At 64.5% G+C, this 114,785-nt stretch carries 101 protein-coding genes and 1 pseudogene (1 of these 102 running past the window's edge); 47 read left to right on the forward strand and 55 right to left on the reverse strand.

Annotated features, from left to right (window positions below):
* Positions 1-417 (reverse strand): Rossmann-fold NAD(P)-binding domain-containing protein (locus PSO31014_RS12080; RefSeq protein WP_484555845.1); only part of this gene is annotated, 417 nt, incomplete at its 3' end.
* Positions 418-459: 42 nt separating this feature from the next.
* Positions 460-834, reverse strand: coding sequence for an HAD family hydrolase (locus PSO31014_RS12085; RefSeq protein ID WP_017231689.1), 375 nt, complete (start codon positions 832-834; stop codon positions 460-462).
* Positions 835-1,084: 250 nt separating this feature from the next.
* Here PSO31014_RS12085 and PSO31014_RS12090 point away from each other — a divergent pair, with 250 nt between their 5' ends.
* Positions 1,085-2,080 carry a LysR family transcriptional regulator gene (locus tag PSO31014_RS12090; RefSeq protein WP_150551857.1) on the forward strand — a complete coding sequence of 332 codons (996 nt, stop codon included), beginning with the start codon at positions 1,085-1,087 and terminating at the stop codon, positions 2,078-2,080.
* Positions 2,081-2,142: 62 nt separating this feature from the next.
* Here the strand turns inward: PSO31014_RS12090 and PSO31014_RS12095 are convergent, their stop codons facing one another.
* The 6 genes from PSO31014_RS12095 to oxlT form a co-directional block, all read right to left on the reverse strand.
* Complete coding sequence (locus tag PSO31014_RS12095; protein WP_150551858.1) at positions 2,143-2,916, reverse strand: fumarylacetoacetate hydrolase family protein; 774 nt, start codon at positions 2,914-2,916, stop codon at positions 2,143-2,145.
* 137 nt (positions 2,917-3,053) lie between these two features.
* The gene (gene frc, locus PSO31014_RS12100; protein ID WP_130025388.1) at positions 3,054-4,301 is read right to left on the reverse strand and encodes a formyl-CoA transferase; all 1,248 of its coding nucleotides are present in this window, start codon (positions 4,299-4,301) and stop codon (positions 3,054-3,056) included.
* Positions 4,302-5,000: 699 nt separating this feature from the next.
* The gene (locus PSO31014_RS12105) at positions 5,001-5,441 is read right to left on the reverse strand and encodes a PAS domain-containing protein (RefSeq protein WP_017231694.1); all 441 of its coding nucleotides are present in this window, start codon (positions 5,439-5,441) and stop codon (positions 5,001-5,003) included.
* A gap of 242 nt (positions 5,442-5,683) precedes the next feature.
* Positions 5,684-6,934: a formyl-CoA transferase gene (gene frc, locus PSO31014_RS12110; RefSeq protein ID WP_150551859.1), complete on the reverse strand. Its 1,251-nt coding sequence runs from the start codon at positions 6,932-6,934 to the stop codon at positions 5,684-5,686.
* A 25-nt stretch (positions 6,935-6,959) separates the two neighbouring features.
* The gene (gene oxc, locus PSO31014_RS12115; RefSeq protein ID WP_246176608.1) at positions 6,960-8,750 is read right to left on the reverse strand and encodes an oxalyl-CoA decarboxylase; all 1,791 of its coding nucleotides are present in this window, start codon (positions 8,748-8,750) and stop codon (positions 6,960-6,962) included.
* A 192-nt stretch (positions 8,751-8,942) separates the two neighbouring features.
* Positions 8,943-10,289: an oxalate/formate MFS antiporter gene (oxlT, locus tag PSO31014_RS12120; RefSeq protein ID WP_150552079.1), complete on the reverse strand. Its 1,347-nt coding sequence runs from the start codon at positions 10,287-10,289 to the stop codon at positions 8,943-8,945.
* A 739-nt stretch (positions 10,290-11,028) separates the two neighbouring features.
* Between oxlT and PSO31014_RS12125 the strand changes: the two genes are divergently transcribed.
* From PSO31014_RS12125 to PSO31014_RS12155, 7 genes are all read left to right on the forward strand, one after another.
* Positions 11,029-12,042 carry a 2-dehydropantoate 2-reductase gene (locus tag PSO31014_RS12125; protein ID WP_130025386.1) on the forward strand — a complete coding sequence of 338 codons (1,014 nt, stop codon included), beginning with the start codon at positions 11,029-11,031 and terminating at the stop codon, positions 12,040-12,042.
* 566 nt (positions 12,043-12,608) lie between these two features.
* A complete protein-coding gene (locus tag PSO31014_RS12130; RefSeq protein WP_017231699.1) occupies positions 12,609-12,827 on the forward strand; it encodes a hypothetical protein in 219 nt (72 codons plus the stop codon).
* A 29-nt stretch (positions 12,828-12,856) separates the two neighbouring features.
* Positions 12,857-13,570 (forward strand): GntR family transcriptional regulator, encoded by a 714-nt coding sequence (locus PSO31014_RS12135; protein ID WP_017231700.1) that lies wholly within the window; start codon positions 12,857-12,859, stop codon positions 13,568-13,570.
* Positions 13,571-14,084: 514 nt separating this feature from the next.
* Positions 14,085-14,552: a formate dehydrogenase subunit gamma gene (locus PSO31014_RS12140; protein WP_150551860.1), complete on the forward strand. Its 468-nt coding sequence runs from the start codon at positions 14,085-14,087 to the stop codon at positions 14,550-14,552.
* Positions 14,549-16,150 (forward strand): formate dehydrogenase beta subunit, encoded by a 1,602-nt coding sequence (locus PSO31014_RS12145; RefSeq protein WP_150551861.1) that lies wholly within the window; start codon positions 14,549-14,551, stop codon positions 16,148-16,150. The genes PSO31014_RS12140 and PSO31014_RS12145 overlap by 4 nt, the downstream gene beginning before the upstream one ends.
* Before the next feature lie 13 nt (positions 16,151-16,163).
* On the forward strand, positions 16,164-19,028 hold the full coding sequence (gene fdhF, locus PSO31014_RS12150; protein WP_150551862.1) for a formate dehydrogenase subunit alpha: 2,865 nt from the start codon (positions 16,164-16,166) through the stop codon (positions 19,026-19,028).
* A gap of 208 nt (positions 19,029-19,236) precedes the next feature.
* Positions 19,237-19,470 carry a formate dehydrogenase subunit delta gene (locus PSO31014_RS12155; protein ID WP_130025382.1) on the forward strand — a complete coding sequence of 78 codons (234 nt, stop codon included), beginning with the start codon at positions 19,237-19,239 and terminating at the stop codon, positions 19,468-19,470.
* A 107-nt stretch (positions 19,471-19,577) separates the two neighbouring features.
* On the opposite strand, the gene PSO31014_RS12160 is transcribed toward PSO31014_RS12155, so the two are convergent.
* Positions 19,578-20,426, reverse strand: coding sequence for an EamA family transporter (locus tag PSO31014_RS12160; protein WP_150551863.1), 849 nt, complete (start codon positions 20,424-20,426; stop codon positions 19,578-19,580).
* 410 nt (positions 20,427-20,836) lie between these two features.
* Positions 20,837-21,331: a hypothetical protein gene (locus tag PSO31014_RS12165; protein WP_150551864.1), complete on the reverse strand. Its 495-nt coding sequence runs from the start codon at positions 21,329-21,331 to the stop codon at positions 20,837-20,839.
* Between the two features lie 343 nt (positions 21,332-21,674).
* Here PSO31014_RS12165 and PSO31014_RS12170 point away from each other — a divergent pair, with 343 nt between their 5' ends.
* The gene (locus PSO31014_RS12170; protein ID WP_246176609.1) at positions 21,675-22,223 is read left to right on the forward strand and encodes an SLOG cluster 4 domain-containing protein; all 549 of its coding nucleotides are present in this window, start codon (positions 21,675-21,677) and stop codon (positions 22,221-22,223) included.
* On the opposite strand, the gene PSO31014_RS12175 is transcribed toward PSO31014_RS12170, so the two are convergent.
* A complete protein-coding gene (locus PSO31014_RS12175; RefSeq protein ID WP_150551865.1) occupies positions 22,207-23,415 on the reverse strand; it encodes a ShlB/FhaC/HecB family hemolysin secretion/activation protein in 1,209 nt (402 codons plus the stop codon). The genes PSO31014_RS12170 and PSO31014_RS12175 overlap by 17 nt on opposite strands.
* Positions 23,416-23,849: 434 nt before the next feature.
* Positions 23,850-24,191 carry a hypothetical protein gene (locus PSO31014_RS12180; RefSeq protein WP_246176610.1) on the reverse strand — a complete coding sequence of 114 codons (342 nt, stop codon included), beginning with the start codon at positions 24,189-24,191 and terminating at the stop codon, positions 23,850-23,852.
* Between the two features lie 322 nt (positions 24,192-24,513).
* Here PSO31014_RS12180 and PSO31014_RS12185 point away from each other — a divergent pair, with 322 nt between their 5' ends.
* Positions 24,514-25,845, forward strand: a complete 1,332-nt coding sequence (locus PSO31014_RS12185; protein ID WP_150551867.1) for an MATE family efflux transporter — start codon at positions 24,514-24,516, stop codon at positions 25,843-25,845.
* An 81-nt stretch (positions 25,846-25,926) separates the two neighbouring features.
* Here PSO31014_RS12185 and hisN read toward each other — a convergent pair whose 3' ends face one another.
* On the reverse strand, positions 25,927-26,727 hold the full coding sequence (hisN, locus tag PSO31014_RS12190) for a histidinol-phosphatase (RefSeq protein WP_150551868.1): 801 nt from the start codon (positions 26,725-26,727) through the stop codon (positions 25,927-25,929).
* A 199-nt stretch (positions 26,728-26,926) separates the two neighbouring features.
* On the opposite strand from hisN, the gene rarD reads away from it, so the two are divergent.
* The 3 genes from rarD to PSO31014_RS12205 all read left to right on the forward strand — a co-directional run bounded on the left by rarD (position 26,927) and on the right by PSO31014_RS12205 (position 28,923).
* Positions 26,927-27,847, forward strand: a complete 921-nt coding sequence (gene rarD / locus PSO31014_RS12195; protein WP_150551869.1) for an EamA family transporter RarD — start codon at positions 26,927-26,929, stop codon at positions 27,845-27,847.
* Positions 27,848-27,940: 93 nt separating this feature from the next.
* Complete coding sequence (locus PSO31014_RS12200) at positions 27,941-28,195, forward strand: YgdI/YgdR family lipoprotein (RefSeq protein ID WP_150551870.1); 255 nt, start codon at positions 27,941-27,943, stop codon at positions 28,193-28,195.
* 266 nt (positions 28,196-28,461) lie between these two features.
* The gene (locus PSO31014_RS12205; protein WP_017233675.1) at positions 28,462-28,923 is read left to right on the forward strand and encodes a universal stress protein; all 462 of its coding nucleotides are present in this window, start codon (positions 28,462-28,464) and stop codon (positions 28,921-28,923) included.
* A 105-nt stretch (positions 28,924-29,028) separates the two neighbouring features.
* Here PSO31014_RS12205 and PSO31014_RS12210 read toward each other — a convergent pair whose 3' ends face one another.
* The 14 genes from PSO31014_RS12210 to PSO31014_RS12275 all read right to left on the reverse strand — a co-directional run bounded on the left by PSO31014_RS12210 (position 29,029) and on the right by PSO31014_RS12275 (position 45,232).
* Complete coding sequence (locus tag PSO31014_RS12210; protein WP_246176611.1) at positions 29,029-29,913, reverse strand: carbohydrate ABC transporter permease; 885 nt, start codon at positions 29,911-29,913, stop codon at positions 29,029-29,031.
* The gene (locus PSO31014_RS12215; RefSeq protein ID WP_150551872.1) at positions 29,910-30,785 is read right to left on the reverse strand and encodes a carbohydrate ABC transporter permease; all 876 of its coding nucleotides are present in this window, start codon (positions 30,783-30,785) and stop codon (positions 29,910-29,912) included. Before PSO31014_RS12215 ends, PSO31014_RS12210 begins: the two co-directional genes overlap by 4 nt.
* Before the next feature lie 108 nt (positions 30,786-30,893).
* Positions 30,894-32,198 (reverse strand): ABC transporter substrate-binding protein, encoded by a 1,305-nt coding sequence (locus PSO31014_RS12220; protein WP_150551873.1) that lies wholly within the window; start codon positions 32,196-32,198, stop codon positions 30,894-30,896.
* 109 nt (positions 32,199-32,307) lie between these two features.
* Positions 32,308-33,510, reverse strand: a complete 1,203-nt coding sequence (locus PSO31014_RS12225) for an ABC transporter ATP-binding protein (RefSeq protein WP_150551874.1) — start codon at positions 33,508-33,510, stop codon at positions 32,308-32,310.
* A gap of 120 nt (positions 33,511-33,630) precedes the next feature.
* Positions 33,631-34,500 carry an alpha/beta hydrolase gene (locus tag PSO31014_RS12230; protein ID WP_150551875.1) on the reverse strand — a complete coding sequence of 290 codons (870 nt, stop codon included), beginning with the start codon at positions 34,498-34,500 and terminating at the stop codon, positions 33,631-33,633.
* Between the two features lie 2 nt (positions 34,501-34,502).
* Complete coding sequence (locus PSO31014_RS12235) at positions 34,503-35,384, reverse strand: DUF4118 domain-containing protein (RefSeq protein WP_150551876.1); 882 nt, start codon at positions 35,382-35,384, stop codon at positions 34,503-34,505.
* 176 nt (positions 35,385-35,560) lie between these two features.
* Positions 35,561-36,379, reverse strand: a complete 819-nt coding sequence (locus PSO31014_RS12240; RefSeq protein WP_150551877.1) for a M55 family metallopeptidase — start codon at positions 36,377-36,379, stop codon at positions 35,561-35,563.
* A 24-nt stretch (positions 36,380-36,403) separates the two neighbouring features.
* Positions 36,404-37,513, reverse strand: coding sequence for a DmpA family aminopeptidase (locus tag PSO31014_RS12245; RefSeq protein ID WP_246176612.1), 1,110 nt, complete (start codon positions 37,511-37,513; stop codon positions 36,404-36,406).
* 20 nt (positions 37,514-37,533) lie between these two features.
* Positions 37,534-38,442 carry a glutathione ABC transporter permease GsiD gene (gsiD, locus tag PSO31014_RS12250; RefSeq protein WP_150551878.1) on the reverse strand — a complete coding sequence of 303 codons (909 nt, stop codon included), beginning with the start codon at positions 38,440-38,442 and terminating at the stop codon, positions 37,534-37,536.
* Positions 38,443-38,452: 10 nt separating this feature from the next.
* Positions 38,453-39,373 carry a glutathione ABC transporter permease GsiC gene (gene gsiC, locus PSO31014_RS12255; protein WP_150552083.1) on the reverse strand — a complete coding sequence of 307 codons (921 nt, stop codon included), beginning with the start codon at positions 39,371-39,373 and terminating at the stop codon, positions 38,453-38,455.
* A gap of 98 nt (positions 39,374-39,471) precedes the next feature.
* Positions 39,472-41,031 carry a glutathione ABC transporter substrate-binding protein GsiB gene (gene gsiB / locus PSO31014_RS12260; protein ID WP_150551879.1) on the reverse strand — a complete coding sequence of 520 codons (1,560 nt, stop codon included), beginning with the start codon at positions 41,029-41,031 and terminating at the stop codon, positions 39,472-39,474.
* Positions 41,032-41,158: 127 nt separating this feature from the next.
* Positions 41,159-43,045, reverse strand: coding sequence for a dipeptide ABC transporter ATP-binding protein (locus PSO31014_RS12265; RefSeq protein WP_150551880.1), 1,887 nt, complete (start codon positions 43,043-43,045; stop codon positions 41,159-41,161).
* Positions 43,046-43,172: 127 nt separating this feature from the next.
* Entirely contained in the window at positions 43,173-44,129 is a 957-nt protein-coding gene (locus tag PSO31014_RS12270; protein WP_150551881.1) for an isoaspartyl peptidase/L-asparaginase family protein, read from the reverse strand.
* Complete coding sequence (locus PSO31014_RS12275) at positions 44,126-45,232, reverse strand: MurR/RpiR family transcriptional regulator (protein WP_150551882.1); 1,107 nt, start codon at positions 45,230-45,232, stop codon at positions 44,126-44,128. Before PSO31014_RS12275 ends, PSO31014_RS12270 begins: the two co-directional genes overlap by 4 nt.
* Before the next feature lie 418 nt (positions 45,233-45,650).
* On the opposite strand from PSO31014_RS12275, the gene PSO31014_RS12280 reads away from it, so the two are divergent.
* A complete protein-coding gene (locus PSO31014_RS12280) occupies positions 45,651-45,872 on the forward strand; it encodes a hypothetical protein (RefSeq protein WP_150551883.1) in 222 nt (73 codons plus the stop codon).
* A gap of 63 nt (positions 45,873-45,935) precedes the next feature.
* Here the strand turns inward: PSO31014_RS12280 and PSO31014_RS12285 are convergent, their stop codons facing one another.
* The 3 genes from PSO31014_RS12285 to PSO31014_RS12295 form a co-directional block, all read right to left on the reverse strand.
* Positions 45,936-46,493 (reverse strand): YggT family protein, encoded by a 558-nt coding sequence (locus PSO31014_RS12285; protein ID WP_150551884.1) that lies wholly within the window; start codon positions 46,491-46,493, stop codon positions 45,936-45,938.
* Positions 46,494-46,557: 64 nt separating this feature from the next.
* On the reverse strand, positions 46,558-47,808 hold the full coding sequence (locus PSO31014_RS22655) for an enoyl-CoA hydratase/isomerase family protein (protein ID WP_150551885.1): 1,251 nt from the start codon (positions 47,806-47,808) through the stop codon (positions 46,558-46,560).
* Between the two features lie 91 nt (positions 47,809-47,899).
* Positions 47,900-49,033, reverse strand: a complete 1,134-nt coding sequence (locus tag PSO31014_RS12295) for an acyl-CoA dehydrogenase family protein (RefSeq protein WP_150551886.1) — start codon at positions 49,031-49,033, stop codon at positions 47,900-47,902.
* A gap of 441 nt (positions 49,034-49,474) precedes the next feature.
* On the opposite strand from PSO31014_RS12295, the gene PSO31014_RS12300 reads away from it, so the two are divergent.
* The 3 genes from PSO31014_RS12300 to PSO31014_RS12310 all read left to right on the forward strand — a co-directional run bounded on the left by PSO31014_RS12300 (position 49,475) and on the right by PSO31014_RS12310 (position 53,090).
* Positions 49,475-51,136: an acyl-CoA synthetase gene (locus PSO31014_RS12300; protein ID WP_150551887.1), complete on the forward strand. Its 1,662-nt coding sequence runs from the start codon at positions 49,475-49,477 to the stop codon at positions 51,134-51,136.
* Positions 51,137-51,168: 32 nt separating this feature from the next.
* Entirely contained in the window at positions 51,169-51,936 is a 768-nt protein-coding gene (locus PSO31014_RS12305) for a 3-hydroxyacyl-CoA dehydrogenase (RefSeq protein ID WP_150551888.1), read from the forward strand.
* 143 nt (positions 51,937-52,079) lie between these two features.
* Positions 52,080-53,090, forward strand: coding sequence for an AraC family transcriptional regulator (locus PSO31014_RS12310; protein WP_150551889.1), 1,011 nt, complete (start codon positions 52,080-52,082; stop codon positions 53,088-53,090).
* 15 nt (positions 53,091-53,105) lie between these two features.
* On the opposite strand, the gene PSO31014_RS12315 is transcribed toward PSO31014_RS12310, so the two are convergent.
* Together PSO31014_RS12315 and PSO31014_RS12320 are read right to left on the reverse strand one after the other, a co-directional pair.
* Positions 53,106-54,494 (reverse strand): MFS transporter, encoded by a 1,389-nt coding sequence (locus PSO31014_RS12315; protein ID WP_150551890.1) that lies wholly within the window; start codon positions 54,492-54,494, stop codon positions 53,106-53,108.
* A gap of 257 nt (positions 54,495-54,751) precedes the next feature.
* Positions 54,752-55,567, reverse strand: coding sequence for an IclR family transcriptional regulator (locus PSO31014_RS12320; RefSeq protein ID WP_150551891.1), 816 nt, complete (start codon positions 55,565-55,567; stop codon positions 54,752-54,754).
* A gap of 727 nt (positions 55,568-56,294) precedes the next feature.
* On the opposite strand from PSO31014_RS12320, the gene PSO31014_RS12325 reads away from it, so the two are divergent.
* Complete coding sequence (locus PSO31014_RS12325; RefSeq protein ID WP_017233651.1) at positions 56,295-56,690, forward strand: transposase; 396 nt, start codon at positions 56,295-56,297, stop codon at positions 56,688-56,690.
* Between the two features lie 163 nt (positions 56,691-56,853).
* On the opposite strand, the gene PSO31014_RS12330 is transcribed toward PSO31014_RS12325, so the two are convergent.
* The 8 genes from PSO31014_RS12330 to PSO31014_RS12365 all read right to left on the reverse strand — a co-directional run bounded on the left by PSO31014_RS12330 (position 56,854) and on the right by PSO31014_RS12365 (position 64,810).
* The gene (locus tag PSO31014_RS12330) at positions 56,854-57,957 is read right to left on the reverse strand and encodes an NAD(P)/FAD-dependent oxidoreductase (protein ID WP_150551892.1); all 1,104 of its coding nucleotides are present in this window, start codon (positions 57,955-57,957) and stop codon (positions 56,854-56,856) included.
* A 114-nt stretch (positions 57,958-58,071) separates the two neighbouring features.
* The gene (locus PSO31014_RS12335; protein WP_150551893.1) at positions 58,072-59,004 is read right to left on the reverse strand and encodes an electron transfer flavoprotein subunit alpha/FixB family protein; all 933 of its coding nucleotides are present in this window, start codon (positions 59,002-59,004) and stop codon (positions 58,072-58,074) included.
* Positions 59,005-59,018: 14 nt separating this feature from the next.
* Positions 59,019-59,768: an electron transfer flavoprotein subunit beta/FixA family protein gene (locus PSO31014_RS12340; RefSeq protein WP_150551894.1), complete on the reverse strand. Its 750-nt coding sequence runs from the start codon at positions 59,766-59,768 to the stop codon at positions 59,019-59,021.
* Positions 59,769-59,842: 74 nt separating this feature from the next.
* A complete protein-coding gene (locus tag PSO31014_RS12345) occupies positions 59,843-61,072 on the reverse strand; it encodes an MFS transporter (RefSeq protein ID WP_150551895.1) in 1,230 nt (409 codons plus the stop codon).
* 78 nt (positions 61,073-61,150) lie between these two features.
* Complete coding sequence (locus tag PSO31014_RS12350) at positions 61,151-62,041, reverse strand: amidohydrolase family protein (protein WP_150551896.1); 891 nt, start codon at positions 62,039-62,041, stop codon at positions 61,151-61,153.
* Positions 62,042-62,146: 105 nt separating this feature from the next.
* A complete protein-coding gene (locus PSO31014_RS12355) occupies positions 62,147-63,559 on the reverse strand; it encodes an FAD-binding oxidoreductase (RefSeq protein ID WP_150551897.1) in 1,413 nt (470 codons plus the stop codon).
* Between the two features lie 50 nt (positions 63,560-63,609).
* A complete protein-coding gene (locus PSO31014_RS12360) occupies positions 63,610-64,341 on the reverse strand; it encodes a FadR/GntR family transcriptional regulator (RefSeq protein ID WP_017233724.1) in 732 nt (243 codons plus the stop codon).
* Between the two features lie 169 nt (positions 64,342-64,510).
* Entirely contained in the window at positions 64,511-64,810 is a 300-nt protein-coding gene (locus tag PSO31014_RS12365) for an antibiotic biosynthesis monooxygenase family protein (RefSeq protein WP_017233725.1), read from the reverse strand.
* 384 nt (positions 64,811-65,194) lie between these two features.
* On the opposite strand from PSO31014_RS12365, the gene PSO31014_RS12370 reads away from it, so the two are divergent.
* Positions 65,195-66,397, forward strand: a complete 1,203-nt coding sequence (locus PSO31014_RS12370) for an ammonium transporter (protein WP_017233726.1) — start codon at positions 65,195-65,197, stop codon at positions 66,395-66,397.
* Between the two features lie 169 nt (positions 66,398-66,566).
* Here PSO31014_RS12370 and PSO31014_RS12375 read toward each other — a convergent pair whose 3' ends face one another.
* From PSO31014_RS12375 to PSO31014_RS12390, 4 genes are all read right to left on the reverse strand, one after another.
* Positions 66,567-67,799: an MBL fold metallo-hydrolase gene (locus PSO31014_RS12375; protein ID WP_150551898.1), complete on the reverse strand. Its 1,233-nt coding sequence runs from the start codon at positions 67,797-67,799 to the stop codon at positions 66,567-66,569.
* Positions 67,800-67,917: 118 nt separating this feature from the next.
* Complete coding sequence (locus PSO31014_RS12380) at positions 67,918-69,246, reverse strand: metal-dependent hydrolase family protein (RefSeq protein WP_150551899.1); 1,329 nt, start codon at positions 69,244-69,246, stop codon at positions 67,918-67,920.
* Between the two features lie 25 nt (positions 69,247-69,271).
* Positions 69,272-70,057 carry an alpha/beta fold hydrolase gene (locus PSO31014_RS12385; protein ID WP_150551900.1) on the reverse strand — a complete coding sequence of 262 codons (786 nt, stop codon included), beginning with the start codon at positions 70,055-70,057 and terminating at the stop codon, positions 69,272-69,274.
* Entirely contained in the window at positions 70,057-70,935 is an 879-nt protein-coding gene (locus tag PSO31014_RS12390; protein WP_150551901.1) for a fumarylacetoacetate hydrolase family protein, read from the reverse strand. The genes PSO31014_RS12385 and PSO31014_RS12390 overlap by 1 nt, the downstream gene beginning before the upstream one ends.
* A gap of 146 nt (positions 70,936-71,081) precedes the next feature.
* Here PSO31014_RS12390 and PSO31014_RS12395 point away from each other — a divergent pair, with 146 nt between their 5' ends.
* Positions 71,082-71,795 (forward strand): FadR/GntR family transcriptional regulator, encoded by a 714-nt coding sequence (locus tag PSO31014_RS12395; RefSeq protein WP_150551902.1) that lies wholly within the window; start codon positions 71,082-71,084, stop codon positions 71,793-71,795.
* Positions 71,796-71,909: 114 nt separating this feature from the next.
* Here PSO31014_RS12395 and PSO31014_RS12400 read toward each other — a convergent pair whose 3' ends face one another.
* Positions 71,910-72,803, reverse strand: coding sequence for a LysR family transcriptional regulator (locus PSO31014_RS12400; RefSeq protein ID WP_150551903.1), 894 nt, complete (start codon positions 72,801-72,803; stop codon positions 71,910-71,912).
* 99 nt (positions 72,804-72,902) lie between these two features.
* Here PSO31014_RS12400 and PSO31014_RS12405 point away from each other — a divergent pair, with 99 nt between their 5' ends.
* Genes PSO31014_RS12405 through PSO31014_RS12415 form a run of 3 tightly spaced genes read left to right on the forward strand, consistent with a single transcriptional unit; the run spans position 72,903 to position 75,913 of the window.
* Positions 72,903-74,207, forward strand: coding sequence for a CitMHS family transporter (locus PSO31014_RS12405; RefSeq protein WP_150551904.1), 1,305 nt, complete (start codon positions 72,903-72,905; stop codon positions 74,205-74,207).
* A 25-nt stretch (positions 74,208-74,232) separates the two neighbouring features.
* The gene (locus tag PSO31014_RS12410) at positions 74,233-75,600 is read left to right on the forward strand and encodes an acyclic terpene utilization AtuA family protein (protein ID WP_150551905.1); all 1,368 of its coding nucleotides are present in this window, start codon (positions 74,233-74,235) and stop codon (positions 75,598-75,600) included.
* A 1-nt stretch (position 75,601) separates the two neighbouring features.
* Positions 75,602-75,913, forward strand: coding sequence for an AtuA-related protein (locus PSO31014_RS12415; RefSeq protein WP_150551906.1), 312 nt, complete (start codon positions 75,602-75,604; stop codon positions 75,911-75,913).
* 19 nt (positions 75,914-75,932) lie between these two features.
* Here PSO31014_RS12415 and PSO31014_RS22410 read toward each other — a convergent pair whose 3' ends face one another.
* Positions 75,933-77,693 carry a hypothetical protein gene (locus PSO31014_RS22410; RefSeq protein WP_174976490.1) on the reverse strand — a complete coding sequence of 587 codons (1,761 nt, stop codon included), beginning with the start codon at positions 77,691-77,693 and terminating at the stop codon, positions 75,933-75,935.
* 412 nt (positions 77,694-78,105) lie between these two features.
* Here PSO31014_RS22410 and PSO31014_RS12425 point away from each other — a divergent pair, with 412 nt between their 5' ends.
* Together PSO31014_RS12425 and PSO31014_RS12430 are read left to right on the forward strand one after the other, a co-directional pair.
* Positions 78,106-78,975, forward strand: coding sequence for a flagellar brake protein (locus tag PSO31014_RS12425; protein ID WP_174976491.1), 870 nt, complete (start codon positions 78,106-78,108; stop codon positions 78,973-78,975).
* Positions 78,975-79,766: an IclR family transcriptional regulator gene (locus PSO31014_RS12430; RefSeq protein WP_150551908.1), complete on the forward strand. Its 792-nt coding sequence runs from the start codon at positions 78,975-78,977 to the stop codon at positions 79,764-79,766. The genes PSO31014_RS12425 and PSO31014_RS12430 overlap by 1 nt, the downstream gene beginning before the upstream one ends.
* A gap of 121 nt (positions 79,767-79,887) precedes the next feature.
* Here the strand turns inward: PSO31014_RS12430 and dmpG are convergent, their stop codons facing one another.
* Both dmpG and PSO31014_RS12440 read right to left on the reverse strand, forming a co-directional pair.
* Complete coding sequence (dmpG, locus tag PSO31014_RS12435; RefSeq protein WP_150551909.1) at positions 79,888-80,907, reverse strand: 4-hydroxy-2-oxovalerate aldolase; 1,020 nt, start codon at positions 80,905-80,907, stop codon at positions 79,888-79,890.
* A gap of 34 nt (positions 80,908-80,941) precedes the next feature.
* Positions 80,942-81,886 (reverse strand): acetaldehyde dehydrogenase (acetylating), encoded by a 945-nt coding sequence (locus PSO31014_RS12440; protein ID WP_150551910.1) that lies wholly within the window; start codon positions 81,884-81,886, stop codon positions 80,942-80,944.
* A 722-nt stretch (positions 81,887-82,608) separates the two neighbouring features.
* Between PSO31014_RS12440 and pagP the strand changes: the two genes are divergently transcribed.
* The gene (gene pagP / locus PSO31014_RS12445; protein ID WP_150551911.1) at positions 82,609-83,271 is read left to right on the forward strand and encodes a lipid IV(A) palmitoyltransferase PagP; all 663 of its coding nucleotides are present in this window, start codon (positions 82,609-82,611) and stop codon (positions 83,269-83,271) included.
* Here pagP and PSO31014_RS12450 read toward each other — a convergent pair.
* Positions 83,247-84,536 (reverse strand): sugar MFS transporter, encoded by a 1,290-nt coding sequence (locus tag PSO31014_RS12450; RefSeq protein ID WP_217424918.1) that lies wholly within the window; start codon positions 84,534-84,536, stop codon positions 83,247-83,249. The two genes, pagP and PSO31014_RS12450, sit on opposite strands and share 25 nt — an antisense overlap.
* A gap of 339 nt (positions 84,537-84,875) precedes the next feature.
* Here PSO31014_RS12450 and PSO31014_RS22415 point away from each other — a divergent pair, with 339 nt between their 5' ends.
* The 7 genes from PSO31014_RS22415 to PSO31014_RS12490 all read left to right on the forward strand — a co-directional run bounded on the left by PSO31014_RS22415 (position 84,876) and on the right by PSO31014_RS12490 (position 90,500).
* Entirely contained in the window at positions 84,876-85,757 is an 882-nt protein-coding gene (locus tag PSO31014_RS22415) for a hypothetical protein (RefSeq protein ID WP_174976492.1), read from the forward strand.
* Between the two features lie 313 nt (positions 85,758-86,070).
* A complete protein-coding gene (locus PSO31014_RS12465; RefSeq protein ID WP_150552085.1) occupies positions 86,071-86,553 on the forward strand; it encodes an HU family DNA-binding protein in 483 nt (160 codons plus the stop codon).
* Between the two features lie 449 nt (positions 86,554-87,002).
* Positions 87,003-87,800 carry a transporter substrate-binding domain-containing protein gene (locus tag PSO31014_RS12470; RefSeq protein ID WP_150552086.1) on the forward strand — a complete coding sequence of 266 codons (798 nt, stop codon included), beginning with the start codon at positions 87,003-87,005 and terminating at the stop codon, positions 87,798-87,800.
* Between the two features lie 298 nt (positions 87,801-88,098).
* Positions 88,099-88,746, forward strand: coding sequence for a PadR family transcriptional regulator (locus PSO31014_RS12475; protein WP_150551914.1), 648 nt, complete (start codon positions 88,099-88,101; stop codon positions 88,744-88,746).
* Positions 88,746-89,585 (forward strand): siderophore-interacting protein, encoded by an 840-nt coding sequence (locus PSO31014_RS12480; RefSeq protein WP_150551915.1) that lies wholly within the window; start codon positions 88,746-88,748, stop codon positions 89,583-89,585. Before PSO31014_RS12475 ends, PSO31014_RS12480 begins: the two co-directional genes overlap by 1 nt.
* A 59-nt stretch (positions 89,586-89,644) precedes the next feature.
* A complete protein-coding gene (locus PSO31014_RS12485; protein ID WP_150551916.1) occupies positions 89,645-89,995 on the forward strand; it encodes a cupin domain-containing protein in 351 nt (116 codons plus the stop codon).
* Between the two features lie 157 nt (positions 89,996-90,152).
* Entirely contained in the window at positions 90,153-90,500 is a 348-nt protein-coding gene (locus PSO31014_RS12490; RefSeq protein ID WP_150551917.1) for a hypothetical protein, read from the forward strand.
* Positions 90,501-90,624: 124 nt separating this feature from the next.
* On the opposite strand, the gene PSO31014_RS12495 is transcribed toward PSO31014_RS12490, so the two are convergent.
* The gene (locus PSO31014_RS12495; protein WP_150551918.1) at positions 90,625-91,380 is read right to left on the reverse strand and encodes an SDR family oxidoreductase; all 756 of its coding nucleotides are present in this window, start codon (positions 91,378-91,380) and stop codon (positions 90,625-90,627) included.
* A gap of 348 nt (positions 91,381-91,728) precedes the next feature.
* On the opposite strand from PSO31014_RS12495, the pseudogene PSO31014_RS22870 reads away from it, so the two are divergent.
* The 8 genes and pseudogenes from PSO31014_RS22870 to dxs form a co-directional block, all read left to right on the forward strand.
* Positions 91,729-92,430, forward strand: a pseudogene (locus PSO31014_RS22870) (CDP-alcohol phosphatidyltransferase family protein); the annotation flags it as partial.
* Complete coding sequence (locus PSO31014_RS22665; protein WP_425494875.1) at positions 92,410-93,246, forward strand: HalD/BesD family halogenase; 837 nt, start codon at positions 92,410-92,412, stop codon at positions 93,244-93,246. The pseudogene PSO31014_RS22870 and the gene PSO31014_RS22665, both read left to right, overlap by 21 nt.
* Positions 93,247-94,269 carry a flippase-like domain-containing protein gene (locus PSO31014_RS12510; RefSeq protein ID WP_150551919.1) on the forward strand — a complete coding sequence of 341 codons (1,023 nt, stop codon included), beginning with the start codon at positions 93,247-93,249 and terminating at the stop codon, positions 94,267-94,269.
* 15 nt (positions 94,270-94,284) lie between these two features.
* Complete coding sequence (locus PSO31014_RS12515; protein ID WP_150551920.1) at positions 94,285-95,049, forward strand: phosphocholine cytidylyltransferase family protein; 765 nt, start codon at positions 94,285-94,287, stop codon at positions 95,047-95,049.
* Positions 95,046-96,755: a phosphoenolpyruvate mutase gene (aepX, locus tag PSO31014_RS12520; RefSeq protein ID WP_150551921.1), complete on the forward strand. Its 1,710-nt coding sequence runs from the start codon at positions 95,046-95,048 to the stop codon at positions 96,753-96,755. The genes PSO31014_RS12515 and aepX overlap by 4 nt, the downstream gene beginning before the upstream one ends.
* On the forward strand, positions 96,748-97,935 hold the full coding sequence (gene aepY, locus PSO31014_RS12525; protein ID WP_150551922.1) for a phosphonopyruvate decarboxylase: 1,188 nt from the start codon (positions 96,748-96,750) through the stop codon (positions 97,933-97,935). The genes aepX and aepY overlap by 8 nt, the downstream gene beginning before the upstream one ends.
* A 39-nt stretch (positions 97,936-97,974) precedes the next feature.
* Entirely contained in the window at positions 97,975-99,048 is a 1,074-nt protein-coding gene (locus PSO31014_RS12530; RefSeq protein WP_150551923.1) for a 2-aminoethylphosphonate aminotransferase, read from the forward strand.
* Positions 99,049-99,070: 22 nt separating this feature from the next.
* Positions 99,071-100,987: a 1-deoxy-D-xylulose-5-phosphate synthase gene (gene dxs, locus PSO31014_RS12535; protein ID WP_150551924.1), complete on the forward strand. Its 1,917-nt coding sequence runs from the start codon at positions 99,071-99,073 to the stop codon at positions 100,985-100,987.
* 99 nt (positions 100,988-101,086) lie between these two features.
* Here the strand turns inward: dxs and hpnN are convergent, their stop codons facing one another.
* Entirely contained in the window at positions 101,087-103,723 is a 2,637-nt protein-coding gene (gene hpnN, locus PSO31014_RS12540; RefSeq protein WP_150551925.1) for a hopanoid transporter HpnN, read from the reverse strand.
* Between the two features lie 223 nt (positions 103,724-103,946).
* On the opposite strand from hpnN, the gene PSO31014_RS12545 reads away from it, so the two are divergent.
* The 5 genes from PSO31014_RS12545 to PSO31014_RS12565 all read left to right on the forward strand — a co-directional run bounded on the left by PSO31014_RS12545 (position 103,947) and on the right by PSO31014_RS12565 (position 109,232).
* Positions 103,947-104,594: an MlaC/ttg2D family ABC transporter substrate-binding protein gene (locus PSO31014_RS12545; RefSeq protein ID WP_150551926.1), complete on the forward strand. Its 648-nt coding sequence runs from the start codon at positions 103,947-103,949 to the stop codon at positions 104,592-104,594.
* 338 nt (positions 104,595-104,932) lie between these two features.
* Complete coding sequence (gene ispH, locus PSO31014_RS12550; protein WP_150551927.1) at positions 104,933-105,892, forward strand: 4-hydroxy-3-methylbut-2-enyl diphosphate reductase; 960 nt, start codon at positions 104,933-104,935, stop codon at positions 105,890-105,892.
* A 23-nt stretch (positions 105,893-105,915) separates the two neighbouring features.
* Positions 105,916-107,037: an adenosyl-hopene transferase HpnH gene (hpnH, locus tag PSO31014_RS12555; protein WP_130025324.1), complete on the forward strand. Its 1,122-nt coding sequence runs from the start codon at positions 105,916-105,918 to the stop codon at positions 107,035-107,037.
* Positions 107,038-108,033 (forward strand): hopanoid-associated sugar epimerase, encoded by a 996-nt coding sequence (gene hpnA, locus PSO31014_RS12560; RefSeq protein WP_150551928.1) that lies wholly within the window; start codon positions 107,038-107,040, stop codon positions 108,031-108,033.
* Positions 108,030-109,232, forward strand: a complete 1,203-nt coding sequence (locus PSO31014_RS12565; protein WP_150551929.1) for a glycosyltransferase — start codon at positions 108,030-108,032, stop codon at positions 109,230-109,232. Before hpnA ends, PSO31014_RS12565 begins: the two co-directional genes overlap by 4 nt.
* A 116-nt stretch (positions 109,233-109,348) precedes the next feature.
* Here PSO31014_RS12565 and PSO31014_RS12570 read toward each other — a convergent pair whose 3' ends face one another.
* From PSO31014_RS12570 to hpnD, 4 genes are all read right to left on the reverse strand, one after another.
* Positions 109,349-110,044, reverse strand: a complete 696-nt coding sequence (locus PSO31014_RS12570) for a phosphorylase (RefSeq protein ID WP_150551930.1) — start codon at positions 110,042-110,044, stop codon at positions 109,349-109,351.
* An 11-nt stretch (positions 110,045-110,055) separates the two neighbouring features.
* Positions 110,056-112,020, reverse strand: a complete 1,965-nt coding sequence (gene shc, locus PSO31014_RS12575) for a squalene--hopene cyclase (protein ID WP_174976506.1) — start codon at positions 112,018-112,020, stop codon at positions 110,056-110,058.
* A gap of 229 nt (positions 112,021-112,249) precedes the next feature.
* Positions 112,250-113,503, reverse strand: coding sequence for a hydroxysqualene dehydroxylase HpnE (gene hpnE / locus PSO31014_RS12580; RefSeq protein WP_150551932.1), 1,254 nt, complete (start codon positions 113,501-113,503; stop codon positions 112,250-112,252).
* On the reverse strand, positions 113,503-114,351 hold the full coding sequence (gene hpnD / locus PSO31014_RS12585) for a presqualene diphosphate synthase HpnD (protein ID WP_150551933.1): 849 nt from the start codon (positions 114,349-114,351) through the stop codon (positions 113,503-113,505). The genes hpnE and hpnD overlap by 1 nt, the downstream gene beginning before the upstream one ends.
* A 176-nt stretch (positions 114,352-114,527) precedes the next feature.
* Here hpnD and hpnC point away from each other — a divergent pair, with 176 nt between their 5' ends.
* Positions 114,528-114,785 carry the 5' end (the start) of a squalene synthase HpnC gene (gene hpnC, locus PSO31014_RS12590; RefSeq protein WP_150551934.1) on the forward strand. The gene runs 606 nt beyond the window's last position, so 258 of the gene's 864 nt are visible here — the first part of the coding sequence; it begins with the start codon at positions 114,528-114,530; its stop codon lies beyond the right edge, outside the window.

Below are 114,785 nucleotides of genomic sequence, written 5' to 3' on the forward strand. Positions count from 1 at the left end.
CTTGTAGCCGGCGATGTTGGCCTGCGAGGACAACACGTCCATGCTTTGCGCACGCGTGGTCCGCGGCGCGGCTTCCAAGGCGAAACCAATGACACCCGCCGCCGCCATGCGCGCATTGTTCTCGGCATCGAACGGGTTGAGCATGCCGACCACCGCACTGCCACGTGGAATCAACGCGATTTCCGCGATCGACGGCGCGCGTACCTTGAGCACCAACTCGGCGCCAAGGGCTTCGGCCGCGCTACCGCTCGACGCGCCCGCTGCGACATACGCCGCATCAGGCACGCTGGCCGCCTCGCCCGCACCACGCTCCACGGTGACGCGATGCCCTGCGCCCACCAGCTTCTTCACCGTTTCCGGTGTGGCCGCGACGCGGGATTCGCCGGCGGCCGTCTCCTTTGGAATGCCAATATGCATAGTTATTGTCTCGGGGTCTGAGCCCCTGTCATGTTGTGAAACTCAGGCCGCAACGGCTCTCGGCGACTGCATCGAACGCCCTTCATTGGCCGCTTCGAAGCAACGCACCTTGGTGCAGTGAATCAAGTCGCACAGGAATTCCGGCTCGTAGGCGCGCAGCAGATGCGGCTGATGTCCGTCGAGGTAAGCCCCGATCAGCAACAGCTCGGCCATGCGCAACGCCTGCGCCGAAGCGCCTTCGAGATACGCCAGCGGTAAATCTTGGTTCCCGGTCGCGTGCAGCAAACGGGCATAGGTGGGGTGGTCCCAATACCAGTCCAGCCCCAATTCGACGAATGCGTTGTTGAACGCATGCAGATGGGCGTTGGCAACCGGTGCCAGGGCGGCGGGTTTGATATGCGATTCGATGACAGACATGATGGCGCTCTCCCAAAACAGTGATCGTCTCCAGAACACGCAGACCCGCGCTCGCCTGACATGACAGGTCACCGACGCTTTGCTGTCACATCACTTTCATGCGGGCCGCCATTGCAGATTACGCAGCCCGATCCATAAAAGACAGTTAAAGTTAATTATGCAAACCATCTACGATTACTTATACTTCTTCGGCAACGCTTAGCGTGCGGAAATCGTTCCGCCGCCCCGCCGATGTCAGGATGACCGCCGCATGAAACACGCCACGCTCCGTCAACTCAAGGTCTTCGAAGCCGTGGCGCGCCATTTGAGCTTTTCGCGCGCCGCCGAAGAACTTCACCTCACGCAACCGGCCGTCTCGACACAGGTCAAGCAGCTCGAGAGTCACGTCGGCCTGCCGCTGTTCGAGCAGTTGGGCAAGAAGGTCTTCCTCACGCCGGCGGGCGCCGAAATGCTCCACTACAGCCGCGCGATCATTGCGCTCTTTCGCGAAACCGAAGAGGCAATGGATCACCTCAAGGGCATCACGGGCGGCAAGCTCAACGTGGCCGTGATCAGCGCGGGAGACTATTTCTTTCCCAGGTTGCTTGCGGCCTTTACCGCACGCCATCCCGGCGTGACGCTCAATCTCACGGTTCATAACCGCGAGGAACTCCTGCATCAGCTCACCGAAAACCTCACCGATCTGGCCGTGATGGTGCGTCCGCCGCCGGAGATCGACACGATCAACGAAGCCTTCGCGCCCCATCCGTATGTCATCGTGGCACCGCCGGATCATCCGCTGGCCAGCCAGCGTCAGATTCCCTTCTCGCGTCTGACGGAAGAACCGTTCATCAGCCGCGAGCGCGGATCCGACACGTGGAATTCCCTGCAGGACGCCTTTGGTCAGCGCACCCAGCGACTGAAAATCACGATGGAGATCGCCAGCACGGAAACCATCAAGCAAGCGGTCGTGGCGGGCATGGGCATCAGCTTCCTGTCGGCCCATACCGTTGGCATGGAGCTTCAGACCGGTCAGTTGACGGTGCTCGACGTCCAGGGCTTTCCGGCCTGGCAAAGCTGGTACGTCGTGCATCGTCGCAGCAAGCGGCTGCCGCCGGTCGCGCTCGCCTTCCGGGAATTCCTGCTGGCCGAAGGCGCTGCGCTCATCGACGGCATGATGGCCTACAAGAGTCCCGTGCCGCCTCCCGCTGCGCGCGGCGGCGATCACGCCGCCGCGCGCCGGACAGATCCCGGATCCGCCGAATGAAAAAGGGCGATCGACTCAGGCCTTTGCCACCCCGGCCGACCACCGTGAAATCGATTGCTCCCTCAGCCGCCCATGCGGTTGGCCAACGTCCCCAGTCCGTCGATGCTCACCTCGACCAGCGCGCCCTCTTTCATCGAGCCCACGCCAATCGAGGTGCCCACGGCGATCACGTCCCCCGGCATCAGGGTCATGTCCTGTGAGATACGCGCGACGAGTTGCCACGGGTTGAAGATCATGTCGGCGAGCGGATAGCGCTGACGCTCCGTGCCGTCGAGCCGCGTGACGACCTCCGCCTCGCGCCAGTCGAAATCCTGTGCAATGACGGGGCCGAGACAGCCGAACGTGTCGAAGCCCTTGGCCCGCGTCCACTGTGCGAAGTTGCCGTCCTGCTCGATGATTTCAGCGGCGGTCACGTCGTTGACCAACGTGTAGCCGAGGATGTAATCGCGCGCGGCTTCCTCGCTCACTTGGCTCGCGCGCTTGCCGATCACAACGCCCAGCTCGCCCTCGAACACGATCTTGCCCGCATACGACGGGGGACGCTGAATCACCGCGTCGGGCCCGTTCAGCGACGTGGCCGGCTTGATGAGAAAGAGCGGATGCGACGGCGCGGCCTTGCCGAGCTTCGCGCCGAGCGCGTGAAAGTTGTTCCACAGCGCCACGATTTTCGAGGGCTCGCACGGGCACAGCAGATCGACCGTATCGCGCGCGATCGTCGCGCCCGTGGCGATCGGCTGATCGTAGAGATTGCCGCGATGTTCGAGAATATGGTCGTCCTGCAGCAGGCCAAAGCCGATGCGACCATGCGCGGTCTTGAAACGGGTCCAGAGCTTCATGCGTATGCCTTATCTGTAACCGCCCGGCGCTACGGCAGGGTTCGCCGTTCGCGCGCCGGACGCGATGTCGTGACGTCATTCCCATCTGCCTCGTGCAGACGACTTGCGTTCGTGCGACGCCGCTTACACGGCGCTGCTTACACCGCGCCGATTTCGCGCAGTGCCGCGATCTGCTGTGTGCTGTAGCCGAATTCCGAAAGCACGTCGTCGGTGTGTTCACCAAGCAGCGGCGAGCGCTCCACGTGCGTAGGGCTGGCCGAGAGCTTGATCGGGTTGCCGACGGTGAGGTACTTGCCGCGCTTCGGGTGATCGACTTCGACGATGGTCCCCGTCTCGCGAAGCGACATATCCTCGGCAATCTCTTTCATCGACAGAATCGGACCGCACGGGATGTCGTACTCGTTGAGGATTGCCATGACCTCGAACTTCGTCTTGGTCATGGTCCAGTGTTCAACTGTGTCGAAGATCTCGCGCAGACGCGGCAGACGGGCACGCGGCGTGGCGTAGTCGGGATGCTCGACCCACTCGGGCTTGCCGATCACCTTGCAGATCGAGCCCCACACGGGTGCCTGCGCGATGAAGTAGATGTACGCGTTCGGGTCGGTCTCCCAGCCCTGGCACTTGAGAATCCAGCCCGGCTGGCCGCCGCCCGACGCATTGCCGGCACGCGGCACGGCATCGCCGAACTCGCCGTTCGGGAACTGCGGATACTCTTCCATCACGCGCGCGCGCTCCAGGCGCTGCTGGTCGCGCAGCTTCACGCGGCACAGGTTCAACACCCCGTCCTGCATGGCGGCGAGCACGCGCTGGCCCTGTCCGGTCATCGTGCGCTGATACAGCGCCGTAACGATGCCCAGCGCCAGATGCAGCCCCGTGCCCGAGTCGCCGATCTGCGCCCCCGTGACCATCGGCGGGCCGTCGTCGAAACCGGTCGTCGACGCCGCACCGCCCACGCACTGCGCCACGTTCTCGTAGACCTTGCAGTCCTGGTACGGACCGGGTCCGAAGCCCTTGACCGAGGCCACGATCATGCGCGGGTTCAACGCGTGGATGTGCTCCCACGTGAAGCCCATGCGATCGAGCGCGCCGGGGGCGAAGTTCTCAACGAGCACGTCGCAGTCGCGGATCATGCGCTCGAGCACCGCCTTGCCTTCCGGGTGCTTCGTGTCGAGCGTGATCGAACGCTTGTTGCTGTTGAGCATCGTGAAGTAGAGACTGTCCGCGTCGGGAATGTCGCGCAGTTGATCGCGCGTCACGTCGCCGTGTCCCGCGCGTTCGATCTTGATCACGTCCGCGCCGAACCAGGCGAGCAACTGCGTGCAAGTCGGCCCCGACTGCACGTGCGTGAAGTCGAGAATGCGCACACCTTCAAGTGCCTTGCCCATGATCGGCTCCGCTCAGCACGTGGTCCGGGCAACTGCGCCCGAAGCCGACAGTTGAACTCGCGCATGGCGCACGGCACATGCCGCGACCTGCTCAATGTGCGTGCCACGCGCTGGGCGGGCTTCGCGCCGGATACTGGCGACGATGATCATGGTTTGTCTCCTCCTGATGCGACGGCGTTTATGTAATCGGTGCGCGAGACGCGACGACACGCGGGGCTCGCCTGATCGCTCGATGGTTGTCGCCTCTGCGGGCGCCATCCCCATCGTGGATCGATTGCTGTGATATACAGTATTTCATACACGATATTTTATCAACGGCTTTTTGTTGCCGATGAGATTTGCTGTCTCGCCGCATCGATCGGCAAAAAATCGCCGGAATCCCCATGTATCAAGGGAGTCCGCACCGCAACATGGTCCATGCGATCCGACCGGGCTACGGGTTTACAGGCATGTGTCACCGCGATGAAATTCGGTCGCCTGCGGTGCGGATTCCTGGCAAGTCCAGTGAATATATTGAATACAAAATATTCACGTACCGCCGCATCGCCTTTTCCTGGCGGCCGAAATGCAAAAAGCACCGATTCGCGACGCCGCCCTATCGGGCGCGTTGCGAATCGGTGCTTCCTGTCTCTGGCGGTGACGGCTGGGCGTTAGCGGCGACCCCAGGCGCACCGCGCTACGTCGACCGGCATCGAGCGTTCAGCCGGCGGTGGCAGCCACCTTCGCCTCGAGTTCCGCCACGCGCTTGCGCAACTGACGATCTTCCTGGAAGCGCGCAGTCTCGTCGCGAATCACGGCCACGATGCCGGTGACTTCACCGCCCTCGCCGTGCAACAACGCCACGGTGAACGCAATCGACATGGCGCGGCCGTCCTTGTGCGCGGCGGGGACTTTGAGCAGATCGCTGCCGTACTTCGTCTGCCCGGTCTCCATCGTCTTCACATAGCCTTCATTGTGGCGCGCGCGCAGCCGCTCGGGAATGATGATGTCCAGCGGCTGCCCGAGCGCCTCGGCCTCGGAGAAGCCGAACATCTTCTGCGCGCCGCTGTTCCACAGCGTGATGATGTTGTTCGGATCGGCCACGACGATGGCGTCGCCCACTACCTGGACCAACTGACTGACGTCGACGGATGCGCTCATGATGTCTCCAATAATCTTGTGGGAAATGCGATTGGCAGGGATACCAAACATGCCAATAAAGTACATCAATTAGAGGACAACACGGTCCCGAAAATAAAAATGGGTGCTGGCTCCGCTCGGCGCCGCACCCATGAATCCCTGCCTTGCGCCCAGTGCGCCGTCACCGCCCGGAGGCGGCGGCAGCACAGACGGCGCATTGGCGGCGAGCCGGGCTTAGCCTGACTCGTTCCGCCCTCGCGGACTTAAACCGACCGCGACGAATGCAGGTTTGCGATCTGGTCCTTGCTGTAGCCCAGCTCGGACAGGATCTCGTCGGTATGCTCACCCAGCAGCGGCGAACCCGTGATTTCCGGCTTCAGACCCGAGAACTTGATCGGGCTGCCAACGGTCAGGTACGTACCACGCTCCTTGTGCGGCACTTCCACGATCGTGCCCGACGCGCGCAGCGACGGGTCGTTCGCGATTTCCTTCATCGACAGAACCGGTGCGCACGGGATATCGAACTTGCGCAGGATGTCGACCGCTTCGTACTTCGTCTTGTCGGCCAGCCAGGCTTCGATGGTCGCGAAGATTTCGAAGATGTGCGGTTGACGCGCTTGCGGCGTGGCGTAGTTCGGATCTTCGATCCACTCCGGCTTGCCCAGCGCGCGGCAAATCGGCTCCCAGGCGTGACCCTGAATCGTGAAGTAGATGTAAGCGTTCGGGTCCGTCTCCCAGCCCTTGCACTTGAGCACCCAGCCCGGCTGGCCGCCACCGCCTGCGTTACCGCCGCGCGGCACCACATCGCTGAACTCGCCATGCGGGTACTGCGGATACTCTTCGAGGTAGCCGATACGGTCAAGACGCTGTTGGTCGCGCAGCTTCACGCGGCACAGGTTGATGACCGAGTCCTGCATCGAGACGGCGACCTTCTGACCACGGCCCGTCTGGCCACGGCCGATGATTGCCGTCAGAATGCCGATCGCGAGGTGCATCCCGGTGTTGCTGTCGCCCAGCGCTGCGGCCGACACCGTCGGAGGGCCGTCCCAGAAGCCCGTCGTCGATGCCGCGCCACCGGCGCATTGCGCCACGTTCTCGTACACCTTCAGGTCATCGTAGTGGTGACCGTCCGAGAAGCCCTTCACCGAGGCCATGATCAGCTTCGGGTTGAGTTCGTTCAGACGCTCCCACGAGAAGCCCATGCGATCCAGCGCGCCCGGGCCGAAGTTTTCCACCAGCACGTCGGATTCACGCACCAGCTTTTCGAGAACTTCCTTGCCTTCCTGCGTCTTCGTGTCCAGCGTCAGCGAACGCTTGTTGCTGTTGAGCATCGTGAAGTACAAGGCGTCGGCGTCGGGGATGTCGCGCAGTTGGTTACGCGTGACGTCGCCCGAACCCGGGCGTTCCACCTTGATGACGTCCGCACCGAACCAGGCCAGCAACTGCGTGCAGGCGGGGCCGGCTTGAACGTGCGTGAAGTCGATGATCTTGATACCTTCGAGGGGTTTGCTCATGTCATGTCTCCTTAATTGACTCGAGTTACTTTTTCATCGCCGCGCTTTGCGGATTCAGGTTGGTCAGACGGCCGCTTTCGGTGCCCGCCGCTTCGTCGATGACGGCGTTGATCAGCGCCGGCTTGCCTGCTGCGATGGACTCCTGGAGCGCCTTCGTCAGTTCTTCCGGCGTGGTGACGTGGTAGCCGATGCCGCCGAACGCTTCGATCATCTTGTCGTAGCGCGCGCCCTTGACGAACACCGTCGGTGCCACGTCCTTGCCGCCCGTCGGATTGACGTCGGTGCCGCGATACACACCGTTGTTGTTGAAGATGATGGTCGTGACCGGCAGCTCGTAACGGCAGATGGTTTCGAGTTCCATGCCGCTGAAGCCGAATGCGCTGTCGCCTTCGATGGCCACGACGGGCTGACCGCTGGTGACGGCCGCGCCGATCGCGAAGCCCATGCCGATGCCCATCACGCCCCACGTACCCGAGTCGAAGCGCTTGCGCGGCTGGTACTGGTCGATGATGGCGCGCGCGTAGTCGAGCGTGTTCGCACCTTCGTTGACGAGGTTGATGTCCGGATGCTGCTTGAGCACGTCGCGAATCGCGCCCAGCGCGCTGTGAAAGTTCATCGGCGACGGATTCTGCGCCAGCGTTGCCGCCATCTTCGCGAGGTTCTTGCTCCTGCGCTCGGCGATGGCGCCGGTCCATTCGGTCGACGGCTTGCCGAAGTTGGCGTCCACGCCGGCGAGCAGTGCCGACACGCACGAGCCGATGTCACCGATCACCGGGGCCGCGATGGCCACGTTGCTGTCGATTTCGGTCGGCGAGATGTCGATCTGCACGAACTTCTTCGGGGCAGCGCCCCACGTCTTGCCCTTGCCGTGCGCGAGCAGCCAGTTCAGGCGCGCGCCGATCAGTACGACGACGTCGGCTTCCTGCAGCACGAACGAACGTGCGGCCGCGGCCGATTGCTCATGCGTGTCGGGCAGCAGACCCTTGGCCATCGACATCGGCAGGTAGGGAATGCCGGTCTTCTCGATGAGGGCGCGAATGTCGGCGTCGGCTTGCGCGTACGAAGCGCCCTTGCCGAGCAAGATCAGCGGACGCTTGGCGCCCTTGATGACGTCGAGCGCGCGCTGGACGGCATCCGGTGCCGGGATCTGACGCGGTGCGGCGTCGATCACGCGAATCAGGGAGTCTTTCGCCTTCTGTGCGTCGATGGTCTGGGCCAGCAGCTTGGCCGGCAGATCCAGGTAGACGCCGCCCGGGCGACCCGACACGGCGGCGCGAATGGCGCGGGCCAGGCCAACGCCGATGTCTTCGGCATGCAGCACGCGGTAGGCCGCCTTGCAATACGGCTTGGCCGCATTGAGTTGGTCCATCTCTTCGTAATCGCCCTGCTGCAGGTCGACGATCTCACGCTCGCTCGAACCGCTGATCAGGATCATCGGGAAGCAGTTGGTGGTCGCGTTGGCGAGGGCGGTCAGGCCATTCAGGAAGCCAGGGGCGGACACGGTCAGGCAGATGCCGGGCTTTTGCGTCATGTAGCCGGCGATGGCCGCCGCATGTCCGGCATGCTGTTCGTGGCGGAAGCCGATGAAACGCATGCCTTCGGCTTGCGCGAGTCGAGCCAGATCGGTGATGGGAATCCCCACCAGACCGAAGATGGTGTCGATGTCGTTCGCTTTCAGGGCGTCAATGATCAGATGGAAGCCATCGGTCGTTGCTGCCTCGGACACGATGTTCGCGTGTCGGCTGGTGTCATTGAGCGTGTTGCCCGCGGTGTCGTTTTCCGCTTTGCCGACTGGCACGGTCATCGCAATGGACATAATTCTCTCCTCCAATTTTTCCGGTTTCAGTGTTGCGTCGTCTTGTCTGACGATTAATGGGTATTCCCAAACTGCTGCGCTACTTGCTCACCCGGCCGTGCAACCGGCCCCCACAAGGGCACGGATTGCACGCCGGTCAAACATCTCTTCAATCCAGCCGCTCAGGCGGCGTCTTCACATCGTCAGTTCACGTTACGTGGTACTGCGCGATAGATCCGCCGCCTGTACGACCGGCTCGCTGGCTTGCGCCTTGTAGTCACTGGCGTAACGCTGTGCCAGTCGGGCACGCATCGGCTTGAGGACGAACAAGGCAAGGAAGGCAGCGAAGGCGTTCATGGCGCAAGCGATCATGAACACAGCCTGCCAACTGCCGGTCGACGTGGTGATGATGCTCGAGAAGGGCACCAGCAACGCGGCGGTCCCCTTCGCGGTGTAGAGCATCCCCGCGTTGGTGGCGGCGTACTTCGAGCCATACGTGTCGGCGCAGGTCGCAGGGAACAGACTGTAGATCTCCCCCCAGGCGAAGAACACCAGCCCCGTCAGGATCACGAAGGCCACCGGGTGCTGGCCGAACTTGGCCAAGGCATAAATCCCGACGGCTTCCATCGCGAAGGCGATGAACATCGTGTTTTCGCGACCGATCTTGTCCGAGATCCAGCCGAACACCGGACGCGTCACCCCGTTGAGCACACGGTCGATAGCCAGTGCGAAGGTGAGTGCGGGCAGCGTCAGACCGAGGATCGACACCGGTGCCTGATCGAGACCGTAGTCCTTGGCGATCGGGCCGAGCTGTGCCGTCGCCATCAAACCGCCGGCGGCCATCAGCACGAACATCAGATACATCATCCAGAACACCGGGGAGCGCATCACTTCCGTCGGCTTGGCGTTGTAACGCATGGCACCCGGGGCCAACTTCCTGAGCGCCTCGATCGACGCCGGCGGGTTACAGAGCGCCAGACCCAGCAGCAGCACGATGATCCCCTGGCCCAGACCGAAGGTCAGGAAGGTGTTCTCGTAGCCGCTCGACTTGATCATGTTGGCAATCGGCACCACCGTCAGTGCGGAACCCGCGCCGAAACCCGCAGCAGTCAAGCCCGCAGCCAAGCCGCGGCGATCCGGGAACCACTTCAACGCATTACCCACGCAGGTGCCATATACCGCACCGGCACCCACCCCGCCCACAGCCGCCGCGAAATACAGCATCGGCAGCGAAGAGGCATGGGCATTCAACACCCAGGCGACACCGCACAACAGACCACCCCCGACCACCACCGGGCGCGGGCCGAACTTGTCGACCAGATACCCTTCGATCGGCACCAGCCAGGTTTCGGTCACGACAAAAATCGTGAACGCCACCTGAATGGCCGTACGGCCCCAGTGATACTTCTCATCGATCGGGTTGACGAACAGCGTCCACCCATATTGCAAGTTGGCGATCATCGCCATGCAAATCACGCCGAACACGAGCTGAACCCAAGGGCTCGCGAACACGGATTGCTTACCGTGTTGATTTTTCGTCTCCACTTGTACCTCCTCCATCGGTTTCCAGTTGTTTGGCAGCTTCACAACAACAACACCTTCCGGATGGGGTCTGTGCCCCCTGGGTATGCTTTACGAGGTCTTCGCCTCGTCGACTTGTCTCTGATGCTTACGGGGTCCATTGCATTTCCCGTAAATATACCGAACGAAATATACGATATATCAGATATAAGTCAACACTAATTTATTGCGATCCTCGTCTTCCGCTTCGTGTACCGCAGTCGTTTTCGTCCATTGCAGCGAAAACCATTACGGCACACGAGGCACTGTTCTAAGTGGCGGCTAGATACAGTAACGCCACTGTAGGCCCGACCGACGCAACAACGCAATGCGAAAATACTAAGGAGTTAACCTGATCCGAAAGGCTTGCCCAATAAGGCACTCAGCCCTTTTATATCGGTCTCCTTGGCAATTTTTAAAACCAACACAAGACGATATTTTCGATACTTTTTCTCACAAGAAGCCCGTTATGACGCCATCGCGAACTTCTTGTAACACACCGTAATAATTCACCTAAGGGACGCGTAGAGCGTTTTCCACGCCCTCCTTTCATGCCCGATGCGCTCACACATCCGGACGCCGCTTTTGGGGCATCTGCGGGGAAACCATGACGGGAATTGACCCCGGAAGGCTTGGCGCTCTGGTTCTTGTGATATACGATATACAACATTTGGTATTAGAAGAATAAACGGCCAGTACCAGGCCCAGGTTTCGATTCACCTTTGGAGGGAGAGACTTCATGAAGATTTGCATCTATGGCGCCGGTGCCATCGGTGGCTATCTCGGCGTGCAACTCGCGCACGCCGGAGCCGATGTCAGTCTAGTGGCGCGCGGTCCGCATCTGGCCGCCATGCGCGAGCACGGACTCAAGCTGCTGATCGATGGCGAGGAGCGCGTCGCCCAACTGCGTTGCACGGACGATCCGCGTGAACTCGGTCCGCAGGATTACGTGATCATCGCGTTGAAGGCGCATTCGGTCCCGGCGGTACTCGACGCGATGCAGCCGCTCATCGGTCCGAATACGGCGGTCGTCACGGCCGTGAATGGCATCCCCTACTGGTACTTCTATAAGCACGGCGGCGCGCTTGAAGGCACGACGCTCGAAAGCATCGACCCGGGCGGCCGTCAGTGGCGTCAGCTCGGCCCCGAGCGCGCCATTGGCTGCGTGGTCTATCCGGCCACCGAAGTGGTGGCCCCCGGCGTGATCCAGCACGTCTACGGTAACAAGTTTCCCTTGGGCGAAGCCAGCGGCGAGCGCACCGAGCGCGTGGAGAAGCTCTCGCAGTTGATGACCGCCGGCGGACTCGACGCGCCGATTCGCGAGAACATCCGCGACGAAATCTGGCTCAAGCTCTGGGGCAACCTCTGCTTCAACCCGATTTCGGCACTCACGCACGGCACGCTCGATATCATCGCGAGCGATCCGGGCACGCGCGCCATTGCGCGCGCCATGATGCTCGAAGCCAAGGCGATCGGCGACAAGTTTGGCGTGCATTTCCGCGTCGACGTGGAGCGGCGCATCAACGGTGCGGGTGCCGTCGGCGCGCACAAGACGTCGATGCTCCAGGATCTGGAACGTGGCCGCGCGATGGAAATCGATCCGCTCGTCTCGGTGGTGCAGGAGATGGGGCGCCTCGCCAACGTGCCGACACCGACGCTCGACGTGGTGCTGGCGCTGATCAAACAGCGTGAGTTCATGACGCAGCCCGATGCCGTCGCGGCCGCACAAGCGCGTCTGGCCAAAGCGGCCTGAGTCAAACGTTGTTTTCAAGAAACACCCCTCGCGGGACTGACAGCACTGTCCCGCGGGAATCAGCCTCTATATATAGAGAGAGGCGGCGGCCGCAAGCATCGGCAAGAACTGGATGGCCGCCCCGCCCTGCCGTCGTTCAAGCGCGCCGCCACCGATTCGCCGGTCGCGGCCGATTTTTCGCCGACAGCCGGCGCCCCGTCGCACCGAACCACACCATTGCCGACGTGGTTTCGCGGCAACGCAATAATTCGCCTTTGCACCACGTTTAGAGCACTTCGGGTTCTCCCTGAAACCACGCGCGCCACGGGCGTCCCGAAATCCGCACTCATGCAAGCCTGACGGACCACCCAGGAGGTTCACCGCCACCCTCGACCCACAGAACAAAATCGGAAAAAAAGACAAATCCGGGCAGTCAAGCATCGCAACGACACAAGGAACGTCCCGAAAAACGATAAATATTGGTATTTGGTATGTGGTATATCTTGAGACTTGTTGCAGCGCGACATACAATGCAAAGCAAGTTCTCCCCCACATTTCATTCGTCAACATTTATCAGGAGTATCACCATGTTCGTCGCTGCGCTGACTTTGCTTGCCCTTGCTTCCGCCCTTGCCACCGGTGTTGCGATGGTTCACCTCTTCGTCGCCCTGCCGGCCTCGATGCTCGAAAAGGCCGAAAAGAACGGCCGCTTCGCCTACCTGGCGGAAACCACGCAGGCAAATGAATCGGGTAAACTCGTTACAAAGCCGGCAACCATCGTGGGGCAGCAAGCATTGCGCCTCTGAAGGGGCCGTAATACCTAGGAGACTATTGCATGTCCCTGATCACCCCAACTCCGGCGCGCGTGACTCCGCTCGCGCTGGAGCCGATCGACACCACCACGAGTTTTCGCAATCAGGCGTATGCGCTGCTGAAAAAAGCCATCGCCGATGCCGATATCTATAACCAGAAGGAAGAAATTCGCCTGGACGAGCGTCAGCTCATCCAGGTGCTCGGCGTTTCGCGCACGCCGATTCGCGAAGCCATGACCTTGCTGGAACAGGAAGGCTTTCTGCGGACGGTGCCACGCCGGGGCATCTTCATCATCCGCAAGACCAAGCGCGAAATCGTCGAGATGATTCAGATGTGGGCGGCCCTCGAAGGAATGTCCGCGCGTCTGGCGACATTGCACGCGACCGACGAGGACATCGTCAGGCTCCGTCATCTGTTCGACGAGTTCGTCAATGCGCCGCCGACGGATCATATCGAAGAGTATTCGGACGCGAACATCGACTTCCATCAGGCGCTGATCAATCTTGGCGGCTCGCAAGCCATCGCCAATACGATCAAGAACCTGTTCATTCACGTGCGCGCCATCCGCAAGGTGACGATCGCTCAGAACGACCGAGCCGCCCGCTCGATTGTCGATCACCTGAAGATCATTACCGCCCTCGAGAAGCGCGACACGGAACTCGCCGAGAAGCTCGCACGCGACCATACCCTGGGTCTGGCCGCCTTCGTCGAAGAGCACTGCGACTTCCTCGAATAACGCGCGGCCACCGCTGCGCCGCGCCCGGCAACGGACGCGACACGCAAAAAAAGCCAGTGACATCGGTATGTCGCTGGCTTTTTTCTTTTGCCCCTCCACCATCGCGTGCTCTCCCACGGCGTACCGTCTGTTCCCCTCCCAGTCTCGACAATCGCGGTGGATTCGGGAGCCAAGTCTCAGCCCCCAATTCGGGTAAACGAGCCTGTCAAACCCGCGCCGAATCTATTGCACGTATACCGTATATCATATATCGTGTTTCACATACGGATGTACCGCAGCACCGATTTGTTGATGCAGGTTGACGAAGTAAGCCACGGGCGAGAGGCCGAGCTCGTGCGGCATATGGTGGGGGCTATGTGCCGCACGCTCGTCCGGCGCCGCGCTGATCGCTAGACCCGAGCAGCGTCGCCGGATGTGACCATTGGGCCTCTCGCCCCAGGGCAAGACAAGAACAGATAACTCACACCCTCAGGCGCCCCGTTCCCCACAGGGTGCCAAACAGGAGACAACAGCCATGCGCGAGGCTTTTTCCATCGCCACGGTGCACGCGATTCTGGACGCCCATTCGGCTCAGGAAGGTCCGCTTCTGCCGATCCTTCATGACGTTCAGGACGCTTTCGGCTACGTCCCCCCGGACGCCGTGCCCGTCATCGCCAACGCCCTCAACCTGTCTCGCGCCGAAGTCCATGGCGTGATCACGTTCTATCACCACTTCCGCACCAGCCCGCCGCCGCGCCACGTCGTGCAGATCTGTCGCGCCGAGGCGTGTCAGAGCATGGGCGCCGACGCGCTTGTCGCGCATGCCGAACGCGTGCTGGGCTGCGCGATGCACAGTCATCACGGCGACGTTGCGCTCGAACCGGTGTATTGCCTGGGCCAATGCGCGACGTCACCCGCGATCACGATCGACGACAAGCTTCACGCGCGCGTCACCCCCGAGAAATTCGACCGTCTGGTCGCCCGCGCCAAGGATGCCGCATGAGCCAATCCTCCACTTCCGCCCAGTCGTCCTCCGGCAAGGTACGGCTTTATCTGCCGCGTGACTCCGCCGCGCTCGCGCTCGGTGCCGACGATGTCGCCGACGCCATCATGGCGCAAGCCGCGCAGCGCGGTATCGACATCGAACTGGTGCGCAACGGTACGCGCGGCATGCTGTGGCTTGAACCGCTGCTCGAAGTCGCAACCCCGGCAGGGCGGGTCGCCTATGGTCCGGTCGATGTCGACGACGTCCCGGGTCTGTTCGATGCCAACGTCACGGCCGGCGGCGATCATCCGCTCGCCCTCGGACTGACCGAAGAGATTCCGTATTTCAAGAAGCAGGAACGGTTGACGTTCGCCCGCGTGGGCATCACCGATCCCGTATCGGTCGACGACTACGTTGCGCACGACGGCTTTCGCGGTCTGCGCAATGCGCTCGCGATGGACGGTGCGGCCATCGTCGCGCAAGTCACCGAATCGGGCCTGCGCGGTCGCGGCGGTGCGGCGTTCCCGACCGGCATCAAGTGGAAGACGGTGCTCAACACGGCCGCCGCCCAGAAATACATCGTCTGCAATGCGGACGAAGGCGATTCGGGCACGTTCGCCGACCGCATGCTGATGGAAGGCGATCCGCTCGTGCTCGTCGAGGGCATGACGATCGCCGGCATCGCCGTGGGCGCCACGCGTGGTTATATCTACGTACGCAGCGAGTATCCGCATTCCATCGATGTGCTCAACGAAGCCATCGTCAACGCCGGCAACGCGGGCTACCTGGGCGATGACATCCTGGGCTCGGGCAAGGCCTTCCATCTCGAAGTGCGCAAGGCGGCCGGGGCTTACGTGTGCGGCGAAGAAACCGCGTTGCTGGAAAGTCTCGAAGGCAAGCGCGGCGTGGTGCGTGCCAAGCCGCCCCTGCCGGCCATCGAAGGGCTTTTCGGCTTGCCGACAGTCATCAACAACGTGATTTCGCTGGCGTCGGTGCCGATCATCATGGATCGCGGCGCGGCGTTCTACAAGGACTTCGGCATGGGTCGCTCGCGCGGCACGCTGCCCATCCAGCTCGCGGGCAACATCAAGTACGGCGGCCTAATCGAGAAGGCCTTCGGCGTGACGCTGCGCGACATCCTGTACGAGTTCGGCGGTGGCGCCATCACCGGCCGCCCGCTGCGCGCGGTACAGGTCGGCGGCCCGCTCGGCTCCTATCTGCCCGAATCGCAATGGGACACCCCGCTCGACTACGAAGCGTTCGCCGCACTCTGGGCGGTGCTCGGCCACGGCGGCATCGTGGCGCATGACGACACCGTCGACCTGGCCAAGCTCGCGCGCTATGCGATGGAGTTCTGCACCATCGAGTCGTGCGGCAAATGCACGCCATGCCGCATCGGTTCGACGCGCGGCGTCGAAGTGATGGACAAGATCATCGACGGACGCGACCGTCCCAAGCAGATCAAACTGCTGCGCGACCTGTGCGACACCATGCTCTCCGGCTCGCTGTGCGCGATGGGCGGCATGACGCCCTACCCCGTGCTGTCTGCACTGAACCATTTCCCCGAAGACTTCGGCGCGGCCGAACCGTCGAATCTGCCGACCCAGGCCGCCTAGGAGATCGCCCACCATGATGGACCCGATGTTTGAGAAGGATTACGGCACCCCGCGCCGCGAATCGACGCAGGAAGTCACGCTGGAGATCGACGGCGAACAGGTCACCGTGCCCGCAGGCACGTCGATCATGCGCGCCGCCTCCGAAGGCGGCGTGAACGTGCCCAAGCTGTGCGCCACCGACTCGCTCGAGCCGTTCGGCTCGTGCCGTCTTTGCCTCGTCGAGATCGAAGGCCGACGCGGCTACCCCGCGTCGTGCACCACGCCCGTCGAACCGGGCATGAAGGTGCGCACGCAATCGCCGAAGCTGCAGGAACTGCGCAAGGGCGTGATGGAGCTGTACATCTCCGATCACCCGCTCGATTGCCTGACCTGCGCGGCCAACGGTGACTGCGAACTGCAAGACATGGCCGGCGTGACGGGCCTGCGCGAAGTGCGTTACGGCTTCGACGGCGACAATCACTTCGACAGCCAGAAAGACGAGTCGAACCCCTACTTCACCTACGACGCCTCGAAGTGCATCGTCTGCAACCGTTGCGTGCGCGCCTGCGAAGAAACGCAAGGCACATTCGCACTGACGATCTCGGGCCGCGGGTTCGAAGCGCGCGTCTCGGCGGGACAGGATCAGTCGTTCATGGACTCCGAGTGCGTGTCGTGCGGTGCCTGTGTGGCCGCCTGCCCGACCGCGACGCTGCAGGAAAAGTCGGTCATCCATCTCGGCCAGGCCGAGCACGCCAAGATCACCACCTGCGCCTATTGCGGCGTGGGTTGCTCGTTCAAGGCGGAGATGAAGGGTAACGAAGTCGTGCGCATGGTGCCGCACAAGGACGGCCAGGCCAACGAAGGCCACGCCTGCGTGAAGGGCCGCTTTGCCTGGGGCTACGCCACGCACAAGGACCGTATCCTGACGCCCAAGATTCGCAAGAAAATCACCGATCCGTGGCAGGACGTGTCGTGGGACGAGGCGCTCGACTATGCGGCGTCGGAGTTCAAGCGCATTCAGGCCAAGTACGGGCGCGATTCGATCGGCGGTCTGGTGTCGTCACGCTGCACGAACGAAGAAGACTACCTGGTGCAAAAGCTCGTGCGCGCCGCGTTCGGCAACAACAACGTCGACACCTGCGCACGCGTGTGCCACTCGCCGACCGGCTACGGCCTGAAGGCAACGCTCGGCGAATCGGCCGGCACGCAGACCTTCAAGTCGGTCGAACACTCGGATGTGATTCTCGTGATGGGCGCGAACCCGACCGACGGTCACCCGGTGTTCGGCTCGCGCATGAAGAAGCGCTTGCGCGCAGGTGCCAAGCTGATCGTGATCGACCCGCGCCGCATCGACCTGGTCAACAGCCCGCACATCAAGGCCGACTACCACCTGCAACTGCGTCCCGGCACGAACGTGGCGATGATCAACGCGCTTGCGCACGTCATCGTGACCGAAGGCCTGATGGCCGACGCGTTCATTGCCGAGCGCTGCGAGGACCGCGCGTTCCAGCAGTGGCGCGAGTTCACTGCTCGCGCCGAAAACTCGCCCGAAGCGACCGAAGTACACACCGGCGTGCCGGCGCACCTCGTGCGCGGTGCCGCGCGTCTGTATGCGAAGGGCGGCAACGCGGCGATCTATTACGGTCTGGGGGTGACCGAGCACGCGCAAGGCTCCACGACGGTGATCGGTATCGCCAACCTCGCCATGGCCACCGGCAACATCGGCCGTGAAGGCGTGGGCGTGAACCCGCTGCGCGGTCAGAACAACGTGCAGGGCTCGTGCGACATGGGCGCGTTCCCGCACGAACTGCCGGGCTACCGTCACGTGTCGGATTCGACCGCCCGCGCGCTGTTCGAAGCGGAATGGGGCGTCGAGATCCAGTCCGAGCCGGGCCTGCGTATTCCGAACATGTTCGACGCGGCGATTGCCGGCACCTTCATGGGCCTGTACTGCCAGGGTGAGGACATCGTGCAGTCCGACCCGAACACGCAGCACGTGACCCATGCGCTCGAGCAGATGGAGTGCATCGTCGTGCAGGACATCTTCCTGAACGAAACGGCGAAGTATGCGCACGTGCTGCTGCCGGGCTCGTCGTTCCTGGAGAAGGACGGCACGTTCACCAACGCTGAGCGTCGTATCTCGCGCGTGCGTCAGGTGATGCCGCCGCGCGCCGGTTACGCCGACTGGGAAGTCACGATCGAACTGGCCAAGCGACTGGGCTACGAGATGCACTACTCGCACCCGTCGGAAATCATGGACGAGATCGCACGCCTCACGCCGACATTCACCGGCGTGAGCTACGAGAAACTCGACAAGATGGGCAGCGTGCAATGGCCGTGCAACGAAGCGGCACCGGACGGCACGCCCGTCATGCACATCGACGAATTCGTGCGCGGCAAGGGCAAGTTCCTCATCACGCAGTACGTGCCGACGGATGAAAAGGTCACGCGCCGCTTCCCGCTCATCCTGACCACCGGGCGGATTCTGTCGCAGTACAACGTCGGTGCGCAGACGCGCCGCACGGACAACGTTCACTGGCATGACGAGGACCGGCTCGACATCCATCCGCACGATGCAGAAGAACGCGGCGTGAAGGACGGCGACTGGGTCGGCATTCAGAGCCGCGCGGGCGAGACCGTGCTGCGCGCCGTCGTGACCGACCGCATGCAGCCCGGCGTGGTGTACACAACGTTCCACTTCCCGGAGTCGGGCGCGAACGTGATCACCACCGACAACTCGGACTGGGCGACCAACTGCCCCGAGTACAAGGTGACGGCGGTGCAGGTCACGCCAGTGGCGCAGCCTTCGGAATGGCAGCGCCAGTACTCGGACTTCAATCGTCAGCAAGAGGGCTTCCTTGAACACGCTCGTGGCGCGACCGAGGCCAACGCGAGCTGAGTCGGTATAGGAAGAGAGGAAGCAACGCGCGCCGCGTCATCGGAGACCTTCGATGCGGCGCGCTGCGACGGACAATCCGCGTCCATCGCCGGCGGCTGCGGCGAGCCTCGCCGTCGATTGCCATCAGACGGTGCGGCGGACGCGCGATTGGCCACGTGAATGACGGCGGCCAACGCACAGAGAACGAATTCAGGGGACACAACAGATCATGGACACCGACAATCTGGTCAAGATGGCCAATCAGATCGGGGACTTCTTCGAGACGATGCCCGACCGCAGTGAGGCGCTCGACAACATTGCAGGCCACCTGCGACGCTTCTGGGCACCGCGCATGCGCATGACGATTCTCGAACACCTCGAATCCACCGACGGACATGGGATGCGCGAGATCGTCGTGGCGGCGATCACGGCGCATCGCGCCGAACTCTGGCCGCGCGGCTGAGCATAGCTCAGGAATATCGCTCGGCCGTTGGCATGGCCCATGCGGCGACTGACGTAGTGACGGGCGTCGCCACGTGGGTGCCGCTTGGGTGCCGCTTTGATGGGCGTCTACGCGCCCAGTTTGATGAGTACTGCCCCGCCGACCACAAGGCCGCACGCCGCGAGGCGGCGGGCGTTGAGTTTTTCCCGCAGGAACAACCCGCCCAGCAGCACCGCGATGATGGCGCTCGACTCGCGCAGCGCCGACACGACACCCATCGGCAGGTATTGCAGCGCGAACACCACCATGGCATAGGCGCATTGCGCGACGATGCCCGCCCCCAGCGCTTCCGTCACGCGTCGGCGCGGCGCGAAGAACATGCCGCGCCATCCGCCCCGCCACGTCGCCACGGCACCCATCACCGGCACGCTCGCGAAGAGGTAGGCCCATGCGAGGTAGCCAAAGCCGTTGCCGTTTGACAATCGAACGCCGAAGCCGTCGACGATCGTGTACGCGGCAATGAACACACCCGTGAGCAACGCGGCAGGCACGCTGTCGCCCGAGAAGCGGCGCCCGCGCAACGCGAGCGTCAAAATGCCGGCGCAAATGCACACGATGCCCCCCGTTGCCATCCCGGTCGGCCACTCGCCCGCGAGCAGTAGGGCCGCGCCCGAGATCAGCAACGGAGAAATGCCGCGCGCAATGGGATAGATCTGCCCGAACTCACCGACGCGATAGGCTCGGATGAGCGCCGCCGTGTACGCGACCTGTGCGGCAGCTGAGAGGAGAATGAGCGGCCAAACGTGTACGGGCGGTAGGGGCAGCCACACAATGCCGACCACGGCGGCGAGCGCTTGCGGCACCGCCATCATGCCGACTTGCCAAACGCGATCGGGACTGGCGTGAAGAAAGGCGTTCCAGGAGGCGTGCATCAGTGCCGAAAGCAGCACCAACAGCACGATGGGGGTGGTTGTCATGGGAATGGATCGCAACAGGCGGATGCCCTGGCGGACGACTGACGCCGCCCGCGTCGGACAGCACGCAAAGCGCCATTGTCGCAGCGGCGATCCCGTCGAGATAGGGCCAACGTGAAGGATTCCTACAGGGCCAGTTCGCTTCGCGATCGTCGCCTCACGTCATCGATTCACATCGCCCGCTCGGTGGCCACGGCGAAACTGGCGGTCGCTTGTGGCGGGCGACGGCGCGCAAGCAACCTGCCGCCGGCGCCGCGCCGGCAAAAGTTGTCCACACCCTGTGTGGATAACCCACTGGATAACCTGCCCTCACCCTCCCGAATGCCCCACGAACAAAGGCTGTCAAGATCCATGCTCAAAAAACGATCAGCCGCGGAACAAATTTTCGGCTTGACGGTCCGCCCTCTCCCTGCTCAGGTGCCGTCGCCTTCATTTGCCGACGCATCGGGCTCCTTCGCAACCGGCGCATCGGATTTTCCGGATGCGTCGGGCGGCGATTGCGGCGCGCCGCGCAGCGCCGCCACGACCTGACTCTGGCCGAGCACCGCGTCCGGCGCCTGCTGCAAGGCCAGGCGATAACGCTCGCCGAACTCGATGTCGGTGTGACGGAACAGCTTGGCCGCCTCGTCGGCCAGGGCAATACCGGCGTCCGCCTGCGGCGGCGTCTGCTCCAGCCATTCGTCGAGGGCGACAATCAGCCGCGAGAGCGGGTCGAGCCAGCGGAACCAGGCGTCTTCGGTCAGCAACTGAACGAAACGTCCGGTCGGCACCGGTCCGAAGACGGCTTCGTATTGCAGTCGATCATTGGCAATCAGAACCTTGTGCTGGGCAAGCAGCGCGGCGCGCAACGTCTGCATGGCAGCGATCTGGGTGGCATTCGCCGGCGTGGCTTCGGTCGGTTCGGTCATCTGGACGTCAGAAAGGTTGGGAAACGGAAATGGAAAGCGTCTTACATGCACTTTAGGACTTGGCCCATAGCCAGCAGACGTTTGGGTCACGATACTACATGGGTCTCGCAAACACCTCGCGAGATCGGGCTTTCACTTCCCCGTGGAAGGCCTGCTTCCTCACCCGCCGACCCGGCGGGTTTTTTTTCCCGTACGCCCCTCGCTGCGCAGTCATGCCGGCAGTCGACCCACGCCTTCCGACGGATCCGACACGCTGTCGCCTTCCCCTGCCGCTTATCGCATCAGGCAAACTCGTTTATCATCGGCAGCGCCGATTCCCCTCCTCCCGATCCCGACATCCGATATGACCCATTCCGCGCGTCCCCAAACCATTGGTGTCATGGGTTCCGGCAAACAGCCGTGGACCGAACTTGCCGCGCCGCTCGGCCGGGCGATCGCCATGGCCGGGTTCCACCTGCTCACCGGCGGGGGACAGGGCGTGATGGCAAGCGTGAGTGAAGCCTTCTGTGCCGTGCCGCAACGGCTGGGCCGCTGTATCGGCATCGTGCCGACCGAGGCCGTCGGCAACGATGACGAGCCGACCACGTTTCGCCCGGCGCCCGGCTATCCGAATCCGTTCGTGGAAGTGCCCATCGTGAGCCCGTTGCCGCGCCATCTGCCCGATGCGGCGCCAGGCACGCTCTCGCGCAATCACATCAACGTGCTTTCTAGCGATGTCATCGTCGCCCTGCCCGGCCAGCACGGTACACGCGACGAAGTCGGGCTCGCCGTGCGTTACGGCAAGCCCGTCATTCTGTTCGGGGACGCTGCGCATTTCGCGGATATGCCCGCGACGCTCGTGCGGACGGTATCGCTCGATACCGTGATGGATTTCGTCAGAACGGTACGGTGAGCTTCGCGTCGACCGACTGGAAGCGATACGACCAGCCCGGCAGGCCGCTCGAGGATGGCATCCACGGCGCGTTCAGGCGCTGCATCACCGACAGATCAAGCTTCGACGCCCCGAAATTGTGCGTGTGGCTTAGCCCCACCTCGGCATAGCTGTCGTAGGTGTGAAGCGCGTTCGGGTCTTCCGTACGACTCCTGTTGTAGCGCAGTTCCAGGCCCGTCGAGCCATTCGCCGTGAAGTCGAACGCGCGGCGCACACGCCATTGCAATGTCTGTGTCTGCGTGATGCCGGCGTCGATCTGGTCCCTTGCCGCGTTGGCCATGCCGATGATCCCAACCGTCCAGTCGGCATCGATCGGCACCGAGTAATTGGCCGACAGATCGCGGTTCGTCGCATCGCGACGCGCATTCTGCAAATCCTGACTGAGCGTCGTATTGAATTTCCCGTACATGCCCAGCGGGTTGTTCATCAACAGATTCGCAGTGCCCTGCATCTTGCCCGAGGAGGTCATGCCGCTGTTGTTCATGCCGACGTTGAACTGGTAGGGCCGCTCGTTGATCACCTGAAGGCCCACGGCACCCTCGCCGGGCGTGCGGCTGAGCGTGGCGACGAACGGCAACTGCGCGTCGCGCACCACGAGCCCTCCACGCATCAACATGCGGATATTGCGATCCGCGCGAGTCTCGTAACGCGGCAGTCCGCGCAGACACGAGGCGCGCGCAAGAAACGCATTGGGCGGCGCGATGTCGGGGGTCGGCGGCGGCTCGCCGCTCGCGGCCGATGCCGCCGATGCCGCAGCATCCAGGTCGACGGCGGAAATGGCTGTGCCGTCAGCGCTCAGCTCCGGCGCCACGGCAAAATCGGCGGCCGGTAGTGGCGGCGATGGCGCCGGCGCTTGTGCCGACGGCGCCTCTTGCGACGCATCGACGTTCGACGCTTGCGTATCCGACGCCGTCTGCGGGGCCTTGGCCACCGCGTCGCCGGCAGCGGCTACGTCACTTGCCACTGAAGGCGCGGCTCGCTTGGCGGCGTCGCGTTCGACGGCGGCGGCGACCGCATCCGGATCGTCACCCGCGAACAAGGCAATGGGGTCGGAGGCAGCATCAGGATCCGTGGCCACCGGCGGCGCAGGCGGCGGTGGCGGCGGCACGAAATACTGAGGCGCGAGACCGCGATCCCACAACCCGTAGGACACAGCGTTCCGCTCAGTAAAACAGGGTGGATTGATATCCGAGAACAAGGATTGTGCGTACGCGCCCACCGGCATCCCGGCATTCAGGCACGCGGCCAACAGGAGGCAACTCCGCACGACCGGCTTTACCGACATTCGACACCTGAAAATCTCACCCCGCGCTGATGTCATCCACCGGCGTCGTGCGCCGCGTCCGACAAGTGGGGGATGTAGCGACAAAGGGCCATTTTACGTCGATCATGTGTCCGCCTGCCAGTCGCAAAACGCCGGGAACTCTTTCACCCGACCACCACTCATATCGCGTGACTTCCCCTGTAGTGATTTTTGCCCGCCTCGCGCGGGCATTTTTATTGACTCGTGCAGTGCGGCCCCATCGATCGGATTACCGCTGAATCAACGCCCATCGGTTCGCTTCACTTTGGCCTCACACCGTGGCGTCATTGGGGCGCGCGGATCTCGTGAATCGTGCCAGGCCCCCAGCCCGTGGACGCCCAGGCGCCGTCGCGCAGCGTCCATTCGTCACGGCCCGTCTGCTCCCAGTGCGGCGGCGTGTAGCGCATGCCCGGGCGCTTGGGTTCCATGTGCCCGTCGACCCAGTCGTAGCGGCCGTCTTTCCACTGCCAGTAGCCCGGCACCCAGAATTGTCCCGTGGGCGCCGCGTGGGGATCCTCGAAGCGCGGCGGTGGCGGGCCGCGTTGGAGGGTGACGTCGGCGAGCGCCGGCAGGCTCAGCAGACACAAGACGGCAGCCAGCGCATGACGATGGCGGGCAACCCGCAAGGCAGAAAATCGGACGGACGACGCGAGCCTCGAAACAGGAGCGAGAGACGAGGGCATCCGGGACGAGCGAGAGGACGGCGAAGACGGCATATGCGGCCTTTGATGACGAACGGAAACGTCGGGCATTGTACCGTTCGGGAATGGCACGGCCCTGATCGCCCGGACGGCTGCCAGACCTTATAATCGGCGCACTCGCAACCTGCCGCCGCTTGCGGCTTCCTGAATACCGGGTTTCCCGCCTTCCCGCTTTCCCGGATTGGCGGATTACCCGATTCCCCGATTCGATGGCGACCGCCCTGACCGGCCTCCTCCCAGCTCACTCATGAACCCTGCCCCTGCGGCCGTCGGCCACCGGCAACTGCTTCGTCTGGCGGTGCCTATCGTGCTCGCCAATCTCACTCAGCCCCTGCTCTCGGCCGTCGACACAGCCGTGGCCGGTCATCTGCCGGGTGCCGCTTATCTGGGCGGCGTCGCCCTTGGTGCGCTGCTGTTGAACCTGCTCTTCTGGGGCTTCTCGTTCCTGCGCATGGGCACCACGGGCCTCGCGGCACAAGCGTTCGGTGCCGGCGACGCCGAGCGTCTGCGCGACACGCTCGCACGTGCGCTGACGCTGGCGGTCGCGATTGGCGCCGTGTTGCTTGTCTTTCGCGAACCGCTGGTGTCGCTGGGGGTGTCGTGGCTGGGGGGAAGCGCCCAAGTGCAATCCTTAGCACGCCAATATGCGAGCATCCGCGTGCTCGCCGCACCGCTGGCGCTTGGCAACTACGTGGTGCTCGGCTACCTGCTGGCGTGTCAACGCGTGCGGCAAGGGCTTGCCGTGCAGGTGTTCATCAATCTCGTGAACATCGTGGCGGTGTTGATCTTCGTGCGCGGCTTCGACTGGGGGGTGGCAGGCATCGCAAGGGCAACCGCGCTGGCCGACGTACTCGGCTTTGCGCTGGGCGCATGGCTGCTCTGGCTCGCACGTACGCCCGGCTTGCCGCCGCTGCGACTGGCCACGCTGGTCGAGCGCGGCGCCCTGTGGCGCTTGCTGCGGCTCAATCTCGATATCTTCCTGCGCACGCTGTTTCTGCAACTCGCCTTTGCCTGGTTCGCTCGCGTGGGCGCAAGACTTGGCGACGTCACGCTCGCCGCCAACGCGCTACTGCTGAACTTCCAGACGTTCATGGCGTTCGGCCTCGACGGCTTCGCCCACGCGGCCGAAGCCCTTGTGGGCGCCTATGTCGGTGCGCGTCAGCGAGCGGCGCTGCTGCATGCCATCCGGTTGTCGCTGGGCTGGGCGCTGGGCTGCGCCGTCGCGTTTGCCCTCGTCTACGCCGTGGCGGGTGGCGCGATCATCGATGCCCTGACCGATCAGCCGGCACTGCGCACGACCGCGCGCGAATTCCTGCCCTGGGCCGTGCTCTCGCCGCTCGTGGCGGTGTGGTGCTTCCAGCTCGACGGCGTATTCATCGGCGCGACGCGTACGAGGGAACTGCTGACGTCCTCGTTGATCGGCCTGCTGGTCTTTGGCGCGGTCATGCCGTTCACGCTCGATGCCTGGGGCAATCACGGCTTGTGGGTCGCCCTTATGGCATTTCTCGCGACGCGCGGCATCGTGCTGGGGGTCTTGCTGCCGCGCATCTGGCAGGGGCTTGCGCGCCCGATCACGTAACCCGCCAGCAGGATGACCGGCGACGACGGCCAGCCACCATGACCCGCAACGACGATCAGGCGATAACTACTGTCGACGGCCTCAGTCCGCGCGAATACACGCCAGCGCGGCGGCGTGCAGCTCGGCATTCCCGGCGGCCAGCACGCGCCCCTGCGAGGTGAGCGTAAGCGGCCGGCCCTCCCAATCGGTGATAACGCCGCCGGCCGCCTCGACCACCGGCGCCACGGCCAGATAGTCGTAGGTCTGCAATCCCGCTTCCATGACCAATTCGATGTGTCCGCTCGCCAGAAGCCCGTAGGCGTAGCAATCTCCGCCGAAGCGGCGACGGCTGACAGCCTTCGTCAACCGCTCGAATTGCGCATACTCCGCCGCGTCGAAGATGTCGGGCGATGTCGCATAGACGGTGGCGTCGGCCAGTGTCGTCACCGGGCTGGTGGCGCACACCGCACCGCCGAAGCGGGCCTCGCGCACGCTGCTTGCGGCATCGTTCACGCCGATCCAGCGCTCGCCGGTCGCCGGAATGTCGATCAGGCCGACGACCGGCTTGCCGTGGTGCAACAGGGCGAGCAACGTGCCCCATAGCGGGTGCCCCGTGATGAAGCTGCGCGTGCCGTCGATGGGATCGATCGACCAGACGAATTCCGCGTCCACGCCCTGCTTGCCGAACTCTTCGCCCCAGATGCCGTGCGACGGATAGCGCGCTGCAATCTGCGCGCGCAGCGCCGTCTCGACCTCGCGATCCGCAATCGTGACCGGGCTCTCATCGGCCTTGTCGTCAACCGCCAGCCGCCGGCGAAACCACCCCAACGACAGCGGTCTCACGGCATCGGCCATCGAAGCGGCGAAAGCCGCATACTCGGCAACAGCGGGTACGCACGACATGCACGAATCTCCTGCAAAGAGGCCGCACGCGGCGGCAATAATGGAAAACGCTCGACGAATCGCGATCATACGCGTTCGCGGGCGTCGCCGACGGTTCCGCTGCGATACGGCAGGCTCGCCCCGATCTGGTGCGAATTTGCTATGCTCGCGATCTGACCCGGGCCTCGCCCTTTTCTTGCCCCCGCTCTCAGGACCCCCAATGCTTTCCGGTCGCGGCGTGATGCTTTCTGTCTCGGCATCCGTCATGTTTTCCGTCATGCCGGCGCTCGTCGCGCAACTGGCGCCCCTGTCCGGGCTGGACGTCTTCGCCTGGCGCATGCTGCTCACGCTGCCCGGCACGCTCGTCATCGTGACGGCACTGCGCCGGTGGCATGTGCTGCGCAGCACGCTCTCGCATGTGTTGCATCGCCCTGCGCTGCTCGGCGCCGTGCTGCTGTGCTCGGCGCTGCTGGGCGTTCAGCTCTGGCTGTTCGTCTGGGCACCGCTGCAACAGCGATTGCTCGACGTCTCGCTCGGTTACTTTCTCTTGCCGCTCACGATGGTGCTCGCTGGCCGCACGTTTTATCACGAGCGTCTGAGCCGGCTGCAGACGGCGGCCGTCATCGTCGCCGCGCTGGGCGTCGCGCACGAACTCTGGGTGACGCACGCCTTGTCCTGGGTCACGGCGCTCATCGTGTTCGGCTATCCGCCCTACTTTCTGCTGCGCCGCCGGCTGCGGCTCGACGCGCTCAGCGGCTTCATCATGGAAGTGCTCGCGATGACGCCGGTGGCCGTCTTCGTGCTCTGGCAGGCGTGGCCGCAAAACGTCACGGTGCTCGGCGAGCCGCGCTACTGGTTCTGGCTGCCCGCGCTCGGCCTGCTCAGCGCCAGCGCACTGGCGAGCACACTGGGTGCCGCGCGCTTGCTGCCCATCGGCCTGTACGGCATTTTCGGGTACGTGGAGCCGGTGCTGCTGTTCGCCGTGTCGATCTTCGTGCTTGGCGAGCCTTTCACGGCGCGCGGACTGTGGACGTACGTGCCCATCTGGTTCGGCGTTGCGCTCATCGTGTTCGACAGTCTGCGCACGCTGCGCCGCCAGCGACGGGCCAGTGTTGCCACGCGTGCCGACACGCCCCGTTGAGCCCGCTCGAGGCGTCGCCCCAAAGGCGGGCGGCCTTGCGCAGCAACGTCGCGGCGCCGCGCTATACTCCCGAGAGCTTATAAGACGACCTCTATGACAAATCTCGCCAAGATCGCCACGCTGCTCGCCTCGGGGCTTATGACGGTTGCGCTGTCGGCTTGCAGCTCGTCGGCCCCGCTGTTCACCTCGGACGGGCGCCCCACCCAGCAAATTCGGTGCTCGGCCAGCACTGCCGGCGACTGCGACCAGCGCGCCCGCACGCAATGCGCACAAAAGGACTACGACGTCCTCACGCGCGACGTGACGGGCGGTGTCGCCCATCTCGTGATCGCCTGCCGGCCGAACTAAGTCACGCGGTCCCCAAGGCCGCCCGGCGTTCCGGACGTTGAAACACCCTTCCCTTCTCCACGCGAGTCGCCCCCGGCGGATACGCACCGACCCGTGACATTCCGATGGATGCTTGCGTGCGGTCAATACCGCGCCATGTCGCGGGATGACTTTCGATGCCCGCGATGCGAGAATGAAAATATTCCAACGAATTGTCGTGCATCGTGGTCGCGATGCCGCCCAGGCGCCAAACCTTCACGCATTTCCCGCACATAAAGGACACCATCATGTACGAACGCATTCTGGTCTCGATCGACGGCAGCACGCCCTCGAACCGCGCCATCGATGAAGCCGTCAAGCTCGTGGCGCTCAGCCAGGGCAAGATTCGCCTGGTGTCGGTCGTTCCCTCGCTCGCCAACGCCTACGCCGCCGGCGCCTACAGCGGCTTCGTGCCGCTGGAGAGTCAGGAGTCGTTCGAGAAGGAAACGGCGGAAATTCTGGCCAAGGCACAAACCGACCTGAAGCAGCGCGGGGTCGATGCCGAGACGAACATGATTACGCTCGAAGCCGGCACCGACGAAATTGCCGACGCAGTGCTGCGCGAAGCGCAAGCGTGGAATGCCGACGTGATCGTGCTCGGCACGCACGGCCGCCGCGGCATCAACCGACTGCTGCTGGGGAGCGTTGCCGAAACGCTGCTGCGCATCACCACGCTGCCGATCCTGTTGGTCAAGGCCACCGACAAGTAAGCCTGCAAGCGCCCGGCTTCGCCGGCGCAAGCGACGCGACGGCACGCTCCCCAGCGTGCCGTTTTGCTTATAGCGGTCGCGCGACGTCGCGCGCAGCCATGCCTTTCAACGAATCCCTGCACGCATGAACGACTGCACGAACTGGCGCTGAAAGAGCAGAAATGCGACGAACAGCGGTGCGGCGGTCATCAGCGTCGCGGCCGTGATCATCGTCCAGTCGATGCCCTGATCGGTCGACGCGAACACCTGCAGGCCGACCGTGAGCGGACGGGTCTCGACGGAGTTCGTGACGATGAGCGGCCACAGGAAGTTGTTCCAGTGGTGACTGATCGACACCAGCGCGTAGGCCACATACACTGGGCGGGCGAGCGGCACATACACGCGCCAGAGCACCTGCCACGCGTTGGCGCCTTCCACGCGCGCCGCGTCGTCCAATTCGCGCGGCACGGTCTTGAACGCCTGACGCAACAGAAAAATGCCGAACGCCGACGCGAAGTACGGCAGCGCAATGCCGAAGATCGTGTCGCGCAGTCCCATCCAGGCGATCGTGCGATAGTTCTCGACGATCAGCACGTCGGGCATGACCATCAGTTGGAGCAGCACGACCATGAACGCCACCTCGCTGCCGCGAAACGTGAAGCGGGCAAAGGCATACGCCGCGAGCGTGCCCAGCACGAGTTGCGCCGCCAGGATCACCGTCACCAGAACGAAGGTATTGACGAGATAGCGCCCAAACGGGGCAGCCTGCCATGCGTGCTCGAAATTCGCGAGCGTGAGCGGCGCACTCATGGAGAAGTGCGTGGCGTAGGCCGACGGATGGAACGCGCTCCACAGCGCATAGAGCAACGGCAGCAGCCACACCAGGCCAAGCAGCCATGCACCGACGACGTCGAGCGGCGTCGTCTGACCGGTTGCGGAGAACGCCGCAAGGGCGGCACCTGGCTTTGCGGGCTTGCGTGGGGGCGTGGTCGGGCTGGCAGAGGTCGTCATTGATAATGCGTGCGTGAGTCGAGCAGACGGAATTTCACGAAGGCGACGACGGCGAGCAGCGTGAGCAAAACCACGGTGAGCGCTGCCGCGTATGAGGTATCCCAGAAACTGAACGCTACCTGATAGATGTAGTACAGAAGCAGTTGCGTGGCGTTATCGGGTCCGCCGCGCGTCATCACGATAATGTGATCGACGAGACGGAACGCGTTGATGACGGCATTGATCACCACGAACACGGTCGTGGGCATGAGCAACGGCCACTGAACGCGGCGAAAGAACTGCCAGCGCGAGGCGCCTTCGAGCGCCGCCGCCTCGCCAAGGGTGGGCGAAATCTGTTGCAGTGCGGCCAGGTAGAAGATCATGAAGAACCCAGCCTCTTTCCAGATCGTCACGACCATCAGCGCCGGGAGTGCGGTGTCGGGTTGCCCGAGCCAGTTGTGATCGCCCCACCCGAGCGCCTGCGAAATCTGCGCGATGAGACCGTACTGCGGCGTGTAGAAGAACAGCCAGATATTCGCCACGGCGATCATCGGCAAAATCGCGGGCGTGAAGTACGCGAGGCGCAATAACGCGCGCCCCGGCACCTGCCGGTGCACCCACAGCGCCATGACGATCGCGAGCGCAATCGCGGCGGGCACGGTGACCAGCGCGAACAGCAGGTTGTTGCGCAGCGCCTGCCAGAAGACCGGGTCGTCGATCAGCAGCCGATAATTCTCGGTGCCGACAAAGACGGACGGCATCCCGGCGCGGGCCGTTGAGAAAAAGCTATGCCACAGCGTGGCGACGGCCGGATAGTGGGTGAAGGCGACGAGCAGCACCAGCGCCGGAAACAACAGCAGCCAGGGCACCCACGAAGCAGAAGAGCGATTCATCGACGGTCCATCGATTCAACACGCGAGGCCGTGAAGATCGCGATCGCCGCGACGTTCAGGGCCCCGCATTTCAACGAGACTGACAGCGAAGTCGGGCGAGCGCCAGACTCATCGAGCGTACGGACGCAGGATGCGATCCGCTTCACGTTGCGCGTCGTCCAGCGCCTGCCTGGGCGACTTGGTGCCGGTGAGCGCCGCTTGCAGGGCGTCGTTCAGGGCCTTCGTCACGCGCTGGTTGTCGTGCGTCGAGAACTCGGCCACGCTCACCGCGAGCTGATCGCGCGCCACGGCCGCAGCAGGCACCTTCTGCACATATTGCTTCATCGCCGGGGTTTCCCAAGCCGCCGGCGTCACGGCCACGTAGCCCGTGTCGATACCGAACTGCGCCGCGCGCTCAGGCGAAGTGGCCCACTTGATGAACGTCATCGCCGCCTGCTTTTCTTCCGGCGAGGTCTTCTTGAAGACGTAGAAGTTGCCGCCGCCCGTCGGACTGCCGCCGCGCACCTTGGCCGGCATCTTGCCGACACCGAACGGGAACGTGGCGTTGGTCCGGATGTTGGTCAGGTTGCCGGTGGTCGTGTAGATGATGGCCGCCTTCTTCTCGAGGAAGTCCTTCGGCGTAGTGCCCCATTCGATCGCCCCCGTCGGCATCGCCTTGTACTTCGTCGCAAGATCGACCCAGTATTGCAGCGACTCGACGGCCTGCGGCGCGTTCAGGAACGTCTTGGTCCCCGACGGATTCATCAGTTCGATACCCGCCGGCGTGGTGAACGCCTGGAACAGCCAATACGGGAAGCCCACGGACGGCACCTTGATACCCCATTGCGTCACGTTGCCCGATGCGTCGCGCTTGGTGAGCTTCTGCGCGTCGCTGGCCAGTTCGGCCCAGTTCGCCGGCGCGCGGTCCGGGTCGAGACCCGCCTCACGGAACATGTCCTTGTTCCAGTACATGACGATGGTCGAGCGCTGGAACGGCACACCCCACGTGTGGCCGTTGACGCGCGAGTTCAACATCAGCGCCGGGTAGAAGCCGTCGAGCCACTGCTTGTCGGCCGGCGTGTTGGCGATACTGTCGATGGGCACCACCGCGTCTTCGTCGATCAACGTGAACACGTCGGCGGCAGCGAGCACGGCCAGTTGCGGCGGCGTGCCGGCCTTCGCGGCTGTCAGGGCCTTGACTACGGAATCCTGGTAAGTCCCGGCATACACCGGCTTGACCTTGATGTTCGGATGATCCTTTTCGAAGTCGGCCACCAGATCGTTGATGATCTTCGTCACCGGACCGCCGACGGCCACCGGGTAATAGAACGTGAGTTCCACCGGCTTCGTCTGCGCCATGGCCGAGCCGCTCAGGCCACCCAATGCCAGCGCGGCCAAACTGGCCGCAAACGTTTTCAGAATCGTGCGTCGCATATCGTTGGGTTCCCCATGTAAGCGTTGTGGTGATGTGACAGGTTGTCGACGCAGGGCCGCCGTCGCGCCGCACCGACCCGATGCGCCAGGGCCGGTGGCCGCCCTCGCGTCAGACGTGTTGTTCTGGGTTTCGCAGCGTCACGGCGGCCCCCGCGAGCGGCAACGCCGGTGCATGCGCGGCCTGCGGCGCGCAGACGGCGCTTGCAACGACAGACTCGGCAGCGTCGATCGCCACGCGGCCCGCTGCGCCCGTCACGAGGCGTTCCCCGGTGGTCGCGTCGAACAGATGTTGGTCGGTCGCCGCCCATTGCAGACCGATGGCGTCGCCCACGGCGAACGGCCGATGACCAGGCACCCGCGTGGTGATCTCGCCCGCGTCGCCGAGCGTGCAAGCGACGAGCGTGTCCGCGCCCAGGTATTCGATGGCGCTCACTCTGGCGAGCACTGCGCCCAGCGACGTGGGCGGAACCGCGCACACATGCTCCGGGCGCAGGCCGAGCAGCGCGGCGTCGCGCGCACCGGCCGCCACCAGCGCCGGGCCGGTCTGTCCGGCGGGCACCAGGGCGTCGCCATGGCGGACGAGACGCAACAACCGCATCGGCGGTGTGCCGATGAAGCTCGCGGCAAAGCGCGTCGCGGGGGTGGCGTAGAGCACGTGCGGGGCACCGCACTGCTCGATGCGGCCATCTCGCAGCAGCACGACCTGATCGGCCATGCTCATCGCTTCGGTTTGATCGTGGGTCACGTAGACGAGCGTCATGCCGAGCTGCTGTTGCAGCGCCCGGATCTCGCGACGCATTTCCTGACGCAGTTGGGCGTCGAGATTCGAGAGGGGTTCGTCCATCAGACACACGGACGTCTCGGCAATCACGGCGCGGCCCAGCGCCACACGCTGCTGCTGCCCCCCCGAGAGTTGCGACGGCTTGCGCTCGAGGTACGGCGCCAGCCCGAGCAAAGACGCCACGCGCGCCAGGCGCTGCGGATACTCGCGCGCCGGTTCGCCGCGCACGCGAAGCCCGAACAACAGGTTTTCGCGCACCGAGAGGTGCGGGAAGAGCGCGTACGACTGGAACACCATCGAGAGCTTGCGACGCGCAGGTGGCAGCGCGGTCACATCGGTGCCGCCAAGCAGAATGCGCCCGGCGCTCGGCGTATCGAGGCCTGCGATCATGCGCAACAGGGTCGACTTACCGCAGCCGGACGGGCCCAGCAGCACCACCAGCGAGCCAGCTTCGGCGGTGAAACTCACACCGTCGAGCGCATGTGTATTGCCCCACTGCTTGCAGACGGATTCGATGATGAGCGAGGACATGGCCGGATGAGCGCGGCGCCACCCTCAACTAACGCGGGTGGCCGTATCGGAAAACCACGACCATAACCGCCCATCGATGGCAGTTTGATGACACCACGCGCCGGCCATCGGCGCGTTCGGTCAGGCGGCGGACTGCCGGCGCTTGGCGCGCAGCAACGCCTTCGAGATGATGCGCGTCTCGGACGTGGCGGCACCGGTACGGCGCGCCACGGCGTCGCGGAAGAAGCGGCGCGTCTCGTCGGCAACGGTTTCGCGCTCGTTGTCCATCGTCAGAATGTGATAGCTCTCGCCGAGCAGGCACTTCTGCTTCACCTTGGACGACACCCCGTCGTAGACGATGCGCGCGTTGTGCGGGCTCGACGTGTCGTCGTCCACCGCGTGAATGACGAGACAATCCGCCGTCACCCGAGCCAGACGCGCGCGCACGTGCGCGGCGAGACGCCGCGCGTGATACAGGTGCGCAAGCGGCAGCGACGCCGCACCGATTTCGGACGCATCGTGCAGCGACATCGATTTCGCCACGCGTGCTCGCAGCACCTCATTCTTCAGGCCGAACGGCGCTCGCTCGCGATAACGATAGTAATGGCGCAACGGCGTATGGAAGCCCAGATCGATGAGCGGGTAATACCACGGGATGGTCCAGCCGTCGTACACGAGGGTGACGGAGAGCAGCGAGAGCGCTGTCACATCCGGTTCCTCCTCCGCGACGGCCAGGCTCAACGTGGCGCCGATACACAAGCCGCACAGCGACACCATCTCGTGCGTCGCCCGCAGTTCACGATACTTCGCCCGCGCGGCGGCAATCCAGGCGCGCCAGTCCGTGCATGGCCCGCCGAGTCCGTAGCCTTCGATGTGCGGTACCCAGACGGTGTAGCCCTCGCGATGCAACGCCTTCGCCACCGGACGCATTTCGAGCGGCGTGCTCGAGAGCCCCGGCAGCATCAGCACCGCGTGTTCGCCGCCCTTGTAGAAAATATCTTCCTGGAACATCGTCAAATCCCGCCGGAGACGACGGGCGTCTCGATGACATCGCGCGCATTGGCCGCCGGTGTGAGTGTCTGCAACGGCGCGACCGGACGCACGGTCGGCCCCGCATGCAAGCGCAAAATCACGTATGTGCCAACGTTCGCGCGAAAATACTGTAGTTCGCAATGGCACATCTCGTAGCCGCCGTCGCGCGTGCGGATGCGCAGATTGTGCGCGCCATGATGGGGGCGCTCGCCATCGACGGCAAACAGCCCCGCCATACGCTGTGCGTCCTCTGGATGCAGCAGCGCGCGCAACCCCTCGCGCTTGACGACGTCGGGCGCGACCCCCGTCGCGCGGCGGAAATGCTCGTCGATGAACTCGTAACGCGTGGCCGGATTGGACAGATAGAAGATCGTATCGAGGTGCTTCGTCAGATACGTCATCAACGCATTGCCCAGTTGCACCGAGTCGGACAGAACCATGCGCTCGTTTTCGGCGCGCAGCAGCATCTCGTAGCGCGTCTGCGCGACCTCCGCGATCAGCTCGGCGCGATACTGGGCACGACGCAGGCGCTCGATCAGCACGACGGCAAGCGGCGTAATCAACAGGAAGCCGGAGACGATCAGCACATCGCGCCGGTCGAACTGAACGATGTCGCGAAACGGCGGCACGAAGAAGAAGTCGAAAATCGGGATGCTGATGATCATGGCCATGATCGCCGGCCCCAGTCCCCATGTGAATTCGACAATGATGACGGCGCAAGTAAAGAAGATGCCCGGCATCGAGTGATCGAGCACCGGATGCAGCAGGCTGCGCACGAGAAATGCAGCAAAAACCACAAGCAACGCCCCAACGTAACGCTTCGCGCCGGGTTCCGCCCACCGTCGGGCGTTTCTGATTTCCATGATGCCTCGCCCGGCCCCGCCGGTGCTCAAGAATCCAGGGGGCGACCGATCACACGGCGCCGCCGTTACGAAATATTACGGATTATCGCATGCCAGGCATTGACATTTCGTGACGGCGAACCCTAATTCAGTGGCACCTTAACAACATGGGACGGGAGGCGGCGCCAAAACGGCACTCAGCGCAGCATGAACGACATCGCCGAGAGGCAGTTCAGTACCCGCACCGCCGCCTCGACGCTTGGCGCGACGAATTGCAGCGTCACGCCGTCGACGCGCTCGAGCGTCGGCCACTGGCAGAAGAGATCGGCCAACGCGGGGGTCTGCGCCTGCAGGCGCACCTCGACGGGTGTCTCGACCCGGTAGGCATGCCACGTGCGTGGATCCGCGAGCGATGCCTTGGCGGCGTCGCGGATCAGGTCGCACGACTGGCTCGGGTTGAGCGTCATGCCGCTGCCCTGCCCCCAGGCCGCTTTCGTCTGCACGTAATGCGCATGGGGGAAGATCAGTTGCGTCTCTTCGCAGAAGACGTCGTCGCCGCTGGCCATGACCATCGGTACGCCGCGCTCGCCGGCGAGCGCGCCGTACAGCATGGCCTCGCTCGCTTCCTCCCCCGCCAGCCACACGCGTGCAAAGGCGAAGCTGTTGATCGTATGGGCCAGGATCCCGGCGCTCTGCGATCGGCTGTGGTAGCCGATCATGAAGAGCGCATCGCAACCGGCTTCCACACCGGCCACCATGCCGAGATAACGCGGCTTGCCCAGCACGAGTCGAGCGCGCGGATCGAGTTCGTCCGGCAGCAGGTTGCGAAAACCGCCGTGCGAATCGTTGACCATCACTTCGGTGGCCCCGCCCGCAAACGCCCCTTCGACCGCCGCGTTTGCCTCGCGCGTCATCCAGCGACGCGCACGTTCGTATTCGCCGTTGCCCGCCCGGGTCTGTTCGGCGTGGAAGACGCCCGCGACGCCTTCGATATCGGTGGAGATCAGGATTCGCATGATGTCGGCTATGTCGTGAAAGGCTTACAGCGAGGCCCAGTCGGGCAGCACGTCGGCGAGGGCACGGCGCACGTGCGCGTCGCGCCCGAGCACCGACTCGGCCGCAAAGAGCGCGTGCAGGATCGCCTGCTCGGTGGCGTCCGCCGTGGCTTGGAAAATCGGATCGAGCAAGGCGTCCGGCACAAGCGCGGCGGGGGCAACGCGGCCCGTCGCGTCATGCGACACCGTATAGCCCGTGGTGAAGGCGAGTGCGACATCGCCGCTGCCGTGGCCGTACACGGACCCGGTGCGCGCCAAGCCGGCACCGGTACGCGTGGCGACCCGGCGCAACTGGCGCGCATCGAGCGGCGCGTCGGTGGCCACCAGCATGATGATGGAGCCGCGCTCAGGCGCCGCGCTCAGCGCCGGCTGCGCCAGACGCGCGTCGAGCACCGGCCCGACATGACGGCCGGCGATCGTCAGTTGCGACGGACGGCCGAAGTTCGACAGCACGAGCACGCCGACGGTAAAGGTCGCCCCGGCCGTCTCGAGCATGCGCGACGCGGAGCCGACACCGCCCTTGAGGCCGAAGCTCGACATGCCGCGCCCCGCGCCGACCGCGCCTTGCGCGACATCGCGCGACGCGTTCGCCAGCGCCTGCGCATAGTGCGCCTCGGTCACGGCAAACGCCTGCATATCGTTGAGATAACCGTCGTTGCATTCGAGCACCGTCGGATTCAGCGACGGGCTGCCACGGCCGATGTCCGGATTCGCCGCGATCGCCGCGCGCAACTGGCCAAGCACCACGTGACTGACGGAAAACGTGTTGGTGAGCGCCACCGGCGCCTCGAGCACGCCGAGTTCGTCGATCTGCATCAAACCGACGCTCTTGCCGAACCCGTTGATGACGGCCGCGGCCGCCGGAATCTTGTCCCGGAACGGATCCCAGCCGGCGTCGGGCACTGCCGCGGCGGCAGCGTTGGCGGGCGTCGGGCACACCACTGTCACGCCCGTCTGCACCGGGCCTTGCGCGAGCGTGGCATGACCGACGTACACGCCCGGCACGTCCGTGATCGCATGGCGCGGCCCCGCCGGCAGATGCCCCACGTAGGGCGCACCGAACAAGGCTTCGCGCGGGTCCGTCGACGGTATCATGCGGCGCTCCTGCGCAGACATCAATGCCGATCGAGCTTCGGATCGAGCGCGTCGCGCAGGCCGTCGCCCAGCAGGTTGAACGCGAGCACGGTCAGGAAAATGGCCAGGCTCGGGAAGATGGCAATGTGTGGGGCGTTGACCATGTCCGCACGGGCTTCGTTGAGCATGGCCCCCCACTCCGGCGTGGGCGGTTGCGCCCCCAGACCAAGGAACGACAGACTCGCGGCGGTGATGATCGACGTGCCGATACGCATCGAGAAATACACGACGATGGACGACACCGTGCCCGGCAGGATGTGCCGCATGATGATCGTCCAGTCCGACGCCCCGATGGAGCGCGCCGCTTCGATATACGTCAGATGTTTGAGCACCAGCGTGTTGCCGCGCACGAGCCGCGCGAAGGCCGGGATCGAGAAAATGGCGACGGCGACGATCACGTTGATCATGCCGTTACCCAGCACGGCCACCACGCCGATGGCGAGCAGAATGCCCGGGAACGCGAAAAGCACGTCGGAAATGCGCATGACGATGCGATCCCACCAGCCTTCGTAATAGCCCGCGAGCAGTCCGAGCACCGTGCCGATCACCGCACCGAGGGCGACCGAGCCGAACCCGGCGGCCAGCGAAATGCGCGAGCCCGCGAGCACGCGGCTGAAGATGTCGCGCCCCAGCGAATCGACGCCGAACCAATGCGTTGCCGACGGCCCGGCGTTCAGGGCGTCGTAATCGAAGTAGTTCTCCGGATCGAACGGCACGAGGTGCGGCGCGAGAATCGCGATGATGACGAGGGCGAGCACAAACGCCCCGGCGACCATGGCGATGTGCTGCTTCTTGAATTTGCGCCAGAACTCACGCCACGGCGTGCGCACGCGCGTTTGGCTGGCGGAGGCCGTGGCGTTGGCGGTAGTAGTCGGTTGACCCGCGTTCATGGTGCGTGCCTCACTTGTAGCGAATGGTCGGGTTGATGACGGCGTACAGCACGTCGACCACGAGGTTGATCAGAATGAACTCGAGCGAGAACAGCAGCACCAGCGCCTGGATCACCGGGTAGTCGCGCATCTCGACCGAATCGATCAGCAGACGCCCGAGCCCCGGCCAGTTGAAGACCACCTCGACGACAATCGAGCCGCCGAGCAGGAAACCGAACTGCAAGCCCATCATGGTGACGACGGGAATCATGGCGTTGCGCAGCGCGTGCTTGAAGACCACGCGCATTTCATTGAGCCCCTTCGCGCGCGCCGTGCGCACGAAGTCTTCGTGCAACACGTCGACGAACGCCGAGCGGGTGAAGCGCGCCATCACGGCCGACACCGCCGCCCCGAGGGTGATCGAGGGCAGGATATAGCTCTTCCACGAATCGGCGCCCATTGTGGGCAGCCAGCCGAGCTGCACTGAAAAGACCTGCATCAGCAGCATCCCCAGCGCGAAGGCCGGGAACGAAATACCGGAGACGGCAAACGTCATGCCCAGCCGGTCGGGCCAGCGGTTGCGCCAGACGGCCGAGGCGACCCCGAGGCCCATGCCGATGATCACCGACCAGATCATGCTCACCAGCGTGAGCCACAACGTCGGCATGAAGCGGCTGCCGATCTCTTCGGAGACCGGCTGCTTGCTGCGCATCGACAGCCCGAAGTCGCCACGCACCGCGTGCGTGATAAAGGTCGTGAACTGCGTGAGCAACGGCTTGTCGAGGCCGAGATCCTGGCGCACCAGCGCCACGGTCGCCTCGTCCGCCTGCGGACCGGCGGCCAGACGCGCCGGATCGCCCGGCAACATATGCACGAAGGCGAACACCAGCACAGCCACGATCAGCAGCGTGGGAATCAGGCCGAACAGGCGCTTGAGAGAGTAATTGAGCATCGCAGTCTTGCCGAACGTCTTGCCAAACCATGTCTTGCGGTAAACCGCGCCGCCGGCCAATGCTGGCGGCGCGGGCACGTCACACTTGCGCGCGGCGCTTACTTCATCGAGATATCGGTGAAGTTGAACGAGCCGTCAGGCATCGTGTAGACGCCCGACAGGTTCTTGTTGCGCGCGTACAGCAGCTTTTCCGTCACGAGGAACGCCCACGGCGCGTCGTTCCAGATCTTCTGCTGCGCATCGGTGTAGAGCTTGGTCTTCTCGGCGCGGTCGGTCGTGAGCAGCGCCTTGTTGAAGTCGGCATCCACCGCATCGTTCTTGTAGTACGCAGTGTTGAAAAGCTTCGGCGGGAACGACTCGGAGGCCAGCAGCGGACGCAGCGCCCAATCGGCTTCGCCCGTCGATGACGACCAGCCCACGTAGTACATACGCACCGGGGCCTTGTCGGGATCCGGCGCCGACTCGACGAGGTCGACACGCTGACCGGCTTCGAGCGCGCGCACCTGCGCCTTGATGCCGACCTGCGCCAGTTGCTGCTGCACGAACTGAATCACCTTCTGCGCGGTGGTGTACGTGTACGCCGACCACAACGTCGTCTCGAAGCCGTTCGGGTAGCCGGCTTCCTTGAGCAGTTCCTTCGCCTTGGCCGGATTGTACGGCCAGGGGCCGGTCTTGGCGGCGTAATCGACCCCCTTGGGCACCACGCCGTCGGCCGGCGTTGCGTAGCCTGCGAAGGCCACCTTCACCAAGGCTTCCTTGTTGATGGCGTAGTTGATCGCCTGACGCACGCGCACATCGTCGAACGGCTTCTGGCGGGTGTTGAAGCTGACATAACGCTGGATGATCGACGGGCCGGCGATCACATCGACCTTGCCGCTGGCCTTCAGGCTGGCGGCCTGCTCATACGGCAGCGGGAAAGCGAACCCGGCTTCGCCGGTCTGCATCACGGCGGCGCGCGTGTTGTTGTCGACGACCGGCTTGAAGGTGATCGTGTCGACCTTCGGATAGCCCTTCTTCCAGTAGCCGTCGAACTTCTTCACCTTCACGTAATCGGTGCGGTTCCATTCGACGAACTCGAACGGGCCGGTGCCGACCGGGTGCGAGGCGATGTCCTTGCCGTACTTCTTGAGGGCCTCGGGCGAAATGATCACGGCCGACGGGTGCGCCAGCGTGTTGATGAACGGCGAGAACGGCTCCTTGAGCGTGAACTTCACCGTATGCGGATCGACCACTTCCGTCTTGGCGATTTCCTTGTACAGGTTATAGCGCTTGAGCTTGTTGTCCGGGTTCGTCACGCGGTCGAAGTTGGCCTTGACGGCGGCGGCATCGAAGGTCGTGCCGTCCTGGAACTTCACGCCCGACTTGAGCTTGATCGTGTAGACAAGGCCATCCGGCGACACCGTATAGCTGTCGGCCAGCACGTTGATGAGCTTCATGTCCTTGTCGAAACCGAACATGCCCTCGTAGAACGACTTGGCAACGGCCTGCGACAGCGTATCGTTGGCGTCGTACGGATCCATCGTCGTAAACGTCGACTGCACGGCCATCACGACATCCTTGGCGGCGAACGCCGGGGCTGCACTGAGCACCGCGGACGCCACGGCAACGGACGCGATCGCTGTTTTCCAGCGAGCGCCCAACAAAGCGTTTTTCGACATCTGTCTTTCTCCTTCTTGTCTGACGGGGTCGCCGCGAGCGAGTCTTGCGACTGCGTCCCTTGGCGGGCATTGTGGCTACAACGAGAACTGCAACTGGGTACTGCCTGAGCTACTGAATCACCTTCAATCAATAAGCGCCCGCCACGCGGTGACGCGCCACGAAGTGCCCCGCGCCGACTTCCACCAGCGGCTGCACCTGCGGTTCATCGCCGACCGCGCGGATCGGGCTGGGAATCTCCTCCGTCAACAACTCGCGCTTGGCGTGACGACGCGACGGATCGGCAATCGGCACCGCCGACATCAGCTTCTTCGTGTACGGATGCTGCGGGTTTTCGAAGATGGCGCGACGCGGTCCGATCTCCACGATCTGGCCGAGGAACATCACCGCCACCCGATGGCTGATGCGCTCGACGACCGCCATGTCGTGCGAGATGAACAGGAACGCGATGCCGAACTCCTTCTGCAAATCGAGCATCAGGTTGATGATCTGCGCCTGCACGGAGACGTCGAGCGCCGAGACGGATTCGTCGGCGATCACGACCTTCGGCTTGAGGGCCAGCGCCCGTGCAATCGCAATACGCTGGCGCTGCCCGCCCGAGAACTCGTGCGGATAGCGCTGGGCGTAATCGGACGGCAGTCCAACCCGCTCGAGCAGTTCGGCCACGCGCCGCTCGGCCTCGGCACCGCTGGCCACGCCGTGCACGAGCAGCGGCTCCATGATCGAGAAGCCCACGGTGAGGCGCGGATCGAGCGACGCGAACGGATCCTGGAAGATGAACTGGATGTCGCGGCGCAACCGCTGCAGGGCGCGACCGGCGAGATCCTGGATCGGCTTGCCGCCGAATTCGATGGAACCGCCCTGGCTGGCGACCAGACGCAGCAACGCGCGGCCCGTGGTCGACTTGCCGCATCCGGACTCGCCCACGAGACCCAGCGTCTCGCCGGGATACAGATCGAAACTCACGCGCTCGACGGCGTGCACGCGGCGCTTCACGCCGCCGAACAACCCCGACGGCACATCGAAGCGGGCGACCAGATCCTTCACGCGCAGGATCGGGCCGGCGTCGGTCCGGACCGGCGGTTGCGGCGTTTCCGCTACGGGCTTGGCGTCGGCCGGGGCGTCGTAGCGCAGCAGTGGAAAACGCGCCGGCAGGTCGGTCCCCTGCATCGAGCCCAGACGCGGCACGGCCGAGAGCAGCGCCTGTGTGTAGCGCTCGCGCGGTGCCGCGAAAATCTCACGCGACGGTCCCTCTTCCACCGCGTCGCCGCGATGCATGACGAGCACGCGGTCGGCGACTTCCGCCACCACGCCCATGTCGTGCGTGATGAACACGACACCCATGTGCATCTCGTCTTGCAGCGCACGAATCAACTGCAGGATCTGCGCCTGAATCGTCACGTCGAGGGCGGTCGTGGGTTCGTCGGCAATCAACAGGCCCGGCTTGCACGACAGCGCCATCGCGATCATGACGCGCTGGCGCATCCCCCCCGAGAGCTGATGCGGGAAGCGGTCCAGCACGCGGCGCGCCTCGGGAATGCGCACGAGTTCGAGCATGCGCAGCGCTTCGGCACGCGCAGCGGCGCTATCTTTACCCTGGTGCAGGCGAATGGACTCGGCAATCTGCTCGCCCACCGGGAACACCGGGTTGAGCGAGGTCATCGGCTCCTGGAAAATCATCGCCATGTCCGCACCGCGAATGCTGCGCATCGTGCTGCCGCTCGCGCGCGTGAGGTCGACGAGCTTGCCATTGCGGCGGCGCATGACCATCGAGCCTTGGGCGATGCGTCCGCCCCCGGTCTCGACAAGGCGCATGGCGGCCAGCGACGTCACCGACTTGCCGGAACCCGACTCGCCCACGATGGCGAGCGTCTCGCCACGGTCAACATGGAAAGACAGGTCGCGCACGGCCGTGACCATGCGCTCGGACGTCGCGAACTGCACGGTAAGGCCGCGCACGTCGAGCACGCGCTCGTCGGGCAACGAAATCGTAGGGGTTGTCTTGCGCTCTGCCACGCCTGTCCTCGCTAATCTTCGCTTGCTGGTCTGAATCTTGATTCGGCGTGATGCCGGGTGATACCCAGTGATGCAAGGCGATACCGAGGGCCAGACCGATGACGGCCGGGCCCCGCGCCTTTGCGCGTTACTCGTGAATGGACGTCACGGGCGTCTCGCCCACGCGGGCCACGCCACGATACATCCCTTCGGTATTGAAGGGCAGTGCGACGTTGCCTTGCGCATCGACGGCGATCAGGCCGCCACGGCCCTGCACGCGCGGCAGCCGCTCGTGAATCACGCGCTCGGCGGCATCGGCGAGCGACAGGCCCGCGTAGGCCATCAGCGCGCCCACTTCGTAACACGCCACCGTGCGGATGAACGCCTCGCCGGTCCCCGTCGCCGAGACGGCCGCTGTCGCGTCGTTCGCATAGCACCCTGCGCCGATGAGCGGCGTGTCGCCCACGCGACCGACGGCCTTGTTCGTCATGCCGCCGGTGGACGTCGCGGCCGCCACGTGTCCATGCATGTCGCAGGCCACGGCCCCGACCGTCCCGAACTTGGTGTCCGGATCGATCGGCTCTTTCTTGAGCGGCATGTCGTGGTCGAGCGCAACCGCCGCATCGGCCAGCGCGCGTTGCCATTGGGCGTAGCGACCTTCGGTGAAAAAGTACCCCGACTCGACCAGTTCGGCCCCGTTGGCCGCCGCGAAGGCTTCCGCGCCCTCGCCCATGAGCAACACGTGCGGGCTATGTTCGAGCACCGAGCGGGCGGCGAGAATCGGGTTGCGCACGCGGTGCACGCAGGCGATGGCGCCCGCGTCGAGCGTGGCACCGTCCATGATGGCCGCGTCGAGTTCGTGTGTGCCCTCGTGGGTGAACACGGCGCCGCGTCCCGCATTGAAACGCGGACAATCTTCGAGGTGACGCACGGCTTCGGTGACGGCATCCAGCGCCGATCCGCCCGCGGCGAGCACGGTCTGGCCCGCGCGCAAGGCGTCGGCCAATGCCTCGTGATAGGCCGCGATTTCCGCCGGCGAGGTGTCGCGACTGATGGTTCCGGCACCGCCATGAATGGCGATGACCGCGCGTTGGGCGTGACTCATGAGGCTTTGTCCTTTCTGTCCTGGCGGCCCGGCGCGAGGCGGGGCGTGGCCGGTGAGGCCGGGTTCGGTTGGCTTTGCATCGTGACGCTTGCCGCAGTGGCAGCGTCGGTCAACACCTTCGCCGTGGCCGTGGCGGCCGCCGCGCATTGCGGCGTGACGACTTGGCCCACGGCCGATCCCGCCGGCACGTTAGCCAGGCGGCCTGCCGTGGCCGCCGGGGCCAGCGAGGACGAATCGAGCCACGGCAGCAGGAAGTCGGTGAGTTCCGTCGCGCGATCGACAGCGTGTTTGGCGCGTTGGGCAACGGCGTCGCACAAGGCGTCGATCATCGCCAGCACGCTCGCTTCCGAGTTGCTGGACAGCCGCGGCTTGCTGCGCACGAAAATCACGATGTCGCCAAGCGGAGCCAACGGCGATGTCGGGCTGTCAGTGAGCACCATCAAGGGTACGCCGCGCCCGCGCAGGCGTCGGCACAGCGTGATGGTGTCCGTCACGTATCGCGGGAAGGCGAGCGCGATCACCAGATCGCCCTCGCGCAGCTTGAAGAGCTGGCGCGCGGCATGCGTCGATCCCCCGGCGCCGACCACCGCCTGCACGTTCTCACAGTACGGATCGAGACCGTGATGCAGCAGGCCGGCGAGATAACCGCTCGCGCCCAGCCCCAGCACGTAGATGCGACGCGCCTGCAGAATCGCGTCGACGGCACGCTCGCAAGTGCCGGCGTCGAGCGTGCGACGCGTCCATTCGAGGTTCTCGGCGGCCTGCGCCAGAGACGCCGCCATCACATCGGCACTGGCGCTCGCCTGCGCTTTGCTCGTGCGCAGGCTTTCGATGGGGGCCAGTGTCGCCTCGAACCCGCGCACCATCGCGGCCCGGCATTGCGGATAGCCGTCGAAGCCGAGCGCGCGGGCGAAGCGATTGACAGTGGCGAGCGACACGCCGACGGCATCGGCAAATTCGTCGATACGCATGGTCGCCGCACGAAACGTGTTTTCGAGCACGAACGCCGCCATGCGCTGCTGCGCGGGCGTCAGATCGGGCATGGCGCGCACGATGCGCTCGGTGAGCGGCAAATCGGCGGGCAACGAATCGGCGTTAATCATGGACCAAGGCGTTCTATGGGTGACGAAGAAAGTATATTTTCATTGGCACCCCGTCAAAAGAAAAAAAATAGTTCAAATGATGGCGAGGCGAGCGCGCATCCCTTCAAGTTTCGCGGCAACCCCTGTCAAAATAGGGGGGAAGCCCGCCATCGAGACGCAAAAAGCGGTCATACTAGGGGAAACCCGAATGTACGAACTTGCCGGACGCTTTGCGATCCGACGTTAGGCGTACGGCGTCACCGCGCGGCGATTTGCGACCGACGTGAACCGTCAGGCCGCCGCATCACAGCACCGTCGAAGGATCTTCAGGGGAGGCGGGGTCGGAGGCGAGTCGTAACGTGCGGTAAACATGGCGTAGCCGAGGGCTTACATTTGCCCGGTACGCTGACGAGAAGCCTTCGCCTCAAGGAGCATGACCATGCTGAGCCCGCATGAAATCGCCACGCTGTTGCTGGCGGCCGCATCGCTTGGCCCTATCGACGCCGATGCACTCGAGCCACCGGACCTTGCGGCGCTGGAGCAAGCGCGTCTGGTGCATGTGAATGTCGACGAGGGACAAGCCAAAGTGATCGTGACCGAGGATGGTCGCCGCGTCTTGCATCGGCTGGGTCTGGCGCGAGCGGGCGGAAAGCGCGCGTAAACGCCGCGGCCGACGATGTCCGCCCGTGAGTGTCGGCAGGCAGCGACGCTGCCCGCCAAAGCGTCAGAGCGTTGCGAAGAAAAGGCTTAAGCGCGCGAGCACGATCAGCAGGATCTGCATCAGCAGGAACAGTCCCAACGGCGACAGATCGAAGCCGCCGACCATTGGAATGACGCGACGGATCGGGCGCAGCAGCGGGTCGAGCAAGTGCTGGAGAATCGGCATGGCGGCGGCACGCGGATTGACCCACGTCAGCACGGCCATCAGCAGCGTCATCCACATCACGAGGTTGGCGCCCCACTTGGCCACCAACACCAACGCCACCAGCAAGCCGCGCGGGAACACCGCGACCGGCGAGACGCCCACGACGGCGGTGATCAGCACCAGATAGACGATGCCGCACAGCCACGCGGCGATCAAGCTCGCCCAGTCGATGCCGCCCACGCCCGGCACGATACGCCGCAACGGCAACACCATCCAGTTGGTGAACTGGAACACCCCTTGTGAGAGCGGATTGCGCGGAGGCAACTGCGTCGCTTGCATCCACACGCGCAACAGCAACAACGCGCCGAATAGCGAGAAGACGAGGTCTAAGAGTAGACGGGCGATTTCGACAAGCATCTGGACTCCAACGGATGGTGCGGTCCCCCGCAAAGCGGGCATTGTCGCATGCGTTCGCCGAAGTTCAATGATCTCCCAACGCTTTCAGGGGATGCTCGCCTTGCGGCCACGGCGAGACGAAGAAGGCCTCGACCTGTGCCTGCGGGACTTCATCCAGGGTGGCGTAGCGCCATCGCGGCTGTTTGTCCTTGTCGATCAGCAGGGCGCGCACGCCTTCGACGAAATCACCGGCCGCGAACGCGTGATATCCCAGCACCAGCTCCATGCGAAACGCGTCGGCCAGATCGAGCCGACGTCCCTTCGCCAATTGCCGGTCGGTCACGCACAGGCTCAGCGGGGATCGCTGCTGCAACAACGCCAACGTGTCGACGGTCCAGGGGGTCTGCGCGTCGTTGGCAAGCGACGCCACAATCCCCGGCACGTCGATTGCGCTGAAATGTCGGTCGAGGGTGGCCCGCACGTGCGCCAACGGCGCGGCGTCGGTCCACGTGCGCCCCAGCGGGAGGATGATGGATCGAAGCCGTTCCAGCAGCTCGCCCGACGCAGATGCCGACGCATGGCGATCTGCCCGGCTTGCGTCGCCGGCATTGTGGGCCTCGCTCGCGTCGCATGCCGATCCTGCCCGTCCTGCGCCCCCAACCCCGCCCGCGCCGAGCCTCGCATCGCTGGCGGGGGCGCCCTCCGGCCAATCGAAATGCAAGAGTGCCGCACGTAATTGCTGCGGCGCGTCTCCTTCGAGCCAGACGTCGGCGAGCCCGCAATACAGGGCGTCGGCCGCGGTAATGGTTGCGCCGGTCAGACCGAGGTAGCGCGCCAGCGTCGGTGCCAGATGCCCGAGGAACCAACTGGCGCCCACGTCCGGGAACAGGCCGATGCCCGTCTCCGGCATCGCCAGTCGGGTGCGATCCGTGACGATGCGCAGCGCCGCCCCTTGTGCGACGCCCATCCCGCCTCCCATCACAATCCCGTCGAGCAAGGCGATATATGGCTTCGGATACCGGTGAATCAGATAGTCGAGACGGTATTCGTCGATGAAGAACGCCTGGTGATCGCTCGCGTCGTTCACGCGGCTTTCATAAAGCGCTCGCACGTCGCCGCCCGCGCAGAAAGCCTTTTCGCCCGCACCTTCGATCAACACGGCCCGCACCGCGGGGTTGTCTGCCCACGCATTGAGCTGGCGCCACATCGATCGCACCATGCCGTGCGTGATCGCGTTCAACGCTTTCGGCCGGTTCAGGGTGATAACGCCGAACCCATTGACCACGTCGAACAACACTTCGTCTTGCGCCTCGACGGCGCGCTCATGCTGAGTCACTCCCCCTCCCCCTTAGCCCTGCTGCGCCGATCGTCGCCGCCAGGCCCATCAATTCGTCGCCGGATCGCTTGCCACGTTTGCCGTTTCGCGATCAGTCCAGCGCGCGGGCGATGACCTGACGCTGAATCTCGCTGGTGCCCTCGTAGATCTGCGTGATGCGGGCATCGCGGTAGTGACGCTCCACCGGATAGTCCTCGAGATAGCCGTAGCCGCCGTGTATCTGGATGGCGTCGGAGCACACCGACTCCGCCAGCTCCGACGCGAACAGCTTGGCCTGCGACGCCTCGGACAGGCACGGCAATCCCTGCGTGCGCAACGCCGCCGCATGCAGGATCAGGAATCTTGCCGCGTTGATGCGCGTCGTCATGTCCGCCAGCATGTTCGCGATACTCTGATGCTCACGGATCGGCTTGCCAAACTGCTGGCGCTCGCCGGAGTACCGCAGCGCCGCTTCGAACGCCGCGCGCGCCACGCCGAGCGCGAGCGCGGCAATACCGATCCGCCCGCCCTCGAGATTGGACAACGCAATCTTCAGTCCCTGCCCCGGTTCGCCAAGCAACGCATCGTCGCCCACCTCACAGTCGACGAGGGTGATCGGGCACGTATCCGATGCCCGAATGCCCAGCTTGTGCTCGGGATGCCCCACCTCGAACCCAGGGGTCTGCGTCGGCACGATGAACGCCGAGATGCCGCGCTTCCCGGCCGCGGGGTCCGTCACGGCGAACACGATGGCGATCGCCGCGCGCTTGCCGTTCGTCACGAACTGCTTGCTGCCGTTGAGCACCCACTTGTCGCCGCGGCGCTCGGCACGCGTTCGCAGATTATTGGCCTCCGACCCGGCCTGCGGTTCAGTCAGGCAGAACGCCCCAATTTTCCGACCGGCAGCCAGATCCGGCAACCAACGCTCACGCTGCGCGTCGGTGCCGAATTTCAAAATCGGCCCGCAACCTACTGAGTTGTGAACGGACATCATCGTGGCTGTCGACGCACAACCGACGGCAATCTCCTCCATCGCCAGGGCATACGCCGTGTAATCCGTGTACGAGCCGCCGTACGTTTCGGGCACCATCATCCCCAGCAAACCGAGATCGCCCATTTGCGCGACCATGGCGTCGGGCAACGCGCAGTCGCGATCCCATTGCGCGGCATTTGGCGCAAGCTGCTCGCTGGCAAACGTGCGCGCCATGTCGCGAATCATGCGTTGGTCTTCGGTATAGAAATCCATGTTCTGTCTCCCGCACCCTGACGTTATCCGAAGGGATCGCCAGCACCAGTGCCCTATCGATGGGATCAGTGTAGGGATCGCGCCGCGTCGGCACCATAGCCAAAAGCAGCAAATTGCATGAGCGGAATTGCCATCGGAAACGGACGAAGCCGCCCTCGGTAAAACCCTCGGTTCGGTCTGCGTCACCGAAGCGCCTGGCCCGGTGGGGAGCCCCGTCATCATTCAAGTCCCCACTGACAGAGTGGATAAATCCCTCACATACTCTGACCCGTTTGGGCATTGCCTCTCGCCGACGCCACGCATTAGGATGAATTTTGCCAATGCCGAGTGAGCGCCGCGTCCCAGATCAAGACGGCGCCACGGCGGTCCGCGATGCGTGCCCGAGCCTTTCCATCATAGGCGCGCTGTTGCGGACCGGCATCCGACTACAGGAGACGACCCATGACTGCCGACTACGCCGACACCTACCGCGCGTTCGACCTCGACGCGACCGTGCGCGCCACGCTTGCCGGCCAACTCGACGCGATGAACGCGTGCGTCGAGTGCTGCGACCGCCACGCGCTTCCCGGGCGCATCGCCCTGTTCTGGGAAGGGAAAGACGGCACGAGCCAGACGTGGACGTTTCGCCAATTGCAAACGCTCTCCGCGCGCTTTGCCAATTTCCTTCGCGAACAGGGCGTGCAGCCCGGCGACCGCGTGAGCGGGCTGTTGCCGCGCACACCCGAACTGCTCGTGACGATTCTTGGCACCTGGCGCGCGGGCGCGGTGTATCAACCGCTCTTCACGGCCTTCGGTCCGAAGGCCATCGAACACCGGTTGCACAGCGCCCAGAGCAAGCTCGTGGTGACCGACGGTGCCAATCGGGCCAAGCTCGATGAAGTGGCCCAATGCCCGCCCGTCGCCATCGTCAGCGGGCCGCGCGGCCAAGGGGTGCGCCGGGGCGACTTCAGCTTCTGGCATGAAGTCGAGCAACACGCCCCCGACTTCGCGCCGGTGCTGCGCCGCGGCGACGATCCGTTTCTGATGATGTTCACCTCGGGCACGACCGGCGCCGCAAAGCCGGTCATGGTGCCATTGCGCGCGATCCTGGCGTTCGTGGGCTACATGCGCGACGCCGTCGATCTGCGACCGACCGATACGTTCTGGAACATTGCCGATCCGGGTTGGGCCTATGGCCTGTACTACGCCGTGACGGGCCCGCTCGCGATGGGCATTCCCACCACCTTCTACGACGGCCCCTTCAACGTCGAAAGTACGTACCGGATCATCCAGAAACTGGGTATCACGAATCTGGCCGGCTCACCGACCGCCTTTCGCCTGCTGATCGCGGGCGGCGACAAGGCGGCCGCGCCCGTGAAAGGACAGCTGCGCGCCGTGTCCAGCGCGGGCGAGCCACTCAACCCGGAAGTCATCCGCTGGTTTGCCGAGCACCTCGGCGTAACCATTCATGACCACTATGGGCAGACCGAACTCGGTATGGTCGTCTGCAATCACCATGCGCTGGCCCATCCCGTGCAAGCCGGCACTGCCGGCTTCGCATCGCCGGGACATCGCGTGGTGGTGCTCGATGACGACGGCCGCGAGTGCCCGGTCGGGCAGCCGGGCGTGCTCGCCCTCGATCGACGGCAATCGCCGCTGATGTGGTTCGGCGGCTACTGGGAGCGGGAGACGCCCGCGTTCGTGGGCGAGTACTATCTTTCCGGCGACACTGTCGAGCGCAATGAAGACGGCAGCATCAGCTTCGTCGGACGCAACGACGACGTCATCACCTCGGCCGGGTATCGCATCGGGCCGTTCGATGTCGAGAGTGCGCTGATCGAGCATCCCGCGGTGGTCGAAACCGCCGTGGTCGGCAAACCGGATCCGGAGCGCACCGAACTGGTCAAGGCGTTCGTCGTACTGCACCCGCAGTTCGCGCCGACGGACGCACTCGCGCAGGAACTGCAGGCGCATGTCCGCCACCGGCTGTCCACGCACGCCTATCCCCGTGAAATCGAATTCGTCGCCGAACTGCCCAAGACACCGAGCGGCAAGCTTCAGCGCTTCATTTTGCGCAACCAGGAAATCGCCAAGGCCGCGCAGACATCGGCCAACGCAGTCTGAGCAACGTTTTGTTCCTTCAGGAATCGCAGCCCATGCAAATCAAGGATCGTGTCTTTCTCGTCACCGGCGCATCGTCGGGTCTCGGTGCCGCCACCGCGCGCATGTTCGTCGACGCGGGCGCGAAGGTCGTGCTCGGTGACATCAACGCCGACGCCGGCGCCCAACAAGCCGAAGCATTGGGCGACGCCGCTCGCTTCGTCGCGACCGACATTACCCGCGAAGACGACGTTCAGCGTCTGGTCGATACCGCCAAAAGCGCGTTCGGCCGCCTGAACGGCGTGGTCAACTGCGCCGGGCTCGTCATGGGCGAGCGCATTCTGGGCAAGCAAGGCCCGCATCGGCTCGACAGCTTTGCCCGCATCGTCAACGTGAATCTGATCGGCACCTTCAACGTGCTGCGCATCGCGGCAACGGCCATGGCCGAGGGCGATGCCGACGCCGAGGGCGAACGCGGCGTGATCGTCAACACGGCGTCGGTCGCCGCGTTCGACGGGCAGATCGGGCAAGCGGCGTATGCGGCCTCGAAGGGTGGCGTTGCCGCCCTGACGCTGCCGGCCGCGCGCGAACTGGCGCGCGTGGGCGTGCGCGTGGTGACGATTGCGCCGGGCATCTTCGAAACGCCGATGATGGCCGGCATGACACCGGAGGTGCAGGCCGCGCTGGGCGCTTCGGTGCCGTTTCCACCGCGCCTCGGCCGCCCATCCGAGTATGCCGCGCTGGTGCGCCACATTGTCGAGAACGTCATGCTCAACGGCGAAGTGATTCGTCTCGATGGTGCGCTGCGCATGGCACCGAAATAAGTCGTCGCGAGTATCGTTGTCGTACGCCACACGCGAATTCGGAAAACGCCGATCTCGTTTTCGGACGGCATCGGAAGCGTCGTCGGGGGCCGCACTGCTAGAATCGCTGCGTCCCCTTGCTACGATGTTCCGTTTCGCGACGCATGGAAAAAGGCAGCATTTCGATTCATTTCGTGATTAACGCGTTGGCGCATGTCGAGCGACTCGGCGGCGATCCGGCGGCATTGCTGCACGCCGCCGATATCGCGCCATCGCTGCTCGCGCACCCGCAAGCCCGCGTTTCCGCGGATCGTTATGCGCACCTGTGGCGGCTGATCAGTGTCGCGCTCGACGACGAATTCTTCGGGCAAGATTCGCGCCGCATGAAAGTCGGCAGCTTTGCGATGCTGTGTCATACCGTCGTCGCGTGCCGCACCCTTGAGCAGGCGCTGCAACGTGCAACGCGTTTCATGGGACTCTTGCTCGACGACCTGCAAATGCATCTGGTTCGCGACGGCGCGCTGGCCCGACTCGAAGTCCGTGAGCGCGCGGACGAGCAGTCGCCACGGATCTTCGGGCACGAAACGCTGCTGATTCTCTTCTATGCGCTGACGTGCTGGCTCATCGCGCGTCGCGTGCCGTTGAGCACGGCCCATTTTTCGTTTCCCGAGCCGGTCTACAGCGACGAGTATCGGACAATGTATGCCCCGCGTCTGGTCTTCCACGCGACACATACGGCCATCGAATTCGATGCGGCCTGCCTGGACTTGCCGGTGGTGCAGAACGACGAGTCCGTGAAGGAATTCCTGCGCGCGGCGCCGGGCAACATCATCCTCAAGTACAAGAATACGAAGGGCATGGTCGCGCGCGTGCGGCGGCGTTTGAAGACGATGCCGACCGATCACTGGCCGGCCTTCGAAGCGCTGGCGGGCGAGTTCCACACCACACCGTCGACGCTGCGTCGGCGACTGGAGGACGAGGGACAGTCATATCAGTCGATCAAAGACCAACTGCGGCGCGATTTCGCGATTCACGCGCTATGCCACACGTCCAAGCCGATGCTGGAGATTGCCCTGTCGCTGGGCTTTGCCGATCCGAGCGCGTTCTTTCGTGCGTTCCGAAAATGGACGGGGGCGCGTCCCGGCGACTATCGCCGACAAGCCGTGGCCGCGTGACGCCGATCTGGCCGTTCAAACCGTGCGCGCATCCGCGTTGACACCATCGCCCTCGCCCCGCTCACCCCGCTCACCCCGCTCGCCGGGCGCGTCGTCATCGAGCTCGATGCGCTTGACCTCGCCCAGCAGCAACAGGTAGCACAACACGCCAGCGATCGCGAAGAGACTGATAAGCCCGAGCGCCCAGCCGAACGAGCCGGTCGCCTTGACGATGAACCCGATCGCAATCGGCGTGACGATGCCCGACAGGTTACCGGCGAAGTTCACCGCCCCGCCCGTGATGCCCACCATGCCCTTCGGCGCGATGTCAGCCACCAGCGACCACGAGGCCGAGGCCACGCCTTGCGCGAAGAACGCGAACGACATGATGGCGATCACGAGGCCGTTGGCGTCGGTCAGCACGCTGAGCGACATGGTCGGCACCAGCAACAAGCCGGTCACGATGGGCGTCTTGCGGGCCGTCCCCACCGCCACACCGCGACGCAGTAACCCGTCCGACAGCAAACCGCCACAGACCACGCCGATGGAGGCCGCGACAAACGGCACGGACGTCATGCCGCCCGCCTTGAGCACCGTCATGTGGCGCTCGGTGATCAGGTACGTCGGGAACCACGTGAGGAAGAAGTACAGCGACGAGAGCGACGCGAACTTGCCCACGCAGATCGCGATGATCTGACGATTCCGGAATAGCGCCAGCAACTTGCGCCACGGGAAAGCGTTCGCGGCGGACCGATCGGTTGGCGCCACCTCGACAAGCGCCCCACCGCGACGAATGTGCGCCAGCTCGGCGGCGTTCACCCAGGCACATTGATCCGGGTCGCGATAGCCGACGAACCACACGCCCGCCCAGACAATGCCCAGGAGACCGGTCGCGTAGAAGATCTCGCGCCAGCCCCACGTGTGGGCGATCCAGAACAGCACGGGCGTGAGGGCCGCCATGCCGATGTACTGGCCCACCAGATAGGCACTGGTGGCCACCCCACGCTCACGTTGCGCAAACCAGATCGAGACCACGCGGTTGTTGACCGGGAACGTCGGCGCTTCGGCGATACCCACGCCCAGACGCATGGCAAACAACGCGGCAAATCGCGAGGCGAAGCCTTGCATGAACGTCAGCACCGACCAAGCGAGAATGGCGACGCTGTAAATCGCACGCGTACCGAAACGGTCGATGACCCAGCCGCCCGGAATGTTCGCGATAACGTAGGTCCACGCGTACGCCGAGAAGATAAAGCCCAGCGCGACGGGGTCCAGGCCGAACTCCTGCTTGAGCATCGGGGCGGCCACGGAGAGATTGGCGCGGTCGACATAGTTGATGACCGTGCCGACGAAAACCAGGAGGAGCATCCAGAAACGCACTCGCGATGGGCGCTGAGCCGCGAACGGGCGCAGGGAAACTGACATGATGAGTCTCGTGATAAGCCGCAGGACGGCGGCACCTTGTTCGCCTCACATTAACCAAATATGGAACGATGGTTATCAGGCGAAACAATTATGACGAAGTGGTTTCAGCGAGACAAGCGCAATCTGGAGAGGCTCTGGGGAGGCGCGTGATCAAGGCGTGCCGATACAGACACACTGCTGAAGGCGCACCGTCGACGACACGCTGACGACACGCCGAAGGCATGGCGCGTGGGCCGACGCGCGCGAGCTGGCGCGCGTTACTTCGTCGCCGCCGACGTTGCGCCTGCGCGATCCGAGCGGTAGTTGAGCTTGTGCGAGAGTTCGTCCGCGGCGGATACGACCTTCTCGACGATGCCGCTCTCGAGCAGGTCCGCTTCCACGCGCGACTGAGGAATCGTCACACTGATCACGGCGACGATCTTTCCGAGATGATTGCGCACGGGCGCCGCGATCGTCGAGATGTTCTGCTCGAAGAATGCCTGGCTCATACTGTACCCGCGGGCGATGTCTTCCTGGACCACGCGGTACAGCGCTTCCACGGTCGTAGGCGTGTGGGTCGTATAGCCTTCGAGCTTGGCCTCCGGGTAAAGCTGCTTGAGCGCCGGCAGCGAGTAGTCGCCGAGCAGAATGTGTCCGACGACCGTCGCATGGGCGGGCAGGCGAGTACCCACGCGGACCGTGCCGAACACCAGTTCACGGCTCGCCGCCTTGGCGACGAACACCGCGTCGCGCTGATCGAGAATCAGGATATGACTGGAGAAACCCGTGGCATCGCGCAGCTTCTCGATGACCGGCGTTCCGAGATCGGTCAGTTCGAGCGAATTCAGATACTCGAACCCCAGACGCAGCACCGCCACGCCCAACCGGTAGTGACGATCGTCCCCGGCCTTCTCGATGAACCCTTCGGCTTCGAGTGTCTGCAACAGGCGGAACACCGTCGAGCGCGGGATGCCAAGTCGTCGCGCCAAATCGGCCCCGGCCAGCACGGGCTCGCGCGCCGAGAACGTCATGAGCACGCGCAGTCCGCGCTCGAGGCCCGGAACGGAGTATTTGTTATCGCTGTCGTTGCTCATGCCATTTGCGCACGCTGGCGCCGACCGGTGTGCAGGGGTGCCGCGCAACCGATAGACGATATTCATCGAAGGCGCACATTATAGGTCACAGGCCCGCCGTCGGGTCATGAAGAAACGCCACGCGGCAACCCGGCCACTTTCTCATCTCCCGAGACTCGGTTGCACCGCGCACGCGCGGAGTTGCGCCCTATCCCGCGTCACCGTGCCCTATCGGGGCGCAAGTGAGCACTCATCTTGGGCGACCTGCCGGTGGCACGGTCAATGCACCGCAATGGGGGTAATTCCGAAGCGCGTCGACGCGCGCTTTTTGTCATCATGGCGGCTGCAAGCTTGACAAGCTGGCGCATGTGGAGCGAGACACTCTGGCCGGGGCCGAGAATAATAAACGATCCGGACTGGCCAAAAGGCACGTATTCCTTTTCTCCTGACGCTTTTGCGATTGCCTATCCCAATAGCCACCCAGGAGCTGCGCCCACCTGCCAAGTGGGCGTTTTTTTGCTGGTCAAACGCTCCCTTCGCAGTGTGGTTCGCCCCGCCCATGGCGTTCTTCATAAGAGAACCCGATGATCTGGCATGCTTGTTGCTTGTGTTTCCAGCATCGGGGAACGACGCCGCCTTGGCCGAGGTTTCACGAATAAGCACTTACCGGGTTGCATCGGTACCTGCCAGATCGTGAAACTCGGACTCGCCCCCTGCGGCGCCTCCGTTTGTTTTGGGTCGAGGTGTTATGTTTACTGAACTGAGCGACGTTGAATGGCACGCCCTGCGTGATCTGATTTGTGACCGTCCGGTCCGTACGGAGCGGCGTGGCCGCCCTCAAGTCGAGCAGCGCACGCTGACTAATGCTGTCTTGTGGGTGCTGTTCACGGGCGAAAGCTGGTCCAAGCTGCCCATGCAGTACCCTTCCGTGCCGACTTGCCGCCGCAAACTCAACGAGTGGCGCGAATCAGGCATGCTCGATACGATCCTGAAGCGCCTGCAACAATCGGGCCGCGACATCAGCACCTGCGCGGGTCAGATCAGCAAGCCGACCCGCAGCACGCCCTGCGGCGACACCGATCGCCTGCGCGGGGTGTTCTGGACCAACCCGGCCTCGTGGAAGCCGCCGGTTGCCGTCCGCTGATCGGCAAACCCACCACGACCACCCGTACAACGTTTTTTTCCAACAGGAATGCCGCGCAATGCTCGCGGCGCCGTTGGGCCCGCATCACGGGGTTAGCCAGAGAGTGGCCAATGCGCGAGAGTTGACCGCCGGTCACCTCTCGCGTTTTTCGTCCAGACGCATGTCAAAGTGCCGCACGCACCGCCTCGGCAATCGCGAGCGACGCCGTCAGCCCCGGGGACTCGATGCCGAACAGGTTGACGAGCCCCGTCACGCCATGCACCGCCGGTCCGTCGATGCGGAAATCCGCCGCCGGCTCACCGGGTGCGCTGATCTTCGGTCGAATGCCGGCATAGCCGGGCTGCAACGCGCCGTCGGCCAATGTCGGCCAATAGCGCCGCACCGCCGCGTAGAAACCATCGCCATCGGCAGCATTGACGGTGTAGTCAATCTCGTCGACCCAGGCCACATTCGGCCCGAAACGCGCTTGTCCCGCGAGATCGAGCGTCAGGTGTACGCCCAGCCCGCCCGGCTCCGGCACGGGATAGATCAGGTGTGAGAACGGCGCGCGCTGCACACAGGTGAAGTAACTCCCCTTCGCGTAGTAGCGCTGTGGAATGTGTTCGGGGGCAAGGCCAACGAACGTACGCGCGACGTCCACGGCATGAAGACCTGCGCTGTTGACAACGATGCTGGCGCACAGCGTCGACGTGATACCCGCCGTCTCGACATCCAGCTCGATGCCCTCGGCGCCGCCCACACGGGCACCGACGACGCGAGCGTCGAACGCGAGCATGGCCCCTGCGCTCTGCGCATCGCCCTGCAAGGCGAGCATCAGACCGTGGCTATCCACGATGCCCGTTGACGGCGACAGCAATGCACCGAAGGTGTGCAATGCCGGCTCACGCTGGGCGACTTCGTCAGCGGTGAGCCATTGCATGTCGTCGACACCGCTGGCGCGCGCGTTGGCGGCAATGGCCTCGAGCTCGCCCACCTGACGATCGTTGGTCGCGACGATCAACTTGCCGCAGCGGCGATGCGCCACGCCATGCGAGGCGCAAAGCGCATACAGCCGATGCTTGCCCTCGACACACAACGTCGCCTTGAGCGAGCCGGGTGGGTAGTAGATGCCGCCGTGAATGACTTCGCTGTTCCGCGAGCTGGTGCCGGTGCCGATCGCGCGCTCGGATTCCAGGATGATCACTTCGCGTCCGGCCATGGCCATCGCCCGCGCGACGGCCAACCCCACGATTCCCGCGCCGATCACGACGCAATCGACTTTATCCATCGCTGTTCCTTCGTGACTTTCCGATTCGCATGAAGACGTCGCGCCGTCGCGGGCCAGCCTCCTCATGCGGATCGGCTGCGGGACACGATCCCGCAGCCTCACCTCAGGACTCGCTTACAGCGCGCCCGTCAGCTCCGGCACCACCGTGAACAGATCACCCACCAGACCGTAATCCGCCACCGAGAAAATCGGCGCTTCCGGATCCTTGTTGATCGCCACGATCACCTTCGAATCCTTCATCCCCGCCAAGTGCTGGATCGCGCCCGAGATGCCCACCGCCACGTACAACTGCGGCGCCACGATCTTGCCCGTCTGGCCGACCTGGTAGTCGTTGGGCACATAACCGGCATCGACCGCCGCGCGCGAGGCGCCCAGCGCCGCGCCCAGCTTGTCCGCCAGCGGCTCGAGCACCTTCGTATAGTTTTCCCCGCTGCCCAGACCCCGGCCGCCCGAGACGATGATCTTCGCGCTCGTGAGTTCCGGACGGTCCAGCTTCGTCACTTCACGACCCACGAACTGCGACACGCCCGCGTCCGGCGTGGCCGCCACGGTTTCCACCGCAGCGCTGCCACCGCTTGCCGCAACGGGATCGAACCCCGTCGAGCGCACCGTGATCACCTTCACCTTGTCCGCGCTTTGCACCGTCGCAATCGCGTTGCCCGCGTAGATCGGACGCTCGAACGTGTCGGCACTGTCGACCTTCGTGATGTCCGAAATCTGCGCAACGTCCAGCAGTGCCGCCACGCGCGGTGCGATGTTCTTGCCGTATGCCGTGGCCGGCGCCAGGATGTGCGAGTACGCCGCTGCGATCGACACCACTTCGTCGGCGATGTTTTCCGCCAATCCGTCGCCGAAGTACGGCGCGTCGGCCAGCAGCACCTTCTTCACGCCGGCGATCTGTGCCGCAGCATCGGCCGCGGCCTTCGCGTTGTTGCCCGCGACAAGCACATGCACGTCGTCGCCGCATTGCAGCGCGGCGGCCACCGTGTTCAGGGTCGCAGCCTTGATCGATTGATTGTCGTGTTCAGCAATTACAAGAATGCTCATCTCGTCGTCTCCCCTTAGATGACCTTGGCCTCAAGCTTCAGCTTCTCGACGAGCGCTGCCACGTCCGCCACCTTCACCCCCGCGCTGCGCTTGGGCGGCTCCACCACCTTGAGCGTCTTCAGGCGCGGGCTCACGTCCACGCCCAGATCCGCCGGCTTGACCGTCTCCAGCGGCTTCTTCTTCGCCTTCATGATGTTGGGCAGCGTCACGTAACGCGGCTCGTTCAGGCGCAAGTCCGTCGTGATCACCGCCGGCAGCGACAGCGACACCGTCTCCAGACCGCCATCGACTTCGCGCGTGACTTGCGCGCGGTTGTCCGCCACCGTCACCTTCGAGGCGAACGTCGCCTGCGGCAGCTTCGCCAGCGCCGCGAGCATCTGTCCGGTTTGATTGGAGTCGTCGTCGATGGCCTGCTTGCCCAGGATCACCAGTTGCGGCTGTTCCTTGTCAACCACGGCCTTGAGCAACTTGGCCACCGCCAGCGGTTGCAGCTCGTCGTCCGACTCGATCAGGATCGCGCGATCCGCGCCGATCGCCAGCGCCGTGCGCAGCGTCTCCTGCGCTTGCGCCACGCCCGCCGACACCGCGATCACTTCGGTCGCCACGCCCGCTTCCTTCAGGCGCACCGCCTCCTCCACCGCGATTTCGTCGAACGGATTCATCGACATCTTCACGTTCGCTATGTCGACCCCACTGCCGTCGCTCTTCACGCGAACCTTTACGTTGTAATCCACTACCCGTTTGACGGGGACAAGCACCTTCATGCGGAACTCCCTTGATTCGGAAAACCCGGGCGGCGAGCCACGACGACGGCGCTCGCCCCCAGGAACGTACGACCTTACTCGATCTCGCGCCCTTTCGTTTCAGGCAACAACAAGGCGGTGATCAACACGACAAGATAGGCGCCGCCGGCGAACATGCCGATGGCCGCGCCAAGACCGCTGGACTTGGCCAGATAACCGACCAGACTCGGGAACAGCGCACCGAAGCCGCGCCCGAAGTTGTAGGTGAAACCCTGCCCATTGGCACGCACCGCCGACGGAAACAACTCGGTCAAGTAAGCCCCCATGCCGCTGAAAATGCCCGACGCCGCGAAGCCCAACGGGAAGCCGAGGATCAGCATCTGATCATTGCTCAATTGAAGCTGCGTATAAGCGTAGATGGTCACGCCCGACAGCACGGCGAAAATCAGCAGGTTGGCCCGACGCCCCAGACGGTCGGTCAGATAAGCCCCCGTCAGATAACCGATGAACGACCCCAGAATGATCACGAGCAGATAGCCACCGGTGCCAATCACCGACAGATGACGCTCCGTCTTAAGGAACGTGGGCAGCCACGTCGTCACGGCGTAGTACCCGCCCTGCACGCCGGTACACAGCAGCGCAGCAAGCGCCGTGGTCTTGATGAGCGACGGCGAGAAAATCGCCCATGCCGACGTGCGCTTGGCCGCGGTGGCTTCCTGCTTGCGTGTGCGCTCGAACAGCGCCGGTTCCGGCACGTTCTTACGGATGAAGAGCACGAACAGCGCCGGGATCACGCCAATCCAGAACAGTACGCGCCAGGCGTAAGTCTCGGGCAGCAGCGAGAACGACGCCGTGTAGCACAGCGCCGCCACCGCCCAGCCGATGGCCCAGCCGCTTTGCACCGTGCCGACGGCACGCCCGCGATACTCGGTGCGCACGATCTCGCCCATGAGCACCGACCCCACCGCCCACTCACCGCCGAAGCCCAGCCCCTGCAACGCGCGCAGCACGAAGATCTGCTCGAAGTTCTGCGCGAAGCCGATCAGGACCGTGCAGACGGAGAACCACAGAATCGTCGCTTGCAGAATGCGCACGCGCCCGAAACGGTCGGCGAGCACGCCCGCCAGCCACCCACCGATGGCCGAGAACAACAGGGTCACGGTGGCCAGCATGCCGGCCTGTGCCTTGTCGATCTGGAAAACGGTGATCAACGTCGTAATGACGAACGTGAACACCATGAAGTCGAGCGCGTCGAGCGCCCAGCCGCCGAACGCCGCGACAAACGTGCGCCGCTCCGTCTTGTTCATCTGCCGATACCAGTCCATCCTGTCTCCTCCTGACGCCTTCAAAGGTGAATCGTGCAAGGGCGCGGTGCGCCCGACAATGCCGGCGAGGTCAGTCCCTCAGACCGTCGCTGGAAAACCGTAGAGCCGCGCGGGGTTGTCCGCGAGAATGCGGTGGCGCGTCTCAGCGTCGGGCGCCCATTGCGGCAGCAGATTGCGCAATGCGCCGGTGTTGGGCATGCGCGTGAGCGACACATGCGGCCAATCGCTGCCCCAGACCATGCGATCGGGGGCGTCTTCGATCAGCGCCTGTGCGAACGGCGTGACGTCGTCGAATGTCGGGAAGCGCTCGCTGATGCGATAGGCGCCCGAGAGCTTCACCCAGTATCCGTGATCTCGCACGAGCGAGCGCAGCGCGGCAAAGCCCGGGGCATCGAGCCCTTGCGCCACCGGCGTGTGCCCCATGTGATCGACGATACCCGGCACCGGCAGCGCCGTCATGCGCGGCATCAGCTCGGGCAGCGTGTTCACGTCCATCAGGAACTGCATGTGCCAGCCGAGATCCTTGATGCGATGCGCGAGCGTTTCCATCGCCTTGAAGCCGATGCCGCCCCCGAACAGCACGTTGATGCGCAACCCGCGAACACCCGCCGCGTGCATTGCCTCGAGTTCGGCGTCGGTCACCTCCGGCGAGACCACCGCGATACCCCGCAGACGGTCGGGGTGACGGCGCAGCGTCTCGAGCAGGTAGCGGTTATCCGTGCCGTAGACGCTGATTTGCACGAGTACGCCGTACGTCATGCCAGTGGCGTCGAGCATCGCAAGGTATTTGTCTTCGGGTGCGGGCGGCGGCGTATAGCTGCGCTCGGGCACCATCGGGTACGCGTCGCTCGCCGCGACCACGTGCGCGTGCGTATCGACAGCGCCGAACGGCACCACGAACGACGGCGGATCGATCTCCGGCAGCGGGCCAAGGCACAGCGGCGCTCCGGCCGCGGGGGTGGCAATCATATCGACTCCTCAAGGGGTGCTGCGGCGACGCTCGGAACCTCGGGCGCACGCCGGGGGAAACGGGTCGAGCATCGGGAACGCCGATGCCCATCACACCACAAGCGCTTACAGCAGCTTGCCCGGATTCATGATGCCGGCCGGATCGAACACGGCCTTGATTTCGCGCATCAAACGCAACTCCAGCGGCGACTTGTACTTCGCGAAGGACGCGCGCTTGAGCTGCCCGATGCCATGCTCGGCGCTGATACTGCCGCCGTAACGCGCCACTTCGTCGAGCACTTCGGCGGTGATCGCCTCGCCGTGCTTCGCCATGAAGTCGGCCGCCTCGCCCGCGGGACGCGACAGGTTGTAATGCAGATTGCCATCGCCAAAATGCCCGAAGATGAAGGGACGCACCTGCGGGCACACGCGCCGCACGCGCGCTTCGGCGCTCGTCATGAATGCCGGAATGGCTTCGATGGGCAGCGAGATGTCGTGCTTGAGGTGAGGTCCGTCGGCGCGCTGAGCCTCGGAGATTTCCTCACGCAACTTCCACATCGCCTCCACCTGTCCGAGCGTGGACGACACCACGGCGTCGGCGCACAGATCGCGTTCAATGGCGGTCTCGATCACGCGCTCCAGCAGGGCGGCCAACGCTTGTTCGTCCGCCGTATCGGCCAGTTCGATCAGCACGTAGCCGGGGTGCCGCTCGCCGAATGGCGCTCGTACGTCAGGCACATGCGCCATCACCAGGTCGACACACTCGCCCGTGAAGAACTCGAACGCCTGCATGCGCGGGCCGCACGCGGCAAACAGCAATTCATACAAGGCCAGCGCCTGACGCGGCGACGTGACCGCGGCAATCACCACCTGACGCACGGGAGTCGGCGCATACAGCCGCAATGCCGCGGCGGTGATCACACCGAGCGTGCCTTCCGAGCCGATGAGCAACTGCTTGAGGTCGTAACCGGTGTTGTCCTTGCGCAGGGTGCGCAGGCCATGCAGGATCTCGCCGTTCGGCAGCACGGCTTCGACGCCGAGCACCAGTTCGCGCGTCATGCCGTAGCGCACGACGTTCACGCCGCCGGCGTTGGTCGCGAGGTTGCCGCCGAGCTGACACGAGCCCTCGGCCGCGAGACTGAGCGGCAGCAGGCGGTTTGCGTCGCGCGCGACGCGTTGCAGGTCTTCGAGAATGCAGCCGGCCTCGGCCACCAGCGTGTTGGCGATGGTGTCCAGACTGCGCACGGTATGCATGCGATCGAGACTGAGAACAACGTTCTGCGCCGACGCATCGGGCGTAGCGCCACCGCACAGGCCCGTGTTGCCGCCACGCGGCACGACCGGAGTACCGGTGTTCTGGCACAGCGCAAGGATCTTCGCGACGTCTTCCGTCGTGCGCGGACGCACCACCGCCTGGGCGTTGCCGCGATACATGCCACGCCAGTCGGCGAGCCACGGTGCGACGTCGTCGGGGGAGGTGAAAACGCTATCGGCGCCGACGGCGTCAACAAGGCGTTGAGCGAAAGCAGTGAGGGTCATAGGATCACGCGTCGGGGGTTACGGTGCGGAAGATGGCATCTGACGACGAGTCAGGCGCGGGTCGGCGCGATGGCGCCGGTAATGATGTCGCGCTCGGGGAGCGTCAATCCGAGGCGCGCCGAAGCACGCAGCAGATGCGAGAGCGACGCCGCGCGCGCCAGCAGCGGATCGCGCGCCTTGATGGCGTTGAAAACGGCCACGTGTTCCTGATGCACCTGCGCGGCGAGTCCCTCGTGGCGCAGCGTGTTCGAACGCGCCGCTTGCACGACCTGCCGCATTTGCAGGTTCAGGTACTGAAGAAGATCGGCGTAATAACGATTGTGCGTGGCACGCGCAATCGCGGCGTGAAACGCCGTGTCGTACTCCACGCCGTTGTCGGCGTGGTACAGATTCGTCTCGAGTTTCTCCAGGATGTCGGCGAGTCGGCGAATGTCATCGTCGGTATGACGCACGGCGGCGAGTGCCGCGGCCGTGCTCTCCAGATCGAGACGCAGTTCATAGACGCTCGCGAGATCGGCAGCGTCTTGCCCGGCCGGCACCTGAAAACCGCTCGACGGCGTGCGCGCCTTCACGGTCACGCCCGCCCCTTGCCGGCTGTCGATCAATCCTTGCGCGCGCAGGCGCTCCGTCACTTCGCGAATCACCGCTTGGCTCACGCCGTACGTCTCGGCGAGTTGCTTGCCGGTCGGCAACTTGGTGCCGATCGGATACGTCCCTTGCCGGATCGCCTCCTGCAACTGCTGCGCGACTTGTTCGGTCAAGGTCTTGGGCTTGGTCGTCATGCGTTCACGTCACGGAATATTTTTCTGGTTTGCATGTTATATGAAAACTTTTGACAGTCATCACCGAGTTAACCCTAGGTGTGCGTTTCGTCTCCCGGTCCAGAAATGACAAAGGCGGTGAGGGAGACTCCCTCACCGCCTGCGTTGCTGCGCGCGATGCGCGTCGCCCTTAGAAGCCGATGAGCGCTTCCGTGACGTGACCCACATTCGGCGGCACCGCGAAGCAGTCGCTCACCAGCGCGCGCCATTGCTGGAACGCTTCCGAGTTACGGAAGTGGACGGTGTGATCTTCCAGCGTTTCCCACGTCACGACGAGGCTGTAGTGCGTCGGTTGCTCGATGGACTTGAGCAGACGCATGCCGTGGCACCCTTTCGAGCCCTTGAACAACGGCGTCGCCTTGGCGACACCCTGCTCGAACGCGGCTTCGGTGCCGGGCTTCACTTCGATCTGGGCAATTTCAAAGATCATCGGATTTCCTCATTGATTTGCGCGTGATGGCGCTTATGTCGATCTTGTTCTCGTCGCACGACGGCGCGGTTGGCAGCGCGGCGTCGGCGACACCGGGCGGGCGGCATGGCCCCCGCGAGACCGTCAGATTCTATACCGCGCATTCGTGTGACGCATCGCATGAACGGCCGCACATCCTTTCCGAGTTTTTCGCTCAGCGCACATCGCGTCGATGCACGGACTTCGCTCATCGACACGCCACACGGCACCATGAACGTGCAGCACGCCACCGAACACCTTATCTCACCAGACAAAACGGCAATATTAATCAATGAGATGAGAAATCCTGGCATTAGTCTTGCCTATCATCTTTCTTCTCCATATTTGCACCAAAAGAGCACATTCATGCCCAATTCCAATACACCCGGCGACGTGCTGTTCCTCCTGCTCGGCGCGATCCTGGTGCTTGCCATGCACGCTGGCTTCGCGTTTCTCGAACTCGGCACCGTTCGAAAGAAGAATCAGGTCAACGCCCTCGTCAAGATCCTGACCGACTTCGCGGTCTCGGGTCTCGCCTATTTCTTCATCGGCTATCCGCTCGCGTACGGCGTCGATTTCTGGTCCAGTGCCACAGTACTGTCGGAGCACAACGGCTATGCGCTGGTTCGCTTCTTCTTCCTGCTGACATTCGCGGCGGCGATTCCCGCCATCGTGTCGGGCGGCATTGCGGAGCGCGCCAAGTTTCACCCGCAGTCCGTGGCGACGTTCTTCCTCGTCGGCGTGATCTATCCGTTCTTCGAGGGCATCGCCTGGAATGGCCATCTGGGGGTTCAGGACTGGTTCACGCATGCGCTGGGCGCACCGTTCCACGATTTCGCGGGTTCGGTGGTCGTGCATGCCGTTGGCGGCTGGATCGGGCTGGCTGCGGTGCTGCACCTCGGTGCGCGCCGGGGGCGCTACAACGGCCAGGGACAAGTCGCCGCGCATCCGCCATCGTCGATTCCGTTTCTGGCGCTTGGTGCATGGATCCTGATTGTCGGCTGGTTCGGCTTCAACGTCATGAGCGCGCAGCGCGTGGGCGGCATCTCGGGGCTGGTCGCCGTGAACTCGCTCATGGCGATGGTGGGGGGCACGCTCGTGGCGATGTGGGTGGGCAAGGATGACCCCGGCTTCATCCATAACGGCCCGCTCGCGGGACTCGTTGCCGTATGTGCGGGCTCGGACGTCATGCATCCGCTGGGGGCACTTGTGGTCGGTGCGGTCGCCGGCGGCCTGTTCGTGTGGCTGTTCACGGTGACGCAGAACCGTCTGCGCATCGACGACGTGCTCGGCGTATGGCCGTTGCATGGGGTTTGCGGCGTTTGGGGCGGCGTGGCCGCGGGCATCTTCGGACAGACGGCGCTCGGGGGCGTGGGCGGCGTGAGCTTTCTCGCGCAGGTCGCCGGGACCGTGATGGGCGTGGTGATCGCCTTCGCCGGCGGGTATGTCGTGTACGGCGTGATCAAACGCTGTGTAGGCTTGAGGCTCGACGACGAACAGGAATACTACGGCGCCGACCTCTCCATCCATAAGATCACCGCGACGCCGGAGCGCGAGACGAATTGGTGAGTGAGTATCGAAACGCGATGTTCGAAGGCGGCATTCGGTTCACTCCGAGCATATCGACCTATCGATACGCCTGAAGTGGGCCGACGCCCACATTCCTGCCTACGACGACTAGGTAATCCGAACGCAATTTCTATCGCCAAGCGTCTCGGATTACCTGAAATCAATGAGCTCAAGTCGCGCTTCGCTTACGACCAACACCGATCTGCATCAGGTCCTCGCCGATGATCAGTTGCCCAGAGAAGTTTCGTTGCGCACGGGCCAGATTGGCACGCGGCGCATGGCCTGGAGCGATATGGGACAGGACGAGCGTTTTCGCACCCGCAGCCTCGGCCACCTTCCCGACGTCATCAATCGACGTATGGGAACTCAAGAGGTGAGCCTTGAACGCCGCCTCCTTTTCGCCAACCGGGGGCGGGAATAGCGCATCCACCCAGGACGTATCAATGACTTCGTGGACCAGCACGTCGGCGTGTTTCGCCAAGCGCACCAGATTTTCGCAGGGCGAGGTGTCCCCGGAAAACACGATGGATCCGTCATCCGTGTCGAAACGAAATGCGAACGCCGGCCATATCGGGAAGTGATTCACTAGCGTCGCCGTCACCCGAACGCGGTCATCCTCGAAGATCTTGAACGGCTCCATTTTCGGAACGGGCGTCTCGTTTGGCGTCTTGAATCCGGCAACCTGCGGGATGACGATGTCGTGGACCTCGACGAGCTTGCGCAAATCGGGACGATGCGCGTCGCGCAGACGGTCGTTGATATCGACGGCAAATGCCTGATACAAGTAATTCGTCATATCGACGGTGCCCGGCGTCGGATTCTCGGGATTCTCAATGCGAGGCTCTTCGACAGTTGTCTGGCCCGGCAGCTTGAAGATCGGCTCCATCTGCCCACGACGCCCGGGACCGTATACCTGAACCGGCTGCTTGATACCCGTAAGGCCGTCATACCAACCGTACAGGAACAGGTTGAAGTAATCGATCGTATGGTCCGAGTGCAGGTGCGTAAGGAAGATGCCGCGTAGGTTTTCCATGCCCGTCATGCCGGATACCCGATTGATGGGACCGAGTTCCGCTTGCTTGTAGCGCTTTCCGACACCGTCACCGCAATCCACGATGTAGACAGCGTCGCCAACCACGACCGCCGACGATATGCCCTCACGGTCACAATTGGGCCACCATACGGGGCCACCGGCGGTGCCGAGCAGCACCAGCCGCGTGTCATGATCCTGCGCTTTCCTGCGAGACGCGGCGACAGCTTGCGAACGCTGCTCGACTTCTGCTGCCGTTGCGGGCACACCGAGTAAAAGAGGAATGCCGGCGCCGGCCATTTTCCAACCGGCACCGAGAAATCCTCTGCGCGACATCCCAAGCTCTAGCGCCTGCCCAATGCAATCACACATGAGAAGTCTCCGAAGTATTGATGCTTTCCAGGGGGAAACGGCTCGGTCCTTGGGGGAAGACACGAGCCATCTGGGGGATTTGAATTCAGGTAAGTCGTCGTGTAACGGGGTGAGTTAATCAGCCCGCTACGGCCGCTCGAGTCCGCTCATCGCCGACGCTCGCCGCCCCAAGAGACAAGTCACCTTTCGCGGGACAGATGTCACGATTGTTCCGGTAGATTTCGCCATCCTTCATCACCAGCGCGATCTTGTTCGGGTCTTGAAGCACCTTCAGGTCCGCGAGTGGGTCTCCTTCCACCATGACGATGTCGGCGAGAAACCCTTCACGAATCTGGCCAAGGTCATCGGATCGCAGCATCATGTCGGCCCCGAGTTTGGTGGCCGACAACAAGGCCTCCTTCGGCGTCATGCCGATATATTTCACGAAGTACTCAAGATCACGCGCATTGGTTCCATGCGGCATCCAGGCGAAACCATAGTCACCGCCCGGAAGAATCCGAATACCGCGCTTGTGCATCTTGCTGAGTGACGCCGACGCCACTTCAAGCTCGCGGGCATACCCCATTTTCGTAGCGACTTCCTCGGTAATCCCCCACGGCGCGGCATGATGAATCGTGCTGACGAGCCAGCCGATCCCCGGCGCAACAAAATGCTTGTCCTTGTTGGCTTCGAGCATGTCCAACGCCTCTTCATCGGAGAAGCTTGCGTGAAACACGAGTTCAATCCCGTGGCGAACACATTGCTTGACCGATTCCGCTGAGCGCGCGTGCGCCGCCATGCGTTTGCCGGCCCGCTTGGCCTCCGATGCAAGCATGGCAATCTCCTCTTCAGAGAACGGCGATGCCTCGGCGGGAATGCCAGCAATATATTCGCCAGAGAGATTGATCTTCAGGTGATCGACACCGTATTTGATGAACATGCGTGCAGCGCGACGCATATCTTCCGGACCGCTGACCACCTCGCCGAAATTTAGCTCGCGAAACGGCAAATGCGGAAGCGTGTTGTCGCCCAGGCCCCCAACCGTTGTGATTTCCTGACTGCCCGCCAGATAGCGCGGGCCAGGGAATTCCCCCGCGTTGATGGCATTTCGCAGGACCACATCGAGTCGCGGCTTCGCCGCCGCGGCGCCGAGTGCCGACGTGAAGCCCATCTCAAGGTAACGTTTGGCAACGCGCACACACCAGAGGATATGTTCCTCAGGCGGCATGAACTGAATCGCGGCCAGCGACGGTTGATCGTTCCAGGAGAAATGAGTGTGAGCCTCCGTCATGCCCGGCATCAGAAAGGCGCCACGCCCGTCGATCGTCTCGGTATTTGCATCCCACCCCTCAACCTCGCCTTTGATGACGCGTTTGATGGTGTTGCCTTCGACAAGAACGCCGCCGTGGTAGGGGTCGGCGCCGGTTCCGTCGAAAATGGACACATTGGTAATCGCAATCTTGCGCATTTTGTCTCCTCCAATCCCGAATGGCTCAGGACATCGCTTTGTAGAACGCCTGTAGCGCCGCCACGCATTCGAACGGCTTTTCGAACGTCGTCCAGTGACCGCAACCCGGAAGCACGGTGACCGTGCTGCCGGGAATGCGCGCGCCGATCGCCTGCACTGCCGCGGGGGGGCCTACGCCGTCCTCGTCACCCGTTATCAATAGGGTCGGCACGTCGATGTGCTCCACCGAGGCGGGCTGCGCGCCCGCCAGTGCTTCGCAGCTTTGCGCATAGCCCTCCGGCGTTTGGCGCATTACGCTTTCTCGCACCAACGCGATGGCGACCGGACGCTCCGCCTTGGTTTGCGCACTGGTGGCGCCTTTCACTATGGCATCCGCGATTTCCTGAAGCCCGGTAATGCCCTTCGCGCGCGCAAGGTCGGCTCGCGCTTGAATGCCCGGACGCCCTTGGTCTGGCGGGCACAACAGCGGCCCGAAGAGCGCGAGGCTCTTCACGAGGTCGGGATATTTGACGGCCAGGTGCTGGGCCACGATGGTGCCCATCGAGTGAGCCACGATATGCGCGGCGCGCACGTCCAGTGCGATGAGCGCGCTCGCCACACTCTCCACGTAGGCGTCTATCGAGAGCGTCTCGCGCAGCAACGGCGAGCGCGCACTGCCCGGCAAATCGAAGCGAATCACACGTTTGCCCTCGAACGCCGGCAACACAGGTGTCCAGTTATTGGACGTACCCCCTAACCCGTGAATGCAAACGACAGGCTGTCCGTAGCCGTCGGATTCAAAGATAAGACCGTTGACATGATGTGTCGACATCAGGCCACTTCGTTTTGCAGTACACCAACGTTCTGAATCTCGATGCGGACGACATCGCCGCTTTGCAGAAATCTCGGCGGGTTGAAGCCAATACCGACACCGGCAGGCGTTCCCGTGGCAATGATGTCTCCCGGTTGCAGCTCGATGCCTGCCGAAAGCGATTCGATAAGCGTCGGAATATCGAAGATGAGTTGCCGCGTATTGGCGTTCTGACGCAGTTCGCCATTGACCCAGCACTGCACATCGACATTCTGGCCGTCGACTTCGTCTGCCGTTACGAGATACGGCCCCATGGGACAAAAGCCGTCGAGCGACTTGCCGAGGAACCACTGACGATGCAGCTTCTGGAGATCGCGGGCGGTGAAGTCATTGATCACCGTGTAGCCGAAGACGTAATCCATGGCGTCCGCCTTCGTGATACCGCGCCCCGCCTTGCCAATGACGACACCCAATTCGGCCTCGTAATCGAGTTGGCCCGTCACGTCCGCGTGACGAGGAATTTTTGCATTCGGGCCAATGATGGTGGACGCCGGTTTGGTGAAGTACACCGGTGCCTCTGGGGCGTGCTCACCGTTCTTTGCGCTGCTGTCAAAACCCGAGTTCTGAAATTCCGCCGCATGTTCATGGTAGTTCTTGCCGACGCAAAATAGATTCCGGCGAGGTGCCTCGATCGGTGCAAGAATCTTCGCCTCGCTCAAGGGGCGCCCCGCACCCAATGGGCGTAGGTCGCTCCCGAATCGGGCGAATTGTTGTACCAATTGGACCATATCGCCGTCAAACTCTGGAATTAGTGTCCGCACAGTCCAAAAGACGGATTTATCCGTATCTACGATGGAAATGGATTTTTTACCGTCGATTTCGAGATTTGCAAGTTTCATGTCATGGCTCCTCAGATAGGCCAATTGGTTTTCATGAGTGAAAATGTAGAACCATATTGGACAAGACGCAAGTCGGGGTTAACCAAAATATTGACCAATTGGTACCGTATGCGTATGATTTCCTCCATGCACCTGGGAGCGTTGTCATGAATGAAACCGAGACGAGAGGTCCGACGCGAGCCGCTGGCGCGAAAGCGCTCGCCCTTTATCTGGTTGAGGAAATTGCGTCCGGCCGTATGAAAGATGGCGTGAAGTTGCCAGCGGAGCGACAGTTGAGCGAGCAATTCGGGGCGTCGCGGGGCGCCGTGCGGCGTGTGCTGCAGGATTTGAAAAATCAGGGGCTGATCACGCAGGCCGTGGGCAGCGGGACTTTCGTATTGCCTGGGGCAGCAAAGTCCCTTCCTCCCCGGGAACCCGCGATCGATGAAATCTCGGCGACGCAGACCAGCCCTGCAGAACTGATGGAAGCGCGATTGCTGATTGAGCCGCTAATGCCGAAGCTGATAGCGCGCAACGCGACGTCAGCCGACTTCGCAAGAATGGCCGAGTGCATCGAGCGTTCTGAAGCCGCCGAAAGCGTCGAAGAATTTGAGCATTGGGACGGCGAGCTTCATCGCACCTTTGCGTTGGCGACGCACAATTCGTTTTTTCTGCAAATCCTGGACCTGACCAACCGCGTGCGTGAGCAGGGAGAATGGGGGCGCTTAAAGCGTCATTCGCTGACACCGGAACGTCGACACGAATACGAAGCGCAACATCGCGCGATCGTGGAGGCACTGCGGGACCGGGACGCCGATCAAGCCGGCGAACTGCTGACAGGACATCTGCGTCAAATTCAACACAACCTTTTCGGCATGTGATGGTTGCCCCGGCACATCGACGTCGCATCATCGTCTGATGCGTTCCTGCCTCGGCGCGTCTGCGCTAGGTCCCAAGACCGCGAAAGCAAAAGCGCCAATCAATGGTTCGATCGTTTATGCGGGCGCCAACCTCTGCAGCAACATCGCCACAAACGTCTGCGTGACGGGAGGCAACGTTCTCCCGCGCTTCTTGATCAGGGCAATAGGTCGCAGGAACGCGTCGTGATCGATCGGGCGAACCCGCAATTCCGGTTCCGCCCGGACTTCCCGAGCCGACGCCGGCAGAATGGTCACCCCGAGTCCCGCGCGGACCATGGCGACGGCCGTCATCATATACGTCGGCTCGCAGGCAATTTCCGGTGTGCAACCGCCGCTCGCGAACGCGCCATCCACCACCGCCCGCACACTCGTGCCTTGCGCCGTCAGCACCAGTGGCACGCTCGCGAGATCCGTCAGCGATACGCGCTTGCGTCGCGACAGCGGATGTCCCGCCGGCAACACCGCCACCAGATGGTCGGCGCCCGCGTAAAGCACCTCAATCTCCGCGTCACTCAACTCACCGCCCGTCAGGCCGATATCGACATCTTCGTTACGCACCAGCGTCTCGACCACCCCGGCCACCACATCTCTCACATGAAAGCCGGCGCGCGGTACCGCCGCCTTCACCTGCTGGATCAACTCCGGCAGTACGCTGGCGGCAAACGTCGGCAAACAGGCAATGCGCACCGTGCCGCTCGACCCGTCGCCGAGCGCGCGGGCATCGATCAGCACATGCTCCATGTCATGCAGCGACTTCTGCAACAACGGCAGTAGCTCACGCCCCGTCGGCGTCAGCGCAACATTCCGGCTGTTGCGATCGAACAGCCGCACGCCGACCGTCTCCTCCAATCGCCGGATCTGCACGGTCAATGCCGGCTGCGACAAATGCAATCGGGCCGCCGCACGCGTGAAGCTGCCGGTCTGCGCCACCGCGATGAACGCGCGAATGTCTCGTAGATTCAGATCCATTATGTTTCTTGATTGCTGCGATCAAATCATTTCAATTGATTTATCAACGCCCCGAACTTACGCTCGTTCGCATCAAAAAACAACATTGGAGACAAGCACATGCTGCCATTACTGGGGCTGGCTACCATCGTCGTGCTGCTCGGCGCGATTCTTTCGAAACGCATGTCACCGCTCGTCGCGCTCATCATCGTGCCCATCGTGGCGTCGCTGATCGGCGGGTTCGGCTTTCAGACCAGCAAGTTCGTGATCGACGGCCTCAAGAGCCTCGCGCCGGTCGTCGGCATGTTCGTCTTTGCGATTCTCTACTTCGGCACTATCACCGACGCCGGCACGCTCGATCCGATCATCGATCGCATCCTGAAAGCCGTCGGCACCCGACCCACGCGCATCGTCATGGGCACAACGTTGCTGGCCCTGCTCATTCACCTCGACGGTTCCGGCGCCGTGTGCTTCCTCGTGACGATTCCGGCCATGCTCCCGCTTTACGACCGTCTGGGCATGGACCGCCGCGTGCTGGCAGCCGCCGTGTCGATGGCCGCGGGCATCAACTTCCTGCCGTGGACCGGGCCGATGATTCGAGCGTCGGCGTCGCTCCACCTGCCGGTGTCGAGCCTGTTCAATCCGCTGATTCCGGTGCAAGCCATCGGGCTGGTCTTCGTATTCGGCATGGCCTACTGGCTCGGCCGCCGGGAAGAGAAGCGGCTCGGCCTGAGCGCCACGAGCGGTTCGATCCCGATGCCCAAACGCGAACTCTCGCCGGAGCAACAGGCGCTGCGCCGTCCGAAGCTCTTCTGGTTCAACATCATCCTTACGCTGGTCGTGCTCGGCACGATGGTCGTGATGGGCGAGAAGCTGCCGCCCGCGATCATGTTCATGGTGGGCCTGTGCGTCGCATTGATGGTGAATTACCCGGACGTCGACATGCAACGCAAGCGCATCGACGCACACGCGCGCGCGGCGTTGATGATGGCCGGCATTTTGCTCGCCGCGGGCGTCTTCACCGGCGTGATGCAAGGCAGCGGCATGCTCAAGGCGATGGCGCAAGCGGCCGTCGGCTTCGTGCCGCCGGGCATGGCAGGCCACATTCCGGTCGCGCTCGGTCTGCTGTCGATGCCACTGAGTATGCTCTTCGATCCCGACTCGTTTTACTTCGGCGTACTGCCGGTAATTGCCGAGGTCGCCGGACAACTGGGCGTGCCGGCTGTGCACGTCGGGCAAGCCGCCCTGCTGGGCCAGATGACGACAGGATTCCCGGTCAGCCCGCTCACGCCCGCCACCTTCCTGGTCGTCGGCCTGTGCGGCATCGATTTGGCCGACCATCAGAAATTCACGTTTCCGCTGTTGTTCGGTGCATCCATCGTCATGACGATCGCGTGTGTCGCGCTCGGCATCTTCACGCTTTAAGCCTTACTGAACGGACCCGACCCGCATGAACGGCACGCAACCCAACCCGTCGTCGAGACGAATCCGGATCGGCGCAGGCGCCGGATACTCGGGCGACCGCATCGAGCCTGCCGTTGAACTCGCGCAGCGAGGTGCGCTCGACTATCTCGTCTTCGAATGCCTGGCCGAACGCACGATTGGCATTGCGCAACAGGCGCGTCGCAGAGACCCGCAATCGGGCTACGACCCGTTGCTTGAAGCACGCATGACCGCCGTACTGCCGGCAGCACTGCGCAATGGCGTGCGGATCATCTCGAACATGGGCGCGGCCAACCCGCTCGGGGCGGCACGAAAGACAGCGGAGATCGCCCGCGCACTGGGGCTCGGCGACGTGAAGATCGCCGCCGTCACCGGCGACGACGTGCTCGACGTCGTGCTGCAAGGCGACGCCCACTTCGAAGAAACGGGCGAGCGCGTGGCGTCATACGGGAATCGTATCGTGTCGGCCAATGCTTATATGGGTGCGGCCGGCATCGTCGATGCCCTGGCGGCGGGCGCGCAAATCGTGTTGACGGGCCGGGTCGCTGATCCGTCTTTGTTCGCCGCCCCCCTGATCCACGAATTCGGATGGCGCATGGACGATTGGGATACGCTGGGACAGGCCACCGTCGTCGGGCATCTGCTGGAGTGCGCGGGACAGATCACCGGCGGCTACTTCGCCGATCCGGGCTACAAGGACGTGCCCAACCTCGCGACGCTCGGGTTCCCGATTGGCGAAGTCGCCCCCGACGGATCGGTCGTCATCACCAAGGTGCCCGACGCCGGGGGACGCGTGACGCAAGCCACATGCACGGAGCAGTTGCTCTATGAGATTCACGATCCCCAGCGATATCTTCAGCCCGACGTCGTGGCCGACTTTTCGCACGTGCGTGTGGAAGAGGAAGCCCCCGACCGGATCAAGGTAACGGGCGGACGCGGCACCCCGCGCACGGACACGCTGAAAGTGTCCGTCGGCTATGTCGACGGATTCATTGGCGAAGGACAGATCTCTTACGGGGGCCCGGGCGCTGTGGCGCGGGCAAGGCTCGCGCTCGATATCGTCCGCGAACGACTGGCATTGACGAGTGTGCAGACGAGCGAATTGCGCTGCGATCTGATCGGCCTGAATTCGCTGCACGGAGAAACGGCTGGCGCGCGCCACGCCGAGCCGTACGAAGTTCGTGTGCGCGTGGCGGGACGGACGTCATCCGCCGAGCAAGCGTTACGCATCGGTAACGAAGTCGAGACGTTGTACACCAACGGTCCGGCCGGCGGCGGCGGTGTAACCAAGTCGGTACGCGAGGTGCTCGCAGTCCAGTCGGTGCTGTTGCCACGCGAGCACGTCACGCCGGCGTTTACCTTCGTGGAGATTTGAGATGAAGCTGCGTGAACTCGCGCATTCGCGCACGGGCGACAAGGGCAACACACTCAACGTTTCGCTCATCTGCTACGACGCAAAGCATTACGCGCACCTGCGCGCCGAAGTCACGGCCGAGCGGGTGAAGGCGTTTCTGGGGGACGTCGTGCTTGGCGATGTCGTGCGTTACGAACTGCCTTGCCTGGGCGCGTTCAACTTCGTCCTGGGCAAGGCGCTCGGGGGCGGCGTGACGCGCGCGCTCGCGCTGGACGCCCACGGCAAATCGATGAGTTCGGCCTTGCTGGATTTTGAGGTCGCGACGCCGGATTGACGCGCGGCACCATGCCCCCTCACACCCACGTCGACTCGATATCGACATGCGCCACGCCCGAGCGCGTGCGCGTGACTCCCGGCGGGTCAGTGCGTCGATCATTCGGCGACACCTCGGTCGCCTGCGCCGCCGAGGTACCGCACGACGACACCGCCCGTTCGAGCAACGCCGCGCTCCAGTGCTGATACAGCAGCAGCAACCGATACGACGTTCGGACTGGCGTCGCGCCCCCACATTGCCACGCCTCCCCCTTCCATCGATATCCCCACGGACTCTCGGCCGGATCCAGGCTCAGATAACGATGGCCATCAACGCATGACGTGTGGCACTGCACGTTGAACGCGACACAAGCGGCGGCAATGTCGTTCGCCGTCAACGATTCGCCGCACGCCAGTAGGCGCTCACGTAAAGCCTCGCTCGACGCGATGGCCGTCAGCAGCGGCGTGTCGCAATACATGGAGAGCTGCGTCACACGATCGACGCGATCGAGGACTGCCGCCTGGTCGTCGGCCGATACCGTCGCGAGCTGCTCGCAAAGCGACGCCCAACGGCGCGTCAGGTCCCCCGCATCGAGGGTGAATACGGCATTGCGCGCCCAGGTACCCAGCAGACTCGTCACCGCGCGGCAGGAGTCGAGCATGAGCCCGGCCACGCGCAGCATGCCCCGATAGCTGTCGGTCCCGCTCGATGCGCTCGACTCGCTCGCGAACCACGACGGCATCCAGAGTCCCAGCCGCGCAGGCGGCACGGCCGTATTGGCGAACGTAAAGAGTGTGGCAACGTCGCGCGAGCGCGTGAGCGTGGCAAGCGCGCCGCGCCACGACGATGGCGTTGACGGGGACGGTGCAGGCGGTACCACGCACGCTTCCAGCAGTCGGCATCCCGCGTCCATGCGCTTGAGCACTTCGTCGACCGCATGATGACGAATCAACGTCGGCGAACCGAGCGACTGCGTCATCACCCCCTTCGCCCCTTCGAAAGCCAGCAGCGTCCAGTCGGCCCACGGCACCCCAAACGGGGTGTTGGCGATCGAGGCACCGCGACCGGTGTCCGGCGTCCCGTCGTCCCCGGTCGCCCCTTCCTCCTGGTAGAAGCACGCGGCAATGATCGCGAGCAGCGACAGGTTGCCCACGAGCGACAGGGCATCGCGCGCCGCGCGAAAATGCCAACCGCGATCGCCGGTCGCGGCCACCGTATCGATCCATCGCGCAATGTCGCGACATATCGGATCGACATCGACATCAATAGCGGTGGCGATGGCAGCGGATGCGGCTGCGGAGGCGTTGGCGTTGGCGGTAGCGGTAGCGGTAGCGGGGCGGTTCGCGGTAGCGGCGCCGTAACGCACGCCCTCGTCGTGAGTGGGCGCCAACATCGCTTCGACCTGGGTGAGGTTGCGCGCCAGACGCGCGTCGCGCACGTGCGCCAGATCGAACTCCTTGCGATAGAAGTGCTGGCATGGCCCGGTCGTCACCCACAATCCCGCCCACGCCTTGGCAAAGGCCTGCGCAAGCGCAGGATCGACGCGACGTGACAGCGCGACCTCATCGCTGCACGCATCGCCTGCCGCGTTGGCCGTCTGCGTCAGACGGGCGCCAATATCGGTTTGCGCGGCGCGGCGCGGCATCGCCGCCTCCGGCCGTCCCGCCCGCTCGACGGCCGGTGCCGGGCCCCAGCCCCCTCCCCAACCGCTTGCGCCTGCACACTGCTGGTACCACATCGCTGCCCCCACATGGTCGTCGCCGGGCGCGCCGGCAAACCGTCGACTATAGGCAGATGCCATTGCACATGCAGTGCCCCATGGAGCGAGCACGCACGCACACCCCGAATTCCGGCGGTGCCCTCCATCGTCGACGCGCCGCAACCGTCCCCCAGCGAGTGCCCACTTACGCAGCTTGCACGGGACAGAGTGCATATCCCCTCTCGCCAAGTGCCAACGCGTCGCGGTAGACTTTCGGACACCTGACGTCAGCAGTCGCTCGCGGACGCTGGCGAGTCCCCACTTCGTGACGATGGCTGCGACGCCGGTGGACCGATGCCATGCCGACCCGCGAACGACCTTCGACATTTCAACGCACAACCGCGAGTGCGCCCGCCGCGCGCCCCCTGCCCCTATGGTCGATACCCCATCTCAGACGTCTGCCGCGCCCCTCACCGCGCTCCCCCTTGTCCCGCTCGCGCCCGACGAGATCCCCTTGGGCGCAGCCCTGCCCTGGGCCATCGTCGATCACAATGGCGAACCGCTGCTCGCTGAGGGCGATATCGTCCCCACGCAGGCGGGCCGCGACTGGCTGTTTGCGTCGTTCGCCCCGCATCGGGTCGCCAACCTCGGTGGAGACGACATCGCACCGGCCAACGTTACCGCGCCCACGGCGGCGTCTCCCGACAATGCGGCCGCTGCCGCCGCCGGTGCGACGCAACCGCAGTACGCACTCACCGACCTGAATCTGCGCCCGGGCGACTGGCTGCAGATCCAGTTGCCGCCGGGCGCCGGGTCGCAGCGGGTGCGCACGCGTGTGATCGGATACGCGCCGAATCAGATGCTCTTCATCACCGCCCCGACGGGCCGCGCCGCGCCGCCGACCCTGCACACCGGCGAGCGGCTAGAACTCTGGACGTTCTCCGGCGAAGACATTTACCACTTCGTCTGTACGGTGGAGCGTGTGAAGCGGCTGCCGTTCGACTACGCCGTGCTCTCCGCGCCGGCGCAGATCCGCCGCAAGGTGCTGCGCCGTTCTCAACGCGTACCCGCCAGGCTGGTCGTATCGGTCGGCGCAGGTGAGGCCCGCCACCTTGCCCTGCTGCAGGACATCAGCGCCGAAGGTGTCTCGCTGCTGGCCGACACCCCGCTCGGCGCGCCCGGCGACAGCATGCAGCTCGCGTTCCGCGTGCGTGTCGGCGACATCGACATGCCCATCGAAGCCAGTGGCACGATCCGCAGCGTGCAACAAGGCGACGACGGCAGTCATTTGCACGGCGTCGAATTGCCCGTGCTCGACCCGTCGCATTACGTCGCGCTCAAGTGCTACGTCTACGAGCGCCTGCTGGCGCTCGGGGGGGCCTGATGGCGAAGCCGAAGCCTCCCGAAGCCGAGCGTCCGCGCACGCTCGCCAGCCAGACGCTCTTCCGCGGCCTCGATATCGTGGAAGCCGTCGCCGCCGGCATCGACACCGTGCCGGCGCTCTCGGCACACACCGGCATCACGACATCGACCACACACCGGATTGCGTCGGCGCTCGTGCACGCGGGGTATCTGCGCTTCGAGCCGCGTCGCGGCTACCGGCTGGGCAACAAGCTCATCGAACTGGGGTTTCTCGCCTATCGACAAATCGACTTGCCACGGGTCGCCCGGCCCACGCTCGAATCGCTCGCGAGCGAGACGCAGGACACCGTGCACCTGGCCGTCGCCGACGGTTGGGAAGTGATGTACCTCGACAAGCTGCCGGGACAACGCGCCGTGGAGATCAGTTCGCGCATTGGCGGACGCAAACCGATCTGCGTCACCGGCGTGGGCAAGGCGCTGTTGCTCGATCGGGACGAAGCGGCTTGGAAGGCGCAGCTTGCGCATTACCAGTCGCAAGTGTCGTCGTCACCGATCGATACGACCGCGTGGCTCGCCCGCATGCATGACTACGCCCGTCTCGGTTACGCCTTCGATCTGGAAGACGACACGCCGCAAATTCGCTGCGTGGCTGCGCCGGTGTATGACGCAAGCCAACATATCGTGGCCGCCATCAGTGTCTCGAGCACGACCAAGTACATGAGCCGCGAACGCATGCAGGAACTCGTGCCGCGCGTGAAACACGCCGCCGCGCAAATCAGCCACCAGCTCGGATGGTCCGGTCATGCGCGCTGAGGCGCGTCGATGGATTCGGTTCGACTGAAAAGAAGCGGCCCCTGCTTGCAGGGGCCGTTGTCGATGCGGCGTCGCCGACACCGCTACCCGGAAGGCGCATCAGGTGATGCGCATCTCGGCGCTACGCCGCGCGTCGCTTGAGCAGATCGAGCGCCACGTCGACGATCATGTCCTCCTGACCGCCCACCATGCGTCGCTGACCCAGCTCGACCAGGATGTCGACGGTCTTGAGGTCGTAGCGCGCGGCAGCGGCTTCCGCGTGACGCAGGAAGCTCGAATACACGCCGGCGTAGCCGAGCGCCAGCGTCTCGCGATCCACTCGCACGGCGCGGTCTTGCAACGGGCGAACGAGGTCGTCGGCGGCATCCATCAACGTGTACAGATCGCAGCCGTGGTGCCAACCCAAACGCGACGCCGCGGCGATGAACACTTCCAGCGGCGCGTTGCCCGCGCCCGCGCCCATGCCTGCCAGACTCGCGTCGATACGATCGCAGCCCTCCTCCACCGCAACGATGGAGTTCGCCACGCCAAGGCTCAGGTTGTGGTGCGCGTGCATGCCGGTGAGCGTCTCGGGCTTGAGCACGTCCTTGAAGGCGCGGAAGCGTTCGCGCACGTCGTTCATACCCAGCGCACCGCCCGAATCCACCACATAGATACACGTCGCGCCGTACGACTCCATCAACTTGGCCTGCTCGGCGAGATGCTGCGGCGTGGTCATGTGGCTCATCATCAGAAAGCCGACCGTGTCCATGCCCAACTCGCGCGCGTAGGCAATGTGTTGGCGCGAGACGTCGGCCTCGGTGCAGTGCGTTGCGATACGCACCACGCGCGCCCCTGCGTCGTAGGCTTCGCGCAGGTCGTGCACGGTGCCCACGCCCGGCAGCAACAAGGTGGCGACCTTGGCGTGCGTAACCGTCTCGGCCACGGCGGCAATCCACTCGAGATCGGTATGGGCGCCGAAACCGTAGTTGAAGCTGGAGCCGGCCAGGCCATCGCCGTGCGCGACTTCAATGGAGTCGACCTGCGCGGCGTCGAGCGCGGCGGCAATCGCCTTCACATCGGCAATGCGGTACTGGTGACGAATGGCGTGGCTGCCGTCGCGCAGCGTCACGTCGGAGATATAGAGCTTTTTCTGCGTCATGATGAGATGTGTCTCCTGAAAGCGCGTGCGACCGTCAGGCCGCGAGCGCCAGGCGGGTGGCGGCGATGCGGTCGGCGCAGGCCAGCGCGGCGCTGGTCATGATGTCGAGGTTGCCTGCGTATGCCGGCAGATAGTGCGCGGCCCCTTCCACTTCGAGGAAGACCGAAGTCTTCAGGCCGGTGAGCTTGCCCAAGCCCGGCACGTTGAGCGGACGCGATGCGTCGAACAACTCGAATTGCACCTGTTGCTTGAGCCGATAGCCCGGCACGTAGGCATGCACCTTGTCGACCATCGCCTGAATGCTTGCGGCAATGGCCGCCTGATCCCCCGGCTCGGACAGCACGAACACCGTGTCACGCATGATGAGCGGCGGCTCCGCCGGGTTGAGCACGATGATCGCCTTGCCGCGCGAAGCCCCGCCCAGCACTTCAATCGCTTTCGACGTCGTTTCCGTGAACTCGTCGATGTTGGCGCGCGTGCCCGGCCCCGCCGACTTGCTCGAGATCGACGCGACGATCTCCGCGTAATGCACCTTCGCCACCTGCGAGATGGCCGCGACCATGGGGATCGTCGCCTGACCGCCGCACGTCACCATGTTGATGTTTCGCGCGTCCAGATGCGCGTCGAGGTTGATCGACGGAATCACGTACGGACCGATGGCGGCCGGCGTCAGATCGATCACCTGCACGCCACGCGCTTGCAGCAGCGCGTTGTGATGCGCATGCGCCTTGGCCGAGGTCGCGTCGAATGCGATGCGAATGTCCTCGAAACCCGGCATCGCCAACAGGCCGTCAATGCCTTGTGCGGTGACCGGTACGCCGAGACGCTGCGCACGCGCCAGGCCATCCGAGGCCGAATCGATACCGACCATCGCGCCCATTTCCAGATGCTCGCTGTTGCGCATCACCTTGATCATCAGGTCGGTGCCGATATTGCCCGAGCCGATGATCGCCACTTTCTGTTTGCGTCGTTCCGTCACTGTCGTCTCCTGAACGTATCCGTCTACTGATATGAGCCGCATCGTAATTGCGCGACGATGCAAATGTCAATATGTAAACATTGATCTCATATATTGAGATCAATGAAACCCGCAGCTTATCCACACTTTTTGTTCACAAGCCCGTTGATAACTTGCGGAAAAGCATGCCAAGTGGCTGATTCAACAGGGAAGACTGGTCGCGCGCGAAAGTTGTGCCATGCGCTGAAAAACGAGGCTCGGCGCGGGTTTTGCGGAAATTTGTTATCCACAGAATCTGTTTGCAAGCCAGTGGACAACTCGCGGACAGCTTCCTCAAGTCCTTGATCGGACGGAGAAAAAGGGGGGGAGCGCATTTGCTGCGCGGTGTCGAGAGCGGTGCGATAGCCCAGATTCGCATGCCGCATGCTGGCGCGCGCGGCGTCATGTTATCCACAGAAAATGTTCACAACCCAGTGAATAACTCGCCGATATCCACGATAGGCCATTGACGCGAAACGACTTCTTCGCCGAGCAGAAAGTTCGATCAGCGCGTGCTTCGCGCTTGGGCAGTCGCGCAAAAGGACGGCTATTCGAACTTTCGCAACGCAGACGAGGTCTAGAAAGACTGGAATGCCGGTCACGACGCGCCACAGGGCGACTTCCCAAGGTCGCTGCGTGCCGTTTGTCAGCACGATGCCGACGACCGTGATCGACACGTTTCTTGCAACACGACAAGCTCAACCATGAATACGAACCCCCGACGCACCGGGCGGCTCGCGCCATCGATTCGACTCGCACCGCTTGCCTCGCCCTCAAGACTTTCTCCGTCGTCTGGCCGCCGTGCGTTTGTCGCGCTGGGTGCGGCGATGACCTTGTTGTCGCCGCTCGCGGCCCATGCCGACGACACCCCGGGCGGCATCTCGACGTGGGCCGGTGCCGTCGTTGATGAAGTTCGCGACGTTGCTACGCAAGGCGCAAGCGATCTTTACGTACCGCTGCATACCCATCACCTGCGTTTCGCCTACACGAGCGAAAAGATCGCCCAGTACAACGAAAACCCGTGGGGCCTGGGCTACGGACGCGTATTGTCCGACGGCAATAAGGGATCGCGAATGCTGTACGCCATGGCGTTCAAGGACTCGCATAACGACTGGTCGCCAATGGCCGGTTACGGCCGGATCTGGAACATCGCCAACGCCGGCCCTGTGCGTTTCGGGCTCGGCTATACGGTCTTTCTGATGTCGCGCTCGGACACGCTCGGCGGCGTGCCCTTCCCCGGCGCGCTGCCCCTCGCCGAAATCGGCGTGGGGCGCGCCTCGGTCTCCACCACCTATGTGCCCGGCGGCAAGGGCAACGGCAACGTGCTGTTCTTCTTTGGTCGTTATACGTTCGGCAAACCGGGTTGATCACCGGACGTTGACCGGCCACTCAAATTCGCCGGCCCAACATCGACGGCAGCGGATTCGGGCGTGGTGCGCACGCACCACACCCCGAACCCCGCGATGTAGCAGTACGCCACGACGGGCACGAGGAACGACAGTCCGATGCCCATGCCATCCGCGAGCGCTCCCTGCAAATAAGGCAACACGGCACCACCGACGATCGCCATGCAGATCAGCCCGCCGCCCTCGCTCACCCGCGTGCCAAGACCGCCCACCGACAGTGAGAAAATCGTCGGGAACATGATGGCGTTGCCGAGACCGCAGGCCAGCAACGACCACATCGCAAACGACGCCGGCAAGGCGAACGACGCGAGAATCAGCACCACGTTGTAAAGTGCGCACAGGCTCAGCAGGCGTCCCGGCGACACCTTGCGCAACAGCCACGCGCCCAGGAATCGCCCCGCCATCGCTCCCCCCCAATAGAACGCCAGATACCGGCTCGCATGCGCGTGATCGACGATGCCCGTGCCCGCTTGCGTCAGATAGACGATCAGGAAGCTGCCGATACTGACTTCCGCGCCAACATAAAGAAACAGCGCCACGATGCCGTAACGCAAGGGACGGTGTGCCAACAGACTGCGCACGTTGCCGAGCACGCTCGGCGGCGCCACGCGGCTCGCACGGTGTTCCGGCAGCGTCAGCCGCCAGAGCGCCACGCCGCCGATGGCCAGCACCGTTGCCAGCAGGCCATAGGGGCCGCGCACACTGTCTACGGCATGGCCGGTTGCGGTCTGCGCCTGCGGTGCGAGGATCCAGAGCGCGGCGAGCGGCGGCCCAACGGTCGTGCCCAGCGAATTGAACGCTTGCACCAACGTGAGGCGGCTCGCCGCCGCCCCGCGCGTGCCCAACGTCTCGACGTAGGCGTTCACCGCGACTTGCAGCAACGTGATACCACTCGCCAGCACGAAAAGCGCGGCGAGAAAGCACGGATAGGACATGAGTGCGGCGGCAGGGAAGAACAGCGCGCAGCCGACGCCGGCCAACCACAACGAACTGGCCAGCGCTCGACGGTAACCGACGCGTGCGGTGTATTGCCCCGCCGGGTACGACACGACGAAATACGCAGCGAAGAAACTCGATTGGATCAGGGCTGCGTCGCGAAAGGTCAGGTTGAACGCAGCCTTGAAGTGAGGCACCAGAATATCGTTTAGCGACGTGATGAGCCCCATGGCGAAGAAGAGCGTCGCAAGCATGGCAAGCACGCGATTCGCAGAAGGCATCTGGGTCATGGGGGAATCGTTGGGATGCGTGGAATCAGACGGGCCGGTGGCATTCGTTCGATCGACGATCATGCATGTCTCCAGGGGTCAACGAGCTCTTTCTCGCTGAGAGAGGGGCCAGGACTTAGCAGTGTAGAACGCACCAACGAGGTCGGGGCACGGGCAAAATCTCATATTTTCGTCGCGCCGGGTTGGCATGCGACGCGCGTCGAGCACCCGTTTTCGTCGGTGGGTCGCCGCTGCATTTCAGTGTTATCGGCGCTTGTCGGCCGACGGCTTTTTATCGACTATCCGCGGTACGGGATAGGTCGCCACATTCGGAGAAACATCATGCGGGGTTTCAGTTCCATGAGAATCGCGACGGGATGGCTCGTCGCGGGCCTGCTCGGCCTCGCCGGGCAAGCGCACGCGCAGTCGGGTGACGCGTCGCGCGCGCCGGCCGCCGCGTGCAATTGCGCGCAGATCGTTGCCGACTGTTCGGCATCCGTGTCGGTGATTCCGATACGCGCGACCAACGGCGCCTTTTCTGCCGACGTCATGCTGCAAACCGACGCCCCCGCCTGCGCCAAGGTCGATTACCAGCTCGACGACACGCCCTACGCCACGATTCTGCGCGACGGGACGTCAGGCGTTCAGCGCCTGTATGCCGCGCGGGCGCTAACGCGCAACAGTGTGTCGCATCTGTCGTGCCACGTGTGTGCGGCGACATCGGCACCGGTGGCGAACGATGGCCTGCCGCCCGATCTGGCGCGTGTCGACGGGGCCCCCGGAACATACAGCGCGGCGCCCACCGCGAACACGTCCAACACGTCCAACACTGCCACTACCGCCACCACGGTCACCGCCACCGCGACCGCCTCGCCGCCGCCGACGACGTCGGGCGCAACGACTCAGGCAAGTGCGGCGGCACCTTTACTCGTGATGAATCCGTCCGGGCACTGGCGCGGTCTGTGCACGAATGCGCCGCCGTGGTGGAAACCTTGGGGTTCGCCGATGACGCGTCTGATGACGCTCGCGCTCAATGGCGCGCAGGTCACGGGCAGCGTCGACGACGTTGAGCCGAACGTCCACACCACGGTGCAGGGCACACTGTCGGGCGACCGTCTGCAACTCGCCGGCAGCTACGGCGCGAAGCACGACATCACGTTCGGCGCGAATGGCACCACGCTGACCGATGCCTGGTGCAACGGCGACGGCCGCTGCGAAACCTGCGAAATGCAGCGTTTTTAAGGGTTTCCGGGCGATCGACGTCGACGGCGGCGCACGGCACAGGCACAAAAAAATCGCCGCAAAACTGCCGTCGAATGCCCGGCAAAGATCGCGCGCCTCGGTCGCAACCGCGATGACGAATCGCCAGCTTGTCGATGAAACGCCCTGAAATGCGGCGAAATCGCCGCTCAGCCTTGTGCGGCAGGCACGCAACATTATTCGCGCACGGCTCGCACAAAGCGATTTCTTAGGTAGAATCGTCGGCGCAGCAATACGTATCATTCGGGTGGCCGTTCTACGACGGCACTTTCTTATTCTCATCGATTGGATCGATATGGCAACGGCAAAGAAAGCAGCAGCAAAGAAGGCCCCTGTGGCAAAAAAAGCGCCGGCAGCGAAGAAGGCTCCGGTAGCGAAAAAGGCAGCCCCGAAGGCCGCTCCCAAGGCAGCCCCGAAGGCAGCCGTGAAGGCCGCGCCGAAGGCAGCCGCCAACGGCAAGGTGTCGCCGATCAAGGACGCACTCAACAAGACCCAGCTCGCAGCCCACCTCGCCGAGCATTCGGCAGTCGCCGTGAAGGAAGTCAAGGCAGTGCTGGCCGCGCTCGAGAACACCATCGTCAGCTCGCTGCACAAGAAGGGTGTTGGCGAATTCACGCTGCATGGCCTGTTCAAGGTCACGTCGCAACAAATCGCCGCCAAGGCGAAGCGTTTCGGCAAGGACCCGTTCACGGGCCAAGAGCGCTGGTTCCCGGCCAAGCCGGCGTCGGTGCGCGTGAAGGTTCGCCCGCTGAAGAAGGTCAAGGACGCCGCCCAGTAAGTCCAGCGCTCGCGTCGCCGTGGCTTCCACGGCAACGTGATTTGCCAGGACCGGGCAAGCAGTGCCTGAACACGGTGCCGAATTTCGGCACCGTTTTTTTTCGTCCTGATTTCGTCGTCCTCATTACTGTCTCGACGCGGCGCCGCTCGTACGGGACTCAGGGTTTTCGCTGGGGTTTGTGCGGAGTGGACGCGTCTTGTACCGCCCGCTACCATCGCTCGGGTTAACCGTCAGCCAGCCGCGAGGCCTTCGCCTCGCATCCGAGATCGGCATGCTGGCAACGCCTTCGCAGCCTCAGGAGACCCAGCATGACTCGCAAGTTATCGCGTCACCCTGCGCAAGTTCGGCATTCCCCTTCCTTTACCCATCCGGCCAGCCGGCAAAACGATCCAGGCCCCCCCGACCTTCGCTCGCGTCGCGGCTTTCTCACCGCGCTCGGCGTCGCGGCCATGCCGGCCGGTTTCGTCGGATCGCTCGGCGGCACCCTGGGCGGCCTGCTCACCAGCACCCTGACACTGTTTTCCACACCGGCTCACGCGCAGACCGTGGCCGACATCAAGAAGAAGGGCACGCTCAACGTCGGCATGCTCATCGACTTTCCGCCGTACGGCACGACGAACGCGCAGATGCAGCCTGACGGCTACGACGCCGACGTGGCAAAACTGCTGGCGAAGGATCTGGGGGTCAAGGTCAACATCATGCCGGTGACGGGACCGAACCGGATTCCCTATCTGCTCAGCGGCAAGGTCGATGTGCTGGTCGCGTCGCTCGCCATCACGCCGGAGCGCGCCAAGCAGGTGCAGTTCTCCAAACCCTACGCCGCCGCGACCATCGTGCTGCTCGGCAAGACCGGCACACCCATCAAGTCCGCGGCGGATCTGAAGGGCCTGCGCGTGAGCGTCGCGCGCGCGAGCACCCAGGACATGGCCGTTACGAAGACGGCGCCCGAAGGCACCGAGATCCGTCGATTCGACGATGACGCGTCCGCCATGCAGGCGCTGCTCACCGGGCAGGTCGATGCCATCGGTTGCTCGGTGACGGTCGCGAACGCGATTCGTCAGCGAGCACCGGGCCAGTTCGAGCCGAAGTTCAATTTGCTGCAGCAGGCGATGGGCATTGCCTTGCGCCCCAATCAGCCGGAACTGCTCGCGGCGATCAACGACTTCGTCACGCGCAATACGGCCAACGGTGAGCTGAACAAGCGCTATCGCAAGTGGCTCGGCACCGACCTGCCGCAGATGCAATAAGCACCGCCGCCCCCGGCGCTGAGCGCGCTGGGGCGCTTGCTTCCCCAGCGATTGTCCGACCGCGTCCGTACCGACGCCGGCACGGCGCCAACCTATCGAAATGCGCATTTCGATCCAATCTCCGCACCTCGCGAAACCCTCCCGCAATACCCCGTAACGCTCCGTAATACCCTGCCGTCCCCCGCCCCACGGTCATCCCCCGCCCTTCCGACGTGATCGTCACAAAAATAGCTTTGCTTTCGATGCAATTTAGATATATCGTAAACACGTCTTAACTACATCGATAAGGAGTCGCATCATGCGTGGATCACGTGGCGATTTCATGGGCCGAGGCCCGCTGGACCTGGACAGCATGGAGGTTGGCGACGACCGGCGCGGTGGGCGCCATGGACGGCGCGGCAGTGGCGAGGGATACGGTGACGCCCGCTTCGGACGCGGCGACGAAGGGCGCGGCGAACGCGGCGGCAGGGGCGGACGTGGTGGCGGCCGCCTCTTCGGTCATGGGGGCTTGCGGCTCGTACTGCTGCATCTGATTGCGCAGCAACCCCGCCATGGTTACGAACTCATCAAAGCCATCGAAGAGAGTGTGAACGGCACGTACAGCCCGAGCGCGGGTGTGGTCTACCCCACGCTCACGCTGCTCGAAGAAATGGGCTATCTCCGTGTGCAGGAGAACACGGGCGACAGCCAACGGAAGTCTTACGAAATCACCGATACCGGGCGCGTCTATCTGGCGGAAAACGAGGTCGCGGTCACGGAACTGCTCGCACGGCTGACGACGCGCCGTGAGCGTTCGGAAGACATGCCGCCGCAGGTCATGCGCGCGCTGCACAACTTCAAATACGCCGTGCATCTGCGCCTGGGCGGCGAGCCGCTCTCGACCGAACAGGCCAACGCATTCGCCGCCATTCTCGACGCGGCGGCGCAACAACTGGAGCGACTTTGATGAGAGATCACGCAGCACCGCCCGTCATTCCCGATCGCACACCGCAACGCGTACGGCACGAACTTCGCCTGCGTCGGCTGGAAGTCCGCCATGTCGAACAGCTCACGCCGCACATGCTGCGCGTGACCCTGGGTGGCGACGATCTCGAAGGCTTCACCAGCCCCGGCTTCGACGACCACGTCAAACTGTTCTTCCCCGACCCGGCCACCGGCGAACTGGTGCTCCCGCAGCCCGGCGCGCAAGGGGTCGCCAAGCCCGCGCCCGGCGACGCACCACGACTGATGCGCGATTACACGCCACGCCGGTACGACGCCGCGTCGCAAACCCTGGTGATCGATTTTGCAATGCACGACTCCGGCCCCGCCACGCAGTGGGCGCGCTCGGCTCAACCGGGTGACGGCATCGGTGTGGGCGGTCCGCGCGGCTCGCTCGTCATTCCCATGACCTTTGACGGCTATGTCTTGATCGGCGACGACACGGCGCTGCCCGCGATCTCGCGGCGGCTGGCCGAACTGCCGGCCGGCGCGCTGGCGTTCGTCTTCGCGGAAATCGACAGTCCGGCCGACCGCCTGCGCTTCGCCAGCGATGCCGACGTCGTGGTCGAATGGCTCTTTCGCGAAGGCACGCCGGCCGGTCAAAGCACCGCACTGATCGACGCGCTCGCCGTGGCCACGCTACCCGCTGGAGATGTGCATGCCTGGGTCGCCGCCGAGGCCGGCGTGGCGAAGGCCGTACGTCGCCATCTCGTCGCCGCTCGCGGGCTCAACCCGAAATGGGTGAAGGCGGCTGCCTACTGGCGACGCGGCGACGTCGCCGTGCACGAGACGCTGGACGACTGAGCGCGGGGTGGCGCGTGTATGCTTTCCATCTCCCGCCGACGAGAAAACGATCGACACCGATGGACACGCCTCTGCTACCCGACACGAATCTGTTTGCCGGCCTGCCGCCGTCTCCCGACCCGACCGCAGCCGAGCAGTTCACTACGCTGCTTGCGCATCCGGGGATGCGTGTCGAGCGCATCGTCTCGACTGGACAGGCCTCTCCCCCAGGCTTCTGGTACGACCAGGCGCAGCACGAATGGGTCGTGCTGCTCACGGGCGGTGCGGGCTTGGCCTTCGCCGACACGCCCGGCCAGACACTCGTACTGAAGCCCGGCGACGCCGTTGCGATTGCCGCGCATCGCCAGCATCGTGTCGCCTGGACGACACCGGGTGAAACCACCGTCTGGCTGGCGATTCACTACGATTGACGACGTCCGCCGCGTTCCCCTTTGGAGAAATTCCCTGCCGTCTTTCGGAATTGCCTGATAGAAATGCCAGGAACAAATTCCGACTATGGAAACGCGTCCCGGGGATGTCGAATCTCGGCACCCGAAGGGCGGTTCACCCAAAAGGGGGTACGACGACATGGAGCAACGCAAACGACACGACGGCTTTGAGCGTTGGGCAGCGGGCGCGACGGCGCGTCAAGCGGCGCGCGATGATGCTCGCTGGCGCGTGTTTCGGGCACCGGAGCAGGCCGACTTTCACGGGTTTGTCGTCTGGTGTTACACGCAGGGTGTGTTTCTCGGTCAGGAATTCGATCGGCGCACCGACACCATCACGCACTGTTACGTGCGCAACGGCGCTTGGGCCGTGCAGTTCGATTCGTATGGGGAGGCGTGTGAGCGCGCCTTCGACATCCATGCGCCAACGCTGATCCTGTACGCACCGGAACGCAACGGCGGCGTCTTCATCACCAGCACCGAGCAGTAGGCCACATGGCGCGCCGACGTCTTCGGCAAAGGGACGGCACCGGCCGGCGAAACGCCGCCCGGTGCTTTTTTCCGTGCTTGCCCGCCGAGCCGCAACCGCAGTCGTGTGCGACGGCCGGGTCGGATCAGGCGTAGTGGCGGATGTCGTCGATCTCGGTCTGACCAAAATCGTCGCGCTCGGTCAGCGCCAGAATGCGCTGCGCCACCGCTTCCGGCGACGACAGCTTGCCGCTCGCCTTGAGGTCCTGAAAACGCGCCAGCGCCGGAAAACTCTCCACGCTGCTGCCGCGAATCGTCTCTTGCATGCCGGTATCGACCACACCGGGCGCGAGCGATACGGCATGAACGCCGTGCTCGCGATGCTCCGCGTTGACCACCCGCGTGTACATATCCAGCGCGGCCTTGGTGGCGCAGTACACCGACCAGCCGGCGGTCGGATTGCGGCCGGCGCCCGACGAGATGTTCACGATCTGTCGCTTGGCCGCGAGTCCTTGCGTAGCGGCGAGAAAGCGCGCCGTGAGCAGCATGACGGCGGTGACGTTCAGGGCGAAGGCCGCGCCAATGGCCGCCGGGTCCGTGAGGGCCGCGGCATTCGCGACCGGATTGACCGTGCCCGCGTTATTGATCAGCAGGTATCGCGAGGCGTCGCGCGGCAGTGCCGCGAAGATACGCTCGGCGACCTGCGCTGCGGCATCGGCATCGGCCAGATCGACGGCCACTTGCTCAAGCGTCGCGCCCTGTGCGCTGGCCAGCGTCGCAAGGTCGTCGTCCGTGCGACGTGCCAGCGTCACGAGATGGGTGTCGGGGGCGAGCAGACCGCGCGCGAGCGCCGCGCCGAGACCACGGGATGCGCCGGTCAGAATGGCAATCGTTTGGGACATGGGAAATTGTGCGGTCGCATTACGCCGCTGCATGAGACGAACAAGCCCCTCATTATCCGCGCATCGTCCCGGCACCGCTATCCCGACGGCCGCTCGATTTTCCTTCGACCCGACGCCGGCTGCCTGGAAAGCGAAATGAGGTATTGCGGAATATACTCACAATCAACCTGCGCCGATGATGGAATGTATAGAAAACGCATTCGGCGAGACGCGCGCAGCGCTCGGCACGCGTGCGCAACGCAAGCATTGCGCACGCGTCGGTGTCCTGAATCGCCAAGGTTGTCGCGGTCGGTCCAGTGCCCTGCCTGCGCTGCACAGTACCGCCTTATGGGTATATATTTCCCCCTCATGGAAACGATACCGAGAACTATTCCGGCGCCGAGTGTTGCGTCAGCCACAAACAAAACCGCACGCCCCGTACCGCCGCGTCCGCGCCAATACGATGCGCGGCTTGCGCGCTGGATGGTGACGCCGCTGGTCAACACGCGGGTCACGCCGAACCACCTCACGACGCTGCGCCTGATCGTCGGCCTCGCCTGCGCGTGGGCATTCGCGCAGGGCGGCTATGCGATGGCCAATCTGGGGGCCGTGCTGCTCGTCCTGTCGAACTTCATCGACCATACCGATGGCGAACTGGCGCGTATCAGCGGCAAGACGAGCCGCCTCGGTCACTTCTACGATCTCGCGTCCGACGCCTTCGTCACGGTGCTGCTGTTTGGCGGTATCGGCATGGGCGTGGCGGCGGGTTCACCGGGTCAATATGCGGTGCCCCTGCCGTTGACTGCCTCGGCGCTCGGCTGGATGGCCGGTGTTGCCGTCGCCCTGATCTTCTTCCTGCGCATGCGCATCGAGGAGCGTGTCGGCAAGGTCGGCACGACACAAGCGCGCGTCGGCGGGTTCGAGACGGAAGACGTGCTTTACCTGATGCCGCTCGTCACGCTGTTCGACGGCACGCGCGGCTTTCTGATCGCCGCCGCCATTGGCGCGCCGCTCTTCGCGCTGCTGGTCATCGTCGACTACGTGCGCGCGATGCGCCGCCCCCCGCCGGTGGAGATCAGCGAGGCGATGCAGCCGTCGGCCGCGGCCCCGGCATGCGCTGCGGCGCCGGTCGCGCCGCTGGCGCCAGCGGCATTCGCGGCAGATGCCGAAATCGAACGGGCGCTCGGCGCCATCGACGTCGACACGGTCACGCGCGAATTCAAATCGCAGGACGCCTTCGTCTATCTCGAAACGTTCCTGCCCGACACTGTCACGCAACAGTTGATCGCCGCCGCCCGCGCGGTGATACCGAACGTGAACCGTAACTACCTGCCCGGCCACAAGCAGGGGGGCAGCGTGAGCCGCCACACGCTCGACGAGCACGCCCCGTTCGTGGCCGAGTTGTACCGCTCGCCGGCGCTGATGCGCTTCCTGGAGCGTCTGGCTGGCGAGAAGCTGCTGCCGTCGCCGCAGGACGACCCGCACGCCTATGCGCTTTACTACTACACGCGTCCTGGCGATCACATCGGCTGGCATTACGACACGTCCTACTACAAGGGCCGCCGCTACACGCTGTTGCTGGGTGTGGTGGATCAATCGAGCTGCCTGCTCGAATACCGTCTTCAAACGCGCAACCCCGGCGTGCCGCAAGTCGATGGTGCCGTCGCGTATCCGCCCGGCGCGCTGGTGTTCTTCGACGGGGATAAACTGCATCACCGCATCACACCGCTCGGCGAAAACGAGGAGCGCATCTCGCTCACGTTCGAGTACGTGACCGACCCGCGCATGGGCGCGTGGCAGCGCTTCATCTCGAACATGAAAGACGCCGTCGCCTATTTCGGATTCCGGCAAGTGTTTCGTCAGCTAATGGGACGGACGAAACGCTAGATGAACCGGACTGCCATCGTCTCTCTCACTCTTGGCTTCGCCCTTTTCGTCGCCCTGTTGATCTGGCAGGGCACGGGATCGGTGATGTCCACGCTGGCGGTCGCCGGCTGGGGCCTCCTGCCTGTCGCCGCGTTTCACCTCGTGCCGCTGGTGCTCGATGCCGCCGCCATCCAGGTGCTGGTCGCCAAATCGTGCTCGCTGCGCCGCGCCACGCTCACCCGCTGGGTGGGCGAGTCGGTCAACAGCCTGTTGCCCGCCGGACAGATCGGCGGGCCGATCGCGATGGTGCGCCAGATGAAGCAGCGCGGGATGGCCGGGCGCGAAGCCGCGGCGGCCATCACCGTCAGTACGACGCTGCAAGCCGTGGCGCAGATCGTGTTTGCGCTCCTGGGACTGGCCGTGTTCGGCATCAGCGCCACGCACCGCCCCCATGACGGCCTATGGCTGCCGATGCTGCTCGCCACCGCGCTCATTTCCGCCCTGCTCTATGCGTTCTACGCGGCGCAGCGGCGCGGCCTCTTCGGCTGGGCGTTTCGCCTGCTCTCGAAGCTGTCGCCCAAGCGCGACTGGTCGTCGCTGCTCGACCGCGCCGACGCCGTCGACGACATCGTGCAACGCATGTACGGCCAGCGCCGTCGGGTGATCGCAAGCTTCTCGCTCAGTCTCGTGGGCTGGATCGTCGGCACCGGGGAGGTCTGGTTGATTCTGCAGTGCATCGGGTACCCGGTCAGCTGGGTCGACGCGCTGCTGCTCGAAAGCCTCGGGCAGGCCATTCGCGGCGCCGCCTTCTTCGTGCCGGGCTCGCTCGGCGTGCAGGAAGGCGGATACCTGCTGCTCGCGCCGCTCGTGGGTCTGCCGGCCGACGCCGGGCTGGCCCTCTCGCTGGCCAAGCGTACGCGCGAGCTGCTGCTCGGCGTGCCCGGCCTCGTCTATCTGCATTTCTCCGAACGCGGCTGGCGCCGCCAGCGGGCCGCGCAAGACAGCGCGTCGCTGCCTGCCGCCACCGATACTGCACCGCTTTAAAGAAGGATATCGACTATGCGGGCCATCATTCTCGCAGCAGGCATGGGCCTGCGTTTGCTCCAGCCCGAAGACAGGCAGTCGCCCAAGTGCCTGCTCGAGTTCGACGGTATGTCGCTGCTGGAGCGCCACTTGCGCATGCTGGCCACGGCCGGCATCACCGACGTCGTGCTGGCGCTCGGCTTCCATCACGAGCAGGTGAGCGAGGCCATCGAGCGACTGAACTGGACGCCGCGTCCGCAGATCCGTCTCAATCCCGAGTTTCATCTGGGCAGCGTGCTGACGCTGCACACCGCCGCCGATGCCATGACGGCCGGCGGCGACGTACTCGTCATGGACGCCGACGTGCTCTACGACCAGCGTATCTTCAACGCCCTCGTCGCGGGCACGACGGCAAACCGCCTGCTCATCGACCGCGACTTCGAAGTGGGTGACGAGCCGGTCAAGCTATGCCTGCGCAACGGGGTGCCGGTCGAGTTGCGCAAGCAGGTCATGGTCGGCCTCGACTACGACACCGTCGGCGAATCGGTCGGCTTCTTCCGGTTCAACGAAGCAACGGCCACGCGCCTTGCGGAAATCACGCGCGATTACGTCGAATCGGGTCGCGCCAAGTTGCCGCACGAGGAAGCCGTGCGCGATCTGCTGCTCGAACGCGGCGCGCAATTCGAAACGGCCGACGTCACGGGCTTCCCCTGGATCGAAATCGACTACCCTGAAGATGTGAAGCGCGCCGCCGACCAGGTGCTGCCACAACTCGAACCGCTCACGATGGTGTCCGAATGAACGCTCCCGACACATTCGCTCCTCCGCCGGTCGCGACACGTGCGTCGCAACTGCGCGGCATGCTGCGCAGCCCGCAGCTCGAATTCCTGATGGAAGCCCACAATGGCCTGTCCGCGCGCATCGTACGCGAAGCCGGATTCAAGGGCATCTGGGCGTCCGGACTGGCGATTTCGGCGCAGTTCGGCGTGCGCGACAACAACGAGGCGAGTTGGACGCAGGTGGTCGACAACCTCGAATTCATGGCCGACGCCAGTCAGTTGCCCATCCTGCTTGACGGCGACACCGGCTACGGCAACTTCAACAACATGCGCCGCCTCGTGCGCAAGCTCGAGCAACGCGGCGTGGCCGGCGTGTGTATCGAAGACAAGGTCTTCCCCAAGACCAATAGCTTCATCGGCGGCGAACGCCAGCCACTCGCCGATATCGACGAGTTCTGCGGCAAGATCAAGGCCGGCAAGGACTCGCAGGCCGACGACGACTTCTCCATCGTGGCGCGCGTCGAAGCGCTGATCGCCGGCTGGGGCATGGAAGAAGCCCTGCGCCGCGCCGAGGCCTATCGCCAGGCCGGCGCGGATGCCATCCTGATTCACAGCAAGCTGAGCCGTGCCGACGAGATTGTGCAGTTCGCGCGGGAGTGGGACCGCCGCTGCCCGCTCGTGATCGTGCCGACCAAGTACTACAGCACGCCGACCGACGTGTTCCGCGAAGCGGGCATCAGCGTCGCCATCTGGGCGAATCACCTGATTCGCTCGGCCACGTCGGCCATGCAGGCCGTGGCGGCCGAGATCCACCGCAGCGAGACGCTCGTGAACGTCGAAGACCGCATCGCGACCGTCGACGAGATCTTCCGCCTGCAGGACACCGCCGAATACAGCGAAGCCGAGGACCGCTACCTGTCGGCCGCGAACGCGCCGCGCTCGGCCATCGTGCTGGCCGCGAGCCGCGGCAAGAACCTCGATAGCGTGACGACCGACCGCCCGAAGGTGATGCTTCCCGTGGCGGGCAAGCCGTTGCTGCGCTGGCTGGTCGACGGCTTCAAGAAGCAGAACGTGAACGACATCACTGTCGTGGGCGGCTATCGCGCCGACGCGATCGACACGGCGGGCATCACGCTCGCGATCAACGAGCGTCACGCCGAGACCGGCGAACTTGCCTCGCTCGCGCGCGTGGCGAACGCGTTCACACACGACACGATCGTCTCGTACGGCGACCTGCTGTTCCGCAGCTACATCGTGCGCGATCTGGTCGAGAGCGACGCCGACTTCACGGTGGCGGTCGACTCGACGGCAGCGACAACCGCGCATGCGGCCAACGCCAGCGTGCGCGACTTCGCCTATTGTTCCGCCGGCGACGACCGCGGCCTGTTCGGCCAGCGCGTACTGCTCGAGACGATCAGCGCCAACGCCGCGCACGCCGGGCGTGCGCCCAATGGCCGCTGGATCGGCTTGCTGGGGGTGCGAGGCGATGACGCCCGCGCGCGGTTGCTGCGCGTCTTCGCGGCCCTGCAGGCCCGCGCGGACTTCGACCGGCTCGGCATGCCCGACCTGATCAACGCCCTCGCCGCCGACGGTGCCAGGATCGAAGTGCAGTACGTGCACGGCCACTGGCGCGGGGTGAACGACATGGACGAATTCCGCCACGCGGCCGACTTCGCGCATGGCCAGACACCCTTCAGCGGTGCCGCAACGGAGACCTCGCATGATTGAGGCCGGACAGTTCGTCGAAGCCGCACGCCAGCACGGCTTCACGTGGTACACCGGTGTGCCGTGCTCGTTCCTCACGCCGTTCATCAACTATGTGCTGCAGGACCCGACGCTGCACTACCTGTCGGCCGTCAACGAAGGCGATGCGGTCGCCATCGCCGCCGGGGCAACACTCGGTGAAGGCCATGGCGCTCGCGCGGTCACGATGATGCAGAACTCGGGCCTCGGCAACGCCGTGAGCCCGCTGACCTCGCTCACGTGGACCTTCCGTCTGCCGCAGTTGCTGATCGTGACGTGGCGCGGTCAGCCGGGCATTACCGATGAGCCGCAACACGCGCTCATGGGCCCGATCACGCCCGCGATGCTCGACCTGATGGAAGTGCCCTGGGAATTGTTCCCGACCGAGCCCGAGGCGATTGCGCCGGCGCTGGCGCGTGCCGTTCGTCACATGGACGAGACCGGCCGCCCCTATGCGCTCGTGATGCAAAAGGGCAGCGTCGCCCCCTTCCCGCTGCAACCGGCCGAGCGCCCCGCGCGTCCGGCGCAACCCGCCCCGGTGTCGCTCATGCGAGACGTCGCGCCGGCCGAGCTGCCCACGCGTCGCGACGCCCTGACGCGCATCATCGCGCACACGCCGCTCGAAGGCACTGTCGTGCTGGCATCGACCGGCTTTTGCGGACGCGAACTCTACGCGCTCGACGACCGCGCCAACCAGCTTTACATGGTCGGATCGATGGGATGCGTGACGACGTTGGCCCTGGGTCTGGCGTTGTCGCGGCCCGACCTGCGTGTGGTCGCGCTCGACGGCGACGGCGCCGCGCTGATGCGCATGGGTGCGTTCGCGACGCTGGGCGCTTACGGCCCGTCGAATCTCGTGCATCTGCTGCTCGACAACGCGTCGCACGACTCGACCGGCGCACAGGCCACGGTCTCGCCGACGGTCTCGTTCGCGGGCGTCGCGGCGGCCAGCGGCTACGCGCTCGCGCTCGAAGGCGACACGCTGGACGTCATCGAAGCCTTGTTCGACGCCCCCGCCGCCCGCCTGAACGACGGCCCGAGCTTCGCTTGTCTGAGCACGCGTCCGGGAACCCCTGACGGGCTGCCCCGCCCGAAAGTCACGCCCGAAGCGGTCAAGTCGCGCTTGATGGACCACATTGCACAACGCGCGCAGGCCTCGGCCTGAGCGTCCCCCTTTCAAGAAATCCGCCGAGGAACCTTCGCCATGCTGTTACTGAATCCGGGCCCCGTTACGCTGACCGAGCGTGTCCGCAAGAGCTTGCTTCAACCCGATCTGTGCCACCGCGAGCCCGAATTCTTCGACCTGCAGGACGAAGCGCGCGCGCGTCTCACTGCCGTGTATGACCTCGATCCGGCCGTGTGGACGCCGGTACTGATGACCGGCTCGGGCACCGCCGCCGTAGAGAGCATGACGGCAGGCCTCGTGCCGGAAGGCGGCCGCCTGCTGATCGTCGAGAACGGCGTGTACGGCGAGCGCATCTCGCAGATTGCGAAGCAATATCGCATCGATCACGACGTCATCCATTTCGAGTGGATGCAGGCGCCCGACCTGGCGCAGATCGTCGACAAGCTCGACACGGCGGGTGATCGTCCGTACACCCACGTGGCGATCATCCACCACGAGACAACGACGGGCCGCCTGAACGATCTGGCCGGGCTCGCCGGCGCGTGCCGCGAGCGCGGCATCGGCCTGCTGGTCGACGGCGTGAGCAGCTTTGCCGCCGAAGCCCTCGACTTCAACGATTCCGGTATCGTGGCGGTGGCCGCCACCGCGAACAAGTGCGTACACGGCGTGCCGGGCGTGTCGTTCGTGATGGTGCGCAAGGACGCCCTCGCCAAGGCCGCGAGCCGCACGTATTACCTCGACATCGCGCGCCTGGCCAAGCTTCAGGCCGAGCGCAACACGCCGTTTACGCCGTCGGTGCATGCCTACTACGCGCTCGTGGAAGCGCTGCGCGAACTCGACGACGCCGGGGGATGGCAGGCCCGTCACGCCCATTACGGCGCGCTCGCCGAGCAGGTGCGCGCCGGTCTGGCCGCCATGGGCATCGACAGCGCACTGCCGCCGGGCGAGTCGTCCGTGGTGCTGCGGGCCTACAAGCTGCCCGCCGGGGTCGACTATCCGCGTCTGCACGACTGGCTCAAGGCCGACGGCTTTGTGATCTACGCGGGTCAAGGCGGCTTGTCGAAGGAACTGTTCCGCATCTCGACGATGGGCAACCTCACGGCCGCCGACATCGACCGCCTGCTGGCATCCTTCGCCCGGCTGGTGAAGTGAGCGCGGGAACGAACCTTTGACCATGACCGAATTGCTCGCCAGCGTCTCCTCCCCTGCCGACCTGCGTGCGCTCTCACGCGCCGACTTGCGCCGTGTGGCCGACGAATTGCGCGCCTGCGTGCTCGATAACGTCTCGCGCACCGGCGGCCATCTGTCGTCGAACCTGGGCACGGTCGAACTGACGATCGCGCTGCACTATGTCTTCGACACGCCCAACGACCGCATCGTGTGGGACGTGGGACACCAGACCTATCCGCACAAGATCCTCACCGGGCGCCGTGGGGCGATGCCGACGCTGCGGCAATGGCATGGACTGTCGGGCTTTCCGAAGCGCGACGAATCGCCTTACGACACGTTCGGCACGGCACATTCGAGCACGTCGATATCGGCGGCACTCGGCATGGCGCTGGCCAGCCGCGTCAAGGGCGAGAAGCGCCACGCCATTGCCGTGATCGGCGACGGCGCGATGACGGCGGGCGAAGCGTTCGAGGCCCTGAACAACGCGGGCGTCTACGACGATCTGCCCTTCCTCGTCGTGCTCAACGACAACGACATGTCGATCTCGCCCCCGGTCGGCGCACTCAATCAGTACCTCACGCGGCTGATGTCCGGGCAGTTCTACTCGGCGGGCAAGGAAAGCGTGCGGCAGTTGCTGCGCAACGCGCCCGCGCCGATGCGCGAGCTGGCCCACAAGCTCGAAGAGCACGCCAAGGCCCTCGTGTCCCCCACGGGCACGCTGTTCGAGGAGTTCGGCTTCAATTACCTGGGTCCCATCGACGGCCACGATCTCGACGCGCTGATTCCGGCGCTCGAGAACATCAAGGCGCTCAAGGGGCCGCAGTTCCTGCACGTCGTCACGCGCAAGGGGCGCGGCTACAAGCTCGCCGAGGCCGATCCAATCCTCTATCACGGCCCCGGCAAGTTCAATCCGAGCGAAGGCATTCGCCCGGCCGCACCGGGCACTGTCTCGGCCAAAACCTATACGCAGGTCTTTGGCGAATGGCTGTGCGACGCGGCGGCCACCGACCCGCGTGTCATCGGGATCACACCGGCCATGCGCGAAGGCTCCGGCCTCGTCGCGTTCGAGCAGCGCTTCCCCGAGCGCTACTATGACGTCGGCATCGCCGAGCAGCATGCGGTGACCTTCGCGGGGGGATTGGCGACCGAAGGGCTCAAGCCCGTCGTGGCCATCTATTCGACGTTCCTGCAACGCGCCTACGACCAGTTGATCCACGATGTGGCCTTGCAGAACCTGCCGGTCGTCTTCGCGATCGATCGCGGCGGCCTGGTCGGCGCCGACGGTGCCACCCATGCGGGCGCCTATGACATCGCCTACCTGCGCTGCATCCCCAACATGGTGGTGATGGCCCCGGCGGACGAGAACGAATGCCGCCAGATGTTGCAGACGGCGCTCGGGATCGACGGCCCCAGCGCCGTGCGTTATCCGCGTGGCACCGGTCCGGGCGTAACGATCGAATCGGGGTTGTCGACGCTGCCCGTGGGCCGGGCGCAAATACGGCGTCGAAGCGCCGCCCCAGCAGGCCGTCGCGTGGCGATGCTGGCGTTCGGCTCGATGGTCCCACCGGCGGAACAGGTGGCCCACGAGTTCGACGCGAGCGTCGTCAACATGCGCTTCGTCAAACCGCTCGACGTGGCGACGCTGCTCGACATGGCGCGCACGCACGACCTCGTCGTCACGCTCGAAGAGGGCGCGGTGATGGGCGGTGCGGGCACGGCCTGTGTCGAGGCGCTCAATGCCAATGGCGTGCAAGTCCCGCTGCTGCAACTGGGCTTGCCGGACACCTACATCGACCAGGGCACGCCCGCGCAACAACTCGCGTCGGTCGGGCTCGACGCCCCCGGCATCGCGGCGTCGATTCGCCGGGCGCTGGCCGAGCGTCTCGGCGGCAAGGTCGAGGCGGTGCCGTCGGCGACCTGAGCGCGGCGGCTTATTCCGCTCGATTCAGCGCATCCGATTCAGCGCATCCAGAAAGCCAAACGGCACCTTTCGGCGCCGTTTGGCATTGCGTCGCTGTCGTCAGGTTGTCGGCGGCGGCGGCGCCTTCGTACGCGGCTTGCCCATGAGTACCGGCTGGAAAAACACCGCGCCGATCAGCGTGCAAACGAGCGAGAGCGCCAGCAGCTTGCCCATGCTCGACGTGCCCGGGTGATGCGACAGCCACAGACTGCCGAAGGCGATGCCTGTGGTCGCGGCGGACAGCACGATCGCTTGCGTCAGACCGGACGCGAGCAGCCGCGTCTGCCCATGACGCCACGCGATCACGTAGTAGATCTTGAACGCCACCCCCACGCCCAACAGCAACGGCAGCGCGATGATGTTCGCGAAGTTCAGCGGCAGGCCGATGAGTACGCTGAGTTCGAGCGTGACGCCTGCCGAGACCAGCAGCGGCACCAACGTGCGCAGCACATCGCCAACGTTGCGCAGCGCCAGCCATAGCAGCAAGGTGATCGAGAGCAACGCCAGCGCGCCCGCCTCGATGAACGCGCGGATGATCGTGTCGGCCGAGCGCAGGATCGAGATCGGTCCCCCTACGGCGTCCGGGGTGGTCGCCAGCACGGCGGCACTGAACTTGCGCAGCATGACGTCGTCACTCGGATCCGCGCCCTTCGCCACGCGCGGCGAGATGTTCACGAGTGCGCGCCCATCGGCCGCCACCCATTGCGAGGCGATGTCCTTGGGCAGCGATTCGCGCGTCACGGCATGCGGCTGCAGGGCATCGCGCAACTGACCGAGCGCGAGCTTCAACGGCTCGGCGATCGCCCGATCCGCGCGATCGCGTGTCGCCGCGTCGGCCGCGGCGAGCTTGCGCAACGCGGCGGCCAGGCGCTGCGCCGGCTTTGCGCCGTCGCCCGGATGATCGAGCGCGGCGTCCTCCAACTGACCGGCGGCCGTCTTGAGCGCCGACACGCGCGCCGCATCGGCCACCGGTGCCAGCGGCGTTTGCGAAAGCACCGGCAACAACGATTCGGCCGCCGTGCCGATCAACGCAAGCTTGGCGGGCTGCTCTGCCGGCAGGAATGTCGTGAGCGTGACCACGCGACCGACTTCCGGCACGGCGCGCAGTTTCGCGGCGTCGGCATCGGCGGCGGCGAGCGTCGGGGCGAGCAATTGCACGTCGTTGACCCCGGCCTCCGGCGAATTGGCCAGGTCCCTCAACGTCGCCATCGACTCCGTGTTCGGATCCTTCAGATGCAACGGATTGAAGTCGAAGTGCAGATGGGCGAGCAGCGGCAGGCCCGCGACCACTAGAGCGAGCGTGCCGTACAGCAATGGCTTGCGGTGCTTCTCGGTGAATTCGTCGACCGGACCGAGGCTGCGAAAGCCCGGCGGACTCGCTTCGCCCTTCGGCTTGAACACACTGATGAGCGCCGGCAGCAACGTAATGGCCGACGGAAACGCCACGCAAAGAATGCCAACGCCCGCAATCAATCCGAGTTCGGACACGCCTCGATAATCGGTCGGCAGGAACGAGAAGAAACTCGCGGCCGTGGCGGCGGCTGCCAGCGACAGCGGCATCGCAATTGCCCGGCCCGCACTCGTGAGCGCGCCGTGGAGTGCCTCGTCGCCCGACGCCCCGGAGCGCTGGTCCAGACGATGGCGCTCCTCGCGATAGCGCACGCCGAACTGAATACCGAAGTCCACCCCAATACCGACGAACAGGACCGCGAACGCGACCGAAATCATATTGAGCGCGCCGACCATCATCAGACCGAGCGCAAACGTGACGGCCAGCCCCGCGAGCAGCGTGATGAACACCGCGAGAATCATCTTGCCCGAGCGCACCGCCAGCCACAGCACGACCAGCACGGCGAGCAGCGTGACGACCGCGTTCGGACCGGCGTCCTGACGCACGGAGGCGAACTCCTCATCGGACAGCGGGCGCGGGCCCGTCAAACGCACCGTCGCCCCATAGCGCTCACCCAGTTTCAGGTCGGCCACCGCCTCGCGAATGCGCGTCGCGGCATTCGCCCCGGCTTCGAGGGCCGCGTAGTCCAGCTTCGGCTGCACCTGGACGTAGCTGCGGGCCACGGTGTCGGGCGCGACGAGCGCTCGCCACGACATGGCTGCCGGACGACCGGCAAGCACGGCCTCGGTCGTGTCGGCCGCATCCCCGAGCAGGTGCGCCATCTCCGGCAGCTTGACTTGCCCGGTGAGGAGCGGCGTTTGCAGCGTGACCGACAGCAGGTTCGACAAACCGGTCAGGCTCGGATCCTGCGCCAGACGGTTGAGCAGGGGCTTGGCGTCATCCAGCTTGCCTGTGAGCGACTTCACGTCGTCGAGCGGCGCGAAGAGCAGCGCGTTGTGCGCGAAGAACTCACCCGCGCCCGGACGGCTCACTGCCCGGAATACATCGGTCTCGGTCGCAAGCTTCGCGGCCAACTCGGCGGCGGCCCGGTCGGCGAACTCGGCCGCCGGGGCCTGCACGACAGCCAGGGTGAGATCCGCCTTCTGCGGGAAAGCGCGATCGATGGCACGACCGCGCTCGGCGGCGGGCGTGTTCAAATCGATCAGATCCGAGATATCGGTGTTGATCGCAAAGTGCTTGGCGACGTACACGCAACTCGCCAACACGAGCAGGAGCGAAGCGAAGATGACTGGGTACGCGTGCTTCGCCGAAAAACGGACGATGCGCACGACGAGCGACGTCAACATGTAGCGGTTCCGGAAGAAAGTAGAGGTCTCCCTGCCCCGGCCGCGGCTCTCTGAAAGATCACGAAACGCGATGTATCAAGCGATACCGGGGAACCAATCGCGGACGAAGTCCGTCGATCAGCACAGGGAAGACAAGGAAACGGTGAATTTACGAAATCGCAGCAGTATACAAGGCCGCGTGAACTACACTACGGCCAACCCGATTGAAACCCACGAAGACGGTATGAACAAATTTCTGGTGACGGCGCTCTCGGCCGTCGCATTCAGCGGCATCGGCGTTGCTTCTGGCGCCTGGGCACAGGCGAGCAGCAACAATCCGAACGACATGGTGAAGACGGCGGTCGAGACCGTCGTCAAGGCGGCCAAGGCCGACGCGGCGGCCCGCGACGGCGATGTCACCGCCACCGCCCGCGTCGTGGCCCGCGACTTCCTCCCCTATACCGATTTCCATCGGACCACGCGGTACGCCGTTGGCTCGAAGGCGTTCGATGCGGCCACCCCGGCACAGCAGCAGCAGGTCTTCGAGCAGTTCCAGCAATTGCTCGTGAACACCTTCGCGCTGCAACTCTCGCAGGTGCGCGGCAGCCAGATCGCGTTCAAGTTCACGCCGGCCAAACTCACGGCGAACAGCAGCGACGTCGTGGTGGGCGCCTCGGTCAGCGGCAACGGCGACAATCTGTCGGTGGCCTATCGTCTGGCCAAGACGGACAAGGGCTGGAAGATCTACGACATCAACATGATGGGCGAGAACGTGGCCAACGCGTGGCTCATCCAGTTGTATCAGCCTCAATTCAAGGCCCGCATCGCCCAGGGCGGCATCGACGGCCTGATCACCTACCTGCGCGACAAGAACGCGCGTTTCGGCAAGTAAAAGCAGCGGTTTGCCAACGCCTGCCGTGCCCGGTACCCCCGGGCCGGGGCGAGCGTGGCGGCTTGGCGGCACCTTCGGCGCAGATCCGACCCAGATAAGCGCCGATTCGTCAACATTTACGAAACATGCGCTGGCATCTCCCGACCCGGGGGTGACCAGCAACATTTGGCGGCGGCGGTTACAATCGTCGCTTGTCAAACGACCGGACGGCGGTCCCTCGAAGGGTGCGCGCGAATTGCCATCGACACTGGCGCCGCGGGCGCCATGAGGCCATGGCGATCAGGACATGCATCCTCGCTGGGAACCGTCATCCCGGCCGACCTGAGCCGGAGAGCTGAATGCAAGTCTTCCTTGCCCAACCCCGCGGTTTTTGTGCGGGTGTCATACGTGCCATCGAGATCGTGGAACGCGCCCTGGAAAAATACGGCGCCCCGGTCTACGTGCGCCATGAGATCGTCCATAACAAGCATGTGGTCGATTCGCTCAAGGCCAAGGGCGCGCGCTTCATCGACGAGTTGTCCGAAGCGCCCGCGGGCGCGGTCACGATTTTCAGTGCCCATGGCGTGGCACGCGTCGTTGAACAGGAAGCACAGACGCGCGGCCTGCGAGTGCTCAATGCCACCTGCCCGCTCGTCACCAAGGTGCACCTGCAAGGCAAGAATTACGTGTCTGCCGGGCGTGACGTCATTCTGATCGGCCACGCCGGGCACCCGGAAGTCGAGGGCACGATGGGGCAGATCGATGGCCCCGTGCATCTCGTGCAGACCGAGCGCGATGTCGGCGCGCTGCCGCTGGCCGTCGACACCCCGGTCTCGTACGTGACGCAGACCACGCTGTCGGTCGACGAGACTCGCGGTATCATTGCGGCGCTGCAAGATCGCTTTACCGATATCGTCGGTCCGGACACCAAGGACATCTGCTACGCCACGCAAAACCGCCAGACCGCCGTGCGCGAGCTGTGCGAGCGTGTGGACGTGCTGCTCGTGGTGGGCGCGACGAACAGCTCGAACTCGAACCGTCTGCGTGAAATCGGCGCCGAAATGGGGCTGCCGAGCTATCTCGTGGCCGACGGCACCGAGGTCGATCCGGCATGGGTGCGCGGCCAGGCCCGCATCGGTATCACCGCTGGGGCGTCCGCGCCCGAACGCATGGTCGAAGACGTGATCGACGCGCTGCGTCGCATCGACACCGTCGAAGTGACTCTCATGGACGGCATCGAGGAAACCATCCAGTTTCGCCTGCCGTCGGAACTGACCAAAGACGAGCCGGTCGCCGCGCATCACGCGCTGGCCGGCTAACGCAATACGAACAGGAGCCAAACTTGGCCATCCCCTTCCTGCAACAGGCGTATGTTGGCGCCTATCTGATGAAACAACGCTTCAAGGGCAACAAGCGCTACCCGCTGGTGCTGATGCTCGAACCGTTGTTCCGCTGCAATCTCGCCTGCTCGGGCTGCGGCAAGATCGACTATCCGGATCCCATCCTGAACCAGCGCGTCTCGCTCAAGGACTCGCTCGACGCCGTGGACGAATGCGGCGCGCCGGTGGTCTCGATTGCCGGTGGCGAGCCGCTGCTGCACAAGGAAATGCCGGAGATCGTCAAGGGCATCATCGCGCGCAAGAAGTTCGTCTATCTGTGCACCAACGCGCTGCTGCTCGAGAAGAAGATCGACGACTACCAGCCGAGCCCGTTCTTCGTTTGGTCGATTCACCTCGACGGCGACCGTGAAATGCACGACGCCGCCGTGTCGCAGGATGGCGTGTACGAACGGGCCGTGGCCGCCATCAAGCTGGCCAAGTCGCGTGGCTTCCGCGTGAACATCAACTGCACGCTGTTCAACAACGCCGATCCGGAAAAGGTCGCCAAGTTCTTCGATTCCACGAAGGAAATGGGCCTCGACGGCATTACCGTGTCGCCGGGCTATGCCTACGAGCGCGCCCCGGACCAGCAGCACTTCCTGAACCGTTCGAAGACCAAGCAACTGTTCCGCGACATTCTCAAGCGCGGCAACGGCGGCAAGAACTGGACGTTCAGCCAGTCGAGCCTGTTCCTCGATTTCCTCGCCGGCAACCGTTCGTACCATTGCACGCCGTGGGGCAACCCGACGCGCACCGTGTTCGGCTGGCAGCGTCCGTGCTACCTGCTTGGCGAAGGCTATGCCAAGACGTACACGGAACTGATGGACACCACCGACTGGGACAAGTACGGCGTGGGCAACTACGAGAAGTGCGCCGACTGCATGGTGCACAGCGGTTTCGAAGCCACGGCCGTGAACGAGACGCTCTCGCATCCGTTGCGCGCGCTGGGTGTGGCGCTCAAGGGCGTGCGCACCGACGGCGCGATGGCCGACGACGTCTCGTTCGCCAAGCAGCGTCCGGCCGAGTTCGTGTTCTCGAAGCACGTCGAGATCAAGCTCGACGAGTTGCGCCGGGCCAAGGCCTAAATGCCGTCGCGTGTCCTGGTCACCGGCGCCTCCGGGTTCGTCGGGTCTGCGGTAGCACGCGCGGCGCTGGCGCGCGGTCACGAGGTTCGCCTGCTGGTGCGCGGCACCAGTCCACGCGCGAACCTCGCCGATCTTCCTGTCGAGGTCGTGGAAGGCGATATGCGCGACGCGGCGTCGATGCAGCGCGCGCTCGCCGGCGTGGATGCCCTGCTCCACGTGGCCGCCGACTACCGTCTCTGGGCGAAAGACCCCAACGACATCATGCGGGCCAATATCGACGGCACGCGCACGGTGATGGAAGCCGCGCTGCGCGCGGGCGTCGGGCGCGTGGTCTACACCAGCAGCGTTGCCACGCTGCGCGTGCACGACGCCGTCGGCCCCGTCGACGAAACCTCCCCGAACGACGAAGCCACGACCATCGGCGTGTACAAGCGCAGCAAGGTCGCCGCCGAGCGTCTGGTCGAGCGAATGATCGCCCACGACGGACTGCCCGCCGTGATCGTCAATCCGTCCACGCCCATCGGACCACGCGATATCAAGCCCACGCCGACGGGACGCATCATCGTCGAGGCCGCGCAGGGCAAGATCCCCGCATTCGTCGATACCGGTCTGAACCTCGTGCACGTCGACGACTGCGCCGAAGGCCATCTGCTCGCCCTGGAGCGCGGCCGCATCGGTGAGCGCTACATTCTTGGCGGCGACGACGTGCCGCTGCGCGACATGCTCGCGGGCATCGCCGACATGGTGGGGCGCCGCGCTCCGAAGATCGCGCTGCCGCGCTGGCCGCTCTATCCGCTCGCGATGGCGGCGCAAGGCGTTGCGCGCTTCACCGGCAAGGAGCCGTTCGTCACGGTCGATGGCTTGAAGATGTCGCGGTATCAGATGTACTTCTCGTCGGAGAAGGCGAAACGCGACCTCGGCTACAGCGCCCGTCCCTACGCCGCCGGCCTGCAAGACGCGCTCGCCTGGTTTGGCTCCGCCGGATATCTGACATGACCGTTCTGGCCTGGATCGCCGCGCTTTCGCTGGGCATCTGGATCTACTTGCTCAGCTCACAAGGCGGCTTCTGGCGTGCGCGCGAGCGCGACGATCTGGATGAAGACCGTCTGCCTGTGCCCGATGTTTGGCCTGCCGTGGCGGTGATCATTCCCGCGCGCAACGAGGCGGAATCGATCGGACAGGTCGTGGCATCGCTGTGCCGCCAGGACTATGCCGGGCGGTTGCGCATCGTGGTCGTCGACGACCAGAGCAGCGACGGCACGGCCGATCTCGCGCGCGAAGCCGCCGCGCGGGCGGCGGCCGACGGCTTCACGCGCCGCGTCGATGTGCTTAGCGGCCAGCCTCTGCCCGGCGGCTGGACCGGCAAGCTGTGGGCCGTGAGCCAAGGGGTCGCGTTCGCGAGCGATCCGGGCACGAACGACGATGGCATCGCCCCCGACTACCTCCTGCACACCGACGCCGACATCGCCCATCTCCCCGAGAACGTACGCCGTCTGGTCACGCGGGCGGTCGGCGATGGCCGCGTGCTCGTCTCGCTGATGGCGAAGCTGCGCTGCACTGCCTGGTTCGAGCGCACACTGATTCCAGCATTCGTGCTGTTCTTCCAGATGCTTTACCCGTTCGCGTGGGTCAACGATCCGAAGAAACGCATGGCTGCGGCTGCGGGCGGATGCATGTTGATCCATCGCGCCTCGCTCGAAGCCGGTGGCGGCATCGAAGCCATTCGCGACGAGATCATCGACGACTGCGCGATGGGACGCCTGCTCAAGCGGCAAGGCGCGATCTGGCTGGGGTTGACCGAGCGCGCCCTGAGCGTGCGTCCGTACGACAACCTCGGCGAGATTCGCAAGATGGTGTCGCGCACGGCCTACGCGCAATTGCAGTACTCGCCGGTGTTGCTTGCGGGCACCCTCGTCTCGCTGCTGCTCACGTTCATCGTGCCGCCGGTCATGACGATCTTTGCGACGGGCATCGCCCAATGGCTCGGCCTCTTCGCGTGGATGGCGATGACGCTGGCTTACCTGCCGATGCTGCGTTTCTACCGTCAGCCGTCGGGCTTCGGCCCGTTGCTGCCGCTCGTCGCTGCGCTCTATACCGTCTTCACGTTCGATTCGGCGCTACAGCACTGGCGCGGTCGTGGTGGCATGTGGAAGGGACGCGCTCAAGCACGCGGCCAGCAATCGTCGGACGCTTGAACCGGCATACTTAACGCCGTGCGCCAGAAGGCAAGAATGCCAGCCCGTCTGCAACGACGCGCTGGCATTTTCATTGATTGCTGTCTTGATGAGGCGCGCGAAAAACGACGCGGCGATCAGATCCCCGCAGCCACCGCGCCGAATCCGTCGCCCAGTTCGCGCGCGACGATCTCGCGTCCATGGCGCATGGCCTGATTGGCGCGGCTCGCGTCTTTCCCGACACGCAGTAGCGCGGGCAATTGAAGCGGATTGACGGCGAGCGAGCGCAGCACGCCGAGGATATCGGTGGAGCCGTCGCTGCGAAGTCCGGCGAGCGCCGCCGGGGGGAGCGAGCGCTCCGCCGGGTCGATCACCACGCGGGCGGCGACGAACGGTAGTCCGTGTGCCTGTGCCACGCGTGCGACGATGTGCGACTCCATGTCGGCCGCCGCCGCCCCGCTCTCGCGCCACAGTGCGGCCTTGTCGTCGGCCCTGACGACGGGGGCCGTCACCCCGGCCAGATCGGCGTGCAAGGCGTCGGGCATGGCACGACGCAGCGCATCGGCCCAGCGCGCGCACGACACATACGCGTGCGCCTGCTGCGGCATATCCAATACCTTATGCGCAATCACCCACCGACCGGGCGCCACGCCGGGCCTCAAACCGCCCGCCGTGCCGAAGCTCACCAGCCCGCGCGCGCCGTCGCGTGCCATCACGGCCTCCAGGTCTGACGCGAGCGTATTGTTCTGCGCGCAGACCACGACCACCCCGTCGCCGCGCGCGATGCGCGCTTCGAAAGGCATGCCGGTCACCACGATGATGGGCAGGGTCATGGCGGGCGCGATCACATCCCGCACGGCACCGGACAGTCGTTGCGCACCGTCAGGTTGCGGTAGCGCGCGAGTGCCCACAGCGGGAAGAACTTGCGGTAGCCGTGATAGCGCAGGTAGAACACGCGCGGGAAGCCGGTCGCCGTGTAAAGGGCTTCGTCCCACAGCCCTTCGTCGTTCTGCGTACTCAGCAGATAATCGACACCGCGCTTGACCGCCGGGTCGTCGGCCTTGCCCGCCGCCATCAGACCGAGCAGCGCCCACGCCGTTTGCGACGCCGTGCTCGGTGCCGCTTCGTAGCCCTGGTAGTCGAGCTTGTAGCTCTCGCCATCCTCGCCCCATCCGCCGTCGGCGTTCTGGATCGAGAGGAGCCACTGCGCCGCGCGCGCCATGGCCGGATGCGCCGGCGAGACCCCCGCCGCCTGCAAGCCGCACATCGCCGACCACGTGCCGTACACGAAATTCATGCCCCAGCGGCCGTACCAACTGCCGTCGGCTTCCTGATCGTCGAGGATGTATTTCAACGCCAGATCGGCCGATGCCTTGCGCTCGGGCGACGGCGGCAATTGCGCGAGCATCGACAGGCATCGCGCGGAGACGTCCACCGTCGGCGGATCGAGCAAGGCCCCATGGTCCGAGAACGGGATGCTGTTCAGGTACAGATGCGTGTTCTCGGGCTCGAATGCGCCCCAGCCGCCGTTGCCGCTCTGCATGCCGATGACCCACTCCGTGCCGCGATCGATCGCGTGACGCATCGGCCGCGGGCTCGCGTCGACCGTGTCGTTCTCGAAGTCGCCGGCAAGCTTCTCAAAGCGATCCATCGCCATGGCGACCACGGCGGTGTCGTCGACGTCCGGGTAGTGCGGATTCGCGAACTGGAAGGCCCAGCCCCCCGGTCGCACGTTCGGGCGGCGCGAAATCCAGTCGCCGCGCACGTCCAGGATCTGCAGCGGAATGAGCCACTTGAGCCCCTTGCCCGCCTGCTCGATGGCGCGCTTGTCGCCGGTTTCGAGTAGCGCGTGCGCGGCCAGCGCGGTGTCCCACACCGGCGACAGGCACGGCTGCACATAAGTCTCGTGATCGGCGGGCGTCACCAGCTTCTCGACCGACCGGCGGGCCATCGCGCGGCTCGGATGCGCTTCGGGATAGCCAAGCGCGTCGTACATCATGACCGCGTTGGCCATGGCCGGATAAATCGCACCGAGGCCGTCTTCGCCGTTCAGGCGTTCCTCGACGAACGCGACGGCACGCTGGATCGACTTCTCCCGCAGTTTTTTCGGAAAGAACGGATCGAGGGCTCGCAGCACATGATCGACGCCCGAAAAGCACGTGAACCAGAAGCGGCTCTGGTGCGGTGCGCGCTTGGGCGGGCCAACGTCTTTGGGACTGCCGATAAACAGCTCGTCGATACCGACACCCTTGGGATTACGCGCGCGCGGACGCTTGGCCTGCAGCACGAGCAACGGCACGATCACGGTGCGCGCCCAGTACGACACCTTCGACAGATGGAAGGGGAACCACTGCGGCAACAGCATGATCTCGACGGGCATCATCGGCACGGCCTTCCACTCCAGCACACCGTACAACGCCAGCAAAATCCGCGTGAAGACATTCGAATTCTGCGCGCCGCCGCGCGAAAGCATGGCCTCGCGGGCGCGCACCATGTGCGGGGCGTCAATGGGATCGCCGATCATCTTGAGCGCGAAATACGCCTTCACGCTCGCGCTCATGTCGAACTTGCCCTGGTGGAACAGCGGCCAGCCGCCGTGCTCGCCCTGGATGCGGCGCAGATAGGCGGCGATCTTCGCTTCGAGGTCGGCGTCGACCGGCTCGGCCAGATGGTGACGCAGCAGCACGTATTCCGCCGGAATCGTGGCGTCGGCTTCCAGTTCGAAGAGCCAGTGACCGTCGTCTTGTTGCAAGTCGAGCAACGCCGTGATCGAGCGGTCGATGCCCGTCTCGAGCGTCTGCGTCGCCATTGCCGTGCTCACCTTCTGGGCAAGCTCGGTATGCAGTTTGAGGTCCACGGCCGTGGCAGTGGCCGTGCGTCGCGCTTCCTTTTCGGAAGCATCGCGTATCGTGTCCATGGCATTCTTGCCTACTCAAAGGCGTGTGATCGGCGCGGCATCCGCGCCGGTTAAACAGTGTCATTGACGATAGGTGCCGGGTTCTGTCGCCCGGCTCATGCGCGAGACGGTTCGACAAGCCTCAGGCGCGGTGCAGCACGTCGGCCGCCCGGTTGCCGCTGCGCAGCGCGCCTTCGATGGTCGCGGGCAGGCCGGTGGCCGTCCAGTCTCCGGCGAGCGCGAGATTGCGCCAGCGCGTGCGCGCGCCGGGACGACGCTTGTCCTGCGCCGGCGTTGCCGCAAACGTGGCGCGCTTCTCGCGCACCAATTGCCACACCGGCATCGGCGTGGCGGGCACCTGACAGGCGCGCGCGACCTCGTCCCAGATGCGCAGCGCGAGCGATTCCCGCGATTCGTCGAGCAAATGGTCCGCCCCGCTGATCGTCACCGACAACCGGCCGTCGAACGCGAAGATCCAGTCGCTCACGCCGTTCACCACGCCGATCATCGGCGGGCAGCCCGGCGGGGGCGGCACCTGGAAATGGGCGTTGACGATGGCCCGGTATTCGTCGGGCGTCGTCAGGTCCGGCACCAGCCCAGCCGCAACGTTCGGCGGCACCGCCAGCACGACGGCATCGTCCGCCGCCAAGGCCTGCGGGCCGTCGCCGAAATCGATCGATTCGACGCGGCTGCCGTCCGGCGCAAATCCCAACGCTCGCACGCGGTGCTGCATCATCACACGCGCGCCGTTCGCTTGCAGGAATGCGAGCGCGGGCGTGACGAACGACACGTCCAGACCCTTGCTCGCAATCAGCGGATGACACGCCTTGCCGCCCGCCGCGAGCGTCTCGCGAATGACGGCGGCCGCCATCTGCGCCGAGCCTTCGGCCGGATCGGCGTTGAGCACGGCGAGAAACAACGGGTGAATCAGGCGCTGATAAAGCGCGGGCGGACAACGCATCGCGTCGGTCATCGTCGCGTCGGGCCCGGCGCGCAGCAGCGGCGCGAGCGACAGGTAGTCCGACCACTTCGTGCCCGGCACGCGGGATTTGCTGTCGAAGATCCACCACGGCAGCCGCCCTTCCGATAGACGCACCGTCCAGCGCTCGTCGCTCTTCAGATCGACGAACGCGAATTCCGCGCGATCGGGGCCGGTCAGTGTGTGATCGGAGCCGATGGTGCGCGTAAATTCGCGCATCGTGGTGTTGCCCGAGAGCACGAGGTGATTGCCGTTGTCGATCATCGCGTTCAACTGCCGGTCGAAGTAGGACCGGCAGCGCCCGCCCGCCTGCGGTGCCGCCTCGTGCAGCACGACCGGCACGCCACGCGTCACAAGCCTTACCGCGGCGGCCAGGCCTGCCAGACCGGCACCGATAACGTGCACCGTACCCGCCATCAGAACGCCATCTGCCGCAGCAGCATCAACATGAGACGCCAGCGCGGCACACGCACGCGCTCGCGAGGCACGGCGAAGCCGCGCGCGATGAGCTTGTCGAGGATCGCGCCATAGGCTTTGGCCATCACGGCGGGCGCAATCACCACGCGGCGCGGGTAAGGCGCCATGATTGCGCGCGCCTTTGCATAATGTTCACGGGCTTGCGCCACGAGAGGCGCACAGGCACGGTCGAGCTGGGCGGCGACGACGTTCTGCGGCGTGGCACCCACGATACCGGCCTCAGCCAGCGTTTCGCGCGGCAGATAGACGCGGCCGATGCCGGCGTCTTCGTCGATGTCGCGCAGGATATTCGTCAGTTGGAGGGCGCGGCCGAGGTGATAGGACAGGTCGATACCGTCCTGCTCGGGCATGCCGAACACCTTGACCGACAGACGGCCGACGGCGCTCGCCACGCGATCGCAATACAGATCGAGCGTGGGCAGATCGGGCGCGACGATGGGGCCGCAGGCATCCATTTCCATGCCGTCGATCACGGCGAGAAAGTCGTCGTGCTTCAGGCTGAATTGCTTGACCACTCGGGCGAGGTTCGCGAGCGACGGCGCCGGGCGTCCGTCGTACAGATCGGCCAGATCGCGCCGCCACGCGGCCAAACGCGCCATACGGCTCGCCGACGTGTCGTCGCCGTCGTCGGCAATGTCGTCGACGGCGCGGCAAAAGGCATAGATCTCGAACATGCCTTCGCGCTGCGCGGGCGGCAGAATGCGCATGGCAGCGTAAAAACTGCTGCCCGATGCTACGCGTGCGCTGCTTGGCTCAGGCGACATTTCGATGGGTTCGGCGACGCTCACGAGGCTCCTCGTCGTGCAGGGGAACGGGGTGACACCACGGAAAAATCTCAGGGGATTCTTGCAAGGAGGGAAGTATACCGGGGATTGGCGCGACTTTCCCGCCAGGATTCGGAACGATAGCATAGAATCTCGGGGCCCTCAGCGCCGCCGCGTTGCCCCAATTGCCCACCCGCCTGATGACTTCCGACGCCAAGATCGAGCACTACGAGAACTTCCCGGTCGCCAGTATCCTGCTGCCGCGCGAGATGCGCGCGCCGGTCGGCGTGATCTACAACTTCGCGCGCACGGCCGACGACATTGCCGACGAGGGCGATGCGTCCGACGCCGAGCGTCACGCCGGCCTCACGGCCTACCAGGCGGAACTCGACAAGATCACCGCCGGACAGCCCACGTCGCCCGACAAGCCGCTGTTCGCGGCCCTTGCGCGTGTCATT

The sequence above is a fragment of the Pandoraea soli genome, assembly GCF_902459595.1.
Classification (GTDB): Bacteria; Pseudomonadota; Gammaproteobacteria; order Burkholderiales; family Burkholderiaceae; genus Pandoraea; species Pandoraea cepalis.

Excerpts from the sequence above, each read along its gene's own strand:
- PSO31014_RS12085 (WP_017231689.1), bottom strand. The coding sequence starts at position 834 with ATGTCTGTCATCGAATCGCATATCAAACCCGCCGCCCTGGCACCGGTT.
- PSO31014_RS12090 (WP_150551857.1), top strand. The coding sequence starts at position 1,085 with ATGAAACACGCCACGCTCCGTCAACTCAAGGTCTTCGAAGCCGTGGCG.
- PSO31014_RS12095 (WP_150551858.1), bottom strand. The coding sequence starts at position 2,916 with ATGAAGCTCTGGACCCGTTTCAAGACCGCGCATGGTCGCATCGGCTTT.
- frc (WP_130025388.1), bottom strand. The coding sequence starts at position 4,301 with ATGGGCAAGGCACTTGAAGGTGTGCGCATTCTCGACTTCACGCACGTG.
- PSO31014_RS12105 (WP_017231694.1), bottom strand. The coding sequence starts at position 5,441 with ATGAGCGCATCCGTCGACGTCAGTCAGTTGGTCCAGGTAGTGGGCGAC.
- frc (WP_150551859.1), bottom strand. The coding sequence starts at position 6,934 with ATGAGCAAACCCCTCGAAGGTATCAAGATCATCGACTTCACGCACGTT.
- oxc (WP_246176608.1), bottom strand. The coding sequence starts at position 8,750 with ATGTCCATTGCGATGACCGTGCCAGTCGGCAAAGCGGAAAACGACACC.
- oxlT (WP_150552079.1), bottom strand. The coding sequence starts at position 10,289 with ATGGAGGAGGTACAAGTGGAGACGAAAAATCAACACGGTAAGCAATCC.
- PSO31014_RS12125 (WP_130025386.1), top strand. The coding sequence starts at position 11,029 with ATGAAGATTTGCATCTATGGCGCCGGTGCCATCGGTGGCTATCTCGGC.
- PSO31014_RS12130 (WP_017231699.1), top strand. The coding sequence starts at position 12,609 with ATGTTCGTCGCTGCGCTGACTTTGCTTGCCCTTGCTTCCGCCCTTGCC.
- PSO31014_RS12135 (WP_017231700.1), top strand. The coding sequence starts at position 12,857 with ATGTCCCTGATCACCCCAACTCCGGCGCGCGTGACTCCGCTCGCGCTG.
- PSO31014_RS12140 (WP_150551860.1), top strand. The coding sequence starts at position 14,085 with ATGCGCGAGGCTTTTTCCATCGCCACGGTGCACGCGATTCTGGACGCC.
- PSO31014_RS12145 (WP_150551861.1), top strand. The coding sequence starts at position 14,549 with ATGAGCCAATCCTCCACTTCCGCCCAGTCGTCCTCCGGCAAGGTACGG.
- fdhF (WP_150551862.1), top strand. The coding sequence starts at position 16,164 with ATGATGGACCCGATGTTTGAGAAGGATTACGGCACCCCGCGCCGCGAA.
- PSO31014_RS12155 (WP_130025382.1), top strand. The coding sequence starts at position 19,237 with ATGGACACCGACAATCTGGTCAAGATGGCCAATCAGATCGGGGACTTC.
- PSO31014_RS12160 (WP_150551863.1), bottom strand. The coding sequence starts at position 20,426 with ATGACAACCACCCCCATCGTGCTGTTGGTGCTGCTTTCGGCACTGATG.
- PSO31014_RS12165 (WP_150551864.1), bottom strand. The coding sequence starts at position 21,331 with ATGACCGAACCGACCGAAGCCACGCCGGCGAATGCCACCCAGATCGCT.
- PSO31014_RS12170 (WP_246176609.1), top strand. The coding sequence starts at position 21,675 with ATGACCCATTCCGCGCGTCCCCAAACCATTGGTGTCATGGGTTCCGGC.
- PSO31014_RS12185 (WP_150551867.1), top strand. The coding sequence starts at position 24,514 with ATGAACCCTGCCCCTGCGGCCGTCGGCCACCGGCAACTGCTTCGTCTG.
- hisN (WP_150551868.1), bottom strand. The coding sequence starts at position 26,727 with ATGTCGTGCGTACCCGCTGTTGCCGAGTATGCGGCTTTCGCCGCTTCG.
- rarD (WP_150551869.1), top strand. The coding sequence starts at position 26,927 with ATGCTTTCCGGTCGCGGCGTGATGCTTTCTGTCTCGGCATCCGTCATG.
- PSO31014_RS12200 (WP_150551870.1), top strand. The coding sequence starts at position 27,941 with ATGACAAATCTCGCCAAGATCGCCACGCTGCTCGCCTCGGGGCTTATG.
- PSO31014_RS12205 (WP_017233675.1), top strand. The coding sequence starts at position 28,462 with ATGTACGAACGCATTCTGGTCTCGATCGACGGCAGCACGCCCTCGAAC.
- PSO31014_RS12210 (WP_246176611.1), bottom strand. The coding sequence starts at position 29,913 with ATGACGACCTCTGCCAGCCCGACCACGCCCCCACGCAAGCCCGCAAAG.
- PSO31014_RS12215 (WP_150551872.1), bottom strand. The coding sequence starts at position 30,785 with ATGAATCGCTCTTCTGCTTCGTGGGTGCCCTGGCTGCTGTTGTTTCCG.
- PSO31014_RS12220 (WP_150551873.1), bottom strand. The coding sequence starts at position 32,198 with ATGCGACGCACGATTCTGAAAACGTTTGCGGCCAGTTTGGCCGCGCTG.
- PSO31014_RS12225 (WP_150551874.1), bottom strand. The coding sequence starts at position 33,510 with ATGTCCTCGCTCATCATCGAATCCGTCTGCAAGCAGTGGGGCAATACA.
- PSO31014_RS12230 (WP_150551875.1), bottom strand. The coding sequence starts at position 34,500 with ATGTTCCAGGAAGATATTTTCTACAAGGGCGGCGAACACGCGGTGCTG.
- PSO31014_RS12235 (WP_150551876.1), bottom strand. The coding sequence starts at position 35,384 with ATGGAAATCAGAAACGCCCGACGGTGGGCGGAACCCGGCGCGAAGCGT.
- PSO31014_RS12240 (WP_150551877.1), bottom strand. The coding sequence starts at position 36,379 with ATGCGAATCCTGATCTCCACCGATATCGAAGGCGTCGCGGGCGTCTTC.
- PSO31014_RS12245 (WP_246176612.1), bottom strand. The coding sequence starts at position 37,513 with ATGATACCGTCGACGGACCCGCGCGAAGCCTTGTTCGGTGCGCCCTAC.
- gsiD (WP_150551878.1), bottom strand. The coding sequence starts at position 38,442 with ATGAACGCGGGTCAACCGACTACTACCGCCAACGCCACGGCCTCCGCC.
- gsiC (WP_150552083.1), bottom strand. The coding sequence starts at position 39,373 with ATGCTCAATTACTCTCTCAAGCGCCTGTTCGGCCTGATTCCCACGCTG.
- gsiB (WP_150551879.1), bottom strand. The coding sequence starts at position 41,031 with ATGTCGAAAAACGCTTTGTTGGGCGCTCGCTGGAAAACAGCGATCGCG.
- PSO31014_RS12270 (WP_150551881.1), bottom strand. The coding sequence starts at position 44,129 with ATGAGTCACGCCCAACGCGCGGTCATCGCCATTCATGGCGGTGCCGGA.
- PSO31014_RS12275 (WP_150551882.1), bottom strand. The coding sequence starts at position 45,232 with ATGATTAACGCCGATTCGTTGCCCGCCGATTTGCCGCTCACCGAGCGC.
- PSO31014_RS12280 (WP_150551883.1), top strand. The coding sequence starts at position 45,651 with ATGCTGAGCCCGCATGAAATCGCCACGCTGTTGCTGGCGGCCGCATCG.
- PSO31014_RS12285 (WP_150551884.1), bottom strand. The coding sequence starts at position 46,493 with ATGCTTGTCGAAATCGCCCGTCTACTCTTAGACCTCGTCTTCTCGCTA.
- PSO31014_RS12295 (WP_150551886.1), bottom strand. The coding sequence starts at position 49,033 with ATGGATTTCTATACCGAAGACCAACGCATGATTCGCGACATGGCGCGC.
- PSO31014_RS12300 (WP_150551887.1), top strand. The coding sequence starts at position 49,475 with ATGACTGCCGACTACGCCGACACCTACCGCGCGTTCGACCTCGACGCG.
- PSO31014_RS12305 (WP_150551888.1), top strand. The coding sequence starts at position 51,169 with ATGCAAATCAAGGATCGTGTCTTTCTCGTCACCGGCGCATCGTCGGGT.
- PSO31014_RS12310 (WP_150551889.1), top strand. The coding sequence starts at position 52,080 with ATGGAAAAAGGCAGCATTTCGATTCATTTCGTGATTAACGCGTTGGCG.
- PSO31014_RS12315 (WP_150551890.1), bottom strand. The coding sequence starts at position 54,494 with ATGTCAGTTTCCCTGCGCCCGTTCGCGGCTCAGCGCCCATCGCGAGTG.
- PSO31014_RS12320 (WP_150551891.1), bottom strand. The coding sequence starts at position 55,567 with ATGAGCAACGACAGCGATAACAAATACTCCGTTCCGGGCCTCGAGCGC.
- PSO31014_RS12325 (WP_017233651.1), top strand. The coding sequence starts at position 56,295 with ATGTTTACTGAACTGAGCGACGTTGAATGGCACGCCCTGCGTGATCTG.
- PSO31014_RS12330 (WP_150551892.1), bottom strand. The coding sequence starts at position 57,957 with ATGGATAAAGTCGATTGCGTCGTGATCGGCGCGGGAATCGTGGGGTTG.
- PSO31014_RS12335 (WP_150551893.1), bottom strand. The coding sequence starts at position 59,004 with ATGAGCATTCTTGTAATTGCTGAACACGACAATCAATCGATCAAGGCT.
- PSO31014_RS12340 (WP_150551894.1), bottom strand. The coding sequence starts at position 59,768 with ATGAAGGTGCTTGTCCCCGTCAAACGGGTAGTGGATTACAACGTAAAG.
- PSO31014_RS12345 (WP_150551895.1), bottom strand. The coding sequence starts at position 61,072 with ATGGACTGGTATCGGCAGATGAACAAGACGGAGCGGCGCACGTTTGTC.
- PSO31014_RS12350 (WP_150551896.1), bottom strand. The coding sequence starts at position 62,041 with ATGATTGCCACCCCCGCGGCCGGAGCGCCGCTGTGCCTTGGCCCGCTG.
- PSO31014_RS12355 (WP_150551897.1), bottom strand. The coding sequence starts at position 63,559 with ATGACCCTCACTGCTTTCGCTCAACGCCTTGTTGACGCCGTCGGCGCC.
- PSO31014_RS12360 (WP_017233724.1), bottom strand. The coding sequence starts at position 64,341 with ATGACGACCAAGCCCAAGACCTTGACCGAACAAGTCGCGCAGCAGTTG.
- PSO31014_RS12365 (WP_017233725.1), bottom strand. The coding sequence starts at position 64,810 with ATGATCTTTGAAATTGCCCAGATCGAAGTGAAGCCCGGCACCGAAGCC.
- PSO31014_RS12370 (WP_017233726.1), top strand. The coding sequence starts at position 65,195 with ATGCCCAATTCCAATACACCCGGCGACGTGCTGTTCCTCCTGCTCGGC.
- PSO31014_RS12375 (WP_150551898.1), bottom strand. The coding sequence starts at position 67,799 with ATGTGTGATTGCATTGGGCAGGCGCTAGAGCTTGGGATGTCGCGCAGA.
- PSO31014_RS12380 (WP_150551899.1), bottom strand. The coding sequence starts at position 69,246 with ATGCGCAAGATTGCGATTACCAATGTGTCCATTTTCGACGGAACCGGC.
- PSO31014_RS12385 (WP_150551900.1), bottom strand. The coding sequence starts at position 70,057 with ATGTCGACACATCATGTCAACGGTCTTATCTTTGAATCCGACGGCTAC.
- PSO31014_RS12390 (WP_150551901.1), bottom strand. The coding sequence starts at position 70,935 with ATGAAACTTGCAAATCTCGAAATCGACGGTAAAAAATCCATTTCCATC.
- PSO31014_RS12395 (WP_150551902.1), top strand. The coding sequence starts at position 71,082 with ATGAATGAAACCGAGACGAGAGGTCCGACGCGAGCCGCTGGCGCGAAA.
- PSO31014_RS12400 (WP_150551903.1), bottom strand. The coding sequence starts at position 72,803 with ATGGATCTGAATCTACGAGACATTCGCGCGTTCATCGCGGTGGCGCAG.
- PSO31014_RS12405 (WP_150551904.1), top strand. The coding sequence starts at position 72,903 with ATGCTGCCATTACTGGGGCTGGCTACCATCGTCGTGCTGCTCGGCGCG.
- PSO31014_RS12410 (WP_150551905.1), top strand. The coding sequence starts at position 74,233 with ATGAACGGCACGCAACCCAACCCGTCGTCGAGACGAATCCGGATCGGC.
- PSO31014_RS12415 (WP_150551906.1), top strand. The coding sequence starts at position 75,602 with ATGAAGCTGCGTGAACTCGCGCATTCGCGCACGGGCGACAAGGGCAAC.
- PSO31014_RS22410 (WP_174976490.1), bottom strand. The coding sequence starts at position 77,693 with ATGGCATCTGCCTATAGTCGACGGTTTGCCGGCGCGCCCGGCGACGAC.
- PSO31014_RS12430 (WP_150551908.1), top strand. The coding sequence starts at position 78,975 with ATGGCGAAGCCGAAGCCTCCCGAAGCCGAGCGTCCGCGCACGCTCGCC.
- dmpG (WP_150551909.1), bottom strand. The coding sequence starts at position 80,907 with ATGACGCAGAAAAAGCTCTATATCTCCGACGTGACGCTGCGCGACGGC.
- pagP (WP_150551911.1), top strand. The coding sequence starts at position 82,609 with ATGAATACGAACCCCCGACGCACCGGGCGGCTCGCGCCATCGATTCGA.
- PSO31014_RS12450 (WP_217424918.1), bottom strand. The coding sequence starts at position 84,536 with ATGACCCAGATGCCTTCTGCGAATCGCGTGCTTGCCATGCTTGCGACG.
- PSO31014_RS22415 (WP_174976492.1), top strand. The coding sequence starts at position 84,876 with ATGAGAATCGCGACGGGATGGCTCGTCGCGGGCCTGCTCGGCCTCGCC.
- PSO31014_RS12465 (WP_150552085.1), top strand. The coding sequence starts at position 86,071 with ATGGCAACGGCAAAGAAAGCAGCAGCAAAGAAGGCCCCTGTGGCAAAA.
- PSO31014_RS12470 (WP_150552086.1), top strand. The coding sequence starts at position 87,003 with ATGCCGGCCGGTTTCGTCGGATCGCTCGGCGGCACCCTGGGCGGCCTG.
- PSO31014_RS12475 (WP_150551914.1), top strand. The coding sequence starts at position 88,099 with ATGCGTGGATCACGTGGCGATTTCATGGGCCGAGGCCCGCTGGACCTG.
- PSO31014_RS12480 (WP_150551915.1), top strand. The coding sequence starts at position 88,746 with ATGAGAGATCACGCAGCACCGCCCGTCATTCCCGATCGCACACCGCAA.
- PSO31014_RS12485 (WP_150551916.1), top strand. The coding sequence starts at position 89,645 with ATGGACACGCCTCTGCTACCCGACACGAATCTGTTTGCCGGCCTGCCG.
- PSO31014_RS12490 (WP_150551917.1), top strand. The coding sequence starts at position 90,153 with ATGGAGCAACGCAAACGACACGACGGCTTTGAGCGTTGGGCAGCGGGC.
- PSO31014_RS12495 (WP_150551918.1), bottom strand. The coding sequence starts at position 91,380 with ATGTCCCAAACGATTGCCATTCTGACCGGCGCATCCCGTGGTCTCGGC.
- PSO31014_RS22665 (WP_425494875.1), top strand. The coding sequence starts at position 92,410 with ATGCGCCGCCCCCCGCCGGTGGAGATCAGCGAGGCGATGCAGCCGTCG.
- PSO31014_RS12510 (WP_150551919.1), top strand. The coding sequence starts at position 93,247 with ATGAACCGGACTGCCATCGTCTCTCTCACTCTTGGCTTCGCCCTTTTC.
- PSO31014_RS12515 (WP_150551920.1), top strand. The coding sequence starts at position 94,285 with ATGCGGGCCATCATTCTCGCAGCAGGCATGGGCCTGCGTTTGCTCCAG.
- aepX (WP_150551921.1), top strand. The coding sequence starts at position 95,046 with ATGAACGCTCCCGACACATTCGCTCCTCCGCCGGTCGCGACACGTGCG.
- aepY (WP_150551922.1), top strand. The coding sequence starts at position 96,748 with ATGATTGAGGCCGGACAGTTCGTCGAAGCCGCACGCCAGCACGGCTTC.
- PSO31014_RS12530 (WP_150551923.1), top strand. The coding sequence starts at position 97,975 with ATGCTGTTACTGAATCCGGGCCCCGTTACGCTGACCGAGCGTGTCCGC.
- dxs (WP_150551924.1), top strand. The coding sequence starts at position 99,071 with ATGACCGAATTGCTCGCCAGCGTCTCCTCCCCTGCCGACCTGCGTGCG.
- hpnN (WP_150551925.1), bottom strand. The coding sequence starts at position 103,723 with ATGTTGACGTCGCTCGTCGTGCGCATCGTCCGTTTTTCGGCGAAGCAC.
- PSO31014_RS12545 (WP_150551926.1), top strand. The coding sequence starts at position 103,947 with ATGAACAAATTTCTGGTGACGGCGCTCTCGGCCGTCGCATTCAGCGGC.
- ispH (WP_150551927.1), top strand. The coding sequence starts at position 104,933 with ATGCAAGTCTTCCTTGCCCAACCCCGCGGTTTTTGTGCGGGTGTCATA.
- hpnA (WP_150551928.1), top strand. The coding sequence starts at position 107,038 with ATGCCGTCGCGTGTCCTGGTCACCGGCGCCTCCGGGTTCGTCGGGTCT.
- PSO31014_RS12565 (WP_150551929.1), top strand. The coding sequence starts at position 108,030 with ATGACCGTTCTGGCCTGGATCGCCGCGCTTTCGCTGGGCATCTGGATC.
- PSO31014_RS12570 (WP_150551930.1), bottom strand. The coding sequence starts at position 110,044 with ATGACCCTGCCCATCATCGTGGTGACCGGCATGCCTTTCGAAGCGCGC.
- shc (WP_174976506.1), bottom strand. The coding sequence starts at position 112,020 with ATGGCGACGCAGACGCTCGAGACGGGCATCGACCGCTCGATCACGGCG.
- hpnE (WP_150551932.1), bottom strand. The coding sequence starts at position 113,503 with ATGGCGGGTACGGTGCACGTTATCGGTGCCGGTCTGGCAGGCCTGGCC.